At 57.5% G+C, this 112209-nt stretch carries 116 protein-coding genes and 1 tRNA gene (2 of these 117 only partly in view); 76 read left to right on the forward strand and 41 right to left on the reverse strand.

Translation table 11 applies throughout. The annotated features are described in order from the left end of the window. Both U5L73_RS05700 and U5L73_RS05705 read left to right on the forward strand, forming a co-directional pair. Positions 1-1192: the 3' portion of a CRTAC1 family protein gene (locus tag U5L73_RS05700; RefSeq protein ID WP_322561437.1), read on the forward strand. Its footprint begins 449 nt before the window's first position; the window shows 1192 of its 1641 coding nt (coding positions 450-1641); its start codon lies beyond the left edge, outside the window; it ends in the stop codon at positions 1190-1192. Beyond that, positions 1189-2547 (forward strand): vanadium-dependent haloperoxidase, encoded by a 1359-nt coding sequence (locus U5L73_RS05705; protein WP_322561438.1) that lies wholly within the window; start codon positions 1189-1191, stop codon positions 2545-2547. Before U5L73_RS05700 ends, U5L73_RS05705 begins: the two co-directional genes overlap by 4 nt. Positions 2548-2561: 14 nt before the next feature. Here U5L73_RS05705 and U5L73_RS05710 read toward each other — a convergent pair whose 3' ends face one another. Then, entirely contained in the window at positions 2562-3146 is a 585-nt protein-coding gene (locus tag U5L73_RS05710) for a hemerythrin domain-containing protein (RefSeq protein WP_322561439.1), read from the reverse strand. Positions 3147-3289: 143 nt separating this feature from the next. Between U5L73_RS05710 and U5L73_RS05715 the strand changes: the two genes are divergently transcribed. Next, on the forward strand, positions 3290-6985 hold the full coding sequence (locus U5L73_RS05715) for a DUF748 domain-containing protein (protein ID WP_322561440.1): 3696 nt from the start codon (positions 3290-3292) through the stop codon (positions 6983-6985). A 69-nt stretch (positions 6986-7054) separates the two neighbouring features. Here the strand turns inward: U5L73_RS05715 and U5L73_RS05720 are convergent, their stop codons facing one another. Both U5L73_RS05720 and U5L73_RS05725 read right to left on the reverse strand, forming a co-directional pair. After that, positions 7055-7510, reverse strand: a complete 456-nt coding sequence (locus U5L73_RS05720) for a fasciclin domain-containing protein (RefSeq protein WP_322561441.1) — start codon at positions 7508-7510, stop codon at positions 7055-7057. 181 nt (positions 7511-7691) lie between these two features. After that, positions 7692-8708: a pirin family protein gene (locus U5L73_RS05725; RefSeq protein WP_322561442.1), complete on the reverse strand. Its 1017-nt coding sequence runs from the start codon at positions 8706-8708 to the stop codon at positions 7692-7694. A 56-nt stretch (positions 8709-8764) separates the two neighbouring features. Here U5L73_RS05725 and U5L73_RS05730 point away from each other — a divergent pair, with 56 nt between their 5' ends. From U5L73_RS05730 to U5L73_RS05770, 9 genes are all read left to right on the forward strand, one after another. Beyond that, entirely contained in the window at positions 8765-9934 is a 1170-nt protein-coding gene (locus U5L73_RS05730) for a sialidase family protein (RefSeq protein WP_322561443.1), read from the forward strand. Then, on the forward strand, positions 9931-10569 hold the full coding sequence (locus U5L73_RS05735) for a hypothetical protein (RefSeq protein WP_322561444.1): 639 nt from the start codon (positions 9931-9933) through the stop codon (positions 10567-10569). Before U5L73_RS05730 ends, U5L73_RS05735 begins: the two co-directional genes overlap by 4 nt. A gap of 155 nt (positions 10570-10724) precedes the next feature. Further along, positions 10725-12071: a dicarboxylate/amino acid:cation symporter gene (locus U5L73_RS05740; RefSeq protein WP_322561445.1), complete on the forward strand. Its 1347-nt coding sequence runs from the start codon at positions 10725-10727 to the stop codon at positions 12069-12071. A 120-nt stretch (positions 12072-12191) separates the two neighbouring features. Continuing rightward, the gene (locus tag U5L73_RS05745; RefSeq protein WP_322561446.1) at positions 12192-12893 is read left to right on the forward strand and encodes a TetR/AcrR family transcriptional regulator; all 702 of its coding nucleotides are present in this window, start codon (positions 12192-12194) and stop codon (positions 12891-12893) included. Positions 12894-13009: 116 nt separating this feature from the next. After that, positions 13010-13528 (forward strand): TRAP transporter small permease, encoded by a 519-nt coding sequence (locus U5L73_RS05750; RefSeq protein WP_322561447.1) that lies wholly within the window; start codon positions 13010-13012, stop codon positions 13526-13528. 18 nt (positions 13529-13546) lie between these two features. Then, positions 13547-14824 carry a TRAP transporter large permease subunit gene (locus U5L73_RS05755; protein ID WP_322561448.1) on the forward strand — a complete coding sequence of 426 codons (1278 nt, stop codon included), beginning with the start codon at positions 13547-13549 and terminating at the stop codon, positions 14822-14824. A gap of 99 nt (positions 14825-14923) precedes the next feature. Further along, the gene (locus U5L73_RS05760) at positions 14924-15928 is read left to right on the forward strand and encodes a DctP family TRAP transporter solute-binding subunit (protein ID WP_322561449.1); all 1005 of its coding nucleotides are present in this window, start codon (positions 14924-14926) and stop codon (positions 15926-15928) included. Between the two features lie 66 nt (positions 15929-15994). Beyond that, a complete protein-coding gene (gene aroQ / locus U5L73_RS05765) occupies positions 15995-16441 on the forward strand; it encodes a type II 3-dehydroquinate dehydratase (protein ID WP_322561450.1) in 447 nt (148 codons plus the stop codon). After that, positions 16441-17277 carry a shikimate dehydrogenase gene (locus U5L73_RS05770; RefSeq protein WP_322561933.1) on the forward strand — a complete coding sequence of 279 codons (837 nt, stop codon included), beginning with the start codon at positions 16441-16443 and terminating at the stop codon, positions 17275-17277. The genes aroQ and U5L73_RS05770 overlap by 1 nt, the downstream gene beginning before the upstream one ends. A gap of 39 nt (positions 17278-17316) precedes the next feature. Here U5L73_RS05770 and U5L73_RS05775 read toward each other — a convergent pair whose 3' ends face one another. The 4 genes from U5L73_RS05775 to metK form a co-directional block, all read right to left on the reverse strand. Next, entirely contained in the window at positions 17317-18969 is a 1653-nt protein-coding gene (locus U5L73_RS05775) for a hypothetical protein (RefSeq protein WP_322561451.1), read from the reverse strand. 203 nt (positions 18970-19172) lie between these two features. Next, positions 19173-19655 (reverse strand): GtrA family protein, encoded by a 483-nt coding sequence (locus tag U5L73_RS05780; protein ID WP_322561452.1) that lies wholly within the window; start codon positions 19653-19655, stop codon positions 19173-19175. After that, positions 19652-20893 (reverse strand): glycosyltransferase family 9 protein, encoded by a 1242-nt coding sequence (locus tag U5L73_RS05785; RefSeq protein ID WP_322561453.1) that lies wholly within the window; start codon positions 20891-20893, stop codon positions 19652-19654. Before U5L73_RS05785 ends, U5L73_RS05780 begins: the two co-directional genes overlap by 4 nt. A gap of 18 nt (positions 20894-20911) precedes the next feature. Next, positions 20912-22096 carry a methionine adenosyltransferase gene (gene metK / locus U5L73_RS05790; RefSeq protein WP_322561454.1) on the reverse strand — a complete coding sequence of 395 codons (1185 nt, stop codon included), beginning with the start codon at positions 22094-22096 and terminating at the stop codon, positions 20912-20914. A gap of 178 nt (positions 22097-22274) precedes the next feature. Here metK and U5L73_RS05795 point away from each other — a divergent pair, with 178 nt between their 5' ends. Together U5L73_RS05795 and U5L73_RS05800 are read left to right on the forward strand one after the other, a co-directional pair. Then, complete coding sequence (locus U5L73_RS05795) at positions 22275-23126, forward strand: lysophospholipid acyltransferase family protein (RefSeq protein WP_322561455.1); 852 nt, start codon at positions 22275-22277, stop codon at positions 23124-23126. Between the two features lie 4 nt (positions 23127-23130). After that, complete coding sequence (locus U5L73_RS05800) at positions 23131-23991, forward strand: lipid A biosynthesis acyltransferase (protein ID WP_322561456.1); 861 nt, start codon at positions 23131-23133, stop codon at positions 23989-23991. Here the strand turns inward: U5L73_RS05800 and yihA are convergent. Next, positions 23985-24719: a ribosome biogenesis GTP-binding protein YihA/YsxC gene (yihA, locus tag U5L73_RS05805; protein ID WP_322561457.1), complete on the reverse strand. Its 735-nt coding sequence runs from the start codon at positions 24717-24719 to the stop codon at positions 23985-23987. The two genes, U5L73_RS05800 and yihA, sit on opposite strands and share 7 nt — an antisense overlap. 70 nt (positions 24720-24789) lie before the next feature. Between yihA and U5L73_RS05810 the strand changes: the two genes are divergently transcribed. The 5 genes from U5L73_RS05810 to U5L73_RS05830 all read left to right on the forward strand — a co-directional run bounded on the left by U5L73_RS05810 (position 24790) and on the right by U5L73_RS05830 (position 30673). Beyond that, a complete protein-coding gene (locus U5L73_RS05810; RefSeq protein ID WP_322561458.1) occupies positions 24790-25428 on the forward strand; it encodes a c-type cytochrome in 639 nt (212 codons plus the stop codon). Between the two features lie 101 nt (positions 25429-25529). Next, entirely contained in the window at positions 25530-27659 is a 2130-nt protein-coding gene (locus U5L73_RS05815; protein WP_322561459.1) for a cytochrome c biogenesis protein ResB, read from the forward strand. Beyond that, on the forward strand, positions 27656-29005 hold the full coding sequence (gene ccsB / locus U5L73_RS05820) for a c-type cytochrome biogenesis protein CcsB (protein WP_322561460.1): 1350 nt from the start codon (positions 27656-27658) through the stop codon (positions 29003-29005). Before U5L73_RS05815 ends, ccsB begins: the two co-directional genes overlap by 4 nt. 46 nt (positions 29006-29051) lie before the next feature. After that, on the forward strand, positions 29052-30059 hold the full coding sequence (msrP, locus tag U5L73_RS05825; protein ID WP_322561461.1) for a protein-methionine-sulfoxide reductase catalytic subunit MsrP: 1008 nt from the start codon (positions 29052-29054) through the stop codon (positions 30057-30059). Between the two features lie 17 nt (positions 30060-30076). Beyond that, a complete protein-coding gene (locus U5L73_RS05830) occupies positions 30077-30673 on the forward strand; it encodes a protein-methionine-sulfoxide reductase heme-binding subunit MsrQ (RefSeq protein WP_322561462.1) in 597 nt (198 codons plus the stop codon). A 3-nt stretch (positions 30674-30676) separates the two neighbouring features. Here the strand turns inward: U5L73_RS05830 and lysA are convergent, their stop codons facing one another. Then, positions 30677-31957 (reverse strand): diaminopimelate decarboxylase, encoded by a 1281-nt coding sequence (lysA, locus tag U5L73_RS05835; protein WP_322561463.1) that lies wholly within the window; start codon positions 31955-31957, stop codon positions 30677-30679. Continuing rightward, the gene (gene lptM / locus U5L73_RS17285) at positions 31954-32136 is read right to left on the reverse strand and encodes an LPS translocon maturation chaperone LptM (protein ID WP_416221262.1); all 183 of its coding nucleotides are present in this window, start codon (positions 32134-32136) and stop codon (positions 31954-31956) included. Before lptM ends, lysA begins: the two co-directional genes overlap by 4 nt. 12 nt (positions 32137-32148) lie before the next feature. Between lptM and cyaY the strand changes: the two genes are divergently transcribed. Beyond that, positions 32149-32481 (forward strand): iron donor protein CyaY, encoded by a 333-nt coding sequence (gene cyaY / locus U5L73_RS05840; RefSeq protein WP_322561464.1) that lies wholly within the window; start codon positions 32149-32151, stop codon positions 32479-32481. Here the strand turns inward: cyaY and U5L73_RS05845 are convergent. Continuing rightward, on the reverse strand, positions 32478-34838 hold the full coding sequence (locus U5L73_RS05845; protein WP_322561465.1) for a penicillin-binding protein 1A: 2361 nt from the start codon (positions 34836-34838) through the stop codon (positions 32478-32480). The genes cyaY and U5L73_RS05845 overlap by 4 nt on opposite strands. 275 nt (positions 34839-35113) lie before the next feature. On the opposite strand from U5L73_RS05845, the gene U5L73_RS05850 reads away from it, so the two are divergent. The 27 genes from U5L73_RS05850 to U5L73_RS05980 all read left to right on the forward strand — a co-directional run bounded on the left by U5L73_RS05850 (position 35114) and on the right by U5L73_RS05980 (position 61393). After that, on the forward strand, positions 35114-36193 hold the full coding sequence (locus tag U5L73_RS05850) for a pilus assembly protein PilM (RefSeq protein ID WP_322561466.1): 1080 nt from the start codon (positions 35114-35116) through the stop codon (positions 36191-36193). Then, the gene (locus U5L73_RS05855; protein WP_322561467.1) at positions 36190-36840 is read left to right on the forward strand and encodes a PilN domain-containing protein; all 651 of its coding nucleotides are present in this window, start codon (positions 36190-36192) and stop codon (positions 36838-36840) included. The genes U5L73_RS05850 and U5L73_RS05855 overlap by 4 nt, the downstream gene beginning before the upstream one ends. 11 nt (positions 36841-36851) lie before the next feature. Continuing rightward, on the forward strand, positions 36852-37517 hold the full coding sequence (locus U5L73_RS05860) for a type 4a pilus biogenesis protein PilO (protein ID WP_322561468.1): 666 nt from the start codon (positions 36852-36854) through the stop codon (positions 37515-37517). After that, positions 37514-38056 (forward strand): pilus assembly protein PilP, encoded by a 543-nt coding sequence (locus tag U5L73_RS05865; protein ID WP_322561469.1) that lies wholly within the window; start codon positions 37514-37516, stop codon positions 38054-38056. Before U5L73_RS05860 ends, U5L73_RS05865 begins: the two co-directional genes overlap by 4 nt. A 29-nt stretch (positions 38057-38085) precedes the next feature. Then, positions 38086-40143, forward strand: coding sequence for a type IV pilus secretin PilQ (gene pilQ, locus U5L73_RS05870; protein WP_322561470.1), 2058 nt, complete (start codon positions 38086-38088; stop codon positions 40141-40143). Between the two features lie 26 nt (positions 40144-40169). Then, positions 40170-40697: a shikimate kinase gene (locus tag U5L73_RS05875; protein ID WP_322561471.1), complete on the forward strand. Its 528-nt coding sequence runs from the start codon at positions 40170-40172 to the stop codon at positions 40695-40697. Positions 40698-40742: 45 nt separating this feature from the next. After that, positions 40743-41849 (forward strand): 3-dehydroquinate synthase, encoded by a 1107-nt coding sequence (aroB, locus tag U5L73_RS05880; protein WP_322561472.1) that lies wholly within the window; start codon positions 40743-40745, stop codon positions 41847-41849. Positions 41850-41906: 57 nt separating this feature from the next. Further along, complete coding sequence (locus U5L73_RS05885; RefSeq protein WP_322561473.1) at positions 41907-43079, forward strand: deoxyguanosinetriphosphate triphosphohydrolase; 1173 nt, start codon at positions 41907-41909, stop codon at positions 43077-43079. Continuing rightward, entirely contained in the window at positions 43072-43668 is a 597-nt protein-coding gene (locus U5L73_RS05890; protein ID WP_322561474.1) for a DUF1415 domain-containing protein, read from the forward strand. The genes U5L73_RS05885 and U5L73_RS05890 overlap by 8 nt, the downstream gene beginning before the upstream one ends. A 4-nt stretch (positions 43669-43672) precedes the next feature. Further along, positions 43673-44587 (forward strand): SAM-dependent methyltransferase, encoded by a 915-nt coding sequence (locus U5L73_RS05895; protein ID WP_322561475.1) that lies wholly within the window; start codon positions 43673-43675, stop codon positions 44585-44587. 47 nt (positions 44588-44634) lie between these two features. Further along, positions 44635-45105 carry a hypothetical protein gene (locus U5L73_RS05900; protein ID WP_322561476.1) on the forward strand — a complete coding sequence of 157 codons (471 nt, stop codon included), beginning with the start codon at positions 44635-44637 and terminating at the stop codon, positions 45103-45105. Positions 45106-45191: 86 nt separating this feature from the next. Beyond that, a complete protein-coding gene (locus U5L73_RS05905) occupies positions 45192-45968 on the forward strand; it encodes an MBL fold metallo-hydrolase (protein WP_322561477.1) in 777 nt (258 codons plus the stop codon). 39 nt (positions 45969-46007) lie between these two features. After that, positions 46008-46700, forward strand: coding sequence for a transposase (locus U5L73_RS05910; protein WP_322561478.1), 693 nt, complete (start codon positions 46008-46010; stop codon positions 46698-46700). A 180-nt stretch (positions 46701-46880) separates the two neighbouring features. Then, the gene (locus tag U5L73_RS05915) at positions 46881-51653 is read left to right on the forward strand and encodes a glutamate synthase-related protein (RefSeq protein ID WP_322561479.1); all 4773 of its coding nucleotides are present in this window, start codon (positions 46881-46883) and stop codon (positions 51651-51653) included. A 34-nt stretch (positions 51654-51687) separates the two neighbouring features. Beyond that, positions 51688-53154, forward strand: coding sequence for a glutamate synthase subunit beta (locus U5L73_RS05920; protein ID WP_322561480.1), 1467 nt, complete (start codon positions 51688-51690; stop codon positions 53152-53154). 56 nt (positions 53155-53210) lie between these two features. Further along, positions 53211-54050 carry an ABC transporter ATP-binding protein gene (locus tag U5L73_RS05925; RefSeq protein WP_322561481.1) on the forward strand — a complete coding sequence of 280 codons (840 nt, stop codon included), beginning with the start codon at positions 53211-53213 and terminating at the stop codon, positions 54048-54050. Next, positions 54047-54829: a lipid asymmetry maintenance ABC transporter permease subunit MlaE gene (gene mlaE, locus U5L73_RS05930; protein ID WP_322561482.1), complete on the forward strand. Its 783-nt coding sequence runs from the start codon at positions 54047-54049 to the stop codon at positions 54827-54829. Before U5L73_RS05925 ends, mlaE begins: the two co-directional genes overlap by 4 nt. A 9-nt stretch (positions 54830-54838) precedes the next feature. Further along, a complete protein-coding gene (mlaD, locus tag U5L73_RS05935) occupies positions 54839-55318 on the forward strand; it encodes an outer membrane lipid asymmetry maintenance protein MlaD (protein WP_322561483.1) in 480 nt (159 codons plus the stop codon). Next, complete coding sequence (locus U5L73_RS05940) at positions 55315-56028, forward strand: VacJ family lipoprotein (RefSeq protein WP_322561484.1); 714 nt, start codon at positions 55315-55317, stop codon at positions 56026-56028. The genes mlaD and U5L73_RS05940 overlap by 4 nt, the downstream gene beginning before the upstream one ends. Before the next feature lie 110 nt (positions 56029-56138). Beyond that, complete coding sequence (locus tag U5L73_RS05945; RefSeq protein WP_322561934.1) at positions 56139-56738, forward strand: ABC transporter substrate-binding protein; 600 nt, start codon at positions 56139-56141, stop codon at positions 56736-56738. A gap of 1 nt (position 56739) precedes the next feature. Further along, on the forward strand, positions 56740-57006 hold the full coding sequence (locus U5L73_RS05950; protein WP_322561485.1) for an STAS domain-containing protein: 267 nt from the start codon (positions 56740-56742) through the stop codon (positions 57004-57006). A gap of 29 nt (positions 57007-57035) precedes the next feature. Continuing rightward, a complete protein-coding gene (locus U5L73_RS05955) occupies positions 57036-57962 on the forward strand; it encodes an ABC transporter ATP-binding protein (protein WP_322561486.1) in 927 nt (308 codons plus the stop codon). Beyond that, positions 57959-58714, forward strand: a complete 756-nt coding sequence (locus U5L73_RS05960; protein WP_322561487.1) for an ABC transporter permease — start codon at positions 57959-57961, stop codon at positions 58712-58714. Before U5L73_RS05955 ends, U5L73_RS05960 begins: the two co-directional genes overlap by 4 nt. A 7-nt stretch (positions 58715-58721) precedes the next feature. Further along, positions 58722-58964 (forward strand): BolA family protein, encoded by a 243-nt coding sequence (locus U5L73_RS05965; RefSeq protein ID WP_322561488.1) that lies wholly within the window; start codon positions 58722-58724, stop codon positions 58962-58964. Positions 58965-59002: 38 nt separating this feature from the next. Continuing rightward, a complete protein-coding gene (gene hisG, locus U5L73_RS05970; RefSeq protein ID WP_322561935.1) occupies positions 59003-59641 on the forward strand; it encodes an ATP phosphoribosyltransferase in 639 nt (212 codons plus the stop codon). A gap of 19 nt (positions 59642-59660) precedes the next feature. Beyond that, positions 59661-60977, forward strand: coding sequence for a histidinol dehydrogenase (gene hisD, locus U5L73_RS05975; RefSeq protein ID WP_322561489.1), 1317 nt, complete (start codon positions 59661-59663; stop codon positions 60975-60977). Between the two features lie 29 nt (positions 60978-61006). Then, positions 61007-61393 (forward strand): hypothetical protein, encoded by a 387-nt coding sequence (locus U5L73_RS05980; protein WP_322561490.1) that lies wholly within the window; start codon positions 61007-61009, stop codon positions 61391-61393. A gap of 164 nt (positions 61394-61557) precedes the next feature. Here U5L73_RS05980 and U5L73_RS05985 read toward each other — a convergent pair whose 3' ends face one another. After that, on the reverse strand, positions 61558-61977 hold the full coding sequence (locus U5L73_RS05985; RefSeq protein ID WP_322561491.1) for a hypothetical protein: 420 nt from the start codon (positions 61975-61977) through the stop codon (positions 61558-61560). 295 nt (positions 61978-62272) lie between these two features. Between U5L73_RS05985 and U5L73_RS05990 the strand changes: the two genes are divergently transcribed. From U5L73_RS05990 to tatC, 14 genes are all read left to right on the forward strand, one after another. Beyond that, the gene (locus U5L73_RS05990) at positions 62273-62497 is read left to right on the forward strand and encodes a CopG family transcriptional regulator (protein ID WP_322561492.1); all 225 of its coding nucleotides are present in this window, start codon (positions 62273-62275) and stop codon (positions 62495-62497) included. Next, complete coding sequence (locus U5L73_RS05995) at positions 62490-62954, forward strand: PIN domain-containing protein (protein ID WP_322561493.1); 465 nt, start codon at positions 62490-62492, stop codon at positions 62952-62954. Before U5L73_RS05990 ends, U5L73_RS05995 begins: the two co-directional genes overlap by 8 nt. 49 nt (positions 62955-63003) lie before the next feature. Continuing rightward, complete coding sequence (gene hisC / locus U5L73_RS06000; RefSeq protein ID WP_322561936.1) at positions 63004-64134, forward strand: histidinol-phosphate transaminase; 1131 nt, start codon at positions 63004-63006, stop codon at positions 64132-64134. Between the two features lie 35 nt (positions 64135-64169). Next, positions 64170-64763 (forward strand): imidazoleglycerol-phosphate dehydratase HisB, encoded by a 594-nt coding sequence (gene hisB, locus U5L73_RS06005; RefSeq protein ID WP_322561937.1) that lies wholly within the window; start codon positions 64170-64172, stop codon positions 64761-64763. Further along, positions 64763-65413: an imidazole glycerol phosphate synthase subunit HisH gene (gene hisH / locus U5L73_RS06010; protein WP_322561494.1), complete on the forward strand. Its 651-nt coding sequence runs from the start codon at positions 64763-64765 to the stop codon at positions 65411-65413. The genes hisB and hisH overlap by 1 nt, the downstream gene beginning before the upstream one ends. 68 nt (positions 65414-65481) lie before the next feature. Beyond that, on the forward strand, positions 65482-66222 hold the full coding sequence (gene hisA, locus U5L73_RS06015) for a 1-(5-phosphoribosyl)-5-[(5-phosphoribosylamino)methylideneamino]imidazole-4-carboxamide isomerase (RefSeq protein WP_322561495.1): 741 nt from the start codon (positions 65482-65484) through the stop codon (positions 66220-66222). Further along, positions 66222-67001, forward strand: a complete 780-nt coding sequence (hisF, locus tag U5L73_RS06020; protein WP_322561496.1) for an imidazole glycerol phosphate synthase subunit HisF — start codon at positions 66222-66224, stop codon at positions 66999-67001. Before hisA ends, hisF begins: the two co-directional genes overlap by 1 nt. Positions 67002-67060: 59 nt before the next feature. After that, positions 67061-67474: a phosphoribosyl-AMP cyclohydrolase gene (gene hisI / locus U5L73_RS06025; RefSeq protein ID WP_322561497.1), complete on the forward strand. Its 414-nt coding sequence runs from the start codon at positions 67061-67063 to the stop codon at positions 67472-67474. 16 nt (positions 67475-67490) lie between these two features. Then, positions 67491-67871, forward strand: a complete 381-nt coding sequence (locus tag U5L73_RS06030) for a phosphoribosyl-ATP diphosphatase (RefSeq protein ID WP_322561498.1) — start codon at positions 67491-67493, stop codon at positions 67869-67871. 11 nt (positions 67872-67882) lie between these two features. Continuing rightward, positions 67883-68284, forward strand: a complete 402-nt coding sequence (locus U5L73_RS06035) for a hypothetical protein (RefSeq protein ID WP_322561499.1) — start codon at positions 67883-67885, stop codon at positions 68282-68284. After that, the gene (locus tag U5L73_RS06040) at positions 68281-68658 is read left to right on the forward strand and encodes a histidine triad nucleotide-binding protein (protein ID WP_322561500.1); all 378 of its coding nucleotides are present in this window, start codon (positions 68281-68283) and stop codon (positions 68656-68658) included. Before U5L73_RS06035 ends, U5L73_RS06040 begins: the two co-directional genes overlap by 4 nt. Positions 68659-68706: 48 nt before the next feature. After that, on the forward strand, positions 68707-68943 hold the full coding sequence (gene tatA / locus U5L73_RS06045) for a Sec-independent protein translocase subunit TatA (protein ID WP_322561501.1): 237 nt from the start codon (positions 68707-68709) through the stop codon (positions 68941-68943). Between the two features lie 11 nt (positions 68944-68954). After that, a complete protein-coding gene (gene tatB, locus U5L73_RS06050; protein WP_322561502.1) occupies positions 68955-69398 on the forward strand; it encodes a Sec-independent protein translocase protein TatB in 444 nt (147 codons plus the stop codon). Positions 69399-69419: 21 nt separating this feature from the next. Then, positions 69420-70205, forward strand: coding sequence for a twin-arginine translocase subunit TatC (tatC, locus tag U5L73_RS06055; RefSeq protein WP_322561503.1), 786 nt, complete (start codon positions 69420-69422; stop codon positions 70203-70205). A 52-nt stretch (positions 70206-70257) separates the two neighbouring features. Here the strand turns inward: tatC and U5L73_RS06060 are convergent, their stop codons facing one another. Continuing rightward, a complete protein-coding gene (locus U5L73_RS06060; protein WP_322561504.1) occupies positions 70258-71400 on the reverse strand; it encodes a S1C family serine protease in 1143 nt (380 codons plus the stop codon). A gap of 470 nt (positions 71401-71870) precedes the next feature. Between U5L73_RS06060 and U5L73_RS06065 the strand changes: the two genes are divergently transcribed. Next, positions 71871-72623 carry a Nif3-like dinuclear metal center hexameric protein gene (locus U5L73_RS06065; RefSeq protein ID WP_322561505.1) on the forward strand — a complete coding sequence of 251 codons (753 nt, stop codon included), beginning with the start codon at positions 71871-71873 and terminating at the stop codon, positions 72621-72623. Beyond that, positions 72620-73666, forward strand: a complete 1047-nt coding sequence (gene pdxA / locus U5L73_RS06070) for a 4-hydroxythreonine-4-phosphate dehydrogenase PdxA (RefSeq protein ID WP_322561506.1) — start codon at positions 72620-72622, stop codon at positions 73664-73666. Before U5L73_RS06065 ends, pdxA begins: the two co-directional genes overlap by 4 nt. Before the next feature lie 69 nt (positions 73667-73735). On the opposite strand, the gene mscL is transcribed toward pdxA, so the two are convergent. Further along, positions 73736-74164 (reverse strand): large conductance mechanosensitive channel protein MscL, encoded by a 429-nt coding sequence (mscL, locus tag U5L73_RS06075; RefSeq protein WP_322561507.1) that lies wholly within the window; start codon positions 74162-74164, stop codon positions 73736-73738. A gap of 156 nt (positions 74165-74320) precedes the next feature. Between mscL and petA the strand changes: the two genes are divergently transcribed. The 6 genes from petA (at position 74321) to U5L73_RS06105 (ending at position 78473) form a co-directional block, all read left to right on the forward strand. Then, a complete protein-coding gene (gene petA / locus U5L73_RS06080) occupies positions 74321-74935 on the forward strand; it encodes a ubiquinol-cytochrome c reductase iron-sulfur subunit (RefSeq protein ID WP_313875309.1) in 615 nt (204 codons plus the stop codon). Positions 74936-74945: 10 nt separating this feature from the next. Further along, the gene (locus tag U5L73_RS06085) at positions 74946-76361 is read left to right on the forward strand and encodes a cytochrome bc complex cytochrome b subunit (RefSeq protein WP_313875310.1); all 1416 of its coding nucleotides are present in this window, start codon (positions 74946-74948) and stop codon (positions 76359-76361) included. 17 nt (positions 76362-76378) lie between these two features. Beyond that, positions 76379-77134, forward strand: coding sequence for a cytochrome c1 (locus tag U5L73_RS06090; protein WP_322561508.1), 756 nt, complete (start codon positions 76379-76381; stop codon positions 77132-77134). 103 nt (positions 77135-77237) lie between these two features. Further along, complete coding sequence (locus tag U5L73_RS06095) at positions 77238-77849, forward strand: glutathione S-transferase N-terminal domain-containing protein (protein ID WP_313875312.1); 612 nt, start codon at positions 77238-77240, stop codon at positions 77847-77849. A gap of 14 nt (positions 77850-77863) precedes the next feature. Continuing rightward, complete coding sequence (locus U5L73_RS06100; RefSeq protein ID WP_322561509.1) at positions 77864-78349, forward strand: ClpXP protease specificity-enhancing factor; 486 nt, start codon at positions 77864-77866, stop codon at positions 78347-78349. A 48-nt stretch (positions 78350-78397) separates the two neighbouring features. Beyond that, a tRNA-Thr gene (locus U5L73_RS06105) sits at positions 78398-78473 on the forward strand. 16 nt (positions 78474-78489) lie between these two features. Here U5L73_RS06105 and U5L73_RS06110 read toward each other — a convergent pair. Next, positions 78490-78804 carry a hypothetical protein gene (locus tag U5L73_RS06110; RefSeq protein ID WP_322561510.1) on the reverse strand — a complete coding sequence of 105 codons (315 nt, stop codon included), beginning with the start codon at positions 78802-78804 and terminating at the stop codon, positions 78490-78492. Positions 78805-78834: 30 nt separating this feature from the next. Between U5L73_RS06110 and U5L73_RS06115 the strand changes: the two genes are divergently transcribed. From U5L73_RS06115 to U5L73_RS06135, 5 genes are all read left to right on the forward strand, one after another. Then, positions 78835-79791: a M23 family metallopeptidase gene (locus U5L73_RS06115; RefSeq protein ID WP_322561511.1), complete on the forward strand. Its 957-nt coding sequence runs from the start codon at positions 78835-78837 to the stop codon at positions 79789-79791. Positions 79792-79933: 142 nt separating this feature from the next. Beyond that, the gene (secA, locus tag U5L73_RS06120; RefSeq protein ID WP_322561938.1) at positions 79934-82687 is read left to right on the forward strand and encodes a preprotein translocase subunit SecA; all 2754 of its coding nucleotides are present in this window, start codon (positions 79934-79936) and stop codon (positions 82685-82687) included. 10 nt (positions 82688-82697) lie between these two features. Next, positions 82698-83924, forward strand: a complete 1227-nt coding sequence (gene argJ / locus U5L73_RS06125; RefSeq protein ID WP_322561512.1) for a bifunctional glutamate N-acetyltransferase/amino-acid acetyltransferase ArgJ — start codon at positions 82698-82700, stop codon at positions 83922-83924. Between the two features lie 13 nt (positions 83925-83937). Then, entirely contained in the window at positions 83938-84810 is an 873-nt protein-coding gene (locus U5L73_RS06130; RefSeq protein WP_322561513.1) for an ATP-binding protein, read from the forward strand. Further along, on the forward strand, positions 84807-85316 hold the full coding sequence (locus U5L73_RS06135; protein ID WP_322561514.1) for an NUDIX domain-containing protein: 510 nt from the start codon (positions 84807-84809) through the stop codon (positions 85314-85316). The genes U5L73_RS06130 and U5L73_RS06135 overlap by 4 nt, the downstream gene beginning before the upstream one ends. Before the next feature lies 1 nt (position 85317). On the opposite strand, the gene U5L73_RS06140 is transcribed toward U5L73_RS06135, so the two are convergent. The 10 genes from U5L73_RS06140 to rfbB all read right to left on the reverse strand — a co-directional run bounded on the left by U5L73_RS06140 (position 85318) and on the right by rfbB (position 94288). After that, positions 85318-85521: a DNA gyrase inhibitor YacG gene (locus U5L73_RS06140; RefSeq protein ID WP_416221263.1), complete on the reverse strand. Its 204-nt coding sequence runs from the start codon at positions 85519-85521 to the stop codon at positions 85318-85320. A gap of 21 nt (positions 85522-85542) precedes the next feature. Then, positions 85543-86298 carry a cell division protein ZapD gene (gene zapD / locus U5L73_RS06145; protein WP_322561515.1) on the reverse strand — a complete coding sequence of 252 codons (756 nt, stop codon included), beginning with the start codon at positions 86296-86298 and terminating at the stop codon, positions 85543-85545. Between the two features lie 25 nt (positions 86299-86323). Continuing rightward, positions 86324-86920 (reverse strand): dephospho-CoA kinase, encoded by a 597-nt coding sequence (coaE, locus tag U5L73_RS06150; protein WP_322561516.1) that lies wholly within the window; start codon positions 86918-86920, stop codon positions 86324-86326. A 14-nt stretch (positions 86921-86934) separates the two neighbouring features. After that, the gene (locus U5L73_RS06155) at positions 86935-87780 is read right to left on the reverse strand and encodes an A24 family peptidase (RefSeq protein WP_322561517.1); all 846 of its coding nucleotides are present in this window, start codon (positions 87778-87780) and stop codon (positions 86935-86937) included. Continuing rightward, the gene (locus U5L73_RS06160; protein WP_322561518.1) at positions 87780-88997 is read right to left on the reverse strand and encodes a type II secretion system F family protein; all 1218 of its coding nucleotides are present in this window, start codon (positions 88995-88997) and stop codon (positions 87780-87782) included. The genes U5L73_RS06155 and U5L73_RS06160 overlap by 1 nt, the downstream gene beginning before the upstream one ends. Before the next feature lie 21 nt (positions 88998-89018). Continuing rightward, positions 89019-90752 (reverse strand): type IV-A pilus assembly ATPase PilB, encoded by a 1734-nt coding sequence (gene pilB / locus U5L73_RS06165; protein ID WP_322561519.1) that lies wholly within the window; start codon positions 90750-90752, stop codon positions 89019-89021. Positions 90753-90839: 87 nt separating this feature from the next. After that, on the reverse strand, positions 90840-91376 hold the full coding sequence (gene rfbC, locus U5L73_RS06170) for a dTDP-4-dehydrorhamnose 3,5-epimerase (RefSeq protein ID WP_322561520.1): 537 nt from the start codon (positions 91374-91376) through the stop codon (positions 90840-90842). Beyond that, a complete protein-coding gene (rfbA, locus tag U5L73_RS06175) occupies positions 91376-92287 on the reverse strand; it encodes a glucose-1-phosphate thymidylyltransferase RfbA (protein WP_322561521.1) in 912 nt (303 codons plus the stop codon). Before rfbA ends, rfbC begins: the two co-directional genes overlap by 1 nt. Before the next feature lie 4 nt (positions 92288-92291). Then, entirely contained in the window at positions 92292-93197 is a 906-nt protein-coding gene (gene rfbD, locus U5L73_RS06180) for a dTDP-4-dehydrorhamnose reductase (protein WP_322561522.1), read from the reverse strand. Further along, on the reverse strand, positions 93194-94288 hold the full coding sequence (gene rfbB / locus U5L73_RS06185) for a dTDP-glucose 4,6-dehydratase (RefSeq protein WP_322561523.1): 1095 nt from the start codon (positions 94286-94288) through the stop codon (positions 93194-93196). The genes rfbD and rfbB overlap by 4 nt, the downstream gene beginning before the upstream one ends. 174 nt (positions 94289-94462) lie before the next feature. Here rfbB and U5L73_RS06190 point away from each other — a divergent pair, with 174 nt between their 5' ends. Next, on the forward strand, positions 94463-94858 hold the full coding sequence (locus U5L73_RS06190) for a pilin (protein ID WP_322561524.1): 396 nt from the start codon (positions 94463-94465) through the stop codon (positions 94856-94858). Positions 94859-94881: 23 nt separating this feature from the next. Next, positions 94882-95556 (forward strand): PEP-CTERM sorting domain-containing protein, encoded by a 675-nt coding sequence (locus U5L73_RS06195; RefSeq protein WP_322561525.1) that lies wholly within the window; start codon positions 94882-94884, stop codon positions 95554-95556. On the opposite strand, the gene U5L73_RS06200 is transcribed toward U5L73_RS06195, so the two are convergent. From U5L73_RS06200 to xrtB, 16 genes are all read right to left on the reverse strand, one after another. Beyond that, positions 95499-96935 (reverse strand): phosphomannomutase, encoded by a 1437-nt coding sequence (locus tag U5L73_RS06200; RefSeq protein WP_322561526.1) that lies wholly within the window; start codon positions 96933-96935, stop codon positions 95499-95501. The genes U5L73_RS06195 and U5L73_RS06200 overlap by 58 nt on opposite strands. Positions 96936-96939: 4 nt before the next feature. Next, positions 96940-98262, reverse strand: coding sequence for a UDP-glucose/GDP-mannose dehydrogenase family protein (locus U5L73_RS06205; protein ID WP_322561527.1), 1323 nt, complete (start codon positions 98260-98262; stop codon positions 96940-96942). 64 nt (positions 98263-98326) lie between these two features. After that, positions 98327-98806 carry a GDP-mannose mannosyl hydrolase gene (locus U5L73_RS06210; RefSeq protein WP_322561528.1) on the reverse strand — a complete coding sequence of 160 codons (480 nt, stop codon included), beginning with the start codon at positions 98804-98806 and terminating at the stop codon, positions 98327-98329. Further along, the gene (locus tag U5L73_RS06215) at positions 98796-99560 is read right to left on the reverse strand and encodes a WecB/TagA/CpsF family glycosyltransferase (RefSeq protein WP_322561529.1); all 765 of its coding nucleotides are present in this window, start codon (positions 99558-99560) and stop codon (positions 98796-98798) included. Before U5L73_RS06215 ends, U5L73_RS06210 begins: the two co-directional genes overlap by 11 nt. Then, the gene (locus U5L73_RS06220; RefSeq protein WP_322561530.1) at positions 99557-100720 is read right to left on the reverse strand and encodes a glycosyltransferase family 4 protein; all 1164 of its coding nucleotides are present in this window, start codon (positions 100718-100720) and stop codon (positions 99557-99559) included. The genes U5L73_RS06215 and U5L73_RS06220 overlap by 4 nt, the downstream gene beginning before the upstream one ends. Next, positions 100717-101859 carry a glycosyltransferase family 4 protein gene (locus U5L73_RS06225; RefSeq protein ID WP_322561531.1) on the reverse strand — a complete coding sequence of 381 codons (1143 nt, stop codon included), beginning with the start codon at positions 101857-101859 and terminating at the stop codon, positions 100717-100719. Before U5L73_RS06225 ends, U5L73_RS06220 begins: the two co-directional genes overlap by 4 nt. A gap of 27 nt (positions 101860-101886) precedes the next feature. Further along, positions 101887-102789, reverse strand: coding sequence for a glycosyltransferase family 2 protein (locus U5L73_RS06230; RefSeq protein WP_322561532.1), 903 nt, complete (start codon positions 102787-102789; stop codon positions 101887-101889). 14 nt (positions 102790-102803) lie between these two features. Next, positions 102804-104105, reverse strand: coding sequence for a hypothetical protein (locus U5L73_RS06235; RefSeq protein WP_322561533.1), 1302 nt, complete (start codon positions 104103-104105; stop codon positions 102804-102806). After that, the gene (locus U5L73_RS06240) at positions 104102-105466 is read right to left on the reverse strand and encodes an O-antigen ligase family protein (RefSeq protein ID WP_322561534.1); all 1365 of its coding nucleotides are present in this window, start codon (positions 105464-105466) and stop codon (positions 104102-104104) included. Before U5L73_RS06240 ends, U5L73_RS06235 begins: the two co-directional genes overlap by 4 nt. Beyond that, complete coding sequence (locus tag U5L73_RS06245; protein WP_322561535.1) at positions 105463-106722, reverse strand: glycosyltransferase family 4 protein; 1260 nt, start codon at positions 106720-106722, stop codon at positions 105463-105465. Before U5L73_RS06245 ends, U5L73_RS06240 begins: the two co-directional genes overlap by 4 nt. A gap of 11 nt (positions 106723-106733) precedes the next feature. Further along, on the reverse strand, positions 106734-107693 hold the full coding sequence (locus U5L73_RS06250) for a hypothetical protein (RefSeq protein ID WP_322561536.1): 960 nt from the start codon (positions 107691-107693) through the stop codon (positions 106734-106736). Between the two features lie 128 nt (positions 107694-107821). Next, positions 107822-109327, reverse strand: a complete 1506-nt coding sequence (locus U5L73_RS06255) for a lipopolysaccharide biosynthesis protein (protein ID WP_322561537.1) — start codon at positions 109325-109327, stop codon at positions 107822-107824. A gap of 9 nt (positions 109328-109336) precedes the next feature. Beyond that, positions 109337-110323: a GDP-L-fucose synthase gene (locus tag U5L73_RS06260; RefSeq protein ID WP_322561538.1), complete on the reverse strand. Its 987-nt coding sequence runs from the start codon at positions 110321-110323 to the stop codon at positions 109337-109339. An 11-nt stretch (positions 110324-110334) separates the two neighbouring features. Then, positions 110335-111450, reverse strand: coding sequence for a GDP-mannose 4,6-dehydratase (gene gmd, locus U5L73_RS06265; protein ID WP_322561539.1), 1116 nt, complete (start codon positions 111448-111450; stop codon positions 110335-110337). 9 nt (positions 111451-111459) lie between these two features. Then, positions 111460-112137 (reverse strand): exosortase-associated protein EpsI, B-type, encoded by a 678-nt coding sequence (gene epsI / locus U5L73_RS06270; protein WP_322561540.1) that lies wholly within the window; start codon positions 112135-112137, stop codon positions 111460-111462. Further along, positions 112134-112209: the final stretch of an exosortase B gene (gene xrtB, locus U5L73_RS06275; RefSeq protein WP_322561541.1), read on the reverse strand. The gene runs 821 nt beyond the window's last position; 76 of the gene's 897 nt are visible here — the last part of the coding sequence; its start codon lies off the right edge, out of view — the gene reads right to left on this strand; the stop codon is at positions 112134-112136. The genes epsI and xrtB overlap by 4 nt, the downstream gene beginning before the upstream one ends.

Genomic DNA, 112209 nt, shown 5'->3' on the forward strand with positions numbered 1-112209 from the left:
CGCCAACGAGGCCTGGAACATTCGCACCGGCAACGGCTGGCACACCGCGTTCAGCGCCACATGGGAAGCAGGGCAAAGCTGGCCCACACTGGCATTCGGCACGTACACCGACCGCAGCAAACTCGACTTTCCATGGGGTAGTTGCACACCGGGCCTATTGCTGCGCCCCCGCGAGGGAGGTGGTTACAGTCCGCCGCAGCCACTGCACCCGGGGCATTGCGCCCTGTCGATGTTGTTCTCGGACTGGAACCGCTCAGGCACCGCCGCGCTGCGGGTGAGCAACGACCGCGAGTATTACAAAGGTGGGGAGGAGCAGCTGTGGCAACTGCCGCCGGGCCAGGCGCCTGCGCTGTACACCGCAGCCCAGGGTTGGAGGCCGCTGCAGATCTGGGGCATGGGCATTGCCAGCCACGACCTGACAGGCGACGGCTACCCTGAGGTGTTTTTGACCAGCATGTCCGATAACAAGTTGCAAACCCTGGAGGCCGGCGCGCAGCAGCCCCGCTACACCGACATCGCTTACAAGCGCGGCGTCACTGCCCACCGCCCCTATGTGGGCGGCGATGTGCACCCCAGCACTGCGTGGCACGCCCAGTTTGCCGACCTGAACAACGATGGTTTGGTCGACTTGTTCATCGCCAAAGGCAATGTCTCCACCATGCCCGACTTCGCCACCCTAGACCCCAACAACCTGCTGTTGCAAAAGGCCGATGGCAACTTTACTGAGGTCGGCAGCCAGGCGGGGCTGGCCAGCTTTAAGCGAGGTCGTGGCGGTATGGTGGTGGACTTGAATGGCGATGGTTTGCTCGATGTATTGGTGGTCAACCGCTGGGACAAGGCGCAGGTATGGCGTCAGTTGCCTGCTGCCACAGCAGGTAGCCCTGTTTCTACGGGGCACTGGCTGCAACTGCGCCTGAGCCAGGCCGCAGGCAACCGCGACGCCGTGGGCGCTTGGGTCGAGCTGCGTTGGGGCGAGGGCGATGCGGCCCGCGTGATCCGGCAAGAGTTAACGGTGGGTGGCGGCCATGCCAGCGGCCACCTCGGGTGGATGCATTTTGGTGTGGATGATGCCACCCGCGTGCAGGTCCGTGTGCAGTGGCCGCACGGCGCTTGGAGTGAGTGGGCCAGTGCTGATGCCGATGCCTTTTATCAATACAGCGAGGCGGGCTTACGCCCCGTGAAACAGCCATGAAAACCCTTTGGATTCGTTGGGTGAGTGCCCTTTGCATAGCGTGGGGCGCAGCACTGTTGGCGGCGCAAGGGCTCGCACCTGCACCGGTGCAGCAGCCAGCCGCGAGCTACAGCGCACAAGTGGCTACCGAATGGTTCAGCCTTGCCTTGCAGTTGACGCAGCAGACCCCAGGTTTCAGCCCGCCAGTGGCGTCGAGGGCTTTGGCCTATTTGGGCCTCACCCTTTACGAGTCGGTGGTGCCTGGCATGCCGCAGCACCGCAGCCTAGCGGGGCAGCTCAACGAGCTGCAATCACTGCCATGGGCCCAGCCGGATGAGGTCTTGCACTGGCCCACTGTGGCTAACGCGGCGCTGGCCACCATGACGCGCATGATGTTCCCTAACGCGAATGCTGAAAACAAAGCCCGTATCGACCTGCTGGAGCGCAGCCTGCCGCTCAAGCTGGCGCGGGACTTTGACCCGTCCCGTGTGACCCCCGAGATCACCAACCGCTCGGAGACTTTCGGCAAGCTCATGGCCATGGCGATCATGACCTGGGCGCGCACCGATGGCGGACACGAGGCCTGGGGCCCCTTGCGCCGCCATCAGCTCAACTATGTGCCGCCCAGCGGCGAAGGCACCTGGAGTGCCACACCCCCCGCATTTGCGCCGCCCCTGTTGCCGCGGTGGGGCGATGTGCGGCCGTTTGCACTGCCCAGCGCCAGCATCTGCCCGGCGCCGGCGATTCCGGCCTACTCCGAGGTGCCAGGCTCTGCGTTTTACAAGGAGGCGGAAGAGGTTTACCGCATCAGCAACCAGGCCACCCAGGCGCAGCGCCAGGTGGCCCTGTACTGGGCGGACGACCCGCTCAAAACCCCGACCCCCGCAGGCCACTGGGCCTTCATTGCGGGCGACCTGCTGCAGCAGCGCCAAGGCAACCTGGCACTTGCCGCGCAGACTTATGTGCAGCTCAACCTTGCGATGGCAGATGCCTTCATTGCAGGGTGGAAAACCAAATACACTGTGAACCTGCTGCGGCCGGTGACCTATGTGCAGCTGGTGCTGGACAGTAACTGGGTGCCCAGCTTGATGCACACGCCGCCGTTTCCCGAATACCCGTCGGGCCACTCGGTGCAATCCAGCGCGGCAGCGGCGGTGCTGGACAAGGTGTTTGGCGCAGGCCAGCCCTTCACCGACAACACCCACAACGACAGGGGCTGGGGCCCGCGCACCTTCGCCAACTTTCAGGCGGCTGCCAACGAGGCGGCACTGTCCCGCCTGTATGCGGGTATCCATTTCCGAAGCGGCATCGAAGGTGGCAAAGTGCAGGGCCGCTGCGTGGCGCAGCAGGTGCTTGCGCTGAGGCTGCTGCGGTAGCGCTTACGCCTCGCCTAAGCCTCGCCAACGCCAATCGGCGCGGGCGCTCGCATTACGATGCGGGTGAACAGCCGGTCGTACACCGGGTCGCGCCGGCCCTTGGTGGCCAGCGGGTCGCGGTTGGCCTCGAAGGCTGCGTCCAGCTCGGCCCAGTCCTGGTCGGAGAGGGCGGTCTGGGCCACTGGCAGGATGGCGGTTTCTTCCAGCTGCATGTGGGCCAGGTAAGACTGCACATAGCGGCGCACTGCGGTGTCAAAGGCGGCGCGCCGGCTCTCGCCAATCAGCTCCCAGCCCAAGAGCAGGTGCTGCAGGTCGCGCACCGCCGTTTCGCTGTGGGCGTGGTCGGCCTCGAGTTGGATGATGGCGTCCATCACCTGCGGTGCGACCCTTGCCACCCGCGGGAACAGCAGGTTGGACTCCTTGGGGTGGTGCAGTTTTTCAGGGAACTCATCGATATAGAAGAGCATGGCGCGCACGACATCAAAAAACGACTCGGCCTCGTCGCCGGGGCCACGGTCCAGCATCATGGTGAGTGATTGCAGCATGGCCTTGAGCGCGGCATGCTCGTCCCTGATGATTTGCAGGCTGCTTTGTTTCACGGGTGTCTCCTCGGGTCTTTTGCCAGAGCTTCCCTCGTCAGCGCGCCAGAGGGGTTGATGCAAGTCAACAGAGGCGGCCATGGCTGCCGTGAATCGCTTGCTTGGGTACCATCAAGGGGCACGCTACTCCACGAATTCTTGTCATGACTCTACGCGCTCTTGTTTCTTCCCCTTGGTTTCGCCGGTTGGCGTGGGGGCTCGGTGCTTTGCTGGCCCTGTGGGCGCTGGCCTGGGCAGCGGTTCCGGCACTGGCCAAAAGCCAGGCCCAAAGCCGCTTGGGCGAGCTGCTGGGCCGGCAAGTCACGGTCGGAAGCATCGTGTTTTCGCCCTGGTCGTTAGAGCTCACGGTGCGCGATCTTGCGGTGGCCACCGCAGACGGCAAGGGCGTGCAGTTTTCGTTGGACCGGGTGTATGTGGATGCAGAGGCGCAGTCCCTGTTCCGGCTGGCGCCGGTGATTGACGCAGTCACGGTAGACGCGCCCAAAGTGCAGCTCACCCATTTGGGCGACGGCCGTTACGACATTGACGACATCCTCGAGCGCCTGAACAAGCCCGACGATACCCCCGCCGGCCCCACCCCCCAATTTGCGGTTTACAACCTCACCCTGAACCAGGGCAGTGTGGATTACGCCGACCGTGCCCGTGGCGCAGAGCGCCTGCATACCCTGCGGGACTTGCAGATCAGCCTGCCGTTTTTGAGCAGCTTCGACTCCAAGCGCGATGTGCTGGTCGCGCCCCGCCTCGCCTTTGTGCTCAATGGCAGCCGTTTCGACACCCAGGCTGAAGGCACGCCCTTTGCCCAAAGCCGCAAGGGCGACGCCGCACTCACCGTCCGCCAGCTGGACCTGGCACCTTATTTGCCCTACCTGCCCGCCAACTTGCCTGTCAAACCCCAGAGCGCAGTGGTGGATGCCGACATCCAACTGGGCTTTGTGCAGAGCCCGCAAACGGCGGTGACCTTGTCGGGCACGGTCACCGTGAGCCGCTTGGCGGTGCAAGACACCAAGGGCAAACCCCTCTTTTCTGCCGACAGCTTGCAGGTGGGGTTGGCTGATGTGCGCCCGCTGGAGCGCAGCGTGAAGCTCTCGGGCATCACCCTCAACGCGCCGGTGCTGAATCTGGTGCGCGCGGCCGATGGCAGCTTGAACCTGCTGCCACCCGGGCCCGCCAAATCAAGCGCTCCTAAAAAGATAGCTGCTCGCGCAGACTCCGCGAGCGCTAGTGCCCCAAAAGATGCTGAAACACCAGCGCCTACCCCCTGGGCACTCCAGCTCGATACGCTGACTCTGAAGGATGCATCGGTGGACTGGACCGACCAGGTCACTGCCCCTACCACCCGCTTGGGGTTGCGGGATTTCCAGGCCACGGTCTCCAAGCTCCAGTGGCCCATGAAAGAAGCCGCTACCCTGGACTTGAAGGCCCGCTTGCAAAGCCTGGCCGCGGGCACCAAGGCACCTGCGGCTCAACTCAGCCTGCAAGGCGAGGGCACGTTCGGTGCGGGCAAGGCCGAGGCCAGCGTGTCGGACTTCGGGCTGGGGCTGGTGTCGGGTTATGTGTCGCCGTATTTGGTGCCAAGCTTGCGCGGGCAGGCGGATACCCGGCTGAACCTTGCTTGGAACGGCGAGCGCCAGACTGCGGTTGTGCAAAAGTTGGCTCTGCGCGATGTAGCGCTGGTCGGCGACAAGCCGGCTGCGGAACCCCGCGTGAATGGCAACAACAACGGCCCCAGCTCAGGCGACATGCCGCAGTTCAAGCTGTTGGAGCTGAGCGATGTGCGGGTGGACACCCAATCCCGCAGCGCGACGGTGGGCAAGGTACTGTTGCAAAAGCCCAGCACCGGCGTGCGCCGCGACGCCGAAGGCCGCTGGATGTTTGAAAGCTGGCTCAAACCCAACGAGACTGCAGACACCAAAGCCGTGGTGGCCAAGTCGCCGGCCCCATGGAAATTGAGCTTGGGCGAACTCAAGCTCGAAGAAGGCCACGTGGTGTTCTCGGACCGCCTGCCCGCGCGCCCGGTGCGCCTGGAGCTCAGTGGCTTGCAAGTGCAAGCTAAAAACATCCAGCCCGACGGCAAAAAGCCCATGCCGCTGCAAGTGGCCGCCAAGCTCAAATCCGGCCAGGCCGATGCAGGCAGCCTGCGTTACACCGGTAATGTGATGTGGGACCCGGTGGTCGCCCAAGGCGAGGTGGACATTGCCGACCTGCCGGCCCATGCGCTGCTTGGCTATGCCGGCCTCGGCCTGAACCTGGATGTGCTGCGCGCCGACACCAGCTTCAAGGGACAGGTGCGGTTTGCTGCGCTCGCCAACGGACCGCAGGTGAGCGTGAAAGGCGATGCCGCGTTGGAGGACTTCAGGGCCAACACGACCGGCAAAGGCGCAGAGAGCCTGGGCGAAGAGCTACTGAGTTGGAAAGCACTGAACGTGCCCGGCATCGACTTCCAAATGGCCCCCGGCACTGCCACCCAGGTGCAAGTGCGGGAGGCTGCCTTGTCTGACTTTTATGCCCGCCTGATCGTGAATCCGCAAGGCCGTTTGAACCTGCAAGACCTGGGGCAGAGCGCACCGCCTGCGGCGCCGGCCAGTGCCGCAGCACCTGCAGCAGAGGCGTCTGCCACCCGCACTGCATCTGCGAGCCCGGCCGCCATCATCCAGATGGGGCCCATCAGCATGGTCAATGGTCGGGTGCTGTTCACCGACCGCTTCATTCAACCCAACTACACCGCCAACCTCACCGACCTGACCGGCAAGCTCAGCCGCTTTTCCAACCAGCCCACCGGTGGCGTGGTGCAATTGGCCGACCTCGAGCTGCGGGGCCGCGCAGAGGGCACAGCCTCTCTGGAAATTTTGGGCAAGCTCAACCCGCTGGCACAGCCACTGGCGTTGGATGTGAAAGGTCTGGTGCGCGACCTCGAGCTCTCGCCTCTGTCGCCCTACGCGGTCAAATACGCCGGCTACGGCATCGAGCGCGGCAAGCTGAGTGTGGACGTGCACTACATCGTGCAGCCCGATGGGCAACTCACGGCTGCCAACAAGCTGGTGCTCAACCAGCTGTCTTTCGGCGACAAGGTGGACGGTGCACCCACCAGCCTGCCGGTCAAACTGGCAGTGGCGCTGCTGGCCGACCGCAATGGCGTGATCAACCTCGACCTGCCGATCAGCGGCTCGCTCAACGACCCGCAGTTCCGGGTTGGGCCTGTGATTTGGCAGGTCATCACCAACCTGGTGACCAAAGCCATTACTGCGCCTTTCAGCTTGCTGGCTAATGCCTTTGGGGGCAGTGGTGGCGCAGAGCTCAGTAGCGTGGTGTTTGCCCCGGGGAGCCCAGGCCTGAGCGATTCGGCCCGTGCTGGCTTGGATAAGGTGGCGCAGGCCCTGCAAGACCGGCCCGCCCTCAAGCTCACCGTCGTCGGGTCCGCTAACTTGGAAGCCGAGCGCGATGCGGCCAAGCGTGAAAAGCTCAGGGCGTTGCTGCTGGCCGAAAAGCGCCGCACCACCAGTGCGCAGGGCAAAGATGCCGCTACGGTCACCAGCTACAGCACTGAAGAAATGCCGGTGCTGCTGCGCGCGGTGTACCGCCGCTCTGACATCAGCAAACCCCGCAATCTGGTGGGCCTGACCAAAGACATCGCAGTGGCCGACATGGAGTCTCTGTTGCTGGCCAACCTGAGCGCCAATGAAGACGACATCCGCAACCTCGCATTGCAGCGCGCAGTGGTGGTGAAAGAGTACCTGGCGGGCAAAAATCTGGCCGCCGAGCGCCTGTTTTTGGGCGCAGTGAAAACCGGTGGCACCGCGGCTGACGCCAAGCCGCAAGCCGAGTTGGAAATCGGGGGCTAAGCCGCCCGCATGAAAAAAGCCCCGGCAGCCGAAACTGCCGGGGCTTTTCTACGAGTGCCTGTGAAGGGCTTACTTGGGCATGATCACGGAATCGATCACGTGGATCACGCCGTTGTCGGCCACGATGTCGGTTTTGATCACGTTGGCGGCATCTACCTTCACACCACCCATGGTGCTGACGGTCATGTCGCTGCCTTGCACGGTCTTGACCTTGCCGGCTTTCACATCTGCAGCCATCACTTTGCCGGGGACCACGTGGTAGGTCAGCACGGCGGTGAGCTTGGCTTTGTCTTTGAGCAGGGCTTCCAGGTCAGCCTTGGGGACCTTGGCGAATGCTTCGTCAGTCGGTGCGAAAACGGTGAACGGGCCCTTGCCTTTGAGTGTGTCCACAAGGCCGGCAGCGCCGAGCGCGGTAGCCAGGGTCTTGAAATTGCCCGCGCCGACGGCGGTGTCCACGATGTCTTTGGCTTGTGCAGAAACGGCGACACTCAGTGCCAGGACAGAAGCAATTAACAGTTTTTTCATCGGAATCTCCAAAGGGTTGAATTCGGTAGGTCACACCGGAAAATACCGGCGCAAACGAAATGTATCCGAATTGGTAACCCTTTGGGTTTTGCGGTAATTAAATGAACTAATCGGTAACTTTTTTGATTCCGTTGGTTTTTCAATCGACCGTGACCGGCCGCGCCTTTCAGGTCAGCCGCGTCTAGCGCTCTTCGAGCTTGCCGTCCGCGTGCTCGGCGAAGCGGCCTTTGTCGCGCGGGTGCACGGGGTCATTGGCGCTCCAGGGCCAGCCGCCGAATTCGGTACGACGGTAGTCGGCGAAGGCCTGGTGGATTTCAGCCTGGGTGTTCATCACAAACGGACCGTATTGGGCCACGGGCTCACCGATGGGGCGGGCTTGCAGCACCAACAGCTCACTCTCGGCATCGCCATTCACCAAGGTGCAGTCGTGGTCAGCTTGTACCACCACCACCGACTTCACCGGCACGTTTTCGCTTGCTACTTGCAAGGCACCCCCTTTGAAGAAATACAGCACCCGCCGGGTGTCCGCGCTCTCGGCAGCTGGCAGCGTCCACTGCGCGCCGGGACTGAGTTGGATGGTGTAAATGCCGAGGTCGCTGCCTGGCTCGCTGGCCCATGAGTCCGGGGGCGGTGGCAAGCCCTGTTTGTCACCCAGCTTGCCGGCAATACAAACGACTTCTGTTGTTTTGCCTTGCGCGTCGGTGGCGGTGATGCGGGGAATGTCTTCGTGCCAGAACATGGTGAAGTGCGGCTCGGCCATTTTGTTTTTGGCCGGCAGGTTCACCCAGATCTGGAACAGCTCGGTGGGGTTTGGCCCGTCGGTGTGCAGCAGTGGAAACATCTCGCAGTGCACGATGCCTTTGCCGGCGGTAAGCCACTGCACATCACCCCCGCCGAAGCGGGCAGTGGCGCCCAGTGAGTCGGAGTGATCGATCCGGCCGTTGCGCACGATGGTGACGGTCTCAAACCCCCGGTGCGGATGCGAGGGAAAGCCCGGCACGGTATCGCCGTGGTACATGCTCCAGCCGTCTTTTCCGGCAAAGTCCTGGCCGATGTTGCGGCCGGCCAGCAGGGCCGGGTCCGGCGCCATCTGCGCGTTGCCCGCGGGGTAGGCGTCGTTGTGGTGCACACAAAACAAAAACGGGTCCACGGTTTGCCAGGGGAAACCGAGGGGGGCAATGGAGAGCAGTGTTTTCATGGGCCCCATTGTCTTAGCTGTTTCAAGGCCTTGCTGGCGGCCACTAAGATCGCCCCATGTTGTTTTCTTCGTTATGGTCCCGGTGGGCGCTTGTGCTCATGGGCGCTGCCGCAGTGCTGGCGCTGGATGATGTCGCCCGCCCGGCAGGGCCGCAGCCCGCCCAAGCCGTGGTGCCCGCAGTTTCGGTGCAGGGCAAGCCGGTGCTGGCCGCCAGCCTCCAGCGGGTTGCCATGGGCGACGTTCCCATGCCGCCCGGTACCGCAGCCGCCCATGCGAGCAGCTTGTTGCCGATGCCGGCCAGCAGCCCTGCGGCATTGAGTTTGTTTTGGTTCTCGGGCGAGCGCGAAAGCGGCCCGCTGGTGCAAATTGCGGCCACCCAATGGGACCGGGCGTCTGGCCGTTGGTTGGAGCCGCGCTTTGTAGTGAACCGCCACACCATGGGTGATCTGCTGGGCCACGGCATCCGCCGCTTGGGCAATCCGGTGGCGTGGGCCGATGCGAATGGCCGCATCCATTTGTTTGTGGTGGCGACCGGTTGGGGGGGCTGGGCGGCCAGCCGGGTGCTGCACTTGCGGCAGAGCGGCGCCTCTACCGCCTTGCAGGATTTGGCGTTTGAACCGGTGCGGGTGCTGCCCTTGTCGTGGCTGTGGAACACCAGTTTTCTGGTGCGCAACGCGGTAGTGCCGTTGCAGGATGGTGGCACCGTGCTGCCGGTGCATTTTGAGTTGGGTTTGAAGTACCCCGCCGCGGTGCGCCTTGACGAAACCGGTGAGTTTGCGGGCTTAGTTCGCATGTCGCGTTTGGCCTACAAGCTGCAACCCAGTGTGGTGGTGCGCAGCCCCACCGATTGGGTCGCCCTGATGCGCGATGAACGGCACAACGGCAAGATCACTGCGGTGCGCACGACCGATGGCGGTGCCCACTGGCAAGATCTGCCCGACTTGCCACTGGGCAACCCGGATTCTGCGGTGGCCACCTTCGGTTTCGGGCCAGACCAGATGCTGATGGCCCACAACCCAACGCCTGAAGGCCGGACCCGCCTCGACTTGAGCCGCAGCCGGGACGGGCTGGAGTGGACCTTGCAGCAAACCCTGCGCACCGGGGGCGGCGATGCCGAGTTTTCTTACCCCGCGATGGCTTGGGCGGACGATGCGCTGTGGTTGGCCTACACGGTAGACCGGGCCACCTTGTCCTGGCAGCGCTTTACCCCCGGAGGTGCACCATGAGTGCGCCCGCTTTGCCCGCCTTGGCGGTGATGCAGTGCTGGCTGCATATCGGCTGGGCCTTGGTGCTGGCTGGTGGCGCTGCGGGTTTGTTGGCCCGCCTGCCGGTGCCCCGGTGGGTTCGCTTGAGCGTGCCTGCGGCATTGGGTTTGTGGGCCTCGTGGCCCGGCGAGCTGTCGGCCGCCTATGGGCTGGGGCTGGCGTTTCAGGCCCCTAGTGGCGTGCTGGCTTTGCTGAGCGCGTGGTGGGGTTGGACCTCACTGCGCAAGGTGCCGCCAGCAGGTGTTACTGCCCATGGCGCACGCGCTTTCCGTGGGGAAACCGCGCTGATGCTGGCCGGCATTGTGGGGGGCTGGGTCTTGTTGCTGGATACGTTTGCGCAGCTACCTTGGTCGGTGTATCCGCTGGGGTTCGGGCCGGCGGCACTGGCGGTGGTGCTGGCCATGGCTTTGGCCCCCTTGTTGCAAGCGGGTGCGATGCGCCGCGGTACTGCTTGGGTGGTTCCGGCAGCGCTGCTGTTGTTTGCGGTGTTTCGCCTCCCTAGCGGCAATCTGTGGGACGCGGTACTCGACCCCTGGCTCTGGCTTGTTTTGCACATCGTGGCATTGCGTGGGTGGGTGCGCCGCAAGGGCGCGTAAGACCTTAGGAATATAAGGGTTAACCCTACTGTTGAACGCCACAGTAGGCGTTGCGGGGTGTGCGCCGTATCGTTGCGCCCTTTCGTAAATCATGGCGCGCACCGCGTGCCCATTGATTTGCGCTTTGCTTTTTTACGCACATTCCACACTCCACCATGTCTTTATCCACCGGGCGTACTCCGCTCTACAAGTCTCTTTACGTCCAGGTTTTAGCCGCCGTGATCTTCGGGGTGTTGCTCGGGCATTTCTTCCCGCAAACCGGCGCAGAGATGAAGCCCTTGGGCGACGCGTTCATTAAGTTGATCAAGATGATCATCGCCCCGATCATTTTCTGTACCGTGGTGGTCGGCATTGCTGGCATGGAGGACATGAAAAAGGTCGGCAAGACCGGCGGTTTGGCACTGCTGTACTTTGAGATCGTGTCCACACTGGCCTTGGTCATCGGTTTGGTGGTGGTGAACTTGTTGCAGCCGGGTGCCGGCATGCATGTGGACGCTGCTGCCTTGGACACCAAGAGCATTGCGGCCTACACAGCGCCCGGCAAGATGCAGGGCACGGTTGACTTTCTGCTCAATGTGATCCCCAGCTCGGTGATTGATGCATTCGCCAAGGGCGAGATCCTGCAGGTGTTGTTGTTCTCGGTGTTGTTCGGCTTTGCGCTGCACAAGTTCGGCGGACGCGGCACCATGGTGTTTGACATGATCGAAAAGACATCGCATGTGCTGTTCGACATCGTGGGCATCATCATGAAGGTCGCTCCCATCGGCGCATTCGGCGCGATGGCCTTCACCATCGGCAAATACGGTGTGGATTCGCTGTTCTCGCTGGGCAAGCTGATGGGCGCGTTTTACGTGACTTGCTTGATTTTTGTGTTCGGTGTGCTGGGCTTGATCAGCCGATTGCATGGCTTCAGTGTCGTGAAGTTTGTGCGCTACATCAAAGAAGAGTTGCTGATCGTGTTGGGCACTTCGTCCTCGGAGTCGGTGCTGCCCCGCATGATGGAAAAGCTGGAGAACCTCGGCGCCCGCAAGTCGGTGGTTGGCTTGGTTATTCCCACCGGCTACTCGTTCAATCTGGACGGCACGTCGATCTACCTGACCATGGCGGCCGTGTTTATCGCTCAGGCGACCGACACCCCCATGGACCTGACTCAGCAGCTCACTTTGCTGGCAGTGTTGTTGCTCACTTCCAAGGGTGCCGCTGGTATCACCGGTAGCGGCTTCATCGTCTTGGCGGCCACCTTGTCCGCTGTGGGCCATGTGCCGGTAGCCGGCTTGGCGCTGATTCTGGGCATTGACCGCTTCATGTCGGAAGCCCGTGCCCTGACCAATCTGGTGGGCAATGGTGTGGCGACTCTGGTGGTGGCCAAGTGGACCGGTGACCTGGACATGCAGCGCCTGACCGAAGGCCTGAACAACCCCACGACCATCGAAGCCCAAGAGCCTGAAGTGCTGTTGGACCAGCAAGTGGCCACCATGGCGGTGACGGCTGACGCGCGCTAAGAGCTGCGCTGCACCACAAAAGAGGGCCTACGGGCCCTTTTGTCTTGGGACTGCGTCGCGTGGCGATGCCAAGGTAGGCGTTGCTGAGGGTGACACCGTCTGCCCTCCTATACTGGTCGAATGAACGAGTTAGTACATTCCAATAAAGAGACAGACAAACCCACCCGGCGCAAAGCGGCCGAGGCAGGTGGCGCCAAGGCTGCGCCCACGCGCACCAACGACCCTGCACGCACCATGGCCGGCATCCTGGAAGTGGCGACCAAAGAGTTTGCCGACAAGGGCTTGAGCGGTGCCCGCATTGACGCGATTGCCGAGGCGACCCAAACCAGCAAGCGGATGATTTACTACTACTACGGCAGCAAAGAGGGCCTGTACCTCGCGGTGCTGGAGGAGTCGTACCGCCGCATGCGGCAGATCGAAGGCGACTTGCACTTGGACGATCTGGAGCCCGAAGCAGCCTTGCGCCGGCTGGTGGAGTTCACCTTCGACCGGCATGCGGACAACGAAGATTTCATCCGCCTGGTGATGAACGAAAACATTCAGCAGGGCACTTTTCTGGCCCAGAGCACGTCCATTCAGCAGCTCAACGTGCCGGCCATCGAGGCGATACGCAGGCTTTACCAACGGGGCGTGGAGCAGGGCGTGTTCCGCGAGGGGCTGGACCCGGTGGATATTCATGCTTCCATCTCGGCACTCACGTTTTTCAATGTGTCCAACCGACATACCTTCGGGCTGATCTTCAAGGACAAGGCGCGCTCTGCCCAGTCGGCAGACCGGCGTGCCAGCATCACCGACATGGTGGTGCGCTTCGTGCGCAAGTAATTCTTTTCCGGCATAACAGCTTTCCCGGTTATGCCCGGGTGCTTTAGGGAAAACCCGCAATATTAAAAACTAACTAGTTCGTACATTACTGGAAGTGAGACTTTCCGGAGATCTGTGTGCTCAAAAAATTTATCGATGGCTATTGCCGCTTGCTGGGCTATGTCATCGCCGTTGCGTTGGCTCTGATGGTGGTGCTGGTGTTCGGCAACGTGTTTATGCGCTATGCCTTCAACTCGGGGTTGACCGTGTCGGAAGAATTGTCCCGCTGGTTGTTTGTGTGGGTCACCTTCCTGGGAGCCGTGATCGCTTTGCGCGATAACGCCCATTTGGGCACCGACATGCTGGTCGGCAAGCTCGGACCCAAGGGCAAGCGTTTTGCGATGGGCGTGTCGTTACTCTTGATGATCTGGTGCCTGTGGCTGATCTTCAAAGGGACCTATGACCAATTCCTGGTCAACAAGGACTCCGACAGCCCGGTGATGGAGGTCTCCATGGGGTGGTTTTACGCGGGCGGCATGGTTTTCTCGGCACTGAGTTTTCCGATCCTGGCGCTGGATTTGTTCCGTCTCGTGACCGGCCAAATTGCCGACAAGGACCTGATGCTTATTCAGGAATCCGAAGAAGCCCCCCACTAAGCCCCGGAGCCCATTGCCATGACGATCATTATTTTTCTGGGTTCTCTGCTGGCAGCCATGGCCATTGGCGTGCCGATCGCTTTTTCTCTGCTCTTGTGCGGCGCTGCCCTGATGTGGCACCTCAATATGTTTGATGCGCAGATCCTCGCGCAAAACCTGCTCGAAGGCTCCAACAGCTTCCCGCTGCTGGCAGTGCCTTTCTTCATGCTGGCCGGTGAAATCATGAACGCAGGCGGTCTGTCCCGCCGTATCGTGAACTTCGCCATGGCCCTGGTGGGCCATGTGAAGGGCGGCCTCGGTTACGTGACCATTGTGGCGGCCATCATCATGGCCTCGCTCTCCGGCTCGGCGGTGGCAGATGCAGCAGCGCTCACCGCCTTGTTGTTGCCCATGATGGTGGCGGCCGGCCATGACAAAGGTCGCTCCGCAGGCCTGATTGCATCGGCCGGCATCATTGCGCCGGTCATCCCACCGAGCATCGGCTTTGTGATCTTCGGTGTGGCCGCCAATGTGTCCATATCCAAGCTGTTCATGGCAGGTGTGTTCCCCGGCTTGATGCTGGCACTCTCGTTGGTGGTGACATGGTGGTGGCTGGCCCGCAAAGAGCACATCACCCCACCACCCCGCAAGACCATGGCCGAAGTGCTGGATGCCATGCGCCTGGCCACATGGGCGCTGGTCTTGCCCTTCATCATCGTGTTCGGGCTCAAGTTCGGCGTATTCACGCCCACCGAGGCTGCAGTGGTGGCGGCGGTGTACTCCTTGTTCATCTCGACGGTGATTTACCGTGAACTGACCTTCGCCAAGTTGGTTCCGCTGTTTATCTCTGCTGCCAAAACCAGTGCGGTGGTGATGTTCTTGGTCGCTGCAGCCATGGTCTCGGCCTGGTTGATTACCGTGGCGAACCTGCCGGCCCAGGTGGTGGAGTTGCTTCGGCCGCTACTGGACAGCCCGCGCCTCCTGATGTTCGCGATCATGGTGCTCGTCATTGTGGTGGGTACTGCCCTGGACATGACGCCCACCATTCTGCTGCTAACTCCGGTTTTGATGCCGGTCATCAAGGCAGCAGGCATTGACCCGGTGTACTTCGGTGTGCTGTTCATCATCAACAACGCCATCGGGCTGATTACACCGCCGGTAGGCACGGTGCTCAATGCCGTGGCCGGTGTGGGCAAGGTCCGTATGGATGAGGTTACCAAAGGCGTGGTGCCTTTCATGATTGCCCAGTTCGCCATCATGTTTTTGATGGTGCTGTTCCCGCAGCTGGTGATGGTGCCGGCCCGCTGGTTCTATTGAACGTATTCCAAGCCTGTGCGTGTTGGGTACGCCGCGCACAGGATTCCTATTCAACGCGTACGCCTGTTTCAAATCTACCAACTGTCCAGGAGACAACTCATGAAGCGACTGTTCATCAAATCCGTCTTGGCAACCGTGGCACTGGCCGCTTGTGGCCTGGCATCGGCGCAAGACATCAAAGAGCGCACCATCAAGTTCGGCTTGAACAGCCCCGAAGGTCACCCCGCCGTGGCCGGCATGCGCAAGTTCGCATCCGCCGTGGAAGCCAAATCCGGCGGCAAGATGAAAGTGCAGTTGTTCCTGAACGGCGCACTCGGCAGCGACCAGGCGACCCTGTCTGCTCTGAAGGGCGGCACCGTCGAAATGGCGGTCATGAACTCCGGCATTCTGGCCAGTGAAGTGAAAGCTCTCGAAGTGTTCGACTTCCCCTTCATGTTCGCCAACGAAAAAGAAGCCGACGCTATTGTGGACGGCCCCATCGGCCAGAAGATGCACGCCGCCTTGGCGGATCGTGGCATCGTCGGCCTGTCTTACTGGGAGCTGGGTTTCCGCAACATCACCACGGGCAAAAAGGTCATTACCAAGGTGGACGACATCGCCGGCCTGAAGCTGCGCGTGATCCCCAACGCCATCAACGTGGATTGGGTGAAAGCACTGGGCGCCAACCCTACACCGCTGCCATTCCCCGAGGTATACGCTGCGCTGGAGCAGGGCGCGATTGACGGCCAGGAAAACCCGATCGCCGTGATCGCCGCCAACAAGTTTTGGGAGGTGCAGAAGAACGTGGCCCTGACCAACCACCAGTACAACCCCCAGTCCGTGATCTTCAGCAAAAAGGTGTGGGACACCATGTCTGCTGCTGAAAAGAAAATCATCGACGAGTCCGCCGATGAAGCGGTGAAAGCCCAGCGCGAAGCCAACCGCGCCGCTTTGAACAACAACCTCGAGTTGCTCAAGAAAAACGGCATGAACGTGACGACTCTGCCCGCCGCAGAAATCGCCAAGCTGCGTGAGAAGATGAAGCCCGTGATCGACAAGCACAGCGCTGCCCTAGGCACCGTCGTGGCTGAAGTGCAGGCCGAGTTGGCCAAGATGCGCAAGTAATCACGCCGAGTGGAGCGGCCTGCGAGGGCTGCTCCACGTTTGTTTCCATCTTCTTCAAAGGTTCGTATGAAAGTCCTGATGCTCCACGGCATTAACCACAACATGTTCGGCAAGCGCGACCCGGTGCAGTACGGCACCATCACGCTCGATGAAATCAACGCTGACCTGACGGCTTTGGGCCGCGAACTGGGCGTGGACGTGGAGACCTTTCAGACCAACCATGAAGGCGCCATGTGCGAGCGTATTCACCAGGGTTTCATTGACGGTGTGGACGCCGTCCTCATCAACGCCGGCGCCTGGACCCATTACAGCTACGGCATCCGCGACGCGCTGGCCATCCTGACCTGCCCCATCGTTGAGTTGCATATGTCCAATATTCACGCCCGTGAGGAGTTCCGGCACAAATCGGTGTTTGCGGAAATCGTCAAGGGCCAGATCGCAGGCTTCGGCGCGGACAGCTACCTGCTGGCCCTGCGCGCCGGGGTGTCTGCGGCGAAAGCTGCGAAAAAATGATCATCAACGGCAATACAGAGCTCATTGTTCATCTCGGTTACCCGACCCACGCCTTCAAGGCGCCCATGATCTACAACCCCTGGTTTGAAAAAGCCGGGGTCAATGCGGTGGTGGTGCCCATGGGTTCCAAGCCCGAAGACTTTCCCGGCTTTTTGCGCAGTGTGTTCAAGCTCTCCAACATCCGGGGTGCGTTGATCACCATGCCGCACAAGGTGGTCACCACCACGCTGGTGGACGAACTGTCGCCCACAGCCCAGATTGCCGGAGCCTGTAACGCCGTACGCCTGGGCCCCCAAGGCCAGTTGCAAGGCGATATGTTCGATGGCACCGGCTTCGTGCGCGGGGTGCTGCGCAAAGGTCTGGTGCTCAAGGGCGCACGCGCTTTGGTGGTGGGAAGCGGTGGCGTGGGCTGTGCGATTGCCGCATCGCTGGCGGCGGAAGGCTTGTCGGCGTTAGCGCTGTTCGATGTGAATGCAGAGGCCACTGAGGGGTTGGCGGCACGTTTGCGCCAGCACTACCCGCACATCGACGTCACTACGGGTTCCACCGACCCAACTGGTTTTGACCTGGTCGTGAATGCCACGCCCTTGGGCATGAACGAGGGCGACCCCATGCCTCTGGATGTGTCACGCCTGTCGGCCAGCACCTTTGTGGGTGAAGTGGTCATGAAAACCGAGACCACCGCATTTCTGGCAGCAGCCATTGCACAAGGTTGCAAGGTGCAGGTGGGTTCAGACATGCTGTTTGAGCAGATTCCGGCGTACCTCGAGTTCTTCGGTCTGCCCAGCACCAGTGCCGACGAGCTGCGCTCGCTGGCTACCTTGCACTACCAGTAGGCCTGCAAGCAGGCCTTTGAATCGCTGACTCGCAGGCGTCTATCGGGCGGCTGTGAGCAGCCACTCGCGGCGGAACAGCCAGTCTTGCACCTGCCAGAGGTTGTTAAGCGTGACTTCGCCGTCCTTGTGGCGGCTCTTCACGTGCCAGCGCTGCGCTAGCAGGGTGCACTGGGGCAGGCAGGACGGAGGTTCGTTCAAGTCCTCTTGCAGCCAGACCACGGCATCATATTCATTCAGCAAGTGTGCCAGGCGTTCCTTCGCCTGCATCTCGGGATAGAGCGCACCGGTGTTCCGGCCTTCGGCGTCATAGGGCGTGATGCGGGCGCCATGCAGTTGGAAGTGGTAGCGCTCGTACTGCCCGGTAAAGCCATTGGGCACGGCGACCCTCTGGCCTTTCATTTGCGCCTCTATGGCCGGGCTGTAGCCCGCTTCGTCTTTGGAGATCGGTTGCACCATGAGGGTGAAGCAGCCGTACACCGCCAGTACGGCCACCAAGCTGGCATTGCTTGCCCATGATTTTCGATAAAAACCGGCGATGGCGCCCGCCAAACCTGCGCAAGTAGCTATCAAAGTCATAGCAACTTCGGTGGTCGACGCCATCTGTAAGGTACCCATGACCCAACTGATGCGCCCCAGCATGACCAACGCAGGCAGGGTGATGAGAAGCGTCAGCCAGAACCAGAGACGCGGCAGCCGGTACCACACCAGCGCCATGGCAATCGCCACCGCAGGCATGGCCGGAATCACATAGCGCTCTGAGCGTTGGTTGGGGATGGTGAACACGACTAGCCACACCACCACCCAGGCGAACAAGATCCAAAGTGCCGGACTCAGGTTCGAGATGCGACGTAGTTGGCCGGTGTGGCGCAAAGCAAGCAGGCAAAAGCCTAGCACCGGCAGTGCCAGCAGGCCGCCATTGGCCGGGTAGGCCAGCAGCTGTGTCCACATCGGGTAGGGGCCCGACAGGGCGGCCTGCCAGTAGCCCATGCTGCTGGACATCTTGCCCGCGTTCTCGGCCACTACAAATTCTTGCCAGACGCTGGCCGGGTCCGGGTCCAGCACGAACCACAGCGCAAAAATGCCAAGGCCAATGAGACTGCTCCAGCCCGTGCCGATGGTTGTGCGAATGGCTGTGCGCCAGCTCCAGGGCGTGCTCAGCAGCACCGCGCACCACAAGGCGGCAGCAGCGGGCGCGACCAAGGCAAAAGACTTGTAAGCCGCGCCCAAGCCCATCGCGATGCCAAACAAGGTGTAGGCGAGCGGGCCGGGCGTGGCGTCTGCAGGGTGGGCCATGGCAGAAGTGCTCCCACGCAAGCGCAGCCAGAGCATCCACCACATGGGCAAGGCCAGCCAAAAGGTCTCGGGTGCGGAAGTGAGGTACACCCGCCCGTAGCGGAAGGTAGAGAAAAACAGCAGATACAAGGCAGCCGCCACGCAGGCAGTGCGCAGCCGATTCGAGGCTTCACTCATCCGGTAGGCAAAAAACGCCAGCAGGCCGGTGGTGGCAAAGGTGTAGGCAATGCTGGGCAGGCGTAATGCAAACAAGCTCCAAGTCTCGCCCCAGCCGCCGGCCACCATGGCTTGCCAGATCAGCAGGGGCGGCTTGGTGTTGCGGGTTCCCACCAGCTCGGACTGCAGTGGCAGCCAGTGGCCGCTTTCGGCGGTCATGCGGGCGATATGGATGTAGACCATTTCATCACCGTTGGTGGGTGCATAGCTACCACCCAATCCCAAGAGGTAAAGCGCGCTTGCTATAAAAACAAGAGCTATCCACGCATAATTGGCGAGGGAAAATGGCTTATTTGGCATAAGAGCGGCAAGTTTGTGAGCCTGAGAAGGGCTGAGAGACAAGAGCGAACGAGCGCCATGCCATCGCGACGCGGTGCCTGCGGCGTTCAGTCGCGGTGGCGCTTGAACGTCCACCGGTCGTTGGCCAGAAAGTTGCTGACGCTGGCCGCCACGATCGCAATGATGTTGGCTAAGCGGTAATCCATGCTGCCTGACAGCAGCAAGGTCAACACATATTGCATGCCGCTGCCGAAAGCCGACGCGGTGACGTATTGCCCGAACTCCCTGCTCAAAACGCGCAGATTCACGGGCTGGGCTTCACCTGCCTCCAGCGTTTTCACCCGGTCAGACCAGGTCCACAGCCGGTTCCAGGTGAAGTTGTTCAGGGTTGCCAGCGCAATCGCCAGCACCAATGAGAAGTAGGGCTTGTTGTAGCCGGATTCGATCTCGTTAAACAAAAACTCATGGCCAAAGTGCAGCACAGCGAGGTTCACCACGGTGCCGCTCGCCCCCACAATGCCGAATTTGATGTATCGGTAGCGCTCCAGCAGCCCAAGGGCCCAGAGCACGGCGCGTTGCAACCCGTTCATTCAGCAGGGCTCTCAATAGCGGTGCCCAAGTACTGCAAGGCTTGCGCCAACACCGGGTCGGGGGCAATCCGCTTGAGGCACTGGTTGTCACCGTCGCAGAAGGTGAGGCGGTGGTTGTAGGCCGTCAAACACGGCGAGCAGGCAATGCCGCTCTCCAAAATGATGGTTTTCTTGCCCAAGGGGCCGTACAGCTTGCCGGTTTCGGGGCCGAAAAACACCATGGTCTGGATGGGGGTGACCGTCGCAAAGTGGCTGGGGCCACCGTCGTTAGTGATCAGCAGGCGGCTGGCATGCATCAGCATCAACAGTTCGCGGATGCTTTTGGTGTAGCCGGTCAGGTCAATACAGGCCTCGCTGCCGACCTGGGTTTTGAGGTCACGTGCCAGCACCGCGTCGTCTTTCAAACCAATCAGGCCCACGGCGTATCCGGCGTTGCACAAGCCCTGAACCACGCGGGCGTAATGGCTCGCCGGCCAAGCCCGCTCCGGCAAGATGCCGCCGCCCGCATAGACCAGCACCAAGGCGCGGCTTGCGGTCACAGGGTGATCCACTTCCACCTTCTGGCGGTAGCTGCGAAGTTCATCTGCGCTGAACGGCACCGAGAGCTCGGGCTCGGAGGGAATCTCACGGATGGCACCCGCGCGGTTGCGGGGCATGGCCTCCGGCGACTGCAATGCATCCACCAGCGACAAAAACTGTTTGCTGATGTGCTGGTAAGGGTTGTAGGGAATGCTGTGGTTGATGAAGCTGCCGCGGTACAGGCCCTCTTGGGTGTGCGGCGTGAAGCCCACCCGCACAGGGGCTCCGGTGCTAAACGACAGCAGGGCGCTCACTCGCGAAAAGAGCTCGCAATCGATCACCGCGTCCAGCCCGATGCTGCGGAACTTCAAGCTGACTTTCAATATGTCGCTGATCAGCGACGCCCCTGAACTGTCATCCAACGTATGCATGTGCGCCGCGTCAGTGAGCGAAAGTAGCTTGGAGACTTCTTGGTTCTTTTTGAGTTGCAGGATGTGGATCGCAGCCCCGGGGTATTTGCGGCGCAATGCCGCAAACATGGGGCCCGCCAGCACGATGCTCCCCATCTCGGAGAGCAAGATCACCAAGATGTTTTTCGGTGCGGCCGGCATGCGAGCCGGTGCGCCGAACATGCCGGTCAACTTGACCCATCCTGACACCGCGCCGCACAAGAGCTGGCCTGCCCAGCGGTCAATGAAGCGTTGTGTCTGGATATTCATGGGTGCAGGGGATCGGGTTTACTTTAGGCCAGCGGCTGCTCGCAATGCTGCGGCCTTGTCAGTGCGTTCCCAAGTGAATTCGGGCTCTTCGCGGCCGAAGTGGCCGTAGGCAGCCGTCTTCTCGTAGATAGGGCGGAGCAGGTCCAGCATCTGGATGATGCCCTTGGGCCGCAGGTCGAAGTGTTCGTTCACCAGGGCGGCGATCTGTTCATCCGGGATCACTCCGGTGCCTTCGGTGTACACGGTGACGTTCATCGGCTTGGCCACACCAATCGCATAAGCCACCTGGATCTGGCACTGCTTAGCCAGGCCGGCTTTCACAATGTTTTTCGCAACATAGCGGGCTGCATAGGCCGCAGAGCGGTCCACTTTCGATGGGTCCTTGCCAGAGAACGCGCCGCCGCCATGGGGGCACGCGCCACCATAGGTGTCGACAATGATTTTGCGACCGGTTAGCCCGCAATCGCCTTGGGGTCCACCGATCACGAAGCGGCCGGTGGGGTTGATCAGGTAGCGGGTGTTCTGCAGCCACTCTTTGGGCAGCACCGGCTTGATGATTTCTTCAATGATGGCTTCGGTGAACGAGGCCTTCATTTTGTGTTGGGTTTCTGACTGGTCGGGGTGGTGCTGGGTAGACAGCACCACGGTGTCGATGCTGTGGGGCTTGCCGTCCACATAGCGCATGGTCACTTGGCTCTTGGCATCCGGGCGCAGGAAGGGCAGGCGACCATCTTTGCGCAGCTGGGCTTGGCGCTCTACCAGCCGGTGAGCGTAGTAGATGGGCGCGGGCATCAGCTCGGGCGTTTCGTCGCAGGCGTAGCCGAACATCAGGCCCTGGTCGCCGGCACCGATGTTGAGATGGTCATCGGATGCGTGGTCCACGCCTTGGGCGATGTCGTTGGACTGCTTATCGTAGGCCACCAATACAGCACAACCCTTGTAGTCGATGCCGTATTCGGTGTTGTCGTAACCGATGCGCTTGATGGTGTCGCGTGCGACCTGGATGTAGTCCACATGCGCATTGGTGGTGATCTCACCGGCCAAAACTACCAGACCGGTGTTGGTTAGCGTCTCGGCAGCGACGCGGGAGCGGGGGTCTTGTTTGAAAATTGCATCCAGAATCGCATCAGAAATCTGGTCAGCGACCTTGTCGGGGTGGCCTTCTGATACGGACTCAGAGGTAAAGAGGAAGTCGTTCGCCATAAAGTTTCTCCAAATAAACATCAAGACGCGTTGCTTGAGCTTTGGGGCTTTCAGCGAACGCTTTAGCAGATCCGCCGGAATCGGCGAGGCACAATGGCTCCTTTTTGATCAGTTGCCCCTGTGAAGTCACCCTGCAAGTAGTTCTATAACTCGGTGACGTCGCGGATTTTAGCCCACCATGGCCTTTGTATTTCGATTCCTTTCCCGACAGTCGCTGGGTCTGTTGCACCGCATCGGCTGGCTGTGCGGCTGGTTGGTGTATGGCTTGTCGGCGACCTATCGTCGTCGTTTGCAGGAGAACGCCCGACTCGCGGGTGTGGCGCCGGCGGATGTGCGCGCCTCGATCGCAGCGGCCGGGCAGATGGTGCTGGAGTTGCCCCGTCTCTGGATCGGCCCCGAGGTGCCCGTGCAGTGGGATGGCACGGAACTGATTGATGCGGCCTTGGAATCTCATCAAGGCGTCATTTTTTTGACGCCGCATTTGGGTAGTTTCGAAGTCACCGCCCGGGCCTATGCCCAGCGCTTCGGTGTTGCTCAGGCTCCCATGACAGTGTTGTACCGGCCTGCGCGTCAGTTTTGGTTGCGAAGCATCATCGAAGCAAGCCGCCGACGCCCGGGGTTAGCCACGGCCCCTGCCAGTCTTGCGGGGGTAAAGCAGTTGATTAAAGCTTTGCGTTCGGGTCAAGCGGTGGGCTTGCTGCCCGATCAGGTGCCGCCCGAGGGGCAGGGCGCCTGGGTTTCGTTTTTCGGCCGGTCGGCTTACACCATGACTTTGGCGGCGCGCCTGGCCCAGCAAACAGGTGCCCGCGTGGTGCTGGCTTGGGGCGAACGATTGGCTGACGGTAAGGGCTTTCGGGTGTGTGTCAGGCCGTTTGACGAATCGCTTTCTGCAGACGTAGTGCCGGCCACTTTACAAATTAACCGCGCCATGGAGCGTGTCATCCACGAGCTGCCCGGTCAGTATTTGTGGGGCTATGCACGCTATAAACAGCCGCGGCAGACTGACGTGGCCCCGGAACAAAAAGGTTGACAGGATGAGTCGTTGGATTTTGCGCGCGATGGAATGGTTGGGGCGTCTTCCCTTGCCTTGGCTGCGGGCGCTTGGCGTCGGGTTGGGTGTCGCCCTGTTTTTGCTGGTGGGGTCCCGTCGCCGAGTGGTTCTGACCAACCTGCGGATCTGCTTTCCGGGCCACACGCCTTGGCAGCGTGGGCGATTGGCAGTCAGTACTTTTGTGGCGTTCGCGCGGGCGTGGCTCGATCGCGGCTGGCTTTGGCATGCCTCTGACAAGGTGTTGCGGACGCGATTGCAATTGACGGGTGCGCTCCACGAGCTGGCCGGTAGTGCGCCAACGATTTTGTTCGCGCCCCATTTCGTCGGGCTCGATGCCGGTTGGACCGCATTGACGCAGCAAGTCGACCGCTCTTTCACGACGATTTACACCGATCAGGCAAATAAAGCGGCCGACGATTGGATTCTGGCCGGGCGCAAACGCCTCGGTGGCCGCTTGTTCGGGCGGATAGAGGGCGTCAAACCCATCATTGCCGGGTTGAAAGCGGGGGAACCCTTATACCTGTTGCCGGATATGAACTTTGGTCCGGAGGAGTCTGTGTATGTTCCGTTTTACGGGCGTCCTGCGGCTACGGTGCCTTCACTGTCACGGTTCGCGCGCCTGTCCCGCGCGAAGGTAGTTCCGATTATTTGCAAGCTGGTGCCCTCCGGCTATGAGATCGAAGTATTGCCCGCTTGGGCAGACTACCCTAGCGCCGACCTGCAAGCGGATACTGCAAGGATGAACCAGATGCTGGAGACTTACATCGACCGCATGCCGGCCCAGTACTATTGGGTGCACAAGCGTTTCAAGGACCAGCCCGAGGGCTGGCATCCGCCCTACTGAGCGGCGGGGGGTTCTACAGGGGTGGCTACGGGGGCTGGCAAATCGGGGTGAGCCCAGTCCCATAGAAGAGTGGCCACGTCTTCAATGCCGGTGCGCTTGGTCGCCGAAAAGAGACGAACTTCGCCACCGCCCGACTGAAGTTTGGTAATAGAGAGCACTTTGGCGCCCTCACTGCGAGTGAGCTTGTCCGCTTTGGTCAGAATTACCAAAAATTTCAGGCCTTCCGCGACCCGCGGGCGGATAACGTCCAGCAAGATCTCGTCCAGCTCTGTCATGCCGTGACGCGGATCACACATCAGCACGATGGCTTTCAGATTTTTGCGGGTAACCAAATAATTGGCCATGACTTGCTGCCAGCGGATTTTGTCCTGCTTGGGCACCGCCGCGTAGCCGTATCCGGGCAAGTCGGTCAGAACTGCGTCAGTGACGCCTTGTTTACCTAGTGAAAACAGGTTGATGTGCTGGGTGCGCCCGGGTTTTTTGGATGCGAAGGCCAGCTGTTTCTGCTGCGTCAGTGTGTTGATGCAAGTTGATTTGCCGGCGTTGGAGCGGCCAACGAAGGCAATTTCGGGTACATCCAATTCAGGAAGAAAGTGCAATTGCGGCGCGGTAGTCAGGAACCGCGCAGTGTGCAACCAGCCCAACGCGACCGCGGCGGCGCTTTTTTCCGGTGGGGTCGTGGGTTTGGGGGTTGGCGTTGTCGCCTTTGGGTTTTGTGTGTTGGTCATTGAAATTGAAGGTAAACCCAGACACGCATTGTAGAATGGCTCAGTTCCGGCTACCAGACACAACATTCCTATGAAGTTGATCGCTCAATTGATTATTGCGGCCTCCGTGGCCGTACTCGCCGTTTCTTCCCACGCGGAAGAGCCGAAAAAAGAGTCAGCCAAAGCTGCAAAGCCGGATCTGGCCAAAGGTGAGGCTGCCTACGGTGCAGTATGTGCTGCCTGTCATGGTGCAGACGGAAACTCTGCGATCGCGGGTAACCCTAAGCTTGCCCAGCAGCACCCTGAATACTTGGTGAAGCAGCTCCAAGAATTCAAGTCGGACAAAAGAAATAACGCCGTCATGAAAGGCTTCGCTGCAGGCCTGAGCGATGACGACATGAAAAACATCTCCTTCTGGTTGGCCAGCAAGGCTGCAAAGCCCGGCTTTGCGAAGGACAAGGATCTGGTGAGCTTGGGTGAGCGGATTTACCGCGGGGGTATCGCGGATCGCCAAGTTCCTGCGTGCGCAGGCTGCCACAGCCCGAATGGGGCAGGTATTCCTTCTCAATACCCACGCTTGAGTGGCCAGCATGCCGACTACTCAGTAGCGCAGCTAGTCGCCTTCCGTGACGGTGTTCGCAAAAACAACCTGCAAATGACGCAAGTGGCAGCCAAGCTGAATGACCGCGAAATCAAGGCAGTATCGGACTACATCGCTGGACTGCGCTGATTCGTCAGCTTTCGGAGGTTCAGGGGAACCAAAGAGAGCATTGACACCCCAACAGGCGGGACCATCCTCTAGATGGCCCGCTTTTTTTTCGATTGTTTTTCATGACCGTTTCCACCCAAGGTATTGAGCTAAAGGCTGGCTCCCGTGCATGGCGCACAAGCATCGAGCTTTTGTCGTCCATGCGCTTCGCCATTTCTTTGCTGACGGTGATTTGTATTGCCTCAGTGATCGGTACGGTGCTGAAGCAGCACGAGCCGCTAGGGAATTACATCAATCAGTTCGGTCCATTTTGGGCTGAAGTGTTCCAGCGTGCCAGTCTGTTCAATGTGTACAGCGCCTGGTGGTTTCTGTTGATCTTGGCGTTCCTGGTGGTCAGCACTTCTTTGTGCGTAGCCAGAAACACGCCCAAAATTTTGGTCGACCTGCGCTCCTACAAGGAAAACATCCGCGAGCAAAGTTTGCGCGCCTTCGGGCACAAAGCGCAGGCTGAGCTCGCAGAGTCGCCCGAGGCAGCAGCGCGACGACTGGGCGGGTTGCTAGCAGGCGGCGGCTGGAAGGTCAAGCTGCAGTCCCGCGAAACTACGCGGGGCACTGGTTGGATGCTGGCTGCCAAAACAGGTGCCAGCAATAAGCTGGGCTACATCGCTGCGCACAGCGCCATCGTGCTGGTGTGCTTGGGTGGGTTGCTGGATGGTGATTTGGTGGTGCGTGCCCAAATGCTGTTCGCCGATAAAACCCCCTTCAAGGGCGGCGGAATGATTGCCGATGTTCCCGCTCAGCACCGGCTGAGTGAACGTAACCCGACGTTCCGTGGCAACGTGATGGTGTCCGAAGGCACTCAGTCCAGCACCGCGATTTTGAATCAATCCGATGGCATTCTTTTGCAGGAGCTGCCGTTTGCCATTGAGCTCAAGAAGTTTATTGTGGAGTACTACTCCACGGGCATGCCCAAACTATTTGCCAGTGATATCGTGATTCACGACAAAGCCACGGGAGAGCAGACCCCGGCCCGGGTGGAGGTGAATCACCCTGCCAGTTTCAAAGGGATTGAAATTTATCAATCCAGTTTTGATGATGGTGGTTCGACACTCAAGTTCAAAGGGGAGGCATTGCGCACCGCTGCGAAACCATTCGATGTGGACGGCGTAGTTGGCGGTAGCAGCGTTATTCAGGGCGACTCGTCTTCTGGTGCAGAGGCATTGACCGTTGAGTTCACCGGGTTACGTGTCATTAATGTGGAGAATTTGACAGCCGATGCGGTTGGCAAGACTGATGTGCGCGGGGTGGATTTGCGCACCTCTATCAATGCCCAGCTTGGAGCTGCCAATAAGTTGAAGGATGGCAAGACACTGCGCAACATCGGGCCGAGCTACAGCTACAAACTCCGCGATATGGCTGGGCAAGCCCGAGAGTTCAACAATTACATGTTGCCGGTAGATCTGGGTGATGGGCAGTCGGTGTTTTTGTTGGGTATGCGAGAGAGTCCTGCAGAGTCTTTCCGTTATTTGAGAGTGCCTGCTGACGCAGAGGGCAGTCTGGATGGGTTTTTGCGGGTGAGTCGTGCACTCGCGGACCCCGTGATGCGGCAGGAGGCCGTACGGCGTTACGCCAGCAAAGCGGTGGATAAGCAGCGAGATGATTTGATGGGGCAGTTGGCCGGGTCTGCGACTCGCGCTTTGACACTGTTTGCCGGTGCGGGTGGATCTGTGGCGGGTCTTCAAGCGATTTCCGACTTCATTGAGTCCAACGTGCCCGAAGCTGAGCGCAATAAGGCGGGCGAAGTGCTGGTCCGTATTTTGAATGGCGTTCTTTACGAGCTGGTGCAGATGACCCGAGAGGTTGCGAAGCTGAAGCCATTGCCAGCTGATGCAGAGACTCAACAATTCATGACGCAGTCGGTCTTGGCATTGAGTGATTTGCCGCTGTATCCCGCTCCGTTTTTGCTAAATTTGACAGACTTCACGCAAGTGCAGGCCAGCGTATTCCAGGTGGCTCGTGCTCCCGGAAAAACGGTGGTGTACCTTGGTTGTGCCTTGCTGATTCTGGGGATTTTCGCCATGCTGTATGTTCGAGAGCGTCGCCTGTGGATTTGGCTGGAGCCGTTGGACGGCAGGCCGGATATCTCTGCGGCAACGATGGCGCTCTCAACCAACCGGAAAACGATGGATGGCGACAAAGAGTTCGAACATTTGAAGCGCCGACTGCTAGCCCTTGAGGAAAAAGAAAAATGAGTGCTCTACCTGCCGAATCCGCGGTGATTTCTGCCAAAAACATCACCTTGGAGCTCAATGACAGCTATTTCCGCCGGACTTGGTGGGAATGGGTTTTTGCCGCTTTCGTGATTGCGGGTGGCGTTTTTGCCTTTGCGCGTTATCACTCCGCGATGGATGTCTATGAAAAGGGCATCCTTTTGGGCGCAGTGCCGGCCGCGATCTGGTTGGGCTGGCTGTGGGCGCCTTTGCAGCGTCTGATGCTGCTGGTGGCGGTGTTGTCGCTAACGGGCATTGCGGCTTACCAAGGCGATCTGGGCCGTGCTGAAACAGTGTTCGGGCTCAAGTATTTCTTATCCAGCCAGTCCGCGATCTTGTGGATGAGCATGCTGTTCTTTATGGCGACTGCTTTCTACTGGGTGGCTGTTTTCGCCGAGGGCCGTGCCGACGGTTTGGAGCTCATCGCCTCGCGTTTGGTGTGGGTGGCTGTCATCATGGCGCTGACCGGAACGATGGTTCGCTGGTTTGAAAGCTACCTGTTGGGCGCAGATGTCGGACACATCCCGGTCAGCAATCTGTATGAAGTGTTCATCATGTTTTGTTGGATGACGGCGCTTTTCTATCTGTATTTTGAAGCGCAATACAAGACCAGATCGTTGGGTGCTTTTGTCATGCTGATCGTGAGCGCCGCAGTGGGTTTCTTGCTCTGGTACACCGTAGCACGGCAAGCGCAGGAAATTCAACCTTTGGTGCCAGCACTTAAAAGCTGGTGGATGAAGCTCCATGTACCCGCCAACTTCATCGGTTATGGCACTTTTGCTCTGGCAGCGATGGTGGCTTTTGCCTATCTGATTAAGCAGCAGGCCACGGAGACCAAGTGGTACCGTTTGGCGCCTCTCTGGTTGCTGGGTATTGTGTTGTGCTTTGAGCCAATTGTGTTTCGCAAGTCTTCCGCATCTGGCCTTAACGATTATTGGGCTGTCTATTTCGGCGTTTCGGCTTTGATCGTGGCTGGGATCCTTTTGGGGCGCCGCGCGATTGCTGAGAAACTGCCCTCTTTCGAAGTTTTGGATGATGTGATGTACAAGTCCATCGCGGTGGGGTTCGCATTTTTCACGATCGCGACAGTCTTGGGTGCGCTGTGGGCTGCCGAGGCGTGGGGTGGTTATTGGAGCTGGGATCCTAAGGAGACTTGGGCTCTGATCGTCTGGCTCAACTATGCAGCTTGGCTGCACATGCGTCTGATGAAAGGCCTGCGCGGCACGGTCGCAGCATGGTGGGCTTTGGCAGGCTTGGCAATCACTACTTTTGCCTTTATCGGCGTGAACATGTTTTTGAGCGGACTCCATAGCTACGGGACCCTGTAAGAAAACCCAAGCTCGACCGACCAAATCGGAAACAAGGAAGACACTTATGCACCATCACTCCAAGTCCAGCGGTTTCCAGCATCCGGCGTCGAGCGAGATAACGCCGCAGGTGGTGTATCAAAACCGACGCAAGCTATTGCAAACCGTTGCGACGGGAGTGGCTGGTGCTGGCTTGGCAACATGGGCCTCCAGGAATGCGATGGCGCAAGGTTCCGGCTGGGGCAGTCGCCCCGGCAAGTTGGCCGCCCTGACTACCAAGATTACGTCTGTCGATGGTGCCGTTACTGCGGAAAAAGTAACGCCCTACAAAGACGCCAGCACCTACAACAACTTTTACGAGTTCGGGACCGACAAAGCGGACCCGGCAGTGAATGCCCACACCCTCAAGACTACGCCGTGGACAGTTGAAGTGGAAGGGCTTATCAAAAAGCCGGGCAAATACGCGCTGGAAGATTTGCTGAAATTGAGTCCTTTGGAAGAGCGCGTGTACAGGCTCCGCTGTGTGGAGGGGTGGTCGATGGTGATCCCATGGGTGGGCTACTCCTTGGCGGAGCTCATCAAGCGAGTCGAGCCTCAGGGGAGTGCCAAGTATGTCGAATTCGTCACCTTGGCAGATCCTAAGACGATGCCGTATGTTGGATCACGCGTCTTGGACTGGCCCTACGTGGAGGGCCTCCGGTTAGACGAGGCTCTGCACCCTCTGACCTTGTTAACTTTTGGCATGTATGGCGAGGTTTTACCTAACCAAAGCGGTGCGCCTGTGAGACTAGTTGTTCCATGGAAATATGGATTCAAGAGTGGCAAGAGCATTGTGAAAATCCGCTTTACTGAAAAGCCACCGGCAACCGCATGGAACAAAGCCGCGGCGAATGAGTACGGCTTTTATTCAAATGTAAATCCGAATGTGGGCCATCCACGCTGGAGTCAGGCTACAGAGCGCCGTATTGGTGAAGATGGGTTGTTCGACAAGAAGCGCAAAACGCTGATGTTCAACGGCTATGAGGCACAAGTGGGCCAGCTCTACGCAGGTATGGATTTGAAGAAGTTTTTCTAACTGCCCAGCCGATTCTGATGAACAAGTGGCTGCTGCATCGACTGGCCAAGCCGTGCCTGTTGACTGTGTTGTGTATTCCGCTGGTCTACCTGGTGTTCTCCGTATTTACGGATCGCTTGGGTGCTAATCCTGCGGAGGCCCTGATACGGTCGACTGGCGATTGGACTCTGCGCTTACTGTGCCTGACATTGGTTATCAGTCCTTTGCGGGAGGCCAGCAAGTGGTCCGGCTTGGCACGGTTCCGCCGCATGGTAGGGGTGTCCACCTTTTTTTACGGATTGCTGCATCTGCTCTCATACAGCTGGCTCGATATGGGCTTGGATGTGCAGGATATAGCCGCGGACATCGTGAAGCGCCCCTTCATCCTGGTGGGTTTTACAGCCATGTTGCTACTTAGCGCGCTGGCGGCCACCTCCTTCAACGTAGTGATCAAGGCCATGGGCGCCAAGCGATGGCAAATGCTCCACCGTTCTGTGTACGCGATTGCCGTGCTCGCAACCTTGCATTTCTTCTGGATGCGCGCAGGAAAAAACGATTTCACCGAGGTTGGCGTTTACGCCGCCATCCTCGGAATTTTGTTGGGTTGGAGAGTCCGCAGGTATCTGCGGAAATGAGTTCTAAAGAAGCTTTTCGCCTCGAATCTGATCAGCAAACTCATCACGCTGGCGAATGAGGTGGCTGTTTGTGCCATCTACCAAGATCTCTGCCGCTTTAGGGCGGGAGTTGTAATTGCTCGACATGCTCATGCAGTAGGCGCCGGCAGACAATACGGCTAACCGATCGCCCGCTTTGACCGCCAGTTCGCGGCCGTGTCCAATCCAGTCACCGCTCTCGCAGACGGGGCCAACAACATCAAAAACTTCAGTCGATGGTTGAGTGGGTGAATACTGTAGAGGGACGATCGTGTGAAAGGCTTGGTACATGGCCGGCCGGGGAAGGTCGTTCATCGCAGCGTCAACGATGCAGAAATTTTTCTGTTCACCTGGCTTCATGTACAAAACCTCGGTAACGCAGACTCCTGCATTACCTACTAACGAACGCCCAGGCTCAATCATGAGCTGGCGCTGACCGAATCCTCGCGCATCCAGCTTGACCAGTAATTTGTGCCATAGAGCGTCTGCAGCGGGTGGTGTGTCACCGTTGTAGTTGATGCCCAAACCACCGCCAAAGTCGATGTGATGAATAGGGATGCCCGCTGCTTCGATGGACTCGACCAAATCTAACATCCGGTCCATGGCGTCAAGGTACGGCGTCTCTTCGGTGATTTGAGATCCAATGTGGCAATCTATGCCCACGACTCTTAATCCCGCCAACGCTGCTGCACGTTGGTACGTCATGAGCGTGCGCTCGTGTGCGATGCCAAATTTATTGCCTTTGAGTCCGGTCGAAATGTAAGGGTGGGTTTTGGGGTCTACATTCGGATTCACCCGGATGCTGATGGGCGCCTGCAAGTTCAAGCCGAGGGCAACTTCATTCAAGACATCGATTTCTGCTTCGCTTTCAACGTTGAAGCAGCAGATTCCGGCCTTGAGCGCTACCGCCATTTCTGTACGAGTTTTCCCGACGCCAGAAAAAATGACTTTGTCCGCTTGCGCGCCTGCCGCGAGCACTCGTGCGAGCTCGCCGCCAGAGACGATGTCAAAACCACATCCGGCTTTGGCAAACAGTTGCAGGATGGCTAGCGAGGAGTTTGCTTTCATAGCGTAGCAAACGCGTGCATTACGGCCCGCAAAACCACGCTGATAAGCGGCTAGCGCGCCCAGCATGGAGGCTTTGGAATATACAAATAGAGGTGTCCCATGGAGCGAAGCCAATTCACCTAAGTCGCATCCTTCAACCTGTAGTTGGTCTTGCTGGTAATGAACGTGGGGGTGTCCGGGGAGTTGTGGTGCGCTCATGGGGTAGAAGTATTGGGGCTGGCAGAAGCAGCAGGGGCGGAGGGAGGAGCTTTGACACCTGCAGGAGGTACCGGGCGCTTCGGCAGATACAGCGCTCCGGTCTGACCACAAGCGGTGAGTAACACGCAAAGGCAAAGCGGGCTTAGGGTGCTGACTAGAATTCGGGTTCTATTGAACATGCGTAAATTGTAATGACCGACCCTGAATTCATGAGCCTTGCCGAATCTTTGTTGACGTCCGTCGAACTCGCTTGCGATCGGATCAATGATGAGTCGGACGCCGATATTGATAACCAGCGTGTGGGCAGCATGATCACGTTGACATTTGCAAACCGCTCTCAAATCATCGTGAATCTTCAAAAACCACTTCACGAGGTTTGGCTCGCTGCGAAGTCAGGTGGGTATCACTACCGTTGGCATGAGGGTGCTTGGCAAGACACAAAGGGGGCTGGAGAGTTCTTTGCTGCACTCAGCGCGAATGCCAGCGCTCAGGCTGGCTTTCCATTGACTTTCAGTGCTGCCTAGTTCTTAAAAAGATCCAAGATTTTTTGTTTTTCGTCGGCTGCTGTACCGCCTTCTTTTGTACTCTCGGCTGTATCGGTCATGCCAAGGTTGCTTACGCCGGCGCCAGGGGTGAATTCTTCATAAAACCATTCACTGTCTAGTCGTACTACACCTTCCGGCGCTGTGGGTTCGCTTACGGAAACGCCTTTGAGTGCCGTCTCCATGAAGCTGATCCATACGGGCAGGCTGAGCCCGCCGCCGGTCTCACGATCACCAAGCTTGCGGGGTGTGTCGTAGCCAATCCAAGTCACTGCAGTGATGGTGGGTTGGTAGCCGGCAAACCAGGCATCCATAGAGTCATTGGTTGTACCTGTCTTGCCGTAAAGATCTGGGCGTTTCAGCGTCGCTTGGGCGCGAGCGGCCGTTCCGGAGCGAGTGATCTCTTGAAGCAGGCTACTCATCATGAACGCGTTGCGTTCGTCGATAGCTCTTTCGGTGTTTGCAAGTTCAGGCGGCTTGGTTTCCACAAGTACTTTGCCCCTCTGTTCGCTGACCTTGGAAATAATCCATGGGTTGACGCGATAGCCGCCGTTTGCAAACACGGAGTAGGCGCTCGCCATTTGTAGCGGTGTTACCGCGCCTGCGCCGAGCGCCATGGTCAGGTAAGCGGGGTGTTTTTCGGGTTCAAAGCCGAAGCGAGTCACCCATTCTTGCGCGTAAGGGGCGCCGATTGAGTTCAAGACCCGTATTGAAATCATGTTTTTTGATTTGGCCAGACCCTTGCGAAGGGTCATCGGACCTTCGAATGTGCCGTCGTAGTTCTTTGGCTCCCATGGCTGCCCTCCTGTGACGCCGGCATCGAAGAACAACGGCGCGTCGTTCACCACTGATGCTGGACCGAAGCCTTTTTCCAGAGCTGCTGAATAGATGAAGGGCTTGAAGCTTGAGCCTGGTTGGCGCCATGCCTGCGTCACGTGATTGAATTTGTTTTTTGCAAAGTCAAAGCCGCCGACGAGGGCCCGGATAGATCCGTCGCGTGGGTCCATAGCGATAAATGCGCCCTCGACCTCCGGCAGTTGGGTGACCTCCCATCCGCCTTTGATTGTTTTGGCAACCCGGATGACTGCGCCCTTTCGAAGCTTGATGTTGGGTGGTGCTTTGTCTAATAGTCCGGATTGGGCAGGCTTCAGGCCGTCGCCGGTGATCTCTACCACCTCTCCGTTCTGCCGCTGGGCCTTGATTCGTTTGGTATCCGCTTGGAGAACGATAGCGGCCATGACATCCCCATTGTCCGGATGTTCGTCTAGCGCTTCGTCGATAGCATCTTCCAATTCCTGGCCTTTGGCGGGGAGTTCGACGAACTTTTCCGGTCCGCGATAAAACTGCCGGCGTTCGAAATCCATGATGCCGCGCCGAAGGGCGCGATATGCCGCGATCTGCTGCTCAGATTTGATCGTGGTGAACACATTGAGGCCGCGCGTATATGTTTCATCGCCGTACTGGCTGTACATCAGTTGCCGCACCATTTCCGAAATGTATTCCGCATGGATCGGATTGGCGTTGGGTCCAGTCTTGATGACCAACTGTTCTGCGTGTGCAGTTTCGGCTTCCTGCTCTGTAATAAATCCGTTTTCCAACATACGATCAATGATGTACCCCTGCCGCACTTTTGCCCGCTTGGGGTTGCTGATCGGGTTGTAGGCGGAAGGCGCTTTTGGAAGACCTGCCAACATTGCAGCTTCCGCGATCGAGACATCCTTCAAAGGCTTACCAAAGTAGATTTCTGAAGCGGCGGCGAAACCATACGCGCGGTTGCCCAAGAAAATCTGGTTCATGTAGATTTCCAAGATCTGGTCCTTGGAGAGCATGTGTTCCAACTTGAAGGTGAGCAAAATTTCATAAATTTTGCGAGTGAACGTTTTCTCGGAAGTCAGGTAGACGTTCCGCGCCACTTGCATGGTGATGGTCGAAGCACCTTGGCTTTTGGCTCGGCCGACATTTGCCAAGCCGGCACGCATGACCCCGACATAGTCCACGCCGCCATGCTGGTAAAAACGCGCGTCTTCCACCGCAAGAATGGCGTTTGTCATCACCTTGGGTATCTCTCGAATAGGGGTGAGCTTTCGGCGCTCCTCTCCGAATTCCCCGATCAAATCACCGTCAGCAGAAAAGACCCGCAGCGGGAGCTTTGGGCGATAGTCTGCGATGTCGCTGATATCTGGCAAATTCGGATAAGCCAATGCAAGAGCCAATGCGACCAGGGTCAAAACCGAAAGAATGGCTGCAGCACTCAAGCCGGCTAACCAAGCCAGCGCCACCCATAACCAATGTGTTTGTTTTGAGGGAGAGTGCTTTGCAGTATCGGAGGATGTGGGCATGTAGGCGATCTGATGTTCAAGCAATTATAAAAACGAGCGGCCCTATGCAGCTGACTGCGTTGATGGCTTTCTGAACGGATCTTTTAAAACGTCTTTTCAATGGACTGCCAAGGAGCAAATAGGCTTTCCGAGCCACCTTCAGGCGTCGGGTTTTGACAACGTTATAAATTGTCAGAAAGTGAAAAATCCTTTGCCGCTCAATACCCTTGCTGATAGCATTGAAGTGATTTGTTAAGTCCGAACGACGCGTTGTCGTTCTGTTTCAGGGGACCATTTTGATATCAATAGGGGCGTTGTTTAGCCGTCAGCCAGCTCCAATGCTCGGGCTGGATATCAGCTCCTCCAGCGTGAAGCTGGTGGAGCTCGGTCGCGATAAGGCCGGTAATTTGGTTTTGGAGCGCTGTGCCATTGAGCCCCTTGAGCGAGGCTGGTTTGTTGACGGTAATGTTGAAAAATTTGACGAAGTAGCTGAAGCTATACGCAAGCTGGTCAAGAAAAGCGGCACCAAAACCAAGAGCGTTGCGATGGCGCTGCCCCCCTCCGCAGTGATTACAAAAAAAATCATTTTGCAGGGCGGCATGTCGGACTTGGAGCTCGAGCAACAAGTAGAGGCCGAGGCCAACCAATACATTCCGTTTCCCATGGATGAAGTAAGTCTGGACTTTTGCGTTGTTGGCCCCAGTGCTTCCAGTGTGGGGGATATAGAGGTGTTGATAGCGGCCTCCCGACGGGAGAAGGTGCAGGACATTCAAGGTTTAGCGGAAGCGGCTGGATTGACACCAGTCATTGTCGATGTGGAGTCCTATGCTGCTCGCTTGGCGGCCGGGCGGCTGATCGAAAATTTGCCCGGGCAAGGTGCCGGTTTGATCGTCGCGCTTTTTGAGATTGGCGCCATGACCACAAGTATGCAAGTCATGCGCGATGAAGAGGTTTTGTACGACCGTGACCAAGCGTTTGGCGGTGCGCAGCTAACCCAGCTTATTGTTCGGCAATACGGGTTCTCCCAAGAGGAGGCCGAGAACAAGAAACGCAGCGGTGAGCTACCCGACGATTACGAATCCACTGTACTCAAGCCGTTTATAGACACCATGGTGCAAGAGCTGGGTCGTGCTTTGCAGTTCTTTTTTACAAGTACGCCACACAACCGAGTGGACTACATCATGCTGGCAGGTGGTTCTGCTGCACTTCCAGCATTGACAAATGCTGTCACTCAGCACACATCTTTCCCTTGTAGCCTTCTTAATCCGTTTGATGGCATGGAAATTGGAGAAGGGGTGCGCTTGAAGCGCATGACGCGTGAAGCGCCTTCGTACCTGACCTCTTGTGGTCTTGCGTTGCGGAGGTTCTCCCAGTGATATTGATCAACCTTTTGCCGCACCGAGAGGCGGCCCGAAAAAAGCGCAAAGATGTTTTTAACTTGGCACTTGCGGCCGCAGCCTTGCTTGGTGGGCTGATTGCTGGAACTGTCTATCTGTCGTACGAAGCTGCTATCTCTCAGCAGCAGAGCAACAACTTTGCGCTGGAAACAGAGATCAAAAAGCTCGAGGGTCAGATTAAAGACATCGCCGGACTGGAGACTGAGATTGCTGCTTTGCGCGCTCGGCAGCAGGCTGTTGAAGACTTGCAGTCAGATCGCAACTTGCCAGTGCATTTGCTTTCTGAACTAGTTGTCCGGTTGCCTGACGGTGTCTTTATTAACAAGATGGTTCAGCAGGACCAGCAAGTATTGATCACAGGCGTAGCGCAATCCAACGAGCGTGTATCGGAGTTACTGCGTAACCTTGCCAAAAATACACCTTGGTTTAGCAAGCCGGAGTTGATTGAAATCAGTGCTGGATCGACAGCGATCTCTCCGAAGGAGCAGCGTCGAACTTTCAATTTCAATGTAAAAGTCAAGCTAATGCGTGCTAGCGAGGCTGAGCAACTAGCCGCGAAACAGGCCGAAATGTCTGCCGCCAGTGCGAGCGCCCCCGCTGTAGCGGCCTCTGCCCCTAAGCTTTGATGTGAGTTCACATGGCTAAAAATTTGAATCTTTCGATTAATTTTGCAGACTTACAAGAAAAGCTGACGTCGCAATTTCGTGATTTGGATCCAAAGGATCCATCGCTTTGGCCTTCCATTCCTCGTTATCTTTTGTTGGTTGCAGCGGCCTCCTTCGTGGTAGGTCTCCTTTGGTTTGCGTGGCTGTCCGGATCTCAAGAGACCCTGCAAGCGGAGCAAGACAAAGAGATCGTGCTGCGCGAAGACTACAAAAAGAAGTTGACCAAGGCCGTGAATCTTGATGTGCTGCGGAAGCAACGCGAGCAGGTTCAGCAATATGTGACGCAACTTGAAAAGCAATTGCCAAGCAAGGCGGAAATGGATGCGTTGCTATCGGACATCAACCAAGCAGGCTTGGGTCGGAGTCTGCAATTTGAACTTTTCAGGCCTGGACAGATTGCGGTCAAGGAATACTACGCAGAGTTACCCATCACGATCAAAGTCACTGGGAAATACCATGATATCGGGAGTTTTGCCTCTGATATCGCCAATTTGTCGCGCATTGTGACGTTGAACAATTTATCGCTGTCGCCCCGTCCGGATGGTTCATTGACCCTTGACGCCACAGCTAAGACTTTCAGGTATCTGGACCCAGATGAGGTCATGGCACAGCGTGCTGCGTCGGGAGCGAAGAAATGAAAGTTTTGCGCATTGCAGCCGTCGGAGCACTTGGCTTGTTATTGAATGCTTGCGGCTCCAGCGGCGAAGATGACCTCAGGAACTGGATTGTTGAGGAGCGGAACCAGACCCGACCAAAAGTGGCTCCGATTCCTGCTCCCAAGCAGTTTGTTCCAGAAAAATATGCAGATACCTCTGCCACAGAGCCTTTCAGTAGTGTGAAATTAACACAAGCACTCAAGCGGGAGTCTTCTCAGGCGGTGACCAATGGAGCTTTGGTTGCGCCTGAACTTGCGAGACGGAAAGAGCCATTGGAGTCCTTTCCATTGGATACGATGTCGCTGGTCGGCAATCTGTCGAAATCAGGTCAACCCGTTGCCTTGGTCCGTGTGGATAACCTGCTGTATCAGGTGCGGTCTGGAAACTATTTGGGGCAAAACTACGGCAAAGTCACCAAAATCACGGAAACCCAAGTCACCTTGCGTGAAATCGTTCAAGACGCTGCGGGCGAGTGGATTGAGCGTGTCGCAACACTTGAGTTGCAAGAGAGGGCGAGATGAGGTGTCCGAACGATTTACTTGGAATGTGCATGTTTAAAAAAATTGCTTTTACCCTGTCTTTGATGGTCGGACAGTTTGCGTTCGCGCAAGGAGCTGTCGAATCCGTGTCGGGGTCTCTGCAGGGCGGGCACGAGGTCGTCCGCATTGACTTGAGCGAGGCGCTCACCGCGTTGCCTACAGGCTTTGCTATTCAATCACCAGCACGTATCGCGCTCGATTTTCCCGGTGTTGCAAACGCTATGGGGCGATCGACGGTGGAGATCAATCAAGGCAACCTGCGTTCCGTCAGCGTGGTTCAGGCGGGTGAACGTACCCGTGTGGTGCTCAATCTGAAGCAAGCCGCCGCTTACAAGGCTGAGATTTTGGGTAAATCTTTGATTGTGTCATTGGGCGCTGCGGAGGTAGCTAATACGAAACCAGTCAGTGCTTTCGCTGAGCCGATCGCGCGAGTAGCAGCACCGCTGAAAGATGTGGATTTCCGCCGGGGGGCTGATGGCGCGGGTCGTGTAATCGTGACTTTACCCAATAGCCAAGTGGGTGTGGACATACGTCAGCAGGGGCAAGGTCTGGTTGTTGAGTTCATGAAGTCCAGCCTGCCAGAAGGCTTGCGTCGCAAGTTGGATGTGGCCGATTTCGGAACGCCAGTGAAATCTGTAACGACTACGCAATCCGGGGACCGTGTGCGTATGGTGATCGAGCCCCAAGGGCAGTGGGAGCACAGTGCGTATCAAAGTGATGAGCAATTTGTGGTTGAGGTCAAAGAGATCAAGGTTGACCCCAAAAAGTTGACGCAAGGCCCCGGCTACAACGGACAAAAGCTATCTCTGAACTTCCAGAGTATCGAAGTGCGTTCACTTTTGCAAGTGATAGCCGACTTCACCAACTTCAACATCGTGACCTCTGATTCGGTAGCCGGCTCAGTGACGCTCCGTTTGCAAGATGTCCCTTGGGATCAAGCTCTGGATATCATTCTGCAGGCCAAGGGGTTGGGTATGCGCAAGACTGGAAACGTCTTGTGGGTTGCTCCGAAAGATGAGATCGCAGCCAAAGAAAAGCTCGATCTTGAGACCGTAGTGGCTGTGCAAAACTTGGAGCCCTTGCGCACTCAAGCTTTTCAGATCAACTACGGCAAGGCGTCTGATATTGCCGTGGGCTTGATCGCCTCAAGTTCCGGTGCCGGTCAAGGCGTGACCGCGACGCGGATACTTTCCTCCCGTGGCAGCGTGATTTCGGAGAATCGCACTAACCAGTTGTTCGTGACTGATATCCCCAGTAAGTTGGAGCAGGTGCAGCAGCTCATCTCCAAGATCGACATCGCAGTGCGCCAAGTATTGATTGAAGCGCGGATTGTGGAGGCCTCCGACTCTTTCGGTAAGTCGCTAGGTGTGAAGCTGGGTGGCGGCGGCTCCGCTGGTGCTTCCGGCGACAAGCCGGGTATCTCGCTGGGCTCGAGTTATGTGGCTGGCTCCGCAGCCACTACATCGGGCAACTTTGTAAACTTGCCCTCGACAGGGGCACTGGGGAGCAACTCGCCGGGTCAGTTTGCGGTCTCTATTTTCGGTGCAGGTGCCGATCGTTTCTTGAATTTGGAAATCTCTGCGCTGGAGGCTGAAGGTAAGGGCAAAGTGGTGTCCAGCCCTAGGGTTGTGACGGCTGATCAGATCCGCGCGCTGATTGAGCAGGGCACGGAACTGCCATACCAGGTAGCGTCATCGAGCGGTGCTACGTCCATCGCGTTTCGTAAAGCGAACCTGAAACTCGAAGTGCTCCCGCAGATTACGCCTGAGGGCAATATTATCTTGACCTTAGATGTAACTAAAGACACCGTAGGTCAATCCACCCCTGCCGGCTTCGCGATTGACACCAAGCACGTTCAAACCCAAGTCTTGGTAGAGAACGGCGGCACGGTGGTGATTGGTGGTATTTTCACTGAGAGCTCGACCGATACGGAAACGAAGGTCCCCTTCTTTGGCGATCTGCCGGGCTTGGGAATCCTCTTCCGCAATAAGGCCAAAGAAATCCAGAAAAGAGAGATGCTCGTGTTCATCACACCAAAAGTCATTGCCGACAAAGTGGTGGGACGTTGATTCCAGCATGGTGAGGTAGCTACGAATTGAGCATTAGTCTTGTCGGTCTTCCCGGCTCCGGGAAGACCACCGTCGGGCGGCAACTAGCGCGACGTTTGCGCCTTCCCTTTGTTGACTCAGACCACGCGATTGAAAGCCGTATCGGTTGTTCTATCCGTGAATTCTTTGATCGGGAAGGGGAGGAGCGCTTCCGCGATATCGAAGAGGATGTCTTGGACGAGCTGTCAAATAATGCAGACTCCGTCTTATCGACCGGCGGCGGTGCGGTGTTGCGCTCGAATAATCGGGGCAATTTGCATGCGCGCGGCAAGGTCGTGTATCTGAAGTCCACCCCAGAAGAATTGTTCAGGCGGTTGCGCCACGACGTGAGCAGGCCTTTGTTGCAAGTGTCTGATCCTCTGGCACGTATGCGCGAGTTGTTTGCGACTCGTGATCCTTTGTACCGAGAAACGGCCCATTTCGTCCTAGAGACCGGTCGCCCCTCTGTAGCAACCTTGGTCAATATGATCGTCATGCAGCTCGAGCTATCTGGCGCCATTCCCTCGGTCGACTAAGTTGGTCTTTTTGCCCATCACGGGTAGGCCCTAAACTATCGGGCTATGACTACGCAAGTGCTTCACACGGTTCACATTTCGCTTGAAGAGCGAAGCTATCCCATTCATATCGGCCACGATCTCCTGGCCAGTGAGTCCATCTTCTCCGGTTTACCTGCTGCGCACACGGCACTGGTTGTGAGCAACACGACGGTAGCGCCGTTGTATGTTGCTAAATTGAAGGCGGGGCTGGCACCGCATTACGTGCGTGTTTTGACCTTAGCGCTCCCCGATGGCGAGGCCCATAAGCATTGGGAAACGTTGAATCTAATTTTCGACGTTCTGCTGGCGAACACAGCGGACCGAAAGACGACGCTGTTTGCCCTGGGTGGCGGCGTGGTGGGGGACATGACGGGGTTCGCCGCGGCAAGCTATATGCGTGGTGTGCCTTTCGTGCAGGTGCCTACAACTTTGCTCGCTCAGGTGGATTCGTCGGTAGGCGGCAAAACGGGCATCAACCACCCACTCGGCAAAAATATGGTGGGCGCTTTCCATCAGCCTCAGATGGTGCTGTGTGACCTGGCGACCTTGGGCACCTTGCCCGCTCGTGAGGTGAGCGCCGGTCTGGCCGAAGTCATCAAATACGGGCCCATCGCTGACATGGAGTTTTTCGATTGGATCGAAGCCAATATCGAGCACTTGGTCAGTCTGGACAGCGTCACACTAGCGCATGCGGTGAAGCGGAGTTGTGAAATCAAGGCTTGGGTAGTGGGCCAAGACGAGCGAGAGTCCGGGCTTCGTGCCATTTTGAACTTCGGTCATACCTTTGGCCACGCCATCGAGGCAGGCTTGGGGTATGGAGAATGGTTGCACGGTGAGGCCGTCGGATGCGGAATGGTCATGGCTGCAAGCTTGTCGGAGCGTCTGGGCTTGGTGGATGCGGCTTTTGTGGCCCGACTGACGCGCTTGATCGCGGCCGCTGGTTTGCCAGTCAAAGCGCCGCTGCTACATGCCGAAGACAATGCCGGCGCCTATCTTGATTTGATGCGGCATGACAAAAAATCGGAAGCCGGTGAAATCCGGTTTGTAGTCATCGATAGCCCGGGGCGTGCAGCGCTTCGCAGTGCACCTGATGCGCTTGTGCGCGAAGTGATAGACGCTTGCTGTTTGTAATTGCTATAAAAATAGTAGCTGCTTGCGCATATAAAACAAGGGTAATAGCGTAATTCTATGGATCAGCTTCAGCCCTACGCCTGTTTGCCTGAGACCAGCAGGGGGCGACGTTTTCCTGAAGAGGCAGCGCCGACCCGGACCCCTTTTCAGAGGGATCGGGATCGGATTGTTCACTCCACCGCTTTCAGGCGCTTGGTTTACAAGACACAGGTGTTCATCAACCACGAAGGCGACCTCTTTCGCACCCGCCTCACGCATTCCCTCGAGGTCGCGCAGCTGGGGCGATCGATGGCCCGGACCCTCGGCCTGAATGAAGACGTGGTCGAAACTATCGCCTTGGCCCATGACTTGGGGCACACCCCTTTCGGTCATGCGGGACAAGATGCGCTTCACGAGTGCATGGCCGAATATGGTGGTTTTGAACACAACCTGCAAAGCCTGCGGGTTGTGGACCACCTGGAGGCGCGGTATCCCCAGTTTGATGGCCTCAATTTGTGCTTTGAGTCTCGCGAAGGCATCTTGAAGCATTGCTCCCGTACCAATGCCCACGCACTGGAGCAGGCTGAGGTCGACTTTCCTGCTGCAGCTGCCGGTGTCGCCCGCAGATTCCTGGATGGCGGGCAACCGAGTCTCGAGGCCCAGCTCTGCAATCTGGCCGATGAAATCGCCTACAACTGCCACGATATTGATGATGGTGTCCGTTCCGGTTTGCTGCTGATGGAGCAAATGCTGGAGGTGCCCCTGTTTTCGCGCTATGCCCGGCAGGCGCTCACACAACACGTGAAACTGGCGCGGCCTCCACAGCAGCGGCGTTGGCTCTACGAATCCATTCGCTTGATGCTGAGCGACATGGTGTACGACGTACTCAAAACGACCCAAGCCCAATTGGCAGAAAGCCGGCCGGCAAGTGTGGTGGACGTGCGTGCTACAAAGCCTTTGGTGTTGTTCAGCCCCGGCATGCGGGCGGAAACCCGTGAGTTGAAAAAATTTCTCTTTGACCACCTCTACCGCCACGACCAGGTGATGGACACGATGAACAAGGCCAAGCAGGTAGTACGGGATCTTTTTGATGCCTATCAGGAGACGCCGGCTGAAATGCGCCAAGACAGCGAGCCCGCGGGCGAGATCACTCTTCAGCGGCGAGTTAGTGACCACATAGCAGGAATGACCGACCGCTTCGCCTTGCGCGAGCACGCCCGCTTGACCGGAAGATCCTTGTTCCATGTCTGAGTCCCCCCGCCTTGCCCCGCAAACAGACGATGTCGTGATCGCACGGACCCGGCAGTGGCTTGAGCGCGCGGTCATCGGGCTCAATCTGTGCCCGTTTGCAAAGGCTGTTCACGTCAAGAGCCAGGTGCACTATGTAGTGTGCCGGGAAACCGCGCCGGCTGATGTGTTGGAGGTGTTGCAGACGGAGTTGCTCGCTCTGCAAGCCAGTCCGCCCGAGACCAGAGACACCACGCTCCTGATACTGCCCGACGCTCTGACAGAGTTTTTAGCGTTCAATGACTTTTTGTACCCCGCCGACAAACTGCTGCGCAAGCTCAAGCTCAGCGGCGAATTGCAGATCGCCAGTTTTCACCCGGATTTTCAGTTTGCCGATGCAGAGCCGGACGATATCGGCAACTTCACCAATCGCGCCCCGTATCCAATATTGCATTTGCTGCGCGAGGCCAGCATCGACAAAGCCGTAGAAGCCTTTCCCGACGCTGAGCAGATCTATGCCCGCAATATTGCCACACTCGAGGCGCTTGGTGCAGCAGGGTGGGCGGCGCTCGATGTGGCGGCTTACCCTGCAGCAGCCCCAGTCCCCAAATAACGATATGAAAAAAAATAAGGTATCCCCCGGTCAAAGCGGTGCGCCAGCGTTGCCTGAAGGGCAAATCCCGGAGATCCGCCCCGGCCAATCGGTAGAGCTACTCAAAGAGCTTCACATCCTGACCCGTGACGGCAAGCTCAACCAAGATTCCCGTCGCAAGCTCAAGCAGGTCTATCACCTTTATCAGTTCATTGAAAAATTGATGAATGAGCTGCCGCAAACATCCGGCGGAAGCTTCACCCTGGCGGATCACGGCGCCGGTAAGTCGTATCTGGGCTTCATTCTTTACGACCTGTATTTCAAGCACCTCCCGCAGAGCCACCTGTATGGGATCGAAACCCGAGTCGAACTGGTCGATAAATCACGGGCTTTGGCTGACAAGCTGGGCTTTGGCCGCATGAGCTTTTTGAACGTCAGCGTGGAGGCGGCGACACAGCTTGAAGAGTTACCCAAAACCTTTGACGTAGTTACAGCCCTCCATGCTTGCGACACCGCCACGGACGATGCGATTGCGTTCGGGTTGGAAAAGCGGGTCAAAGCGTTCGTGTTGGTGCCATGCTGCCAAGCAGAGTTGGCCCGCCATTTGAGCCAAAGCAAGGCGCTCAGTTTAACGCGCACACCTCTTGCCGAACTATGGCGCCACCCTTTGCACACTCGTGAAATGGGTAGCCAGCTCACGAATGTCTTGCGCTGTTTGTACCTCGAAGCCCATGGCTATCAGGTAACTGTCACAGAGCTGGTAGGCTGGGAGCACAGCATGAAAAACGAATTGATTCTGGCGCGCTACACCGGTCAAAAGAAGCGGCAGGCGGCCGAGCGTTTGAAATCCATCTTGCAAGAATTCGGACTTCTGGCCCTGCTTGACACACGGTTTACATTGCCCATGGACAATCAGGCTGACAACGGATCCGGGGCCTGAGGCGTTAGTTGGCCTTGAGCGACATGTTTTGCAAATTGGAGATTGTTATGAAGCAGTGGTTGAAATGGATTGGTATCAGTGCCACGGTGGGCTTGTTGGGGGCATGTGCAAGCAGCAGCCCTGATGTGATTCAGCGTGGCGATTCCCAACGCTTGGCGCAAGTTCAGGGTGGGGTCGTGTTGTCCATTCGCAATGTCGTGGTGGATGGCAACCAGTCCGGCGTGGGCGCCGCGGTAGGCGGAGTCGTGGGGGCCATTGGGGGCTTCAGCGGCAGTGGTGTGCAGCGCGAAGCGCAAGTACTTGGCGTACTTGCGGGCGTAGCCGGCGCAGCCGCAGGTAATGCGATTGAGCGATTCTCCACCAAGGAAGAAGCGGTTGAAATCCTGGTGCAACTGAAAAACGGCGACCGCCGCGCCATTGTTCAGGCCAAAGGCGGTGAGCAGTTGGTGGCTGGGGATCCTGTGGTATTGGTAACAACCGGCTCCAAAGTCCGCGTTACCAAGGCGCCCAAGAATTGATTTGAATCAGAGCCTTCGCGGGCGATAGATTTCACAATGGGGTTTTGAATGGGCGCATCAGCGCCCATTTTTCATAGGGCACCCTCATGGCAATTGAACTCTTCAAAAGTCCGCAGCATTGCTGCATCATGTTTTCCGATCTGGTGACCGACGAGGCAGAGGCGGTACAGGCCAATCAGTTTCTCATTGTCAATCACGGTCAGGCAGCCATCATTGACCCCGGCGGCAACATGACGTTCAACGCGCTGAATCTCACGATGCGTGAATATGTGGCGCCTCAGCATCTGGACTACATCATTGCTTCGCATGCGGATCCGGACATCATCGCGTCCCTAGATCGCTGGATGACGTCCACTTCTGCAAAGCTACTGATCTCCCAGCTATGGGCGCGGTTTGCACCACATTTCTGCAAAGTCGGGAAGACCGAAGATCGCATCACACCGATCCCCGACGAGGGCGGTATCTTGCGCTTGGGCAACTCGGAGCTCTTGTTGCTACCTGCCCACTTCATGCATGCTGAAGGAAATTTCCAGTTTTACGACCCGATCAGCAAAATCCTGTTTTCAGGTGATTTGGGCGTATCCATGGTGGGTGGGCAGGATGCCAAGCGCTCTATAAATAGCTTACACCCCATGCCCGCGGGAATGGAGGCATTCCACCGGCGGTACATGGTGAGCAACAAAATTCTAAAGCTGTGGGTCAAGATAGTGCGCGCGTTGGATATCCGGATGATTGCCCCGCAGCACGGCGCTCCCTTGGTGGGGCCGGCGATACCGCAGTTGTTGGACTGGCTGGAGAACCTTTCCTGTGGCATTGATTTGATGGGCGCTCCCCAGTACCAATTGCCGGTTCGTGCCTTGTAGTTTCGATAGAGGGGCGGGTATCCGCTACGATTCTCCACCATGGCACGACTTCCAAGACTATCGATTGCAGGGCACTTGCACCACGTATTACAGCGCGGGGCCCATGGCCAAGCGGTCTGCCGGGATACTGAGGATTTCGAAGCGTTTTTGACCGCGATTTACACCGCCGCCGAGGCATACAACGTTGCAGTGCATGGCTATGTGGTCTTGGCAGACCATTTCCATTTGCTAGTGACGCCCGCAAGTGCAGAGGGCTTGCCGGGCTTGATGCAGGCCTTGGGCCGGAGCTATGTCAGGTACTTCAATAGCAAATACGACCGTCGCGGTACCCTGTGGGAAGGCCGGTTTAAATCCGCAGTGCTGGAGCCGCGCTATTTACTACCGGTGTTGACCTACTTCGATACCCATGCCATGCGGCATGGTGAAGGGGCAACGTCGGCGGACTATGCATGGTCGACCCATGCCCATTACAGCGGTGCCCGGGTGGACAAGCGCATCGCGACACATCCGGCGTATTGGGGTTTAGGCAATACCCCGTTTGCCCGGGAAGCCCAGTACCAAGCGGCAGTGCAAGAGGGCCTCAATTCAGTGCAATTGGGTGAAATTACTGACGCGGTGATCGGTGGATGGGCCCTGGGAGATGCCGCTTTTGTCGCAGATTTGCAAAAAAGCAGCGCCCGTAGACTCACCAAAAAGGCCCCTGGTCGGCCAGCTCTTCGCGTTAATTCTTAGCCAAATAGGGCTTAGGCTCAAATAAATAAAGCACCTATTGCTATCAAATTGATTTGGCCCCAATAAGTTTGGGCACCAATCCGGATTAATTTAAACGGGGTCAGACCCCATTTAAAAATCTTGGCACTTTTGTTGCATTGCAGTATTCTCCAACTCCATTGCAATTTTCAGGAGTGCGCCATGACCACGGCAGCCGAAATCCAATATCTCAAAGACCACGGTTTGTATTCCAACGCGAATGAGCACGATGCCTGCGGCGTCGGTTTTGTCGCGCACATCCGGGGCGAGAAGAGCCATGACATCGTCAAGAATGCACTCAAGATCCTCGAAAACTTGGACCATCGCGGCGCAGTAGGCGCAGACGCACTGATGGGCGATGGCGCCGGTATCTTGATTCAGTTGCCTGATGCGCTGTACCGCGAAGAAATGGCCAAGCAAGGCGTGACCTTGCCGCCCCAAGGCGAATACGGCGTCGGCATGATTTTCCTGCCCAAAGAGCACGCCTCCCGCCTCGCTTGCGAGCAGGAAATGGAACGCGCGATCAAGGCCGAAGGCCAAGTGCTGTTGGGTTGGCGCGATGTGCCGGTGAACCGCGATATGCCCATGTCGCCCACCGTGCGCGCCAAAGAACCCATCCTGCGTCAAGTCTTCATCGGCCGTGGCAACGACGTGATCGTGCAAGACGCGCTGGAGCGCAAGCTGTACGTCATCCGCAAGACCGCCAGCGCCAACATCCAGGCACTGGGCCTGACCCACTCTAAAGAGTATTACGTGCCCAGCATGTCCAGCCGCACCGTGGTCTACAAGGGCCTGCTGCTGGCCGACCAGGTGGGTGTTTACTTTAAGGATCTGGAAGACACCCGTTGCGTGTCGGCTTTGGGGCTGGTGCACCAGCGGTTTTCCACCAACACCTTCCCCGAATGGCCATTGGCTCACCCCTACCGCTATGTGGCCCACAACGGTGAAATCAACACCGTTAAAGGCAACTACAACTGGATGAAGGCCCGCGAAGGCGTGATGTCTTCCCCCGTGTTGGCTGCAGATCTGCAAAAGCTGTACCCCATCAGCTTTGCAGACCAGTCCGACACCGCCACCTTCGACAACTGCCTTGAGCTGTTGACCATGGCGGGCTACCCCATCAGCCAGGCCGTGATGATGATGATCCCCGAGCCGTGGGAGCAGCACACCACCATGGACGAGCGCCGCAAGGCCTTCTACGAATACCACGCTGCCATGATGGAGCCATGGGATGGTCCGGCCTCGATCGTGTTCACCGATGGCCGTCAGATCGGCGCCACCTTGGACCGCAATGGCCTGCGTCCTTCCCGCTACTGCATCACCGATGACGACTTGGTCATCATGGGCTCCGAGTCCGGCGTGTTGCCGGTGCCTGAAAACAAAATCGTGCGTAAGTGGCGCTTGCAGCCCGGCAAGATGTTCCTGATCGACTTGGAGCAAGGCCGCATGATCGATGACGAGGAGCTCAAAGCCAGCCTCGCCAACAGCAAGCCTTACAAGCAGTGGATCGAGAATCTGCGTATCAAGTTGGACAACGTCACCTTCGACGAGCGCCGTACCGACAGCGCTTTGTCTGCTGTGGTGGCGGGTGTCGAACCCAAGCGCATCACCGACCAGGTGAGCTTGCTGGACCGCCAACAAGCCTTCGGTTTCACCCAAGAAGACTTGAAGTTCCTGATCGCGCCCATGGCGGCAGCTGGTGAAGAGGCGATTGGCTCCATGGGCAACGACAGCCCCTTGGCGGTGTTGTCTGATAAAAACAAGCCGCTCTACAGCTACTTCAAGCAGCTGTTCGCGCAGGTGACCAACCCGCCGATCGACCCGATCCGCGAAGCGATCGTGATGTCGCTGGTGTCTTTCATTGGCCCGAAGCCCAACCTGTTGGACATCAACCAGGTGAACCCGCCCATGCGCCTGGAGGTGAGCCAGCCAGTGCTGGACTTTGCCGACATGGCCAAGGTGCGCAATATCGAGCACCACACCCAAGGCAAGTTCCGCAGTTACACCCTCGACATCACCTATCCGCTGTCTTGGGGTCATGAAGGCGTCGAAGCCAAGCTGGCTTCCTTGTGCGCCGAGGCGGTTGACGCCATCAAGAGCGGCAACAACATTCTGATCATCAGCGACCGCAGCATCAGCGCCACGCAGGTTGCTATTCCTGCGCTGTTGGCCCTGTCTTCTATTCACCAGCATCTGGTGCGCGAAGGCCTGCGCACCACAGCAGGTCTGGTGGTCGAAACCGGTACTGCCCGCGAAGTGCACCACTTCGCAGTGTTGGCCGGCTACGGTGCAGAAGCCGTGCACCCCTACCTCGCGATGGAAACCCTGCAAAGCATCCATAAAGAGCTGCCGGGCGACCTGAGCGCTGAAAAGGCCATCTACAACTACATCAAGGCGATTGGCAAGGGCCTGTCCAAGATCATGTCCAAAATGGGCGTGTCGACTTACATGTCGTACTGCGGTGCCCAGTTGTTTGAGGCCATCGGCCTGAATACCGAGACGATCGACAAGTACTTCACCCGCACCCCGAGCAAGGTGGAGGGCATTGGTGTCTTCGAGATTGCTGAAGAAGCGATCCGCATGCACAAGCTCGCCTTCGGCGACAGCCCTGTGCTGGCCAACGCCTTGGATGCCGGCGGCGAATACGCATGGCGCACCCGCGGTGAAGACCACATGTGGACCCCGGATGCGATTGCCAAACTGCAGCACTCCACCCGCGCCAACAACTGGAATACGTACAAAGAATACGCTCAGATCATCAACGACCAGTCCAAGCGCCACCTGACGCTGCGCGGCCTGTTCGAGTTCAAGGTGGATCCTGCCAAGGCGATTCCACTGGAAGAAGTCGAATCCGCCAAGGAAATCGTCAAGCGTTTTGCGACCGGCGCCATGTCCTTGGGCTCCATCTCCACCGAAGCCCACGCAACATTGGCAGTAGCCATGAACCGCATCGGCGGCAAGAGCAACACCGGCGAGGGTGGTGAAGACGCTGCACGTTATCGCAACGAACTCAAAGGTATCCCGATCAAGCAGGGCGACAGCCTCAAGAGCGTGATCGGCGTCGAGAACGTGGAGGTGGACCTGCCTTTGCTGGCCGGCGACTCCCTGCGCAGCCGCATCAAGCAAGTAGCGTCCGGCCGTTTCGGTGTGACCGCCGAATACCTGTCCAGTGCTGACCAAATCCAAATTAAGATGGCCCAGGGCGCTAAGCCCGGCGAAGGTGGTCAGTTGCCTGGTGGCAAGGTTTCTGAGTACATCGGCAAGCTGCGTCACTCGGTGCCCGGTGTGGGCCTGATTTCGCCCCCTCCACACCACGATATTTACTCCATCGAGGACTTGGCCCAGCTGATTCACGACTTGAAGAACGTGGCGCCGCACTCCGGCATTAGCGTCAAGCTGGTGTCTGAAATCGGTGTGGGCACCATCGCTGCCGGCGTTGCCAAGTGCAAGGCTGACCACGTGGTGATCGCAGGCCACGATGGTGGTACCGGCGCTTCGCCGTGGTCCTCCATCAAGCATTGCGGCAGCCCTTGGGAAATCGGTTTGGCCGAAACCCAGCAGACCTTGGTGCTGAACCGCTTGCGCAGCCGCATTCGCGTGCAGGCTGACGGCCAGATGAAGACCGGCCGCGACGTCGCCATCGGCGCCTTGTTGGGTGCGGATGAGTTCGGCTTCGCTACCGCACCGCTGGTGGTGGAAGGCTGCATCATGATGCGCAAGTGCCACCTGAACACCTGCCCCGTGGGCGTGGCAACACAAGACCCCGTGTTGCGAGCCAAGTTCTCCGGCAAGCCAGAGCATGTGGTGAACTACTTCTTCTTCATTGCTGAAGAAGTCCGCCAGATCATGGCCCAGCTGGGCATCCGCAAGTTCGACGACATGATCGGCCGTTCCGACCTGCTTGACACCCGCAAGAGCATCGAGCACTGGAAGGCGCAAGGCCTGGATTTCAGCCGGCTGTTTGCCCAACCCAACGTGCCTGCCGACGTGCCACGCTTCCAGGTGCTGGAGCAGGACCACGGCTTGGAGAAGGCCTTGGACAATGTACTGATCGCCAAGAGCCGCGCTGCTATCGACAAGGGTGAGAAGGTCCAGTTCATGGAGCGTGCCCGTAACGTGAACCGTTCCGTGGGCGCCATGCTTTCCGGTGCGGTGACCAAGGTGCACCCCGAGGGCTTGCCGGATGACACCATCCGCATCCAGCTCGAAGGCACAGGCGGCCAGTCCTTCGGCGCCTTTCTGGCCAAGGGCATTACCCTGTATCTGATTGGTGACGCCAACGACTACACCGGCAAGGGCCTCTCCGGCGGCCGTGTGGTGGTGCGCCCTAGCATCGACTTCCGCGGTGACGCCATCAGTAACACCATCGTGGGTAACACCGTTATGTACGGTGCGACTACGGGTGAAGCGTTCCTTAGCGGCGTGGCAGGCGAGCGCTTTGCGGTTCGCTTGTCTGGCGCTACTGCGGTGGTCGAGGGTACTGGCGACCACGGTTGCGAGTACATGACCGGCGGCACCGTAGCTGTGTTGGGTAAAACCGGCCGCAACTTTGCAGCGGGTATGAGCGGCGGTATCGCCTACGTGTACGACGAAGACGGCCAATTCGCCAAGCGCTGCAACACTGCCATGGTCAGCCTCGAGAAGGTGTTGACTGCGGCTGAACAAGCTACTGCGATGGACAGAGCGGTCTGGCACCGTGGTGAGTCGGATGAAGCCCAGCTCAAGAAGCTGCTCGAAGACCACAACCGCTGGACCGGTAGCAAGCGTGCACGCGAGTTGTTGGACAACTGGGAAGTGTCCCGCGCCAAGTTCGTGAAGGTATTTCCCAATGAGTACAAGCGTGCTCTGGGTGAGATTCATGCACGTAAATCGGCATCAGCGCCCGCCAAGTCTGCGGATGCTGCTACAAAAAAAGAAGCAGCCGCAGCCAAGTAAGGCCGGTCTGATCTAACGTACAAGGACATACATCATGGGAAAAGTCACTGGCTTCATGGAGTTTGAGCGCATCGAAGAGGGCTACAAGCCCGTTGTTGAGCGCTTGAAAAACTACAAAGAGTTCGTTATCGGTTTGGACGATGCACAGGCCAATAAGCAAGCCGCGCGCTGCATGGACTGCGGCACGCCGTTTTGCAACAACGGCTGCCCGGTCAACAACATCATTCCTGACTTCAACGACCTCGTCTTCCGCAAAGATTGGAAGGCCGCGATCGACACACTGCACAGCACCAACAACTTCCCTGAGTTCACCGGTCGCATCTGCCCCGCACCTTGCGAGGCAGCCTGCACCTTGAACGTCAACGAAGAGGCAGTGGGCATCAAGTCGATCGAGCACGCCATCATCGACCGCGCCTGGCACGAAGGCTGGGTGAAGCCCCAGCCCGCAACCGTCAAGACCGGTAAAAAAGTGGCCGTGGTCGGCTCCGGCCCCGCGGGCATGGCTGCGGCCCAGCAGTTGGCCCGCGTAGGGCACGATGTGACCTTGTTCGAGAAGAACGACCGCATCGGCGGCCTGCTGCGTTACGGCATTCCTGACTTCAAGATGGAAAAGACCCACATCGACCGCCGCGCTGAGCAACTGGTCGCTGAAGGCGTCACCATCCGCACCGGCGTGCTCGTGGGTGACATGCCCAAGGGTTCCAAAGTTACCAACTGGGCCAAGGAAACCATTTCCCCCGAGCAGCTCAAGAAGGATTTCGACGCGGTGCTGCTGACCGGCGGCTCCGAGCAGTCCCGCGATCTGCCGGTGCCCGGCCGCGAACTCGACGGTGTGCACTTCGCGATGGAGTTTTTGCCCCAGCAAAACAAGGTCAATGCCGGCGATAAGCTCAAGAACCAGCTGCGCGCTGACGGCAAGCACGTCATCGTCATTGGCGGTGGCGACACCGGCTCTGACTGCGTGGGCACCTCCAACCGCCACGGCGCGGTCAGCGTGACCCAGTTTGAGGTGATGCCCGAGCCACCGGCTGAAGAAAACCGCCCTATGACCTGGCCCTACTGGCCGCTGAAGTTGCGCACCAGCTCCAGCCATGAAGAAGGTTGCGAGCGTGTGTTCTCCATCTCGACCAAAGAGTTCATCGGCGAAAAAGGCAAGGTCACGGGTCTCAAGACCGTGCAAGTCGAATTCAAAGACGGCAAGTTGGTCGATGTGCCCGGCACAGAAAAAGTACTCAAGGTCGACCTCGTCTTGCTGGCCATGGGCTTTGTGAACCCGGTGGCGACAGTGCTGGAGTCCTTTGGTATCGACAAAGATGGGCGTGGAAACGCCAAGGCTACAACCGATTTCACAGGCGGCTACGCGACTAATGTGCCCAAGGTGTTTGCCGCGGGCGACATCCGCCGCGGCCAATCGTTGGTGGTCTGGGCGATCCGTGAAGGCCGTCAAGCAGCCCGTGCGGTGGATGAGTTCCTGATGGGCTTTACCGAGCTGCCACGCTGATAAGGGTTTTCCCCCTTATCATTCCAAGGCCGGGCACATCCCGGCCTTCTTGCTTTATGGCTCCAACATCTTCTACAGCTCTGGTTGAATTGAATAACGTTTCCTTCGGGTATGGGGAGCGTCGCATTCTCGACGGCATCAGCCTGACGGTCCCTCGTGGCAAAGTCACTGCGCTGATGGGAGCCTCAGGAGGCGGAAAAACCACCGTGCTTCGCCTGATCGGCGGGCAATATCGCGCTCAAGGCGGGCAAGTGCTTCTCCATGGCGCCCCGGGCGAGGGTGCCAGCCAGGACATCACTCGGATGAACACCGCGGAGCTGTATGCCGCCCGCCGGCGCATGGGCATGCTGTTTCAGTTTGGAGCCTTGTTCACTGACTTGAGTGTGTTTGACAACGTGGCCTTTCCGCTGCGTGAGCACACCACATTGCCCGAGGCCCTGATCCGCGACATCGTGTTAATGAAGCTCAACGCCGTCGGCCTGCGGGGTGCCAGGGACTTGATGCCGTCCGAAGTGTCTGGCGGCATGGCCCGCCGCGTCGCGCTGGCTCGTGCTATCGCCTTGGACCCCGAGTTGGTGATGTATGACGAGCCGTTTGCAGGTTTGGACCCGATTTCGCTGGGTACCGCCGCCCGCCTGATCCGCCAACTCAACGATGCAATGGGCCTGACCAGCATTGTGGTGTCGCACGATCTGGAAGAAACCTTCCACATCGCAGACCAAGTCATTATTTTGGCCAACGGCAAAATTGCGGCACAAGGCACGCCCCAAGAGGTGCGCGACAGTGTCGATCCTTTGGTCCATCAGTTCGTAAACGCGCTCCCCGAAGGTCCGGTGCGCTTCCATTACCCCGCAGCCCCTGTGGATGCGGATTTTTCTGTCGGGGCCCCTTCATGAAGTTCTTGCAACCGGCTGAATTGGGTTATGCCGTGCGCAGCGCGCTGGCGGATGCGGGTGCGGGTGCCCGCTTGTTCTTCCGATTGGTCGCCTCCTTGGGGGCGGTGTTGCGCCGTCCGGCGTTGTTGCGCGACCAGATTCACTTCATGGGCAACTACTCGTTGGCCATCATTGCGGTGTCGGGCGTTTTTGTGGGCTTCGTGATGGGCTTGCAGTACTACTATGGCCTGCAGCGCTTTGGCGCTGCAGACTCAGTGGGAATGCTGATCAGCCTGAGCCTGGTGCGAGAGTTTGGCCCGGTGCTGACTGCGCTGTTGTTTGCCGGCCGTGCGGGCACTTCGCTCACCGCAGAAATCGGCCTCATGAAGGCGGGTGAACAGCTCAGCGCCATGGAGATGATGGCAGTGGACCCGGTGGCCCGTATTTTGGCGCCTCGGTTTTGGGGGGCTGTGATCGCCATGCCCATCCTTGCCGCCATATTTAGTGCCGTGGGCGTGCTGGGGGGCTGGGTGGTCAGCGTGCCCATGATCGGCATCGACTCCGGTGCTTTCTGGAGCCAGATGCAGAGTGGGGTGGATGCATGGGTTGACGTGGGCAATGGCATCATCAAAAGCGTAGTGTTCGGGTTTGCGGTCAGTTCTATTGCTTTATTGCAGGGGTTTGAGGCCCAGCCCACCCCTGAGGGTGTGGCCCGTGCCACAACCCGCACGGTGGTCGTGGCATCGCTCACCGTGTTGGCACTGGACTTTGTCCTGACCGCCATGATGTTTAGTATTTGAGGGTAGAAAATGCAGCGTTCAAAAAATGATGTGTGGGTGGGCGTGTTTGTGTTGCTCGGTGCTTTGGCGCTGGCGTTCTTGGCACTGCAGTCCGCCAATCTGTTGAGCTTCAGCGTAGACAAGGGTTACACAGTCACGGCCAAGTTTGACAACATCGGCGGACTCAAGCCCAAGGCTGCAGTCAAAAGTGCAGGGGTCGTGGTCGGCCGGGTGGAGTCCATCGGCTTTGATGACAAAACCTTCCAGGCCGAAGTGACCCTGTCGATGGACAAGAGCCACGCCTTCCCCAAAGATAGCTCACTCAAGATTTTGACCAGTGGCTTGCTAGGCGAACAGTACATCGGGATCGAAGCCGGCGCTGACAGCGCCAACCTTGCTGCCGGCGATGTCATCAGCACCACCCAAAGCGCGGTGGTGCTGGAGAACCTGATCAGCCAGTTCCTGTACAGCAAAGCGGCGGATGGCCCATCCGCCAAAGAGGCACCATGATGCGCCCGTCGATCCGCTGGATGGTGGGCATCGCCCTGGTGGCTTTGCTCCAAGGCTGCGCCACGGTTGCTAACCCTGACCCGCGCGACCCCTTGGAGTCCATCAATCGCACCGTGTTTGGCTTCAACGACGCGGTAGATCGCGCCGTGCTCAAGCCGGTGGCAACGGCCTATGTCAACACCGTGCCTGCCTTGGGGCGCAAGGGCATCAAGAATTTTTTCTCAAACCTGGACGATGTGTGGTCTACGGTCAACAATGCTTTGCAACTGCGGGGGCAAGCCTTTGGGGATAGCCTCGGGCGGGTGATGATCAACAGCACACTGGGTTTGGGCGGATTGGCCGATATCGCCAGCGATCTGAATATTGAAAAGCATCCTGCTAATTTCAATATCACGCTGGGACGATGGGGCGTCGGTGCCGGCCCTTATGTGGTGTTACCCCTGCTGGGGCCCTACACATTGCGCGAGGTAGGCGCCTTGCCGATCGACAACCGCGGCAATCTGGTGAACCAATTGGGCGACGAAGCAACCCGCGCTGGACTCACCGTGGTTGATTTAGTCGATACACGCGCCGGTTTTCTGGGGGCTGAAGATGTCGTGAGTGGTGCCGCGCTTGATCGCTACTCGTTTACCCGTGATGCGTATTTGCAGCGTCAGCGTTATCAGGTGTATGACGGCAATCCGCCCGACGAGGAACCCTCGGAGCCGTAAGGTCGTAGCTGTTTTTGTGCGTGGCGGTCCGCAAAAACGATAATCTGGCACTGTTAGAGGAAAAAGTAATGTTGAAAAAACGTGGTTTTTTAAGTGGCGCACTAGTGGTGATGGCGGCATTGGGTGGACTGGCCAGCAGCCCGGTCCATGCGGATGACGAGGCTCCCGATGCACTGATCAAGCGCCTCTCGGTTGACGTGTTGGACACCATCAAAGCCGACAAGACACTGCGTGCCGGCGACACCAGCAAAATTGTGGCCCTGGTCGATTCGCGCATCATGCCCAATGTGAACTTCCAGCGCATGACGGCCTCCGCCGTCGGGCCTGGTTGGCGCCAGGCGAGCCCCGAGCAGCAAAAGCGCTTGCAAGAGGAGTTCAAAACCCTGCTGGTGCGCACTTATGCCGGCGCATTGGCACAAGTCAGCGACCAAAGCATTGCCATGAAACCCCTGCGCGCCGCGCCTGAGGATAAAGAAGTGGTGGTTCGTACCGAAATCAAAGGGAAGGGTGATCCCATCCAGCTCGACTACCGCCTGGAGAAGACTCCGGGTGTCGGTGCCGGCTGGAAGATCTATAACCTGAACGTGTTGGGCGTGTGGCTGGTCGAGACTTATCGCAGCCAATTTGCCCAGCAGATCAATGCAAAAGGTGTGGATGGCCTCATCAGCGCCTTGACAGAACAAAACAAGGCGAACGCCAAGAAAGGCTGATGTGCTGCAACTACCCGCCACCATGACCCACGAGGTCGCACCCGCTTGTTTGTCAGAACTGCGTGACGGCCTGCAGCATGAAGCAGCGACTGTAGTGGTGGATGGCGAGCGTTTACAGCGCTTTGATTCTTCGGCCCTGGCCGTGTTGTTGGAGCTGCGGCGCGAGTGCGCTAAGGCCGGCAAGATGTTTGCGGTGCAAAAACTTCCCGCGCGCTTGCGCGACCTTGCTGCCCTGTACGGGATTGACGCCCTGCTCAAGCCCGCGTGAACGCGGCAGCGTAAAATTGCGGGTGCTTTATGCCCGCTATCTCCTTCCAATCTATCTCCAAGACGTATCCCTCGCCCAAGGGGCCGAAAGGCACCACCTTTAAGGCAGTCGATAACGTCAGTCTCAACATCGAAGAGGGCGAATTCTTCGGCCTCCTCGGTCCCAATGGAGCGGGCAAAACCACCTTGATCAGCATGCTGGCCGGCCTGTCCCGCCCCACCAGCGGCCATGTGCAAGTGCTCGGCAGCGATGTACAGACCGACTACGCCGACGCCCGCCGCAAACTGGGTGTGGTGCCGCAAGAGCTGGTGTTTGATCCGTTTTTCAATGTGCGCGAAATGCTGCGCATCCAGTCCGGCTACTTCGGTCTGAGAAACAACGACGCCTGGGTGGATGAGCTGCTCGAGGGCCTGGGCCTCGCCGACAAGGCCAATGCCAACATGCGCCAACTCTCCGGCGGCATGAAGCGCCGTGTGCTGGTGGCGCAGGCCTTGGTGCACAAACCTCCCGTCATCGTGCTGGACGAACCCACTGCGGGTGTAGATGTGGAGTTGCGCCAGACGCTGTGGCAATTCGTGGCAAACCTCAACAAACAGGGCAGTACCGTGTTGCTGACCACCCACTACCTGGAAGAGGCCGAAGCCTTGTGCGGGCGCATTGCCATGCTCAAGACGGGCCGCATTGTCGCGTTGGACAAAACCAGCGACCTGCTCAAGGCCGCCAGCAGCAATGTGCTGCGCTTCAAGACGGCCGATGCATTGCCAGCTGAGTTGGCCGCGCGCGCCCGTATCACCGGTCGTATCGTCCAGCTGCCTGCCAATAACGCGCTCGAGATCGAGAATTACCTGGCCGCAGTGCGCCAAGCCGGCGTCGCGGTGGAAGATGTGGAGATCCGCAAGGCAGACCTCGAAGACGTGTTCCTTGACATCATGAACAAGCAAGGAGCACACGCATGAACGGCTGGCAAACCCTGCTCTACAAAGAGACCTTGCGCTTCTGGAAGGTGGCGGCCCAAACCATCGCCGGGCCAGTGCTGACCGCCATGTTGTACCTGTTGATCTTCGGCCACGCGCTGGAAAGCCATGTGAAGGTGTACGACCAGGTCAGTTACACCGCCTTTTTAGTGCCCGGCTTGGCGATGATGAGCCTGCTGCAAAACGCGTTTGCCAACAGTTCGTCCTCGCTCATCATGAGCAAGGTCATGGGCAATCTGGTGTTTTTGTTGCTCACTCCGCTGTCGTATTTCAACTGGTTTGTGGCCTATGTGGGGGCCGCTGTGATTCGCGGCCTGGTGGTGGCTCTGGGCGTCTTTGTGGTGGCGGCTTTCTTCACCCCCATGAGCTATGCGGCGCCGGTGTGGATCTTGGTGTTCGCCTTTCTGGGCGCGACCCTGATGGCTGCGTTGGGGCTGATTGCCGGCTTGTGGGCTGAAAAGTTTGACCAGCTGGCCGCCTTCCAGAACTTTGTGGTGATGCCCATGACGTTCTTGAGCGGCGTGTTCTATTCCATCCATTCCCTGCCTGCTTTCTGGCAAGGCGTGAGCCACTTCAACCCGTTTTTCTACATGATCGACGGCTTCCGTTTCGGCTTCTTTGGCATCAGCGACGTGTCGCCGTGGATGAGCCTTGCTGTCGTCGGCGGCGCCACCGTGGCGGTGAGCCTGATCGCCCTTCAACTGCTGCGCAGCGGCTACAAAATCCGCAGCTGAGACTCTTATGACCGCAGACCAACTCCAAGCCCTCATCACCGCCGGCCTCGCCTGTGACCATTGCGCGCTCGAAGGCGATGGCCGCCACTGGTACGCCACCATCGTATCGCCTGAATTCGAAGGCAAACGCCTGGTGCAGCGCCAGCGCCTGGTGTACGCCACCTTGGGCAACCGCATGCAAACCGACGAGGTGCACGCCTTGTCCATGAAAACTTTCTCGCCCACCGAATGGGCAGCCCTGTCCGCCTGAGGCGCACGTAACTCCGAGAGCCCGCCATGAGCGCAGACATGATCACCCTGGCCCTGTCCAAAGGCCGCATTTTTGAAGAAACCGTACCGCTGCTCAAAGCCGCTGGCATTGAGGTGCTGGACGACCCCGAGAAGTCTCGTAAGCTGATTCTGGACACCAACCAGCCCAACGTGCGCGTGCTGGTGGTGCGGGCCACCGACGTGCCCACCTATGTGCAGTACGGTGGTGCCGACCTCGGTATTACCGGCAAAGACACTTTGCTGGAACACGGCAGCCAAGGCCTCTACCAACCGCTGGATTTGCAGATTGCCAAGTGCCGCATCAGCGTGGCGGTGCGGGCCGACTTTGATTACGCATCTGCCGTCAAGCAGGGCTCCCGCCTGAAAGTGGCTACCAAATACGTGGCCATCGCCCGCGAGTTTTTCGCCAGCAAGGGCGTGCACGTGGACTTGATCAAGCTCTACGGCAGCATGGAACTCGCACCCTTGGTCGGCTTGGCTGATGCGATTGTGGACCTGGTCTCCACCGGCAACACCCTCAAGGCCAACCACTTGGTCGAGGTAGAGCGCATCATGGACATCAGCTCCCGCTTGGTGGTGAATCAAGCTGCGCTCAAGCTCAAACAAGAACCCATCCGCAAGATCATCGACGCCTTTGCAGGCGCCGTAGGCCCCTAACTCCGGAAACTCATTTGCTATGACTTTTGTAGCTGCTCCCGCACGTTTATCAAGCGCTAGCGCCACTTTTGAGGCGGAATTCAAGGCGCGCCTGCATTGGTCTGCCGACACCGATGCCGCCATCGAGCAGCGCGTGGCTGACATCCTGGCCGACGTGCAGCAGCGCGGCGATGCGGCCGTGCTGGAGTACACCGCCCGTTTCGATGGCCTGAGCGCCACCGACATGAAGGCGCTGGAGCTGACCCAAGCCGAGCTCAAAGCCGCGTTTGACAGCATTCCCGCAGACCAGCGTGCTGCGCTGGAGGCGGCAGCCAAACGCGTGCGCAGCTACCACGAAGCACAAAAGAAAGCCTCCGGCGAAAGCTGGACCTATCGTGACGAAGACGGCACGCTCTTGGGCCAAAAAGTCACACCCTTGGACCGCGTGGGCATCTACGTGCCCGGCGGCAAAGCGGCTTACCCCAGCAGCGTGTTAATGAACGCCATCCCCGCCCACGTGGCCGGTGTGGGCGAAATCATCATGGTGGTTCCCACGCCCAAAGGCGAGAAAAATGCCCTAGTGCTGGCGGCTGCCTATGTGGCGGGCGTCACCCGTGCCTTCACCATTGGCGGCGCGCAAGCCGTGGCTGCCTTGGCCTACGGCACCGCCACCATTCCCGCTGTGCACAAGATTACCGGCCCCGGCAACGCCTATGTGGCCGCCGCCAAGCGCCGTGTGTTCGGCACTGTGGGCATCGACATGATTGCCGGTCCCAGCGAGATTCTGGTGCTGGCAGACGGCACCACACCGCCGGACTGGGTGGCCATGGATTTGTTCAGTCAGGCCGAGCACGACGAGCTGGCACAAAGCATTTTGCTGTGCCCGGACGCGGCCTACATCGAGCAAGTGCAACAGAGCATCAACCGGCTGCTGCCTGAAATGCCGCGCGCCGAGATCATTGCCAAAAGCCTCACCGGCCGTGGCGCACTGATCCAGACCCGCAGCATGGAAGAGGCCTGCGAGATCAGCAACCGCATTGCGCCCGAGCACTTGGAAGTGAGTAGCAACGACCCGCACAAATGGGAACCTTTGCTCAAGCACGCCGGTGCCATCTTTTTGGGCGCCTATACATCTGAAAGCCTGGGCGACTATTGCGCCGGCCCCAACCACGTGCTGCCCACCAGCGGCACCGCGCGTTTCAGCAGCCCGCTGGGGGTGTACGACTTCCAGAAGCGCAGCAGCTTGATTGAAGTGAGCGAGCAGGGCGCCCAAGCGCTGGGACAGATTGCTTCGGTACTCGCCCATGGCGAGGGCCTGCAAGCCCATGCACGTGCGGCGGAAATGCGATTGAAGTAAGAATGGGCGCATCAGGACGACCAAGCCCTATGCGCACCACACTTCACACCCTCAAGACCTTCCCCCCGCTGCGGCAAGCGGCAGCCATCTTCGCGCTGTGCCTCGCCGCAGCTTCCACGGCCCAGGCAATGACCATCCGCGAAATGCGGGCCTTGGAAAAGACCGAAAAGCAAGGCAGCACCTACACCGACTATTACCTGGTCGGCGTCATGGAAGGTGCGCTAGAGGCCCACGCCCAAGCCGTGCGTGCCGGAGCACCCGCCAGCATCTGCCTCAACGGCCGCAGGCTGGAGCCCAGCATGGCCAAAAACATCTACACCACCGAACTCAAACGCAACGCCGACCTGTATGAGGCCGATTTCCCGGTGCAGTTGGTGTTGGTGAATGCGCTGGGGACGGTTTATCCCTGCCTCTGAAGTTGCGTTTTTGCTATTCATTTAGGAGCGTGTTGCGCATATTTCGAGAGGGTTAAGAGTCAATATGATTGAGACTTGAATCCAGTGGGTATGTCGACGCGCTCCACCACAGTGGGAGCCCGGCGATTTGACGATGCGCCACGATACGGATTCCAGCGCGCAGCTTAAAGAGATTTTTCGGGAGTGTGTCTGAGGCGACTGACCGCAAAAACGAGTGAAGTCACGCACCATAGGACGAGAAACAGGTTACTCACCATCGCGTCGTGGCCGCCCTCGCCATCCACAAAGAACCACTGTTGAATCAGTGGTGGCGGTGTTGGATACCACCAGCCGAGGCGCATCGCGCCCCACCAGAACCACAAGTAGACCAGCGAGTAGCACGTGATGGTTGTCAACCCGTAAGCAAGCCACAGGCGCTGGAGTGCCGCGTGCTGGGTCGAGGTTGCTACCGCCAGAAAGAACACGGTCCCGACAGCAAGCGCCAGTGCATCATGTTGGTGCGGGTAAGGTTCGATACCCGCCATCACGCAGCCGAAGAGCAGGGCTATCGCCAGGGTTGTGATGCGTCGGGTCCATGCAGTCATGAATCACAAGAGGTCGTGGAGATCTCTACGCCGCCGTAACAAGGGCTAGCCCATTGGGTCATCAAATACGACGTAAGCGCAGGCTGAATAAGCGCGAGCTGCTTCGAAATAGATAGCAAAAGCGCCTCCTGGGAAGTAGGTGCAAGGTTGTACCCGGATTTGCCATCTCCTACGTGGTGGCAGGCTGGCTTTACCGACGGCCTTGCCGACAAACTATGCCAAAGCAAGACCTGGATTTTTGGGGTAATTCACACGAATCTCGTGCAACACGAATTTCGTGTAAACTGCTTTCGTCATGAAAAACGTCACCATCACCGTCGAAGACGCCACCCTGGAATGGGTGCGGATCGAGGCGGCGCGCCGCAACACCAGTGTGTCGCGCTTGGTGGGTGAAATGCTCACCGACAAGATGCAGCACGACGACGCTTACGCCCGCGCCCAGCGCGACTGGGTGGCGGATACCTCCAGCTTCAGCTCGGGTGGCAAGAGTTATCCCACACGGGATTTGAACAATGGCTAGCCCGCTCGACACCTCCGGTGCCATCGTCTTTGTGGACACCAACGTGCTGTTAGCCGCTGACGATGCGTTTGATTCCGCCCGCCAAGCCCGTGTGCGCGAATGGCTGCAGGCCTTGTGGCAGCGCAGGGCAGGGCGCATTAGCACTCAGGTGCTTAACGCCTATTACGTGGGCGCCACCCGCCACTTCGCCATGCCGCAGGGCGATGCGCGCGCCAAGCTGCGCCGCTACCAGCTCTGGCAGCCTTGGCAGATCGACCACCAGACGGTGGAAACCGCTTGGGGCGTGGAAGCCCGCTTCGGCCTGCCGTATTGGGATGCACTGGTGGTTGCCGCTGCCGCGCAGAGCGGGGCCAGCCATGTGCTGTCGTTGGACCTGCAACACGGCCAGCAGATGGACGGCATCACCATCTTGAACCCTTTGCAAGCCACGCCTGCCGACTTGGCGCTGGCCGACTAGTTTTTTTGAAAGCCATTGCATGACTCCCTCTGCTGATACCTCTGCCGACATGGCTGCTGACGTTCAGGCGCTGATTGCGCGCCGCATCCGCCAGGATGTGCAGAGCATGCACGCCTACGCCATTCAAGACTCCAAGGGCATGGTCAAGCTCGACGCCATGGAGAACCCGTTTTCGTTGCCAGCCCACCTGCAGCAGGCCCTGGGCCAGCGGCTTGGCGCGCTGGCACTGAACCGCTACCCCGATGGCCGTGTGAATGATTTGCGCACCGCACTCGCCGCGTATGCTGGCATGCCGGCCGGCCACGACATCATGCTGGGCAATGGCTCGGACGAGTTGATCAGCCTGCTCTCTATGGCCTGCGACGTGCCTGCCCAACCCGGCGAGGCCCGCCCTGTGGTGCTGGCACCCACGCCCGGCTTTGTGATGTACGCCATGAGCGCCCAGTTGCAAGGGCTGGACTTTGTGGGTGTGCCGCTCACCGAAGACTTTGCCCTCGACGTGCCCGCGATGGTGCAGGCCATCACCGAGAAACAGCCCGCCATCGTGTATCTGGCCTACCCTAATAACCCCACTGCCAATTTGTGGGACGAGGCCGACATGGCCACCGTGATCGCCGCCGCCAAGCAGGCCGGCAGCATTGTGGCGGTGGACGAGGCCTACCAGCCGTTTTCTAGCCGCACCTACATGGAGGTGATCCGCGCCAACCCAGCCGCTCACAGCCATGTGGTGCTGATGCGCACCCTGAGCAAGTTTGGCCTAGCCGGTGTGCGCCTGGGCTATATGACCGGCCCCGCCGCCCTGATAGGCCAGATTGACAAGGTGCGCCCACCCTACAACATCAGCGTGCTGAACTACGAGTGCGCCTTGTTCGCCTTGGAGTATCAAGAGGCTTTTGCGGCGCAAGCCCAAGAGATATGTGCGCAGCGCGCTACGCTTTTAGGAGCGTTGCGCGCCATGCCCCGCGTGAAAGCGTGGGACAGCGATGCCAATATGGTGTTGGTGCGCTTTGCCGGCGCGGACGATGCTGCCCAAAAAGTCTTCGATGGTTTGAAGGCGCGCGGGGTGCTGGTTAAGAACGTTTCTAAAATGCACCCATTGCTGGCCCGCTGCTTGCGTTTGACCGTCGGCACCGCCGAAGAAAACGCCCGTCTGATTCAGGCCTTGCAGGAAACCTTATGAGCACCAATTACCCGATCACCGAAGTCCCCGCTGCCATGCCCGCACGCATTGCCGAAGTGTCCCGCAACACGGCGGAGACCAAAATCCGCGTGCGCGTGAACCTAGACGGCACGGGCGTGAGCCGCCTGAACACTGGCATTGGCTTTTTCGACCACATGCTCGACCAGATTGCCCGCCACGGGCTGATCGACCTCGACATCGAAGCCGAAGGCGACCTGCATATTGACGGCCACCACACCGTGGAAGACGTGGGCATCACCCTCGGGCAGGCGTTTGCCAAGGCCGTGGGCGACAAAAAAGGCATTCGCCGCTACGGCCACGCCTATGTGCCGCTGGATGAAGCTTTGAGCCGGGTAGTGATCGACTTTTCGGGTCGCCCGCAGCTGGAGATGGATGTGCCCTTCAAGAGCGGCATGATCGGCGCGTTTGACACGCAGTTGACCCACGAGTTTTTTCAGGGTTTTGTGAACCACGCGCTGGTGACTTTGCATATTGACAACATCAAGGGCGAAAACGCCCACCACCAGGCCGAAACCGTGTTCAAAGCCTTCGCCCGCGCCTTGCGCGCTGCGCTGGAATTTGATCCTCGCGCACTGGGTGTTATCCCGTCCACCAAAGGATCGCTCTGATGAAAAAGGTCGCTGTCGTTGACTACGGCATGGGCAACTTGCGCTCAGTGACCCAGGCAGTGATGCATGTTGCCGAGGGCACGGGTGTCGAGGTCGTCTGGGCCCGCACCCCGCAAGAAGTCATGGACGCCGAGCGTGTCGTATTGCCAGGGCAGGGCGCCATGCGGGATTGCATGCGCGAGTTGCACGACTCCGGTATGTTCGATGCCGTGATGCACGCAGCCGCTCACAAGCCACTCATGGGCGTGTGTGTGGGCATGCAAATGCTGCTGGACCACTCGCAAGAGCAAGATACGCCGTCGCTGGGCCTGATTCCCGGCGAGGTGATCAAGTTTGAGCTGGCAGGGCAGATTCAGCCCGATGGCAGCCGTTACAAAGTGCCCCAAATGGGCTGGAATCAGGTTTGGCAGACCGCAGAGCCCCGGCACCCCGTCTGGGGTGAGGTGCCTGACGGCAGCTACTTCTACTTTGTGCACAGCTACTACGCCCAACCGTCGGATGCGCGCCACAGCGTGGGCGAGACCGAATACGGCCAGCGCTTCTCTTGCGCTATTGCGCGTGATAATATTTTCGCGACGCAATTCCATCCTGAGAAAAGCGCCGAACATGGTTTAGCCCTGTATCGCAATTTCCTGCACTGGAACCCTTGATTCTTCATCCTTGCCGCACCTCTGCATTTGGCAAAGCGACCTCTTTTTTCCTCCAACCCTGAAGCACCATGCTTTTAATTCCTGCGATTGACCTCAAAGACGGCCACTGCGTTCGCCTCAAACAAGGCGATATGGACCAATCCACCACTTTCGGCGAAGACCCTGCGGTCATGGCCCGAAGCTGGGTTGACAAGGGCGCGCGCCGCCTGCACCTCGTAGATTTGAATGGCGCGTTTGCGGGCCATCCCAAGAACGAGGTGGCGATTCGCAAGATCTTGAAGGAAGTGGGCGGCGAGATTGATGTGCAGCTGGGTGGCGGTATCCGCGATCTGGACACCATCGAGCGCTACCTGGATGCGGGCTTGCGCTACGTCATCATCGGTACCGCAGCGGTCAAGAACCCCGGCTTTTTGCAGGACGCTTGCACCGCGTTTGGCGGTCACATCATCGTGGGCTTGGATGCCCGCGACGGCAAAGTGGCCACCGACGGTTGGAGCAAGCTCACCCGCCACGATGTGATCGACCTCGGCAAAAAGTTTGAAGACTACGGCGTCGAGGGCATCATCTACACCGATATCGGCCGCGACGGCATGCTCACGGGCATCAACATTGACGCCACCGTCAAGCTCGCCCAAGCCCTCACCATTCCCGTCATCGCCTCTGGCGGCTTGTCCAATATGGCGGACATCGAAGCCCTGTGCGCTGTGGAAGACGAAGGTGTGGAAGGTGTGATCTGCGGCCGCGCCATCTACAGCGGTGACCTGGACTTTGCTGCTGCACAGACCCGCGCCGACGAGCTCAACGGCTGATGCTAGCCAAACGCATCATTCCTTGTCTGGACGTAACCGGTGGTCGCGTCGTCAAGGGCGTGAACTTTGTCGAGCTGCGTGACGCTGGCGACCCGGTAGAAATTGCTGCGCGTTACAACGACCAGGGTGCTGACGAACTCACTTTCCTCGATATCACTGCCACCAGCGATGGGCGGGATTTGATTCTGCACATCATCGAGGCGGTGGCTTCGCAAGTGTTCATTCCGCTCACCGTCGGTGGCGGGGTGCGTGTGGTAGACGATGTGCGTCGCCTGCTCAATGCCGGTGCTGACAAAGTCAGCTTCAACTCGGCGGCCTTGGCCAATCCGCAGGTCATTGAGGACGCATCGCTCAAATACGGCTCGCAGGCGATTGTGGTGGCGATTGACGCCAAGCGCCGCTCGGCTGAAGACGCCGCCACCCGTGGCGCCGGCTGGGACGTGTACAGCCATGGCGGCCGCAAAAACACCGGCTTGGATGCCGTGGTGTGGGCCACCGAAATGGCGCGTCGTGGTGCGGGTGAGATTTTGCTTACCAGCATGGACCGCGACGGCACCAAGAGCGGTTTTGACCTGGCGCTGACCCGCGCGGTGGCAGACGCCATCAGCGTGCCGGTGATTGCCAGCGGTGGCGTAGGCAACCTGGACCATCTGGCCGATGGCGTGCAGCAGGGTGGGGCGGACGCCGTGTTGGCGGCCAGCATCTTTCACTACGGTGAATACACCGTGGGCCAAGCCAAGGCCCGCATGGCCGAGCGGGGAATTCCTGTCCGGATTTAAGCCTTTTTGGCCTCTAGCCCTCGTGACTATTGCGCGAGTAGCTATTAAAAAAGTAGCAAATGGAATCTCAAACTACCCATCCAGTCAGCTGGATCAAGCACATCCGTTGGGACTCCAAAGGCTTGGTGCCTGTCATTGCGCAAGAGCACACCACGGGGGATGTGTTGATGTTTGCCTGGATGAACCGGGAGGCCCTGCAAAAAACCGTAGAGCTCGGGCAGGCGGTGTATTTCAGCCGCTCGCGTGACAAGCTCTGGTTCAAGGGCGAGGAGTCCGGCCATGTGCAGAAAGTCCATGAAATCCGCATGGACTGTGACAGTGACGTTATCTTGCTCAAAGTGACCCAGTTGGGCCACGAGCCGGGGATTGCCTGCCACACCGGTCGTCACAGCTGTTTCTTCAGTGTGCTGAAGGACGGCGTGTGGGCGGCGGTGGACCCGGTGCTCAAAGACCCTGAATCCATTTACAAGTAAAGCGCGTATTCACACCATGCAGGACACACTCACCTCCCAAGACGCACTGGCGCATTTGGCCGCTGTCATTGAAAGCCGCAAAGCCGCCAACGGGGGTGACCCCGAGGCCAGCTATGTGGCTCGCCTTCTGCACAAAGGCCCCGACGCCTTTTTGAAGAAAATCGGCGAAGAGGCCACCGAAGTGGTGCTCGCCGCCAAAGACGCCGACCACGGTGGTGACAAAAACAAAATCGTCTACGAAATGGCGGACCTGTGGTTCCACAGCATGGTGGCCCTGGCCCACTATGGTCTGAGCCCAGCTGACGTCATTGCTGAGCTGGAGCGCCGCCTAGGCACCAGTGGCTTGGAAGAAAAGGCCTTGCGCAAGGCCGTGGCCCGCGAAGCCGAGTCGAAGTAAGGAGCCAAGCCATGAGCCAGGACTTTACGACGCCCGCCACGCCAGATCAAGCCTTGTTGCTCAAGCTGCAAGGTCTCAACACGGTGGGGACGATCAGCTATGTGCTCCACCTCATTGTGACCGTCGCTGCATTTATTCCTGGTGGGCAGTTCGGTATGACCTTGTTGGTCGTAGCCTTGATACTGGATCTGGTCAAGCGCGATGACGCAGCCGGTACGTGGCATGCATCCCATTTCCGCTGGCGTATCCGTTCCGTTATTTTTGCGGGGCTGGCCTACGCGCTGACCTTCCCTTTGTTCTTTTTGTTCTACTTTCCCGGGGCTATTGCCTGGGCTGTCATATCGTTGTGGTTTCTCTACCGTATCGTGACAGGCTTTATGGCTATGAACAAAGGTCAGGAGATCGGTGCATGAGCGAGCACACCCATCACGCCCACGATGCGAATTGCATTTTTTGCAAGATCGTGGCTAAGCAGATCCCGTCCAAGGCAGTGTATGAGGATGAGCATGTCTATGCCTTCCATGACATCAATCCCTGGGCGCCGGTTCACTTTTTGCTGATTCCTAAAGCGCATATTCCCAGCATGGCGCACATCACGGCGGAGCATGGTGCCCTGATGGCGCACATGATGGCCCTGGTGCCGCAGTTGGCTTTGAAAGAGGGTTGCAACCCCTATCCGGAAGGTGGCTACCGTTTGGTCACCAACACTGGGGTAGAGGGGGGCCAAGAGGTTCATCACTTGCATTTTCATGTCATGGGTGGTCCGCGCCCTTGGCTGAGAGGTTAGTCGCCCCGGGTGGGCGACTAGAATTCAATTTATCCTTAGGAGTACATCATGGGTTCTTTTTCTATCTGGCACTGGTTAATCGTTCTGTTGATCGTGGTGATGGTGTTCGGCACCAAAAAGCTCAAGAACATGGGCTCTGATTTGGGTGGGGCCGTGAAGGGCTTCAAAGACGGCATGAAAGACGGCACTGCACCGGCAGCGGACGACAAAGCCACTCCTGCACAGCAAGTGGCTAACGCCTCTGAAAAAACCACGATCGACGTGGAAGCTAAACAAAAAAACTGAGCTAGTCCTGCGTGATTGATCTCGGAATTTCCAAAATGGCGCTGATCGGCGCGGTGGCGCTGATCGTCATCGGGCCGGAGAAGCTGCCGCGGGTAGCCCGCACGGTGGGTGCCTTGCTCGGCAAGGCACAACGCTATGTGTCGGATGTGAAGGCTGAGGTCAACCGGTCGATGGACCTGGACGAGTTGAAGAAAATGCGCGAAACCGTCGAAGGTGCCGCGCGTGATGTCGAGAACTCTATCCAAACCACAGCGTCTGACTTTGAAAACACTTGGTCAGCCACCACCGATGCGGCGCTGGCGTCTGAGCCTCCAAGCTACAAGCATCCCAATAAGAATTGGCGCCTGAAGCAGGGGGCCATGCCGCAGTGGTACAAGGCCCGCAACGGGGTGCGCACACGTGCTCTCTCGGGCGCTGCACGTGTGGCCCGCTTCCGTCCCCCACGCGCCCGTTGATCGGCGCACAACACTTTCGCCATGTCTACTGAAAATCAACCGCAAGACGAGCTTGCCGGAACCGAGCAGCCGTTCGTCCAGCATTTGATGGAGTTGCGTGACCGTTTGGTCAAAGCCGCCATTGCAGTGGGCATCGCCATGGCTGTGTTGGCGCTGTACCCGGGTCCGGCCGCGTTGTATGACTTCTTGGCTCAGCCTTTGATAGCCTCTTTGCCGGAGGGCGGCAAGCTGATTGCGACCTCGGTGATTTCGCCATTCCTAGTGCCTCTCAAGATCATGCTGATGACGGCATTCCTGATTGCGCTACCGGTGGTGCTGTGGCAGTTGTGGGCATTTGTGGCGCCCGGCCTCTACAGCCATGAGAAGAAATTGGTCTTGCCGCTGGTGGTGTCCAGCACAGTGCTGTTCTTTATCGGCGTGGCGTTTTGTTACTTCTTTGTTTTCGGGCAAGTGTTCAAGTTCATCCAAAGCTTTGCGCCCAAAAGCATTGCCGCGACTCCGGATATTGAGGCGTATTTGGACTTTGTCCTGTCTATGTTCTTGGCCTTCGGTTTGGCGTTTGAGGTGCCCATCGTGGTGGTCGTGCTGGCGCGTATGGGGATCGTATCTATCGAAAAGCTCAAGGCTTTCCGCAGCTACTTCATCGTGCTCGCCTTCGTGATCGCTGCGATCGTGACTCCGCCGGATGTGGTGTCCCAGCTGGCTTTAGCGATCCCGATGTGTATCTTGTATGAAATCGGTATTTGGGCTGCGCAGATTTTTATCAAGCACACCCAGGCCCCTGCGGAAGAATCAAAGTCCGCCTGAGTCAGGCCACGCTCCAAAAGCCAGCCCCCGCCTTTGTGCGGGGGTTTTGCTTTCAGCGCTTGACCGCTTTGGGCTTGGGTCGTACGCCAGGGGTGAGCTTCAGGTTCACCTGAGCTTCTTTGCGCTGAACCACAAAAGCCGATTCGATACCGGGCTTGAGCGAAGACACCAGAGCCAGCAACTGGGTGACATCTCGAACGGGCGTCCCGCCTATGCTTACGATCACATCGCCCGGCCGGATGCCCGCTTGAGCGGCAGGCCCGTTTTGCAGCACGCCAGTGATGATCACCCCCTCTTGGGCCTTCACATCAAAGGTTTCAGCCAGCTCGGGAGAGAGGTCGTTAGGTTCCACACCGATCCAGCCACGGGTGACCTTGCCGTCTTTCACAATGTCTTCGAGCACTTGCTTGGCGGTCGTCACCGGTATGGCAAAACCGATGCCCATGCTGCCACCCGAGCGGGAATAGATAGCGGTGTTAATGCCCAGCAGGTTGCCGTTGGTGTCCACTAAAGCGCCGCCCGAGTTGCCAGGGTTGATCGCTGCATCGGTTTGGATAAAGTTTTCAAAGGTGTTGATGCCCAACTGGTTACGCCCCAGTGCGCTCACGATTCCGCTGGTCACCGTCTGCCCGACGCCAAACGGGTTGCCGATGGCCAAAACCTGGTCGCCCACACGCAGGGCATCTGCATTGCCCAGCACGATGGTGGGCAGCTTGTCTAGCTCTACTTTCAATACTGCGAGGTCGCTATCGGGATCCGTGCCGATGACTTTGGCGACGGATTTTCGCCCGTCATTGAGGACGACCTCGATCTCGTCTGCTTCTTCGATCACATGGTTGTTGGTGAGGATGTAGCCCTGCGGGCTGACAATCACTCCACTACCCAAGCCGCCCTGAGGCTCATCGCTCTGGTCGCCGTAGAAGAACTTAAACCAGGGGTCATCGGCATTGGGGTGCTGCGCCGCTGCTTTGCTGGTGGCGATACTGACCACTGCAGACGAAGCCACTTGCGCTGCCATTCGCAAGCTGCCGGGAGGAATTTCCCCCGCTGGCGGAGCGGGTGACTCAAACATCGAGATGACACCACGGCTGCTGGTGCCGGCGCTGATCCACTGGGGCTTTAACGTCGCAACTACAAAATACGTTGCCAGCAATACGGTGCACGTTTGAGAGAACAGCAACCAAAGTCTTTTCATGAAATCACTCTGCAAAGGGCACACACCAGCTGGTGCCACGTGCAAATTGTAGGCTGCTAAGCTGTGCGCTGCTGCACGGACTATGACCGACTCTTACCGCACCATTCTGATCCAGCCGGACGCGCCTCTCAAACCGAATTGGGGGGCTGCGTGCAATGGTTGCGGCGTTTGCTGCTTGGCGGAGCCATGCCCTGTAGGTGTGGTGCTCAGCCGGCGCCACAAGGGAGCTTGCGTGGCCTTGCAATGGGACAGCGTGTCGCGGCGGTACCGCTGTGGTGCAGTAGCTAACCCTCAGGCGATGCTTGTGCGCGTATGGCCGGCTGTCTGGTGGCCGGTACGCAGTGGGTTCGCCTTCTTGCTTGGCAAGATGGCCTCGCGTTGGATCGCCGCTGGGCAGGGGTGCGACAGTAGCCTCGAGCCGGTATCGCCCTCAGAGACAATAGTCAATAAAAACGAGTGCCCGACACACCATGATTGATCGCCAACAGCTCATCCAAACTCTTCAAACACTGCTCCAACCGGAGCGGTTCAAGGATTATTGTCACAACGGCCTACAGGTCGAAGGACGCACCGATATCAGACACTTGGTCAGCGGGGTGACAGCCAGCGAGGCGCTCATTCAAGCAGCAATTGATCAAAAAGCGGACGCAGTTTTGGTGCACCACGGTTTGTTCTGGAAGGGGTTTGATGGCCAGGTGAGCGGTTGGATGCGAAAACGCTTGGGCCTGTTAATTACCCACAACATCAACCTGCTGGCCTACCACCTGCCGCTGGATGCCCACCCCGAACTCGGAAACAACGCGCAGCTGGGTAAACGGCTTGGGTTGGACACGCAGGCCACCTTCGGAGAACAAGCGCTAGGGCTTTTAGGCGCTGCGTCAACTCCCTGGGAGAGCGATGCAGCGCTCGCGGCGCATATCGAAATCGTATTGGGCCGCAGCGTGACTTGTGTCTCCGGATTTTCGGGGCCTGTCACCAAAGTGGCTTGGTGTACCGGTGGGGCACAGAGTTACTTTGAGCCAGCCATTGCCGCCGGGGCGCAGGTTTTCATCACAGGCGAAATTTCAGAGCCTCAGGCCCACTACGCACGCGAGTGCGGCGTGTCGTACATTGCCTGCGGGCACCATGCCAGCGAGCGCTATGGTGCTCAGGCGGTAGGAGCCTGGGTGGCTGAGCAGCATGGTTTAACCCATACCTTCATCGATATCCCGAATCCGGCATGACAACTCCTTGGATAGCCATCACCCTCGGCGACGCTGCCGGAATCGGGCCCGAAATCATTGCGCGGTGTTACCAACAGGCGCCAGCGCTGATGCGGAACTGTTTTGTTGCTGGGGACGTGCAAGCCATGCGGCGCGCCGGCCGTTTGGTAGCGGGGGGCGGATTGGCGGCACCCATCGCAGTCCTGACCACAATCGGCGACATGGATCGCATTCCACCCGGGTGTATTCCTGTGCTCCAGGTCGGTCCGGCGCTCCCTGAGGTGCCCTATGGCGTGGTGAGTGCGGTAGCGGGTGAGTTCGCCGGCCGATGCGTCGTCTGGGCGGCAGATGCGGCTTTGCGTGGAGATATCGCGGCCTTAGTAACGGCGCCCTTGCACAAAGAAGCGATGAGTGCGGCAGGTGCGCCTTACAACGCCTATCCCGGGCACACCGAGTTGCTGCAGGCGCGTGCCGCTAATGCCCGCGGGCTCTCAATTGACGAGATGCCAGTGCGGATGATGTTGGCCAACCATGAGTTACGAACGGTGCTGGTCAGCATCCATGTGTCTCTCCGGCAGGCGTTGGAAGCGATCACTTTCGACAACATCGTCGACACGCTGAGAATTACCCGTGTCGCTCTGCGAAATGCATTGGGCCGTGAGCCCCGAATTGCTGTCGCGGGTTTGAACCCGCATGCGGGGGAGGGCGGTCTGTTTGGGGAAGAGGAGACCGAAATTATCGAACCTGCGATTGCGGCGGTCGGGTCTGAGGGGGCGGATGTCTACGGCCCTATTGCACCCGATACTGTTTTTATGCGCGCAAGGAATACAGGCGACCACCCCGGTGAATTTGATGTGGTGGTGGCGATGTACCACGACCAAGGGCTCATCCCGGTCAAATACTTGGGAGTGGAGCAAGGTGTGAATGTGACCCTAGGCTTGCCACTGGTGCGTACCAGCCCGGATCATGGCACTGCGTTTGATATTGCGGGCCGCGGTGTTGCAGACTACCGAAGCCTGTTAGAGGCGGTTGATACTGCACAGCGGCTCGTAAAAATCGACTGAGTACGCACCTAGCGCTCTTGCATAAGGCAGGACTTGCTATTAAAAATATAGCAAATCCTGCTTCCAAATTTACTTCTTCAGGCTGTCGCGGATTTCACGCAACAACAACACGTCTTCCGAAGTAACCGCAGGCGCAGGTGCCGCAGCCGGGGCCTCTTTCTTCATGCGGTTGATTTGCTTGATCATCAAGAAGATGATGAAAGCCAAGATCGCGAAGTTCACTGCGACGGTGATGAAGTTGCCGTAAGCAAAAACCGGCACGCCTGCTTTTTTGAGTGCATCCAGAGTGGTGCCCGTGCCGGGAGGAATGCTTCCCAAGACTACAAAAAGGTTGGAAAAATCAAGTTTGCCAACGACAGCACCGATCAAAGGCATGATCAAGTCGCCTACCACCGAGTCGACAATCTTGCCGAACGCTCCACCAATGATCACACCGACTGCCAAGTCGACCACATTACCTTTGACGGCGAACTCTTTGAATTCTTGCAGCATGCCCATGGGATAACTCTCCTTAATTGATAAAAGCGCTAGTATCCCCGAAATCACAAGGGCATTGCGAAGGTGACTTGCGCAAGTCCTTGTTCATTGAATAACCCTACATCCGTCAGCTACAATTCTTGTCTAATCTACTAGCGACGTTCGTTGAGGATTCTCATGAGTGAAACACTTGTCGACAGCAAAAAGATCGACGCCAGCAAGCGGACTTGGCTGATTGCCTCCGGTTGTGCTGGTGCGGTAGGTGGTGTTGCAACCGCCATTCCCTTTGTGAGTACCTTTCAGCCGTCTGAGCGCGCGAAGGCTGCAGGAGCAGCCGTTGAGGTAGACATCGCTGAACTAAAACCCGGCGAGAAGGTCACTGTTGAATGGCGCGGCAAGCCTGTGTGGATTGTTCGACGTACGCCAGAGCAAGTGGCTGCTTTGGCCGGTATCGATAGCCAGCTAGCAGATCCCAAGTCAGAGCGCAAGCCTGACGAGCTGACGCCGGAATACGCCCGCAATGAAGCGCGCTCCATCAAGCCGGAGTTCTTTGTGGCAGTGGGTATCTGCTCTCACCTTGGTTGCTCTCCCTCTGACAAATTCCAGACCGGCGCTCAGCCTTCGCTTCCTGATGATTGGAAGGGCGGCTTCTTGTGCCCATGCCATGGTTCGACGTTCGATATGGCTGGCCGGGTCTTCAAGAACAAACCGGCGCCTGACAACCTAGAAGTCCCCCCACACATGTTCCTGTCCGACAGCAAGCTACTTATCGGCGAAGACAAGAAAGCCTGAGGAATAAGACATGGCCCGAGCATTCAAGGACATATCGCCTAACGCCTCTTCCGGGGAAAAGGTAACCAATTGGTTCGAGAACCGTTTTCCCACGGCTTTTGATGCCTACAAAGTTCACATGTCGGAGTATTACGCTCCGAAGAACTTTAACTTCTGGTACATCTTCGGCTCGCTGGCTTTGCTGGTGCTGGTGATTCAAATCGTCACCGGGATTTTTCTGGTCATGCACTACAAGCCCGACGCCAATCTGGCGTTTGCCTCTGTGGAGTACATTATGCGCGATGTGCCTTGGGGCTGGCTGATCCGCTATATGCACTCGACTGGTGCTTCTGCGTTCTTTGTAGTTGTGTACCTGCACATGTTTCGCGGCTTGATCTACGGTAGCTACCGCAAGCCTCGAGAGTTGGTGTGGATTTTTGGTTGCGCGATTTTCTTGTGCCTGATGGCCGAAGCCTTCATGGGTTATCTGCTGCCTTGGGGTCAAATGTCTTACTGGGGTGCACAAGTTATTGTGAACTTGTTCGCCGCTGTCCCCTTGGTTGGGCCTGACCTCGCGCTGCTGATTCGCGGAGATTTTGTGGTGGGTGATGCTACGTTGAACCGATTCTTCAGCTTCCACGTGATTGCTGTCCCATTGGTGTTGTTGGGCTTGGTGGTTGCGCACTTGCTTGCGTTGCACGATGTGGGCTCTAACAACCCAGACGGCGTCGAAATCAAAGGGCCCAACGCCCCGCGCGATGCCCAAGGTCACCCCTTGGACGGCGTTCCCTTCCATCCTTACTACACCGTGCATGACATCTTTGCGGTGAGCATGTTCTTGATGGTGTTCACTGCCATCATTTTCTTCGCACCAGAGTTCGGCGGGTATTTCTTGGAGTACAACAACTTCATCCCCGCTGACCCGCTAAAGACTCCAGCCCACATTGCTCCAGTCTGGTATTTCACTCCTTTCTATTCCATGTTGCGGGCTATCACCAGCGAGATGATGTACGCGCTGATCGCCTGTGTGATTGGTGCGGCTGCTTTCGGTGTGATCAAGGCGAAATTGCCCAATATCTTCAAGGCTGCTATCGTGGGTGCTGCAGTGCTTGTCTCTGTGGCCATGCTGTCGATCGACGCTAAGTTCTGGGGCGTGGTGGTCATGGGTGGTGCGGTTGTGATCTTGTTCTTCTTGCCGTGGCTCGACAACAGCCCGGTGAAGTCCATTCGCTACCGTCCGGATTGGCACAAGTATTTGTACGGTATTTTTGTGATCAATTTTGTAATCTTGGCCTACCTTGGCGTGCAGCCCCCGTCTCCGATAGGTGAGCGTGTTTCCCAAGTAGGCACCTTGTTTTACTTCGGCTTTTTCTTGCTGATGCCATGGTGGAGCACTGTGGGTGAAAGCAAGCCCGTGCCAGCCCGCGTGACATTTGCAGCCCACTGAGTGCTGGAGATTTAAGTATGAAAAAAATCATTTTCGGCTTGGCTCTCGTTTTGAGTTTGGTCGGTGGGGCTAACGCCGCTTCCGGTGGGATTGCTTGGGACAAAGCACCTTCCAAAACGAACGATTTGGTGTCTCTGCAGAACGGAGCCAAAGTATTTGTAAATTACTGTTTGAACTGCCACTCTGCAGCATTCATGCGATTCAATCGTTTGAAAGACATCGGACTGACAGATCAGCAAATCAAAGACAACCTGCTGTTCACTACCGACAAGGTGGGTGAGACCATGAAGGCGGCAATCGATCCACGGCAAGCGAAAGAGTGGTTTGGCGCTAACCCCCCAGATCTAACCGTGATAGCACGGTCGCGCGCTGGAGCGGGTGGGACGGGTGCTGATTACCTCTACACCTACATGCGCACCTACTACGCAGACGACACCAAGGCCACGGGTTGGAATAACTTGGCTTTCCCGAGTGTTGGTATGCCTCACGTGCTGTGGGAGCTTCAAGGGAAGCGCGTGCCCATTTATGAAACTGTTGTGAATCACGGACATGAGGAGAAAGTCTTCAAAGGTTGGCAACAAGTAACGCCAGGCACCATGACACCCGCCCAATACGATCAAACGGTGGGTGACTTGGTAAACTACCTTCAATGGATGGGCGAGCCCGCTCAGAACACACGCGTTCGCGTGGGCGTTTGGGTGTTGCTTTTCCTTGCGGTCTTAACCTTGTTTGCGTGGCGTTTGAATGCTGCCTTTTGGAAAGACGTGAAATAGAGGTATCGGCTGTCCTGCTCCCGGTGAGGGTGGCTAGTGACAGATTCAGAGTGGGCCCGCTGACGCGTCCCACTCTTTTTGCATTTTTTAGGAGTCTTTCCCCATGATGGTGCTGTATTCAGGAACAACCTGCCCCTTTTCCCATCGGTGTCGTTTCGTTTTGTTCGAAAAGGGCATGGATTTTGAGATCCGCGACGTAGATCTCTACAACAAGCCTGAAGACATCAGCGTGATGAATCCTTACGGTCAAGTGCCAATCCTCGTCGAGCGGGACCTGATTTTGTATGAGTCGAACATCATCAATGAGTACATTGATGAGCGTTTTCCGCATCCACAGTTGATGCCCGGAGACCCCGTGGATCGCGCACGCGTACGCCTGTTCCTTTTGAATTTTGAGAAGGAATTGTTTGTGCACGTAAATACCTTAGAAGCGCGTGCGACCAAAGGCAATGAAAAGGCTTTAGAAAAGGCTCGCGCGCACATCCGCGACCGCTTGACTCAGCTCGCCCCAGTGTTTTTGAAGAACAAATACATGTTGGGTGAAAGCTTCTCGATGTTGGACGTGGCTATTGCCCCCTTGTTGTGGCGTCTGGATTACTACGGTATCGAACTCAGCAAAAACGCTGCTCCGCTGTTGAAGTACGCAGAGCGCATTTTTTCGCGCCCCGCTTATATTGAAGCATTGACCCCCTCTGAAAAGGTCATGCGTAAATAACGCAGGATGTATCTATGCTCGACTCCATGGACGCCCCTTCCACTCGCCCTTATTTGATCCGTGCCTTGTACGAATGGTGCACTGACAGTGGCTTTACGCCTTTCATCGCCGTTCAGGTGGACGATGCGGTGCGGGTCCCCATGGAGTTTGTGAAGGACGGAGAAATCGTCCTCAATGTCAGCTTCGATGCCACCAGCGCCTTAAAGCTTGGAAACGAATACATCGAATTCAAGGGCCGGTTTGGAGGTGTGGCTCGCGACATCCTAGTGCCTGTCGATCATGTTCTGGCTATCTATGCCCGTGAGAATGGCCAGGGCATGGCGTTTCCACTCTCGACGAAGACCCCCAACAAAACGCAGTCACCTGACGCCGAGGGAGTCAAAAGGGCACCAGGTGCGGCGTTGACGGCAGTGGATGCCGCTCAAGAGGCTGACCCAGAGCCTACTCCGCCTAAGTCTCCAGCACCAGCATCGCGCCCAGCGCTCACGCGAATTAAATAGTGCGTTCTCTCAGGAGGCGCTAAATTGCTGGTGTAGAATCTAGCCCGTGCCGGTTTAGCTCAGTTGGTAGAGCAACCGCCTTGTAAGCGGTAGGTCATCAGTTCGAATCCGATAACCGGCACCATTTCTTTCTCGCTTATCTACCGTGTAAGCGACGACATTTGTACCTTGAGTCGAATTGAGGTAACCTCCCACCCCTTTGACTGCAAGTGCGCCTGTAGTGCGGGCGTAAGCTGACGTAGTTTGGCCGCTACCGCATTGTTGTCCAGCAGTAGGCACCAGGTCGTGCCTTCAATTGGTCCCGGTTTGATGTTCTTCAGGATTCCTCCCGGAATGAGCCGCTCCAAGCTTTTAAGGCGCGCGCTCGACTCCTTGGTGAGCACGGCAAGGTGTGACAAGGTGGGCGACTCGTGGGCCGCCTGTAGTGCTGAAACAGAGCGGTGGTTTCTGATCATGTATGCGAGATGCAATGAGGGGTTCGCTGGATGCAGGTGATTATCACGGATGCGTGGATGGCGAGATCCCGCGCTTTCCATCTCAATGGCTTTAAATTGATCCTGGCGATACTGCTGGCATCGTTGGTGTTGATGCTGGTGTCCGCGGGGCTTTACCACTGGGTATTCATGAAGGGTGCGCGAGAAGGCTGGCCAGTGATTGGGTCGCTGGTGCGCCTCGTTGCCAAAGACGAAATTGCCCAGCGCGACCGATATCTTAAAGAGAATATCGAAGTACTTGCCAAGCGCCTGGGCGAGATGCAGGCCAAGATGTTGCAGCTAGAGTCGCTCGGTGAACGTGTTTCCGGTCTCGCTGGTATCAACCCGGCTGAAATTACAGCCGCACCAGGGCGCGGGGGGGCGCTGATCGCAAGCCGTCACCTTTCCATCGAAGAGCTTGATGCAACTTTGGCTTCTTTAGATAGCGCTGCCAGTAAAAATGCGGACGTCATGACCGTCATTGAGTCCCGTCTCTTCGAGCAGAGGATAAAGAAGATGATGGTGCCTACGCAGCAACCAGTGTTGGATGCCAATCTGGGCTCCATCTTTGGGTGGCGGATTGATCCCATCACAGGCCGTTCGGCTTTGCATACAGGGCTTGATTTTCCGGCGAGTGTCGGGACGCCGATCTACGCTGCGGCTGGTGGCTTGGTTGTCACGCAGGAATACCACCCGCAATACGGAAATATGCTCGAGGTGGATCATGGCAACGACCTCATCACACGATACGCACACGCCTCTAAAGTCCATGTGAAAAAGGGCGATCTGATCAAGCGTGGGCAGCGTATCGCGGATGTCGGTAACACCGGCCGCTCTACAGGGGCACACCTTCACTTTGAAGTCTTGGTTCAGGGCGTCCCTCAAGATCCACAGAAGTTTCTGAATGCTGGAAAAGGTTTGGGCACTGAGCGGTCTGCCTCTTCCAAGGCGTCTGTTCTACAGCGTTAAAATCAGCCGATTGACTCGATGCTGAGCGCTGGCCATTAGTCTGGCTTGACTTCCCGCAAAGAGCCTCCACTTTCTCAAGATAAACAAAGGACTGTGCAGTCCGGTGAGCCCATGGTGGGTCCGTCGGGCAGTGCTCGCATTGATGGCTATTAACTTCCTTACCAAAATTTTTGGCAGCCGCAACGATCGTTTGCTCAAACAGTATCGGGTCGTAGTAACTCGCATCAATGCACTGGAGCCTGAGTTCGAGGCCCTTACCGACGACGGGCTCCGTGCCAAGACGCAAGAGTTCAAAGACCTTGTCGCCAAAGGCGAGACACTCGATGCCATCCTTCCGGAAGCTTTTGCGCTAGTCCGTGAAGGCTCCAAGCGCGTCATGAAAATGCGCCACTTCGATGTGCAAATGTTGGGTGGAATGGCACTGCATTATGGGAAGATTTCAGAAATGCGCACCGGTGAGGGTAAAACCCTCACTGCGACCTTGCCGGTGTACTTGAATGCACTGAGCGGTAAAGGTGTCCACGTTGTTACCGTCAACGATTACCTTGCCAGCCGCGACGCGAGATGGATGGGCCGCCTTTACAACTTCTTGGGTCTGACCGTCGGCATCAACATGCCCCAAGCCCCGCGTGAAGACAAGCAGCAGGCCTACAACTCTGATATCACCTACGGCACCAACAACGAGTACGGTTTCGATTACCTCCGCGACAACATGGTCTACGAGGCGAGTGACCGGGTGCAACGCGGACTGAACTTTGCCATCGTGGATGAAGTTGACTCCATTTTGATCGACGAAGCCCGCACACCACTCATCATCAGTGGCCAAGCTGAAGACCACACCGAACTCTATCTCGCCATTAACAGAGCGATTCCGCGCTTGGTCAAGCAAGAGGGGGAAGCTGATCCCATCACAGGGCAAGGCATTACCAAACCCGGCGACTTCACTTTAGATGAGAAGAGTCACCAAGTTTTCTTGACGGAACAAGGGCACGAAGTAGCCGAGTCCATCTTTGCAGAGCTGGGCTTGATCCCTGCGGGCTCTTCTTTGTATGACCCGGCCAACATCACACTCATGCATCACTTGTACGCAGCGTTGCGTGCCAATCATCTGTACCACCGTGATCAGCACTACGTTGTGCAAAACGGTGAAATCGTCATCGTCGACGAGTACACCGGCCGTCTGATGACTGGTCGCCGTTGGAGCGATGGCTTGCACCAAGCGGTGGAGGCCAAAGAAGGAGTGCAGATCCAGGCGGAGAACCAGACGCTCGCATCTATCACTTTCCAGAACTATTTCCGGCTCTACAGCAAGCTGGCGGGTATGACCGGTACCGCAGACACCGAGGCCTACGAGTTTCAGGAGATCTATGGTCTCGAAACTGTAGTGATCCCGCCAAACCGCATCAGCCGCCGGGACGACCAGTTGGACCGTGTCTACAAGACAACCCGCGAAAAGTACGATGCGGCGATCAAAGACATCCGCGAATGCTATGACAGGGGCCAGCCTGTGCTGGTGGGAACCACTTCGATTGAAAACTCAGAAATCATTGCTGAGCTGCTCGACAAAGAAAAGTTGCCTCACCAAGTCTTGAACGCTAAGCAGCACGCACGCGAAGCCGATATCGTGGCTCAAGCAGGTCGTGAAAAGATGATCACGATCGCCACCAATATGGCAGGCCGAGGTACCGATATTGTGCTTGGCGGCAACATGGACAAGTTGCTGGAGGCAATTGAGGGCGATGCCACTTTGGACGAAGCTGTCAAGCAAGCCAAAGTCGCTGAGTTGAAAAGCCAGTGGCAAAAAGACCATGAAGCCATCAAGGCACTGGGTGGCCTTCGCATCATTGCTACCGAGCGCCATGAATCTCGCCGGATCGACAACCAACTCCGCGGTCGCTCAGGGCGTCAGGGTGATCCTGGTTCATCCCGTTTCTATCTGAGTCTGGATGATTCTTTGATGCGGATCTTCGCCGGTGACCGCGTGAAATCCATCATGGATCGCCTCAAAATGCCCGAGGGCGAAGCTATTGAGGCCGGCATCGTGACCCGCAGCATTGAAAGCGCACAACGCAAAGTAGAAGCGCGCAACTTCGATATGCGCAAGCAGCTGTTGGAATACGACGATGTATCCAACGACCAGCGCAAGGTCATCTACCAGCAGCGCAACGCCATTTTGGATGCCACCGATCTGGAGGCTCAGATTGCGGGCCTGCGCGAGGGTGCTTTTGAAGACATGGTGCGTCAGTTCGTTCCTGCAGAGTCGGTAGAAGAGCAATGGGATATTCCATCGCTCCAGAAGATGCTGTCAGACGAATGGCAACTGAACCTGGACCTCCAGAAACAAGTAAGCAGCGCCAGCTCTATTACCGATGAAGAAATCGTGACCACCGTCACTACGGCGGCAAACGAAGCTTTCGAGAGCAAAGTGAACCTGGTCGGCAAAGACAACTTCACCCAATTCGAGCGCATGGTGCTCTTGCAGAGTATCGATAGCCACTGGCGTGACCATCTGAGTGCCTTGGACTACCTGCGCCAAGGTATCCATCTGCGCGGTTACGCACAAAAGCAACCCAAGCAAGAATACAAGCGCGAAGCGTTTGAACTATTCGGGCAGTTGCTGGACTCCGTCAAAAACGACGTTACCAAAATCTTGATGACCGTCAAGATCCAATCCAACGAACAATTGGAGCAGGCAGCCGACGCGATTGAATCGCGCGGGGAAAGCATCGCCAACGTGACCTACACCGCTCCCACAGAGACTGGTGAAGTCGAAACGACGGCTGATGCCACTACCGTAAAAACTGCCGAGTCCGATGTTCCGCGTGTCGGCCGCAACGACCCTTGTCCTTGCGGCAGCGGCAAAAAATACAAGCAGTGCCACGGCAAACTCTCTTGAAAGTCTTTGTATGCCAGTGAACCTCCCGCTGCCTGTTGCAGCAGACTTGTTGCCGGTGCCCGGTGTCCGAATCGGGGTTGTAGAGGCAGGCGTTCGCAAGCCGGGCCGAAAAGATGTGACCGTGATGCTGCTGGACCCCGGCTGCACCGTGGGCGGAGTCTTCACGACGAACCGCTTTTGTGCAGCCCCGGTACAAATTTGTCGCGAGCATCTCGCAGCGAGTGACATTCGAGCAGTCGTGATCAACACTGGCAATGCCAACGCCGGCACTGGAGCCGATGGACTGGCGCGCGCCAAGGAAACCTGCTCTGCTCTGGCGGCCAAACTCAGCCTCAAAGCCACGCAGGTGCTGCCGTTTTCCACCGGCGTGATCATGGAACCACTCCCTGTGGACCGGATCGTGGCCGGCTTGGACGCCGCAATTTTGGACGCCCGGGAAAGTAACTGGCTCAAGGCGGCCGAGGGGATCATGACCACGGATACCCAGCCCAAAGCTTTCAGCGCAACGGCCATGGTGGACGGCTTTCCGATCACTGTCACGGGTATCAGCAAAGGTGCGGGCATGATTCGCCCGAACATGGCCACCATGTTGGGGTTCATCGCCACCGATGCCTGTATCGATGCGTCCGTGATGCCCGCCCTCGCACGCGAACTGGCCGAAGGCTCGTTTAACCGGGTAACGGTAGATGGCGACACCTCTACCAACGATTCTCTGTTGGTAATCGCTTCAAACAAAGCCGGCAATCCAACGGTCACTGATTTGAACGCAGTCTCGGCCGCCCCTTTAAAGCACGCCATGCTGGAGGTTGCTCGCAAGTTGGCGCAAGCCATCGTTCGGGACGGCGAAGGTGCAACCAAATTCATTTCCGTGCAAGTTGAGGGTGGCGGAACCGAAGCGGAGTGCCGCCTCGTGGCCTATGCCATTGCGCATTCCCCTTTGGTCAAAACCGCATTTTTCGCTAGCGATCCCAACCTTGGCCGTATTCTGGCTGCCGTGGGCTATGCGGGCATCCAGGATTTGGATCAGTCACTCATCGAGCTATTCTTGGACGATGTGCACGTCGCAACCCGTGGTGGTCGGAATCCGGCTTACCGTGAAGAAGACGGTCAGCGCGTTATGAAGCAAAGCGAGATCACGGTGCGCGTCCACTTGGGGCGGGGCGCTGCCAGCCAGACGGTCTGGACTTGCGACTTCAGCCACGACTACGTCACGATCAACGCCGACTATCGCTCCTGAACGGGATTGCTTGATGTCTGATGCACTAGAGCGCTTTTTAGCGCGGGCTGAACTGTTCATGCAACGTGTGGAGGCCTCACTTCCGCACACGTTGACGGCGCCAGATTGGAATGCGTCGATCGCCTTCCGTTATCGTCGCCGTTCCGGTGGCCAAGGTGTCATTTCTCCAGTGCAGCATGTGGGCGCCATGTCATTGGACTCACTGCGCGAGATCGACGATCAAAAGGAAAAAATCCAACGCAATACAGCGCAGTTTGTGCGCGGTGGCTTGGCAAACAATGTCCTGTTAACCGGCGCCCGCGGCACCGGAAAGTCATCGCTTATCCGAGCGTGCCTTCAGACCTATGCACCTTCTGGCTTGCGTCTCATCGAGGTGGACAAGGCAGACCTGATAGATCTCCAGGACATCATCGAACTGATCGCAGCACGGCCGGAAAAATTCATCATCTTTTGCGACGATTTGAGCTTTGATGATGGCGAGCCAGGCTACAAAGCACTGAAGTCGGTGCTGGACGGATCCGTCGCAGCCTCTACCCCGAATGTGTTGATTTATGCGACCAGTAATCGGCGCCATCTTTTGCCCGAATACATGTCCGACAACCTGAGCTACAAACACACCGAAGATGGGGAGGTGCATCCTGGTGAAGGAGTGGAGGAGAAAATTTCCTTGTCTGAGCGTTTTGGCCTGTGGGTAAGCTTTTACCCCTTCAGCCAAGACGAATACCTGTCGATCGTCAACCAGTGGTTGACCGCATTGGGTTTCGACTCAGCAGCCATTGAGGCTGCCCGCTCTGAGGCCCTCTTGTGGGCACTCGAGCGCGGAGCGCGGAGCGGCCGTGTCGCCTATCAGTTTGCACGCGATTATTCGGGGCGGGCCGCATCTTGACGGCATCCACCCCATGGGTCGCTGATCCCCAAGCCCAGCGCGCGGGTAGTGCAGACCGTCCTGCTGTGGAGGTTGCGGTGGGGGTGTTGGTTCGCCCGGATGGTGCATTTTTGTTGACTTCCAGGCCCGAAGGTAAGCCTTACGCAGGCTATTGGGAGTTCCCCGGTGGCAAGGTCGAGGCGGGAGAAACCATTGAGCAGGCGCTGCGTCGTGAGCTCACAGAAGAAATCGGCATTCACATCGGCCCTGCCTTACCTTGGCGGGTGGAAATGGTCGACTATCCACACGCGTTAGTGCGTTTGTACTTCTGTAAAGTCTTTGAGTGGAGTGGCGAGCTAGAAATGCGCGAGTCCCAGAGCTTTGCATGGCAACAGCTCCCGGTCGCTGTGGAACCTGTGTTGCCGGGCACCATTCCAGTGCTCGACTGGTTTGCCGCAGAGCGCAATCACACGGGTGCTACTGTTTTAGGAGCTACTAGCGCATATTCCGCGCCGGTGATTGGTTGATTTACTGTAGTTTCGGGTCACCGAAGGGCGCCTCGTCGGGCGGTGCCTCTGTGGGCACTCTGAACGACTCGCTGGCCCAAGCACCCAAGTCCAAGTTTTTGCAGCGCTCGCTGCAAAAAGGGCGAAACAGATTGCGCGGTCCGTAAACGCTATCGCCACCACAAGCGGGGCAGCGCACCAGCTTTTCCAAGATTGGAGAGTCCATCGTCATTCGGGGTGGCGCCTATCAGGAGCACAAGGTCAGTTCAAAGCCCGTATCCTGGGCGTTGGAGTGCAGGCGGTCGTCGGCTTCGTGCCGCATAAAGCGAATCGATACCATCAGCCGGTTCCCGCTAATCTCTGGGATCACTTCGAGGGCAGGGTCCACCGCCAAGCGTAGCAGCTGGAAAGTGCGGCCTTGCGGCAAGTTTTGCTGGAATTGCCCAGCAACTGCCATCACCTTCTGGGGCGCACCTGAGTCGCGTAGCATCTTCAATAGCAGGTGAATCGAGGCTGCCAAAGGTGCCAGTGTCGAGGCCCAGCGCTGCAAATCTTGCTGTCGTGCAGCCGCATCGCGGTGCTGCCATGCATAGTAGGCGGGCAAATCAAATTCGCAGGTACCTCCAGGGATACCCACGCGGCTACGGATACTCATCAGCCAGTCGTTCTCAGTGAGCGATTGCCCGGCCTTACCGGCCAGAGCATTCAAGTCGGTAAAGCACTGGTCGAGTTGACTCACTACCTTGTCGAGCGCCGCTTCGGAGATCGCAGGGTTACCCCGGTAACCGTTCAACACCTGCTTTTGCTTGTCCAGGTCCTTCAGTACATCTGACTTCAGGTCCGCCCGTGCACCCACATCCATGACTTCAAAAATCGTAGTCAAGGCGAAGTGGTGATCCAAGGGGTCCGGGCGCCCCATCAACTCGGCCAGACGCAGAAACAGGTGTTCTAGCCGCAAATACGTGCGGATGCGTTCGTTGAAGGGGTATTCGTAAAGGATCACGCTGGTATTTCCGGTCGGCGGTCGATCATAGCCCGAAGTGTGCGCCCATTTGCTTCGTTACCGCCTCAAGTTGCAGCAAAGACAGCCCTTCGTTAGAGATCACACAGTCGGCAGCAGCAAGCCGGGTGAGACGTGGGGCTTGGCTGTCAATGACAGCCTGCACTTCGTGGACTTCCAGGGCATTTCTCTGCATGACTCTGCGGATCTGTGTCTCGGTCGAGCAGTCGACCACGAGCACCTTATCGAGCCGCTTTCGCCAATGCGCAGACTCGACCAACAGAGGAATGTCCAGCACCACACATCGCGCGCCACGGGACTGAGCCTCTCGAGTGGCAGCCTCAATGGCTGCGCCGACAAGTGGGTGAATGATGGACTCCAGCAGCTTGCGGGCTTCTGTGTCTTGGAACACCATTGCCCGCATTTTTACCCGGTCCAGTGCACCCGTGGCATCGATCATGTCCGTTCCGAATGCGGCGCTGATGGGGGCAATGGCGCTTCCACCTGCGGCAGTTGCCGCACGCGAAATGGCATCGGCATCCACGACTGATGCACCGCACTGCTCCAAGAAAGCGGCCACCGTACTTTTTCCGCTGCCGATACCACCAGTGAGCCCGACCCGCATCTCGTGTGCCCTGCTTACAAATTGGCCATCTGGCGCAAGGTGTCAGGCCCAATGATTAACGCGGCAAAACCTGCGCCGGCCAGAAAAGGCCCAAAGGGCACATAGCCCCCTTCCCGCAAACCGCTCGTGAATTTCATGGCAATACCCACGATGGCACCTATTACGGACGCCAGCAAGATCATGGGGATCAGCACCGGCCAACCAAACCATGCACCGAGCGCGGCAAACAGCTTGAAGTCACCGTAGCCCATGCCTTCTTTGCCGGTTATCAATTTGAACAGCCAGTAAATCGACCACAACGACAAATACCCCGCCACCGCACCCCACAGGGCGGTACTCAAGGGCACCGCAGTCCACCCAAGAGCGGATGCCACCAAGCCAAGCCATACCAAGGGCAGTGTGATGTCATCTGGTAGCAGGGTGGTGTCCCAGTCAATCATGGCCAAACTCACCAGCGCCGCACAAAAGACACACCACACCAAGGCGGTAACGGTCAAACCCCATTGCCAGGCGCAAAACCCGAAAAGCGCTCCAGTGACAAACTCCACAAGCGGGTAGCGTACGCTGATCGGCTTTTTGCATTCAGCGCAGCGTCCGCGCAGCGCCATATAGCTAACAACCGGGATGTTTTCGTACCAAGCGATCAAGTGGCCGCAGTGCGGACAACGCGACCGTGGCACCATCAAATTAAAAGGGGCTTGTGCAGGCGGCTCTTTGCCTGCCATCTCTGCATACTCCGCAGCCCATTGCCGTTCCATCATCTTGGGCAGCCTGTGGATCACCACATTCAAGAAGCTGCCAATCAGCAGCCCCAGCAAACCCAATATACCCACGTCTAGCCACTGCAAACCGGTGCTCATCAAACCACTTGTCCCAACTTGAAGATCGGCAAATACATCGACACCACAATCCCGCCGATGAGTGTGCCCAGCACCACAATGATGATGGGCTCCATCAGGCTGGAAATGCCAGCCACCATGTCATCGACTTCTGCTTCAAAAAAGTCAGCCGCCTTGCCCAACATATGGTCAATGGAGCCCGACTCCTCGCCGATCGCGCACATCTGCAGCACCATGGAGGGGAATAGATTCACATTCGACATCGCTGCAGTCAATGAAGTCCCGGTGGACACTTCCTGTTGAATCTTCTGCGTCGCCTTCAGGTACACCACGTTACCGGAGGCGCCGCCCACCGAGTCCAGCGCCTCTACCAAAGGCACCCCGGCCGCAAACATGGTGGATAGCGTGCGGGTCCAACGGGCCACACAGCTCTTTTCCACCATGACGCCGAATATGGGCAGTTTCAACATCACGCGGTCCATGAAGGCCTGCACTTTCTCGTTGCGGCGCCACGCCTGCATGAAAAAGTACAACCCACCGCCAATCCCGCCAAATATCAGCCACCAATACTCAATAAAAATTTCACTCAAGGCAATCACAAACAGGGTGGGTGCTGGCAGTTCTCCGCCAAAAGAGCTGAAGACCTGTTTGAACGACGGGATCACAAAAATCATGATCACTGAGACCACCACGAATGCCACCACCAACACCGCAATCGGGTACATCAGCGCAGACTTGATCTTGGACTTGATGGCCTCTGTCTTCTCCATATAAACAGCCAAACGGTCCAGCAACTGGTCCAAAATACCGGCCGACTCGCCCGCTTCCACCAAGTTGCAATACAGGTTGTCAAAGTACAGCGGGTACTTGCGGAACGCTGCACTCAGCGAGGTACCAGTTTCCACATCCGCGCGGATATCGCTGAGCAACTTGGTCACACTGGGGTTCGGGTTGCCGCGGCCCACAATGTCAAAGGCTTGCAGCAAGGGCACGCCGGCCTTCATCATGGTGGCCAGCTGACGGGTAAAGATCGCCATGTCTTTGGGCTTGATCGATTTGCCCGAGCGCATGCGCCGCTTCTTAATTTTGGTGGGCGTCACACCTTGACGGCGCAACATGGACTTCACCTGGTTTTCACCCGCGGCTCGCGTCTCGCCCCGGACTTGCTTGCCGTTGCGGTCTTTGCCTTCCCACTCAAAAACCACATCTTTGGTGGGCGCAGATTTTCCTGTTGCCATAGATCTCCCGGGGTTGCCCTTTTATTCGTTGGTCACCGCAAGCACTTCTTCCAACGAAGTCAGCCCTTGTTTCACTTTGTGCAAGCCGGACTGACGCAACGAGCGCACGCCCTCCAACTCCGACTGGGCGGCGATATCCATTGCACTGCCATCACGCAAAATAATGCGTTGAATCTCTTCACTGATAGGCATCACTTGATAGATGCCCACCCGGCCCTTGTAACCGTTGTTGCAAGCCGAGCAGCCTACGGCCCTGTAAGGCTTCCAGCTCCCATCCAGATCAGCCTGCTTGAATCCCGCGTCCAGCAGCGCGAGTTCCGGCACATCCGCCGGCTGCTTGCATTGCCCGCACAGCCGCCGGGCCAGTCGCTGCGCCGTGATCAAAATGACGCTGGATGCGATGTTGAACGGCTGAATGCCCATGTTCCGCATCCGCGTGAGCGTTGTCGGGGCGTCATTGGTGTGCAGGGTAGATAGCACCAAGTGGCCGGTTTGCGCTGCCTTGATCGAAATGTCGGCCGTTTCCAGGTCCCGGATTTCACCCACCATGATGATGTCCGGATCCTGCCGCAAAAACGACTTCAGCGCCGCAGCAAAAGTCAGGCCCGCCTTTTCATTCACGTTCACCTGGTTGACACCCGGCAAGTTGATTTCGGAGGGGTCCTCGGCGGTGGCAATGTTCACCCCGGGCTGGTTCAGCATATTCAGGCAGGTGTACAGCGACACCGTTTTGCCGGAACCCGTAGGCCCCGTGACCAGAATCATCCCGTAAGGCCGGCCAATCGCCTTGAGTAGGCGCTCTTTTTCTTCGGCCTCGTACCCCAGCGCATCGATGCCCAGCTTGGCACTGCTCGGGTCCAAGATACGAATCACAATCTTCTCGCCAAACAAGGTGGGCAGTGTGCTCACCCGGAAGTCAATCACCCGGTCCGCGCCCACCTTGAGTTTCATGCGGCCGTCTTGCGGGACCCGCTTCTCCGAAATATCCATCCGCGAGATCACCTTGATCCGCGAGGCCAGCTTGTCTTTGATGGCGATCGGAGGGCTCGCAATTTCGCGCAGCTCCCCGTCAATCCGGAACCGCACCCGGTACTGGTGTTCGTAGGGCTCAAAGTGCAAGTCCGAGGCCCGCATGCTGAACGCATCCATCAACATTTTGTGCAGGAAACGCACTACCGGTGCATCTTCAACATCCGCGGTCGCCGCTTGGGTGGTCTCAACAGCGGACTCGGCAGCTGCTTCATCAAACTCGAAGTCGCCGCCAATGATTTCTTCCATCGCCTCGGTCGCCGTGACCGTATTGGCGTCCACAATCTTCGACAGCTTGTCGTACTCGGCAATGACCCAGTCAAAGCCCATCTGGGTCGCAAACTTGATCCGCTCTGCAGCTTGCTGGTCCGAAGGGTCTGCGGTGGCAATGATCAAGCGGTTGCCGCGCTTGCTCAACACCAAGACTCTGAACTCGGTGCAAATCTTCGCGTCCAGCAGGCCCTTAGGCAAGCGCTGCACATCCACAGCATCCAAATCCAGCAACGGTGCCGCAAAAGCTGCCGACAGGGTTTGTGCCAGATCCAACGACGATACCGCCGCCGACCCCACCAATTCCGCCATAAAGCTGTTTTTGCTTAGCAGCGCTTTGCGGTAGATTTCTTCAGCCGTTTGCTGGGGTAGCTTGCCGGCTAGTACCAGCGCCCTGCCGATTCCTGGCAGGGCAACAGAAGCGGGGTCGCGGGTGAGTGTTTCAGCGGATGCCATAAGCCGCTAAGGATAGCGTAAGCCACGCATTCTCAGGGGGCCGGAATCACCCCGTTACGAATTTTCATTCCCCAAGCGTGGTGCTTTTCACAAGGAGGCGAAAGAATCCCCCGCCATATCCTTGGCAGACAGCTTGGGCGCTATAGACAGGGCGGGCCACTCGATTGCCAAAGTAGGGTCGTTCCAGGCAATACATTTCTCAAAAGCGGGTGCGTAGTAGTCGGTGGTTTTGTACAAAAACTCAGCGGTTTCCGACAACACCACAAAACCATGCGCCAGTCCCGGTGGTACCCACAGTTGCCGCTTGTTGGAGGCCGAGAGTATCTCGCCCACCCATTTTCCGTAGGTCGGCGAGTCTGGCCGGATATCCACTGCCACATCAAAAACCTCGCCCTGCGCCGCCCGCACCAGTTTGCCCTGGGGGTTTTCGGTTTGGTAGTGCAGTCCGCGCAGCACCCCATAGCCCGACTTGGAGTGGTTATCCTGCACAAAAGGCAGCGTCACTCCGGTGGCTTCACGAAACACGCGCTCGTTAAAACTCTCAAAGAAAAAGCCGCGTTCATCGCCAAATACTTTGGGCTCTAGCAGCAATACATCCGCAATGGCGGTTCGGGTGACTTGCATCAAAAAACCTTCTCTTTCAACAAACGCAGCAAGTACTGGCCGTAGCCGGACTTGGCCAGTGGCTGGGCCAGCAGTTGCAATTGGGCATCGTCAATCCAGCCGCTACGCCATGCAATTTCTTCGGGGCAGGCCACTTTCAAGCCTTGGCGGTTTTCGATGGTGTGGATGAACTGGCTCGCCTCCAGCATCGACTCGTGGGTTCCTGTATCCAGCCAGGCATAGCCGCGGCCCATGGTCTGCACATCCAAGGTTCCGCGCTCCAGGTACATGCGGTTCAGGTCGGTGATCTCCAGCTCGCCGCGTGCCGAGGGCTTTACCTGCTTGGCCATCTCCACGACCTGTGCATCATAAAAATAGAGCCCGGTCACCGCATAGCGCGATTTGGGTTCCTTGGGCTTTTCCTCGAGGCTCATGGCTTTGCCTGCTGCGTCAAACTCAACCACGCCATAGCGTTCCGGGTCATTCACAGCATAGGCAAAAACAGTGGCACCGCTGGTTTGAGCGGTCGCGCTTTGCAGCAGCCCTGCAAAGTCGTGTCCGTAAAAAATGTTGTCGCCCAACACAAGTGCACTGGGCGCGCCATCCAAAAACTTCTCGCCAATCAAAAACGCCTGCGCCAGCCCGTCGGGCGAGGGCTGCACTGCGTACTCAATGTGAATGCCCCACTGGCTGCCGTCACCCAACAACTGCTCAAAGCGGGGGGTATCTTGCGGTGTGCTGATCACCAGCACCTCCTTGATGCCTGCCAGCAGCAGCACACTCAAGGGGTAGTAAATCATTGGCTTGTCATAGATCGGCAGCAGTTGCTTGCTGACAGCCTGTGTCGAGGGGTACAGGCGCGTGCCTGAGCCACCCGCCAAGATGATGCCCTTGCGGGCTTTCGCCCCGCTGCTTTGAGATGGATTACTCATCGTTTTACTTCCCTGAAATTTCAATCAACATCCGTTTCACGCCCACCTGCCACGAAGGCAGCGTCAAGCCAAACGCCGCTTGGAGCTTGCGGGTGTCCAGACGCGAGTTCAACGGGCGCTTGGCTGGTGTGGGGTAGCTGCTGGTGGGCGTAGGCGCCACTTTGTCCGCAGTGGCTTTGAGCGGCAGGCCCAGAGCAGCGGCCTCCGTCAACACCCACTGCGCGTAGCCGTGCCAGGTGGTCTCGCCAGCGGCAATGCAGTGGTACAGGCCTGCCAATTCAGGGCGGGTTTGCAGAGTGCGTAGGGCGTGGGCCGTCACATCGGCCAGCAACTCGGCCGAGGTAGGGGCCCCGAACTGGTCGTTAATCACGGTTAGCGACTCGCGCTCCCCAGCCAAGCGCAACATGGTCTTCGCAAAGTTGCCACCCCGGGCCGCATACACCCAGCTGGTTCGCAAAATCAAATGCTTGGGGTTCAGGGCAACCGCCTGCTCGCCTTCGAGCTTGGTTTGCCCGTACACGCTCAGAGGGCCGGTCGCATCGCTCTCGGCCCATGGCGTGTTACCACTGCCGTCAAACACGTAGTCGGTGCTGTAGTGCACCAGCCACGCTCCTGTTTTGATAGCAGCCTGCGCAAGCATCGCGGGGGCTAGCGCATTGATGGCTCTTGCAAGCTCCGGCTCGCTCTCGGCTTTGTCTACGGCAGTGTGCGCTGCCGCGTTCACTATTACGTCAGGGCGTACCGCCATCACCGTGGTTTCCAAGCCGGCCAAATCGGTCAAGTCGCCGCACAACCCCTGCGGGTTCTGGCTTGCATCCGAGCCCAGCGCCACCACTTCACCCAACACGCTCAACGACCGCTGCAACTCCCAGCCCACCTGGCCGCTACGGCCTAACAGCAAAATCTTCATGCGGCTGCCTGGACGCTGGGGGTTGCTCCGGTCGCGCCATACTGCTTGCTCACCCAATCGCGGTAACCACCACTCAGCACGTTGTCTACCCATTGCGGGTTGTCCAAGTACCACTGCACCGTTTTGCGGATGCCGGTCTCAAATGTTTCCGCCGGCTTCCAGCCCAGCTGCTGCTCAATCTTGCGGGCATCAATCGCATAGCGGCGGTCATGGCCGGGCCGGTCGGTCACAAACGTAATTTGCTCTTGGTAGGGTTTGCCGTCCGCGCGGGGCTTAAGCTCATCCAGCAGGGCGCAGACGGTGTGCACGATGTCGAGGTTCGGCTTCTCGTTCCAGCCACCCACGTTATAGGTTTCACCCAGCACACCTGCCTCCAGCACCCGGCGAATGGCGCTGCAATGGTCTTTGACATACAGCCAATCGCGGATCTGCTGACCGTCCCCGTACACCGGCAAGGCCTTGCCCGCTTGCGCGTTCACGATCAGCAGCGGAATCAGCTTTTCCGGAAAGTGGAAGGGCCCGTAGTTGTTGCTGCAGTTGGTCGTGAGCACCGGCAGACCATAGGTGTGGTGATAGGCCCGCACCAAGTGGTCGCTGGCGGCTTTGCTTGCGCTGTATGGGCTATTGGGCTCGTACCGGTTGGTTTCTGCAAAAGCCGGGTCTGTTTTGGCTAGCGAGCCGTACACCTCGTCGGTGGACACATGCAAAAACCGGAACGCGGCTTTGGCGTCTTCCCTCAGGGCGCCCCAATACGACCGCACGCTTTCCAGCAAGTGAAAAGTGCCCACAATATTGGTTTGAATAAACTCGCCCGGCCCGTGGATCGAGCGGTCCACATGGCTCTCTGCGGCAAAGTTCAGCACCGCGCGTGGCTGGTGCTCTTGCAGCAAACGGCTGATCAGCTCCGCATCGCCAATGTCGCCTTGCACAAAAACGTGCGCCGGGTTGTCGGACACCGAGGCCAGGTTTTGCAGGTTGCCGGCGTATGTCAACTTGTCGAGGTTGATCACCGTCTCGTTGGACTGGGCCAGCCAATCGAGCACAAAGTTGCTGCCGATGAAGCCGGCGCCGCCGGTAACCAGAATTGTCATCTTCTCTATCTCTCAAACATTGATGGGTCTGTGGATTATCTTTCTTAGTCAGGTCCAGGTAGTCATTCCGTCGCCATTAGTCCATTCGGCTCATCCATCCGGACTATTTCCCTACCCGTTGTGCCGAACTACTATGCGGTAACAACTGGTTACAGCTTTCCACTACAGCCCACTATGCGCGTTACATCGAACCCACGTTATTCGCAAACCGGTTTCACCTTGATAGAACTCGTCATGGTGATCGTCATCCTCGGTGTTTTGTCCGCGGTGGCGATCCCCAAGTTTGTGGACTTGCGCACTGACGCCCAAACCGCCGCCACCTTGGGCGTAGCCGGTGCCATCTCTGCCGGCTCGGCCATCAATGTGGCTACTCGCAAAGCCAACGCCAGCAAAGGCGTTGCCATTACCGATTGCGCGGACGGCGCCTTGCTCCTGCAAGGCGGCTTACCAGCCAACTACAGCCTGGGTGGCGGGCTGCCCCTGCCGGTACCCGAGGGGCAAACCGTGGTTTGCACCCTCAACGGCCCCAACGGCACCTCTGCCGATGCCACCCTGATCGGCATTCTTTGACACGCACTTTTCTGGAGATCACCATGCCGCTTTTCAGCGCCTTCCGGGCGATTGCCTCCACCCTCACCACCGCAGCCGCACTGCTATGTGCAGGCGGGGCCGGGGCCCAAGCCCTCACCCTGACGTTTGATGACCTCGCTAGCCCCACCGGCACCCTGGCTGCAGGTGTGCAGTTGCAACACAGCACAGATACCCACTTTGTACTCAGCGGGGCCGGCTACCTGTTGGCTCCTGCGCCGGAGGGTAAATTTTTGGGCTACTACGGCCTGAGTGAGCAGAGCGAAACCCTATCCCTCGCGCCCGGCACTACTGGCACTTTTGCGTTGCAAAGTCTTGAACTGGCAGGCCCCTTGGGCTTCGGGGGCGGCCAGCTTGCCGACCAGTTCTCGATCCGTATCACCGGTACCAAGGCCGATGGCAGCTTGGTGCAGGCAAGCCAGCCTCTGGCCCTCACCCCCGGCCGCTTTGTGCACTACGGCAGCGAGTTTTTTACCGGCTTTACCGGCCTGACCTCCGTCCACCTCAGCGGAATCGGTAGCAACAACGCCCGCTATGTGGGCGTTGACAACATCGCCCTCACCATTAGCCCGGTGCCCGAGCCCGCAACCTATGCACTGTTGCTGGCCGGCTTAGGGCTGCTTTACGCGGCCACCTTCAGCACCCGCAGCAAGCAGTCGTCGCACAGCTGCTTGGCTTGATCGACCGTGGTGCTTTCGGCGTAGCAGCGCAGCTCGGGGGCGTTGCCGCTGGGGCGCAGGTGCACGATGTCGCCTGACGCAAACAGCACCCGCAAGCCATCGGTCTCGTCAACCGACATTACCTCGCCCGCGTGCGGGGCCAGCAGCTCGCGCAAGGCCGCGTGGTCCATGCGCAAGCGCACGATCAGCGCCAAGCTGCTGGCAGTGGCAAAGTTTTGAATCCGGTCGCTCGCGGTAAACCGCTTGGGCAGGCGGTAGCCCACCTCTGACATCTTGAACTTGCCCGCCTTGGCGCCGCACAGCAGGGCCAGCATGGGCAACACCGCATCGCGGGTAGGCAGGGGCCCCAAGCGGCGGCCGTCGCGCAGCACTTGGCTACCCAGCAAAAAGCCACCGTTGGCCTCAAAGCCCACCACCACATTGGCGCCGGCCTTGGCGGCGTTTTGCATGCCTTCAATCACATAGGGCGAGCCAATGCGGGTGCGCACCACCTGCGCAAAACTCCGGGTGCTCTCCAGGGCGCTGTTGCTGCTCACCGGGGTGACCACGGCAGTCGCCTGGAGCTGTTGCGCCGTCAAAATACCCACCACATCGCCGCGCAGCCACTCGCCGCGCTCGTCGCCAATCAGGGGGCGATCGGCGTCGCCGTCGGTAGACACAATGGCGTCAAAGTCGTGCAGCTCCGCCCACTCGCGGGCCTGCTCAATGTCCTCATGGCGCACCGCCTCGGTGTCGATCGGCACAAACACATCGGTCCGGCCCAGCGAAATCACCTCGGCGCCCAGGCCTTCCAAAATTACGCGCAGCACATCGCGCGCCACGCTGCTGTGCTCGTAGACCGCAATCGTCTCGCCGGCCAGGGCATCGGCGCCAAAAAAATCCAGGTAGCGGCGCACATAGGCCTGCTCCACGCGCGGGTCCGGGGCGGGCAGGGCAGGGAGCTTCAAGCCCTTGGGCACGCCCACCAAAAAGTCCAGCATGGCGCGCTCATCGGCTTTGGTGATCTCGCCTTCCTCGCGGTAAAACTTGATGCCATTGCGATCAAACGGAATATGGCTGCCGGTCACCACAATTGCCGGTGCGCCCAGCTGCGCCGCATACAGCGCCAGTGCCGGTGTGGGCAGGGCGCCGCCGTACACCACCTGCATGCCCAAGCTCTGAATGGCTGCTGCGCAGGCCGCTGCAATGGCCGGGCTGCTGGGGCGCAAATCGTGGCCCAGCACAATCGTGGTGGCCTTGGGCACCACCGCATTCAAAAACGCGGTGGTGTAGGCGTGGCACAGGCTGGGGGTCATGTCTACCACCTTGCCGCGCGCACCGCTGGTGCCAAATGCCACGCCGGATTGGATGGCCAAATCTTGCAGGGTCAACACGGTCATGGCGTTAGCGTCCGATAGCTTGGTACTCAATGCCCATGCTGCGCACCAGCTTGGGGTCGTACAGGTTGCGGCCGTCAAAAATCACCGGCTGCTTGAGCTTGGCCTTGATGTTCTCAAAATCAGGGCTGCGGAACTCGCGCCACTCGGTCACGATGATGAGCGCATCCGCCCCCTCCAGCGCAGCCGTCTGGCTATCGGCATAGCTCAGGCGCGGCTCGTCGGGGAAGCAGTGTTGCGCTTCTTTCATGGCCACCGGGTCATAGGCGGTCACCGTCGCGCCCGCATCCAGCAGGTCTTGAATTACATCGCGGCTGGTGGCCTTGCGCATGTCATCGGTGTTGGCCTTAAAGGCCAAGCCCCACAGGGCAAAGTGCTTGCCCGTCAAATTGGCGCCAAAGCGTTTGAGCACCTTGCCGCCCAGTACCCGTTTTTGGGCGTCGTTGGCCGCCTCTACCGCAGTCAGCACCTGCAGGTGAATGCCAGCGTCGTCTTGCGCTGTTTTTACCAAGGCCTGCACGTCTTTGGGAAAGCACGAGCCGCCATAGCCCGCACCGGCATACAAAAAGTCGTAGCCAATGCGCGGGTCCGAGCCAATGCCCTTGCGCACGTTTTCAATATCAGCGCCCAGCTTTTCGGCCAGGTTGGCCAGCTCGTTCATAAAGCTGATGCGGGTCGCCAGCATGGCGTTGGCGGCGTATTTGGTCAGCTCTGCACTGCGAATGTCCATCACGATCAGGCGGTCGTGGTTGCGCTGAATCGGCGCATACAGCGCGCGCATGTTCAGCGCCGCTTGCTCGTCCTCGCAGCCCACCACAATGCGGTCGGGGCGCATAAAGTCGTCAATGGCGGCGCCTTCTTTCAAAAACTCGGGGTTGCTCACCACGCTAAACGGCGTGTTCACCCCGCGCTTGGCCAGTTCGTCGGCAATAGCCGCCTTTACCCGGTCGGCGGTGCCCACGGGCACGGTGCTCTTGTCTACCACCACCTTGTAGTCGGTCATGTACTTGCCGATGTTGCGGGCGGCGGCAATCACATATTTCATGTCGGCCGAGCCGTCTTCATCAGGCGGGGTGCCCACTGCAATGAACTGCACCGTGCCAAAGTGGGCGGCTTTCTCTACATCGGTGGTGAAGTGCAAGCGGCCCGCTGCCACATTGCGCTTGACCATCTCTTGCAGGCCCGGCTCATAGATAGGAATGCCGCCATCCTCCAAAATCTTGATCTTGGCCGGGTCCACATCCAGGCACAACACATCGTTGCCCACATCAGCAAAACAAGCGCCTGACACCAGGCCCACGTAGCCGGTTCCGATCACGGTAATTTTCATAACTCACTCCCTCTCTAATTTAAGCAAAAAATGCCTGTAGCGCATATATAACCTGCGCCACTAGCTACATATTTGATAGCAAAATAGCATCCACATAGTCTTTGGTAAAGCGGTGCACTTGCTCGGAGGCCTGCGCCTGGGCCAGCGGCCACCAGCGTAGCGCGCTGTGCTGGGCATCGGCGGCAGCCAGCTCGGTGCCCGCTGGCAGGGCTATCAAGTTACCCATGACCACATAGTGGGTCGAGACCCCGTTGTCCCCCGTAAAACAGTCCGTGTAAAAGTGCTCAAAGGCACCGATATGGCGCGGCGGCACCGGCAAGGCCGCCAGTTGCAGGCCCAACTCGTCTTGGGCCACCCGCGCCAGTGCGGCTTGCATGGGCTCGTTTTTGCGGATGCGCCCACCCGGCACAAACCAGTAGCCTTGGGCCGGCCGGTTGTTGCGCAGGCCCAGCAATATCTCGGTGCCCCCGCGCACGACCACCATGTCCATGGCTACCAAGGGTGCCGCGTCTACTACCCCCAAAAAAACGTCTTTACTCAGCATGGCGGCGCGTGAGCAGTTGGCGGGCTGCGCCCGCAATAAACAAGGTGTTGGTTACCAGGTAGCGCTTCCATAAGCGGCGCGGCTCTGACACCAGCCGGTGCAGCCATTCCAGGCCCGCGTTTTGCATCCACAGCGGCGCCCGCTGAATGGTGCCCGCGTGGTAATCAAACGCAGCGCCCACCCCCACCATCACCGCCTGAATGCGCCCGCGGTGCGCGGCCATCCACAGCTCTTGCTTGGGGCAGCCCAAGCTCACCCACACCGTGCCTGCGCCCGATGCGTTAATGCGCTCTACCACTGCGGCGTCTTCGGCCGGGGTAAGGGCTCTGAATGGCGGCGAATACGCCCCTGCCACCCGCAGTGCCGGGAACGCGTTTGCCATCTTGGTTTGCAATATGGCCAGCGTCTCTTCGGTGCCGCCATACAGGTAAATGGACTCGTCGCGCTGCGCGGCTTCCGCGCAGTATTTCCACATCAGGTCTGGCCCGTTGATGCGCTGCTGGGTGGCAAACCCTAGTTTGCGCATCATCCAGGCCACCGGCGCGCCATCGGGCGTGGCCATGTCTGCCTGGGTCACCACGTTGCCAAAGGCCGGGTCTTGCCCAGCGGTTACCACCGAGTGGGCGTTGCAGATACAAACATAGCGGCTCTCGCGGGCAGCGGCCCATGTGGCGATGCGCGAAAGGGCGTCGGGCCAGGTAACTGCGTCAATAGGTGCCCGCAGCACCTGAACAATCTGTTTGCCCGGTGTCATAGGTTCCCCCCGGCTTTCACTTCCGCGATGGCGGATTCATAAATAGTCATGAGCTGCTGGTAATTACGTTCGGCGGTGAATTCCGCTTCGTATTGCTGTCGCGCATTGCGCCCCATGGCGGCCATGGCCTCTGGGTTGGCCAGGGCCCACCGCATCTTTTGGGCCAAGTCTTCCAGGTTGCCCGGCTCAAACAGCAGCCCAGTTTCTCCATCCTTAACCAGCTCTGCTAGCGCACCGATGCGGCTGGAGATCACTGGTAGCCCGCAACCCAGTGCCTCTACCAGGGTGCGCGGAAAATTCTCATACCAAATACTGGGCAACACCAACGCAACGGCAGCGCTCATCTCTTGCCGTACTTGCTCCATAGGCAGGGCGCCTAGTGCGCTTAGGCCGGGCACTTTGTCCAGCATGGCCGCATCAGGCCCTGTGCCAGCTACCCGGAGGCTACTGCCCTCTAGCTGGCGCTGGGCATTGACCAGCACATCCACCCCTTTTTCGGCAGACAGGCGGCCCACGAACAAAAAGCCCTCCCGCGTTCTGGTGGGAGGCGGCTCAAAGTCTACAAAGTTAGGTTTGATTGCAATCCGCTCTGCGGGCAAGCCGCCCTCAATGAACTTGCCGCGGCAAAACTCGTTGAGTGCGATGTAGCGCGTTACTTTGTTTTGCCAAGTGCCCAAAGCGCGGTGTACGGTCACCATGCCAGCCAGCACAGTGCTTTGCAGCACCGAGCCACGGTAACAACCGCGTGCTGCCCCACGCCAAGGCAACTTGCCCAGGCAGTCCTCACATACCTTGCCCTCGCGCAAAAACATGGCCTGCGGGCACATCAGCCTGAAGTTGTGCAGGGTTTGCAGCACCGGCACTTGCAAGCGCGCAGCCACCCAGTAGATGGCTGGTGATATGAGGGGAAACGTGTTGTGCACATGCACCACGTCTGGCTGAAATGCTCGAAGCGTGTTTTCGAACTCCGCCGCCACATTGCCTGACCACACTGTGTTGGCTGCAGCTGCTAACTTGGACATCGACGCGATTGCATCGTTATGCCTTGTGAACAGCTCAACTGTGTGGCCTCTGCTGCGCAGCAGGGCAACCTCGGCCTCCATGACGGTGTCTTCACCACCTTTGTGCTGGTAAGCGTTGTGTACAACCAAAACCTTCATTTGCGCACCGCCCCTCGATAGCCAGGGCTTTGCAGGCATTGCTCCACACCGTCCGCGAAATGTCGCGCCATGTTTTCTACGGTGTATTCGGCGGCACTTCGGCGGCACTCCAGCTTCATTGCACTCAGACGTTCAGAGTCATGGAGTAGTGCCACGGATTCACGCACATAGTCATCCATAGTGTTGGCGGTTATCAGACCGTTAATGCCCGGCTCTAGATACACAATCTCTGGGCTATGAAGGCCGCAGTCGGTTGTGAGCATGGGCACTTCGCACACGAATGAATCCAATATGCCCAAACCCACTAAACCCGGGTTCAGCATGACTGTGGAGCTAGCTAGTGCAAGCACCTTTTCACGGCCTTTGAGCATTCCTGCAAAGTGAGCCCAAGGGTTCTCCTTGCAAAAGGCTTCGACCATTGCTTTTTGCGGACCCGCGCCCACCAGAAGAAGCTGAAAATCCGGGACTTGATGACGTATGTGGCGGGCTGCATCTAACAAAAATTCGATGCGCTTCTCACTGTAAAACGAGCCTAGGAAAATACCGATGGGGCCATCTCTGAGTCCATGCAAATTGGCCCACCGCTGCAATTCGGGCGTATCGATCCCATCAAAGTGCTGGCGCATTTCCTGGGTGTCGACCGCGTTGTTCAAAATGGTCACGCGATCGTCTGGAAATCCAAATTCCTTGATTCGTGGGCGTGTTAACTCTGTGTAACCAAACCACCAGTCCACCTTTGCTGCCACCAAGCGCTTGAATCGCTCACGCCAGGACTGTTGCTGTCCTTGCAGGTTGGCGCCATGCCCCCAAAACGCTACTTTGTATGGAGTCTTAGAAAACTGATGCCATAGATTACATACAAGTTTGTTTTCTTGGGTAACTACAAGCAGCGCGGCATCGGCGCAGAGATCATTTAAAGGCTGGTAGCAAATTCGTCCACCAAGAAAATATTTGGTAGGTAGCTGCGCTGCCCAAGTAATATCCGCACTGTCGTTCTTGCGTATTTCTTCTGCAGTGCCTTGCCCATAAGCAAGTACTAATTCCAACCCGCGGCCACATAACTCATTCCGTAGGCTTTCGAAAAGCGCAACGCGATAGTGTGTAAGTCGGCGTTGAATGATGACGATTTTTTGGGGCATTCAATCTTCTTTTCGGCTGGGCTAGTGCTATATGGATTTTTTTTTCTTGTACAACCCAAGAGTCAGACTCAAATAAGGCCAACAAAAATACAAAGGCCAAGCGGGGCCTGCATGTCTGCTGGTAAGTGCAAGCCAAGACCTCCAGGGCAAACCCTTTCTGTGCATCATGAGTTGCCATCGACGTGTAAATGGCAAACTTTCATCCATATAAGTGCCCTCAATGGAGTTATTGCTACAGGTACCGTAAACACCAGGAGCAACCCACACTTGAACACCTAGTTTGTTGGCGCGTAATGCGTAGTCGGTGTCGCCCATGGCGTGCTCAAAGGTGGGGTCTAAATTGCCCACAATATTTGCAGCTTCTTTGGAAACCAGAACTAAATTCCCATTCATTGCGTCGCACTGTTGCGCTTTGTCAGATGGTTGTATACGAGCAAAGCGCATTCTCTTCAGCGCCGACAAGCGTCTAGACCCACCGTATGTCAAGAGCCCAGTTTTCTCGTCAACTGTGCTGCCTACCACTACAACAGCTTGCCCGGCTGCAGCGCGCAATTCGCGTTCAGTTGCAAGAAGTCTCGCAAGGGCATCTGGTTGCAGCATGGTGTCATCGTTAAGCCAAACATAAAAGTCGGGATCGGATTTTCGGGCGATATCGAACGCTTGGTGCATACCTTTGCACCAATACAAATTACCTGCGGCACGGGCAATATTGATCCACGGGTGTTGGCTGTGCAAAGCATCCGCAGTGCCATCGGTACTTCCATCGTCAACAACTACTGCTGTAACTTCGGTATTTTCTGGCAGGGAATTTGCCCGTACTTTATTAAAGCACTCAATAGTTTTGTCTTTGCGGTTAAAGTACGTCAGCAATATACAAAGCCTTATCTTTCCGTTTTGCTTAATATTTGTTTGTGGCGTTTCTTTCAACATATCGGGGCTTATAGTTATTTTAAAGAAAGAGAAATGCGAATTGGTGTGGAGTCGAGGGGTAGGGGGCTGCCATTGCCAATGCTTTTTAAATTCCACCGGCCATCAACATTGCTCATTTTGTCAAACGCTGCAATTTTGAAACCTTGCGGGATCTTTAATGATGTAATCGTCGGTTTAGTAGCCCATACATACATATATTTATCCCCTTTGTTATTTGCTATGCAACTAATTACATCGGAGTAGCTGGTGCAGCCTGAAAATGTCGAATTTAGCATCCAATTTTGTACGCGTTTGAGTTTATCCAGACCATCCAGTGGCTGCCCAAATGCAGATACCATTCCGCTACGTGAGTTATCCCACGCGTAGTAGTAAAAGCGTTCCATACCTGTTGCAGCGCCAAGGATCAGTAACTGAAGTAATCGATCTACAGCAGCTTCCCGCGTTCTCTCTGCTATGCCGGATGGTGGATCAGTGGGTAGCAGCGTATCCACCCCTGTTTCCGTATTCCAAAGTGGAAGGTTCTCCACTTGTTGCCGAGCCATAATTGCCCTGACTTCTCTAACTTGGTTAATGAAGTGCTCGCTACCTTCTGCGTAAAAGTGGTAGCAAATTGCTTGGACGTGTTTGGCTCCGCCCTCGGCGAGGAATCGCTCCAAACGATCGGGGCCATTCACAAAGCCCGGGGTGCACAGCTTGGTTCCTGGCGCGCTCTCATTGATAATTTTTCGAGCGGCTGCAGCCATATCCACCATGTCTTTGACACTGCCGGTGAAGAATCCTTGTTTGCCCACATCGCGGGAAAAATCTGAGAATTTGGGCTCATTCCATAATTCATAAGCTGCAATTCGGTTTCCATATCGTTGGACTACCCGCCTCACGTATTCTTCCCAATGTGCGAGGCGCACTGGCTCAGCGCCACAACCAAAGCCATATGGACATTTTTCTTGTGGCCTAGCAGAGGCCCATTGCGGTGTGGAACCCAGGGTGTACAAAATCTCCGCATTATTTTGTAAACCCGTGTTCACAAAAGTGTCCATGCGATCGAACTCCCAGACGCCTGCTTTGGGTGCAATATTTCCCCAGCGTGTAACCGTGTCCCATAGGCGCAAGCTTCCGAAGGCTGCTGTAGGCCATGCTGTAGGTATTGCCCTTTCATGCGGCAGCACGATGATGCGATGCATGTGGACGCCGAAGTAAGCAGCATCAACCGGCCGAGTTGGATATTGAGTTGCTTCTTTATAGATATCCGTCGCGGTTGCAGCGCCAGACAGTAAGAAGCAAATTGCTATTGCGTTTATAAGCTGCATCAAACTCACAGCACAGTTCCTTTACTAAGCGCTCGATGGCGCTGCTCTTTTTTGCTCAATATTCTGTTGTCTGCAACATAGGCCAAAGCTATACCAAATATTATCGCTTGTAGATAATCAACTCCGTATGGTATATAGTAAACATGCTGAATAACAAGGGCGACAAAAAGTATCTCTGCATGAAGGTTATCTCTTTTGGTTCTGCATATTCTGTAAAGTCCAATTAAAACATAGAGTGCTACCGTTAGATATGTTGCTAAGCCCAGTAAACCTGTATTAAAAAGTGTCTGTATATAGAGGTTGTGTGCGATGTAGCTGATTTGCTTTGTCTCGCCCCTGCTATTGGTTACGGTGCGTGTGCTGTCTGACCCGAAGCTCTGCCCGATTAATATGGAGCGTGGCCCCGCCCCATACCACTTCTTCACAAGCTCGCCCCAGCTTTCTAAGCGTTCACCACCTGTGCCGCCACCCGACATAGCTCCGGTTGCTGAGTTGCTAATCTGCGCAGTAACGCCTGACAACTTATCACTTACGATAAGTGGAACTGCTGTTAATGCAGCAATAGCTAGTACCAATAAAAATTGACTTGTAGCTGTGCCAGCTTTCGTTTTTCCTAGAAGAAATCTCACCATGATTCCGGAAAAAGCGGCAACCCACACAGAGCGATGCTGCAATACCACCACCATGCCAAGTAATAGCGGAGAAAATAACCGTATGTTGGCAAAGGCAGGTGTTCCATTGGAGAAAAAGAACGACCCGACCATTATTTGTGCGATCACTAACGCATGGTTCGAGTAAATCACTCGGATCGGTCCATCAATGTTGTATGACCCACCAGGTGGTAGTAGCGCTAGAATAGGCAAGTAATACACTACCCAGCGATAGATGGCAATGGAAATTAAGACGCAGGCTATTATTGTGATGAATTTATATACGGTGCCCAATTTGCGGTCATCCATCGAAAAGGTCATTGCATATGACGCGGCCACTATGAAATAAAAGTAGGATCGCGCTTGCACACCCGCACTGCTACCGAATGTAGCTATTCCGGAGAGGGTACTAACTAAGACCAGACCTGCAAAAATATACCAGGCTACGTTTTTTGTTGGAGATGGCTTGGTTAGAAAGAATCGGGTGAGTACGCTAAAACCTATCAGAAGAAATACTGCGTCTGCAAAAAATAAATTAACACCCAAGTTAATAGCTGCGCCACCAAGAGTCCACGTGTCTACTAGAAATGACGTGGAAATCAGGATCAAGCCTAAGTTAAAGCTTCTGTGTAGATACAAAATAACTATAGGTATTAACAGCCCGAGCAGAATAGCTGCTAGGTATGGAGCAGACTGAATTGCGTAGGAAAGAGCTGTCACAGGGGTGCCTTACTTTTGGTCGTGTTCGGACCTGAGAGTGCTGTTTCGGCGATTGCAGCGTTGTAGGTCTCAACGAATGCATCGGTAACGGCCTTGGTTGTAAAGCGAGCTTTAACAGTTTCCATACCACTTCGTGCGATAGAACCATAGTTTTCCGGCGTCAGTGTTTTTTTCAAAGCGTCTGTGATAGCTTCGATTTCTCTTATGTTGCAAAGAGTGCCGCTTTTATCAACCACCCATGGCACAGCGCCACTGGTTTCTCCCGCAACCACGGGCAGGCCCATAGCCATAGCTTCAGCAATCACCATACCAAACGACTCTTCTATGGATGTGTGGAGCAGAACATCATGTTTGGCTAATTCCTGCAGCAACTTTTTATGAGGTATGGGGCCGTGGAAGTGCATACCTTTGTTAATGCCTCTGCGAACGCACCAGGTTTCAGCGGTTTGCCCGGGCCCAAAGTCGTTGCCGTAAAGATGCATGGTCGCCTTGGGCATGCTTTGCAACAGTTTGTTAAACGCAAGTAATCCAGGTTCTGGGTTTTTGCGTACATCCCAGCCATTGCAGACCATTGCGATTGCAGGGCTTTCGCTGGCCTCTTTAGTTTTCGCCAAAGCAATGGCAAGGTCGTCAACGGGATTTGGTACCACCTGTATAACTATTTTGGTCATCGCCTGAACTTCATCCCGCATGTACGGAGAAACTGCTGTCAGGTGTGTGGCTGACTTAAAAGCTTTACGCGCCATCAAAACCCGTAACCAGCGATACAGGCTGCGTGTTGGACGACTACTGGTGTTTAACTTTGCGATAGTAAGCGGGGAGTCGTGGCAAGTAATTACGTGAGGTAGGCCTGTGTTTATTGCTGCGAGAGCGAACTCATAGACCCAATGAGCGTGCAAAACCTCGGGCTTGCTCTCCAATATGGCGCGCTTGAGTCCTTCGATCTCGAAGCGGAATAGATCCACGATTCGGCCTAGTAACCAGCCATTGGGCCGCCACGCTTTGGGTCGCATTGGCACGTAGTGCAAGGAAAACCGGTTATCCGCACTGGTAACGGTGACAGCTGCTTCAGCCTTTAGTGGTAGGTCATTGGTTAGTGTGAAGGCGCTCACCGTATGACCGCGAGCCAGTAACTCGGTAATGAGTGTTGCGAGCAAGGGCCCGCCTGCGTAGCCTTTAGGGAGGCTTGCGATATCGCCGTTCAGTAGATGCTTGATGTCTGCCGTGGCGATGGGGCCAACTAATCCTATGTGCATATGCGATCTGCTCATTGTGTTGATATAGCTTGTTGCTCAGGGCGTATTGAGATAACGCCGTACTGAATGAGATCGCGCTGTTGCAAGAGACGTTCTTTGTTCGCTATGAGGTCGCTCGCGAGGTGCTTAGGCACGTTGCCCAGCATGTCAACCGCTATTCCACGGCCTTGCAGGACCTTTCCGTTTGCTTCTTTCAATGCTTGTTGGGTAGGGCTGGTCCTCTTTGTTTGTCCAGGCTCATGCCCCCAAATGGAATAAAAGCCTTTCGGATGCTTTTGTAAATTTGGTTCGAACCAAAAATACGGGGCTTTGGATAGAAAGCCCGCTGTCGCGCTGAAAGACGAAACTGAGCAGACCAACAGGTCTGCATTTGCCAGCGCCAGCAGGTCAGAGCAATCAGAGTCAGGCAAGTCGGAGGTGGTAACTGCGTTCAGACCTTCTAGCAGGGGGGAAAGTTGCTTGTCAGTGCCGTCTGAGACGATGAGAAATTGCACTTTGTCTCCCAACTCGCGGACAAGGTTGTTTGCAATGGTGCGGTACCACTGCAGTGGCAAAGCGAGGTTGAACTTACCTTGGTAGGCGGATAGCTCAGTGGGCACAGCACCAAAGTCGCCAAGCCTTACATGCATGCCAACCGTAATTTTTGCTGGGTCGAGTCGTCGCTGAACGGCCAATAGATTTTTGGCGGCAAAGCGGCTTTGGTACAAGGTGCTGTAAACAAAGTCGCGCGCTTTCGCTATGTGCCTGAATCCGCCCCACATGCCGTCAGTCACCAACACATAGGGGCCGCGCTTGTATAGGTTGTGTTCTTCAGCAAAGGGAGCAAATGCATCTACAAAATCGCCACCGCCGTGGCGCAAAAAATCGGCCTCTGTGTAACGCACCACAGGCAACAGTTTTTCGATAGCGCGGTTCACGATAAAGTCATACCGTGGAGTGCCAAAGTGACGCCAGTAGCGGCGAGTGTTCATGCCAAACGCTGGCGACAGGCATTGGGCTCCGAGCATTTGTGCCGCCAAAAATGAACGTGCCCAAGGAATGAGTTCATTGCCGAGCCCAGCACCACGGCCTTGAACCCGTGACAAGCAAAAGCGTATCGTCATGGTGCGGGAGCTTTCAACGAGATGATTTGACAAGCGATGCGGGCCACTTTGGATTCATTGCGGCGGTTCACCAACATGGTGCAGAGTTCAGTACCCATAAAGAAGCGTGGAGCAAGTCGCAAAATAGTTAAGCAAGCGATGGCGTGCAGAGTGCCTTGGGCTGCATGGAGCAGCAAAGGGTTTGACAGGTTCGGTGCAAGCTGAGTAGTAGCTAGCTCAATACAGATCACGATGGCAGTCAACACTAGGCCACCGGAAATCGCTTGAAGGGTTTGTCGGTGGGCGAGTCCGATTCGTTGACCCAATACGCGATAAACCAACAAGAATCTGAAGAGGTAGACACAGGGTATGAGCCAGATCGCTGCAGCAAGTGGTTGGCCAGCAAGCAGCAGCAGCCCGGTGAGAAGAACAAAGGCGGTAAAGAGCTGTACCTTGAATTCACTTGCAGCGGCACCTACTGCCCAAAGAGTAGGTCCGGTGACCGACAAAAGCACGTATGACGGCAGCGCGACGCAGAAAGCGGCAAACAGCACACCCGCCTGCCCCCATTGGTCGCCGTAGAGTGTGTGTATGACAAAGTCTGCCTTGAGTGCCAGCACTGCCGCCAATGGAAACGTCACCACACTGACTAAAGATAACACTGCACTGAAGCCCCGGCGCAAACGCTCGTGATCACCTTGCACTCGGGATGCTGACGATAAGACGACCGATTGGAAGGACGACACCAATAAGGTGACAGGTACTCGTGAGAGGTTGGATGCTGCTGAGTAAGCCCCGAGGGCCGCTATGCCCCATTGCCGGCCGATGAGGAAGCGGTCTAAATTATCGATAGCCCAATTGGCAAGGTTGGTCCCCAGCACACTAAAGCCGAATTTACGCAGCCCGGCATCACCTTCAAGGCGAGGCACAAGGGTATGCCGCACTACCCAGTAGCCTGCAATAAGGGAAATGAGTGTTTGAACCAGAAACCCAATGACGAGACTCCATACACCTGCGCCTTGCTGAGCCAAAACTACGGCGACCACGCCAAAGCCAACAACGTAGGCGATGAGCTGGATGATTTGGCTGCGTTTCATATCCAAGTTGCGGCGCATCAACGAGGTACTGATATTGGACAGTGCTTGCAGCACGATGATGGGGCCGCACACCAGGAGTGGAAAAATCAGCGCAGAGTCCCCCAAGGCTTTTGCCAGCCATGGAGATAGACCCATGATTGCCGCCCCGGTGATAACCGATAGCAGCAGCACCCAGCCAAGCGCGTAGCCAACATCGTTGTCGTCGATGTCTTTCTTTTGAACTAAGGCTGCTCCAAAACCGCTGTCAGCGAATAGCCACCCGAACCCAATCACCACCAGAACGGCGGCGTATTGCCCAAATACTTCTGGCCCGAGCATGCGAGCCAGCAGTATTTGGATGACAAGTTGAGCGGCTATTTTTCCGCCAGCTCCCAAGTAGCTCCAGAAAACGGCCTGAACACTCCGGCGCGCCAGGTCATGTTTCATGTGGTATTGCTACTTGGATTTTTCGACCGACTGGAAGTCTTGGTACGCAACCTGCAAACCTGCTGGCAGCTTGGTAGGTGCTTGCCACCCCATGCTGTGCAAGCGGGCAACATCCATCAACTTGCGCGGCGTTCCATCCGGCTTGGTCGTGTCAAAGGCAATGCCGCCAGTAAAGCCCACGGTGGCGGCCACCGTCTGTGCCAGCTCGCTAATGCTCACATCGTGGCCCACCCCGATGTTGATCAGCGGTGGCTCAAACTTGCCGGTTTTGGACTCATCGCTACCCAGCAAGCTCTCGTACTTGTCATCTGGCAGGTTCATCAAAAACACGCAGGCGTCGGCCATGTCGTCGCTATACAAAAACTCGCGCTTCGGTGTGCCGGTGCCCCATACGGTCACGCTGCTGGCACCGCTGACTTTGGCTTCATGGAACTTGCGGATCAGTGCCGGAATAACGTGGCTGTTTTCAGGGTGGTAGTTGTCGCCCGGGCCATACAGGTTGGTGGGCATGGCGGCCAAATACTTGGTGCCGTACTGGCGGTTGTAGCTCCAGCACATTTCTACACCTGCGATTTTGGCCAAGGCGTACGGGCGGTTGGTGGGCTCTAGCGGGCCGGTCAGCAAGTGCTCTTCGCGCATAGGCTGGGGGGCCAGCTTGGGGTAAATGCAGCTAGAGCCTAAAAACAGCAAGCGCTTGACCTGGTTCACATAGGCCGCGTGGATGATGTTGCTCTGAATCAGCAAGTTGTCCCGAATGAACTCCGCCGGGTAAGTGTTGTTGGCCACAATGCCGCCCACCTTGGCTGCTGCCAAAAACACATAGTCGGGCTTTTCGGCTTCAAAAAAAGCGGCGGTGGCGACCTGGTTGGTCAGGTCCAGCTCGGCGTGGGTGCGCAGCAGCAGCTTGGTGTAACCCGCAGCCTGCAGGTTGCGCACAATGGCCGAGCCCACCAAGCCACGGTGGCCCGCCACATAAATTTTTGCGTTCTTGTCCATGGCAGGGTGGCTTACTCGTGGTGGTCGTAGGTTTGAAAACCAGCCAGCTTGACCAGGGCATCGCGCTTGGCAGCCGTAAAGTCGGCTTGCACCATTTCAGCTACCAGCTCTTGCAGGCTGGTCGTGGGCACCCAGCCCAGTTTTTCTTTGGCCTTGGTGGGGTCGCCCAACAGAGTTTCCACTTCAGTGGGGCGGTAGTAGCGGGGGTCTACCTTCACAATCACATCGCCCACCTTGCACTTGGCCTCTGTGCCAATAATGGCTACTACGGTGCCAATTTCGTTTTCTGCCTCGCCGCTCCAGGCTAGCTTGATGCCCAGCTCGGCCGCTGCAAACTCCACAAACTGGCGCACGCTGTATTGCACACCGGTGGCGATCACAAAGTCTTCTGCCTTGTCTTGCTGCAGCATCAGCCACTGCATTTCTACATAGTCGCGGGCATGGCCCCAGTCGCGCAGGGCGCTCATGTTGCCCAGATACAAGCAGTCTTGCAGGCCCAGCGCAATGCGGCTGATAGCGCGGGTGATCTTGCGGGTCACAAAGGTTTCGCCGCGCAGCGGGCTCTCGTGGTTAAACAAGATGCCGTTGCAGGCGTACATGCCATAGGCTTCGCGGTAGTTCACCGTAATCCAATAGGCATACATCTTGGCCACCGCATACGGGCTGCGGGGGTAGAAAGGGGTGGTTTCCTTTTGGGGAATTTCTTGCACCAGGCCATACAGCTCAGAGGTAGACGCTTGGTAAAAGCGTGTTTTCTTCTCCAGGCCCAGGATGCGGATGGCTTCCAAAATACGCAGGGTGCCCATACCGTCGGCGTCGGCGGTGTACTCGGGGCTCTCAAAGCTCACGGCCACATGGCTCATGGCGCCCAGGTTGTAAATCTCGTCGGGCTGCACCTGCTGGATGATACGGATCAGGTTGCTGCTGTCGGTCAAATCACCATAGTGCAGGGTGAAGTTGCGGCCTGTGGCGTGCGGGTCTTGGTACAGGTGGTCAATACGGTCAGTGTTAAAGCTCGACGCGCGGCGCTTGATGCCGTGCACCTCGTAGCCTTTGTTGAGCAAGAGCTCTGCCAAATAAGAACCGTCTTGCCCGGTCACGCCGGTGATGAGTGCTACTTTTTTCATAGTATTTGCTTAGTTAAGGCCAGATAAAAATTGTCGTTGTGGGGGTTGCATGGCGCCTAGCAGGTCGCTGATGAATTGCGCTTGCAATTCATAGGCCAACGGGGTGTTGCCATTGATACTGGAGACCCGAAAAATCAGGCCATCCGGAATTTGACCACGGAAGCCATAGCGCAATTGCTCCAGCTTGCGGGCGGTGCCGCCTTGAGCCACTTTGTTGCCGATGGTCGTCCAGTAGGTAAGTGGCTCTTTGCGTTGCCCCAATTCGGTTTGCAGGCGCCGCACAGGTATTTCGCCCATGCCGGTGCTTAAAACGCTGTTGCTGCTGCCCGTAACCTTGAAGCCTTGTGCGGGGTAGCACACATCAGGAATATGCAGTGCGAGGCCATCGCTTTGGTTCTCGCCATAGGCAATCGACAACATGACGGCGCTGCCGTTGGTGTTGATATAGGTGCGGGTCAAGATTTGCGAGTAAAGGCTGTCCAGCAACTCTGTTTGCTGTGGGTTCACCACTTGCCCCGCCGACTGCTGGAGTTGCCGCCACGGCCCAAAGGCGGCGGGCACGATGGCCTCCAGCTTGGCATCGCCCCGGGTTTTTGCCATGAGCTCTGTGGGCCTGCTGGCGTGCGCTACCCAAGCAGCGCCCACCATAAGCGCTAACAAAATAATGTTTTTCAGAGTGCTCGTCATACCGCAACCTCTTTGGGGGCGCTGCGCTTGGCCTTGAATTGCTCAAACGTGACCAACAAGCTGTCAAAGCTG

Origin of the sequence: Rhodoferax sp. (genome assembly GCF_034520025.1) — a bacterium.
Lineage (GTDB): Bacteria > Pseudomonadota > Gammaproteobacteria > Burkholderiales > Burkholderiaceae_C > Allorhodoferax.

Excerpts from the sequence above, each read along its gene's own strand:
- U5L73_RS05705 (WP_322561438.1), top strand. The coding sequence starts at position 1,189 with ATGAAAACCCTTTGGATTCGTTGGGTGAGTGCCCTTTGCATAGCGTGG.
- U5L73_RS05715 (WP_322561440.1), top strand. The coding sequence starts at position 3,290 with ATGACTCTACGCGCTCTTGTTTCTTCCCCTTGGTTTCGCCGGTTGGCG.
- U5L73_RS05720 (WP_322561441.1), bottom strand. The coding sequence starts at position 7,510 with ATGAAAAAACTGTTAATTGCTTCTGTCCTGGCACTGAGTGTCGCCGTT.
- U5L73_RS05725 (WP_322561442.1), bottom strand. The coding sequence starts at position 8,708 with ATGAAAACACTGCTCTCCATTGCCCCCCTCGGTTTCCCCTGGCAAACC.
- U5L73_RS05730 (WP_322561443.1), top strand. The coding sequence starts at position 8,765 with ATGTTGTTTTCTTCGTTATGGTCCCGGTGGGCGCTTGTGCTCATGGGC.
- U5L73_RS05735 (WP_322561444.1), top strand. The coding sequence starts at position 9,931 with ATGAGTGCGCCCGCTTTGCCCGCCTTGGCGGTGATGCAGTGCTGGCTG.
- U5L73_RS05740 (WP_322561445.1), top strand. The coding sequence starts at position 10,725 with ATGTCTTTATCCACCGGGCGTACTCCGCTCTACAAGTCTCTTTACGTC.
- U5L73_RS05745 (WP_322561446.1), top strand. The coding sequence starts at position 12,192 with ATGAACGAGTTAGTACATTCCAATAAAGAGACAGACAAACCCACCCGG.
- U5L73_RS05755 (WP_322561448.1), top strand. The coding sequence starts at position 13,547 with ATGACGATCATTATTTTTCTGGGTTCTCTGCTGGCAGCCATGGCCATT.
- U5L73_RS05760 (WP_322561449.1), top strand. The coding sequence starts at position 14,924 with ATGAAGCGACTGTTCATCAAATCCGTCTTGGCAACCGTGGCACTGGCC.
- aroQ (WP_322561450.1), top strand. The coding sequence starts at position 15,995 with ATGAAAGTCCTGATGCTCCACGGCATTAACCACAACATGTTCGGCAAG.
- U5L73_RS05775 (WP_322561451.1), bottom strand. The coding sequence starts at position 18,969 with ATGGTCTACATCCATATCGCCCGCATGACCGCCGAAAGCGGCCACTGG.
- U5L73_RS05780 (WP_322561452.1), bottom strand. The coding sequence starts at position 19,655 with ATGAACGGGTTGCAACGCGCCGTGCTCTGGGCCCTTGGGCTGCTGGAG.
- U5L73_RS05785 (WP_322561453.1), bottom strand. The coding sequence starts at position 20,893 with ATGAATATCCAGACACAACGCTTCATTGACCGCTGGGCAGGCCAGCTC.
- metK (WP_322561454.1), bottom strand. The coding sequence starts at position 22,096 with ATGGCGAACGACTTCCTCTTTACCTCTGAGTCCGTATCAGAAGGCCAC.
- U5L73_RS05795 (WP_322561455.1), top strand. The coding sequence starts at position 22,275 with ATGGCCTTTGTATTTCGATTCCTTTCCCGACAGTCGCTGGGTCTGTTG.
- U5L73_RS05800 (WP_322561456.1), top strand. The coding sequence starts at position 23,131 with ATGAGTCGTTGGATTTTGCGCGCGATGGAATGGTTGGGGCGTCTTCCC.
- yihA (WP_322561457.1), bottom strand. The coding sequence starts at position 24,719 with ATGACCAACACACAAAACCCAAAGGCGACAACGCCAACCCCCAAACCC.
- U5L73_RS05810 (WP_322561458.1), top strand. The coding sequence starts at position 24,790 with ATGAAGTTGATCGCTCAATTGATTATTGCGGCCTCCGTGGCCGTACTC.
- U5L73_RS05815 (WP_322561459.1), top strand. The coding sequence starts at position 25,530 with ATGACCGTTTCCACCCAAGGTATTGAGCTAAAGGCTGGCTCCCGTGCA.
- ccsB (WP_322561460.1), top strand. The coding sequence starts at position 27,656 with ATGAGTGCTCTACCTGCCGAATCCGCGGTGATTTCTGCCAAAAACATC.
- msrP (WP_322561461.1), top strand. The coding sequence starts at position 29,052 with ATGCACCATCACTCCAAGTCCAGCGGTTTCCAGCATCCGGCGTCGAGC.
- U5L73_RS05830 (WP_322561462.1), top strand. The coding sequence starts at position 30,077 with ATGAACAAGTGGCTGCTGCATCGACTGGCCAAGCCGTGCCTGTTGACT.
- lysA (WP_322561463.1), bottom strand. The coding sequence starts at position 31,957 with ATGAGCGCACCACAACTCCCCGGACACCCCCACGTTCATTACCAGCAA.
- lptM (WP_416221262.1), bottom strand. The coding sequence starts at position 32,136 with ATGTTCAATAGAACCCGAATTCTAGTCAGCACCCTAAGCCCGCTTTGC.
- cyaY (WP_322561464.1), top strand. The coding sequence starts at position 32,149 with ATGACCGACCCTGAATTCATGAGCCTTGCCGAATCTTTGTTGACGTCC.
- U5L73_RS05845 (WP_322561465.1), bottom strand. The coding sequence starts at position 34,838 with ATGCCCACATCCTCCGATACTGCAAAGCACTCTCCCTCAAAACAAACA.
- U5L73_RS05860 (WP_322561468.1), top strand. The coding sequence starts at position 36,852 with ATGGCTAAAAATTTGAATCTTTCGATTAATTTTGCAGACTTACAAGAA.
- U5L73_RS05865 (WP_322561469.1), top strand. The coding sequence starts at position 37,514 with ATGAAAGTTTTGCGCATTGCAGCCGTCGGAGCACTTGGCTTGTTATTG.
- pilQ (WP_322561470.1), top strand. The coding sequence starts at position 38,086 with ATGTTTAAAAAAATTGCTTTTACCCTGTCTTTGATGGTCGGACAGTTT.
- aroB (WP_322561472.1), top strand. The coding sequence starts at position 40,743 with ATGACTACGCAAGTGCTTCACACGGTTCACATTTCGCTTGAAGAGCGA.
- U5L73_RS05885 (WP_322561473.1), top strand. The coding sequence starts at position 41,907 with ATGGATCAGCTTCAGCCCTACGCCTGTTTGCCTGAGACCAGCAGGGGG.
- U5L73_RS05890 (WP_322561474.1), top strand. The coding sequence starts at position 43,072 with ATGTCTGAGTCCCCCCGCCTTGCCCCGCAAACAGACGATGTCGTGATC.
- U5L73_RS05895 (WP_322561475.1), top strand. The coding sequence starts at position 43,673 with ATGAAAAAAAATAAGGTATCCCCCGGTCAAAGCGGTGCGCCAGCGTTG.
- U5L73_RS05900 (WP_322561476.1), top strand. The coding sequence starts at position 44,635 with ATGAAGCAGTGGTTGAAATGGATTGGTATCAGTGCCACGGTGGGCTTG.
- U5L73_RS05905 (WP_322561477.1), top strand. The coding sequence starts at position 45,192 with ATGGCAATTGAACTCTTCAAAAGTCCGCAGCATTGCTGCATCATGTTT.
- U5L73_RS05910 (WP_322561478.1), top strand. The coding sequence starts at position 46,008 with ATGGCACGACTTCCAAGACTATCGATTGCAGGGCACTTGCACCACGTA.
- U5L73_RS05915 (WP_322561479.1), top strand. The coding sequence starts at position 46,881 with ATGACCACGGCAGCCGAAATCCAATATCTCAAAGACCACGGTTTGTAT.
- U5L73_RS05920 (WP_322561480.1), top strand. The coding sequence starts at position 51,688 with ATGGGAAAAGTCACTGGCTTCATGGAGTTTGAGCGCATCGAAGAGGGC.
- U5L73_RS05925 (WP_322561481.1), top strand. The coding sequence starts at position 53,211 with ATGGCTCCAACATCTTCTACAGCTCTGGTTGAATTGAATAACGTTTCC.
- mlaE (WP_322561482.1), top strand. The coding sequence starts at position 54,047 with ATGAAGTTCTTGCAACCGGCTGAATTGGGTTATGCCGTGCGCAGCGCG.
- mlaD (WP_322561483.1), top strand. The coding sequence starts at position 54,839 with ATGCAGCGTTCAAAAAATGATGTGTGGGTGGGCGTGTTTGTGTTGCTC.
- U5L73_RS05940 (WP_322561484.1), top strand. The coding sequence starts at position 55,315 with ATGATGCGCCCGTCGATCCGCTGGATGGTGGGCATCGCCCTGGTGGCT.
- U5L73_RS05945 (WP_322561934.1), top strand. The coding sequence starts at position 56,139 with ATGGCGGCATTGGGTGGACTGGCCAGCAGCCCGGTCCATGCGGATGAC.
- U5L73_RS05955 (WP_322561486.1), top strand. The coding sequence starts at position 57,036 with ATGCCCGCTATCTCCTTCCAATCTATCTCCAAGACGTATCCCTCGCCC.
- U5L73_RS05960 (WP_322561487.1), top strand. The coding sequence starts at position 57,959 with ATGAACGGCTGGCAAACCCTGCTCTACAAAGAGACCTTGCGCTTCTGG.
- U5L73_RS05965 (WP_322561488.1), top strand. The coding sequence starts at position 58,722 with ATGACCGCAGACCAACTCCAAGCCCTCATCACCGCCGGCCTCGCCTGT.
- hisG (WP_322561935.1), top strand. The coding sequence starts at position 59,003 with ATGATCACCCTGGCCCTGTCCAAAGGCCGCATTTTTGAAGAAACCGTA.
- hisD (WP_322561489.1), top strand. The coding sequence starts at position 59,661 with ATGACTTTTGTAGCTGCTCCCGCACGTTTATCAAGCGCTAGCGCCACT.
- U5L73_RS05980 (WP_322561490.1), top strand. The coding sequence starts at position 61,007 with ATGCGCACCACACTTCACACCCTCAAGACCTTCCCCCCGCTGCGGCAA.
- U5L73_RS05985 (WP_322561491.1), bottom strand. The coding sequence starts at position 61,977 with ATGACTGCATGGACCCGACGCATCACAACCCTGGCGATAGCCCTGCTC.
- U5L73_RS05990 (WP_322561492.1), top strand. The coding sequence starts at position 62,273 with ATGAAAAACGTCACCATCACCGTCGAAGACGCCACCCTGGAATGGGTG.
- U5L73_RS05995 (WP_322561493.1), top strand. The coding sequence starts at position 62,490 with ATGGCTAGCCCGCTCGACACCTCCGGTGCCATCGTCTTTGTGGACACC.
- hisC (WP_322561936.1), top strand. The coding sequence starts at position 63,004 with ATGGCTGCTGACGTTCAGGCGCTGATTGCGCGCCGCATCCGCCAGGAT.
- hisB (WP_322561937.1), top strand. The coding sequence starts at position 64,170 with ATGCCCGCACGCATTGCCGAAGTGTCCCGCAACACGGCGGAGACCAAA.
- hisH (WP_322561494.1), top strand. The coding sequence starts at position 64,763 with ATGAAAAAGGTCGCTGTCGTTGACTACGGCATGGGCAACTTGCGCTCA.
- hisA (WP_322561495.1), top strand. The coding sequence starts at position 65,482 with ATGCTTTTAATTCCTGCGATTGACCTCAAAGACGGCCACTGCGTTCGC.
- hisF (WP_322561496.1), top strand. The coding sequence starts at position 66,222 with ATGCTAGCCAAACGCATCATTCCTTGTCTGGACGTAACCGGTGGTCGC.
- hisI (WP_322561497.1), top strand. The coding sequence starts at position 67,061 with ATGGAATCTCAAACTACCCATCCAGTCAGCTGGATCAAGCACATCCGT.
- U5L73_RS06030 (WP_322561498.1), top strand. The coding sequence starts at position 67,491 with ATGCAGGACACACTCACCTCCCAAGACGCACTGGCGCATTTGGCCGCT.
- U5L73_RS06035 (WP_322561499.1), top strand. The coding sequence starts at position 67,883 with ATGAGCCAGGACTTTACGACGCCCGCCACGCCAGATCAAGCCTTGTTG.
- U5L73_RS06040 (WP_322561500.1), top strand. The coding sequence starts at position 68,281 with ATGAGCGAGCACACCCATCACGCCCACGATGCGAATTGCATTTTTTGC.
- tatA (WP_322561501.1), top strand. The coding sequence starts at position 68,707 with ATGGGTTCTTTTTCTATCTGGCACTGGTTAATCGTTCTGTTGATCGTG.
- tatC (WP_322561503.1), top strand. The coding sequence starts at position 69,420 with ATGTCTACTGAAAATCAACCGCAAGACGAGCTTGCCGGAACCGAGCAG.
- U5L73_RS06060 (WP_322561504.1), bottom strand. The coding sequence starts at position 71,400 with ATGAAAAGACTTTGGTTGCTGTTCTCTCAAACGTGCACCGTATTGCTG.
- U5L73_RS06065 (WP_322561505.1), top strand. The coding sequence starts at position 71,871 with ATGATTGATCGCCAACAGCTCATCCAAACTCTTCAAACACTGCTCCAA.
- pdxA (WP_322561506.1), top strand. The coding sequence starts at position 72,620 with ATGACAACTCCTTGGATAGCCATCACCCTCGGCGACGCTGCCGGAATC.
- mscL (WP_322561507.1), bottom strand. The coding sequence starts at position 74,164 with ATGGGCATGCTGCAAGAATTCAAAGAGTTCGCCGTCAAAGGTAATGTG.
- petA (WP_313875309.1), top strand. The coding sequence starts at position 74,321 with ATGAGTGAAACACTTGTCGACAGCAAAAAGATCGACGCCAGCAAGCGG.
- U5L73_RS06085 (WP_313875310.1), top strand. The coding sequence starts at position 74,946 with ATGGCCCGAGCATTCAAGGACATATCGCCTAACGCCTCTTCCGGGGAA.
- U5L73_RS06090 (WP_322561508.1), top strand. The coding sequence starts at position 76,379 with ATGAAAAAAATCATTTTCGGCTTGGCTCTCGTTTTGAGTTTGGTCGGT.
- U5L73_RS06095 (WP_313875312.1), top strand. The coding sequence starts at position 77,238 with ATGATGGTGCTGTATTCAGGAACAACCTGCCCCTTTTCCCATCGGTGT.
- U5L73_RS06100 (WP_322561509.1), top strand. The coding sequence starts at position 77,864 with ATGCTCGACTCCATGGACGCCCCTTCCACTCGCCCTTATTTGATCCGT.
- U5L73_RS06110 (WP_322561510.1), bottom strand. The coding sequence starts at position 78,804 with ATGATCAGAAACCACCGCTCTGTTTCAGCACTACAGGCGGCCCACGAG.
- U5L73_RS06115 (WP_322561511.1), top strand. The coding sequence starts at position 78,835 with ATGCAGGTGATTATCACGGATGCGTGGATGGCGAGATCCCGCGCTTTC.
- secA (WP_322561938.1), top strand. The coding sequence starts at position 79,934 with ATGGCTATTAACTTCCTTACCAAAATTTTTGGCAGCCGCAACGATCGT.
- argJ (WP_322561512.1), top strand. The coding sequence starts at position 82,698 with ATGCCAGTGAACCTCCCGCTGCCTGTTGCAGCAGACTTGTTGCCGGTG.
- U5L73_RS06130 (WP_322561513.1), top strand. The coding sequence starts at position 83,938 with ATGTCTGATGCACTAGAGCGCTTTTTAGCGCGGGCTGAACTGTTCATG.
- U5L73_RS06140 (WP_416221263.1), bottom strand. The coding sequence starts at position 85,521 with ATGGACTCTCCAATCTTGGAAAAGCTGGTGCGCTGCCCCGCTTGTGGT.
- coaE (WP_322561516.1), bottom strand. The coding sequence starts at position 86,920 with ATGCGGGTCGGGCTCACTGGTGGTATCGGCAGCGGAAAAAGTACGGTG.
- U5L73_RS06155 (WP_322561517.1), bottom strand. The coding sequence starts at position 87,780 with ATGAGCACCGGTTTGCAGTGGCTAGACGTGGGTATATTGGGTTTGCTG.
- U5L73_RS06160 (WP_322561518.1), bottom strand. The coding sequence starts at position 88,997 with ATGGCAACAGGAAAATCTGCGCCCACCAAAGATGTGGTTTTTGAGTGG.
- pilB (WP_322561519.1), bottom strand. The coding sequence starts at position 90,752 with ATGGCATCCGCTGAAACACTCACCCGCGACCCCGCTTCTGTTGCCCTG.
- rfbC (WP_322561520.1), bottom strand. The coding sequence starts at position 91,376 with ATGCAAGTCACCCGAACCGCCATTGCGGATGTATTGCTGCTAGAGCCC.
- rfbA (WP_322561521.1), bottom strand. The coding sequence starts at position 92,287 with ATGAGTAATCCATCTCAAAGCAGCGGGGCGAAAGCCCGCAAGGGCATC.
- rfbD (WP_322561522.1), bottom strand. The coding sequence starts at position 93,197 with ATGAAGATTTTGCTGTTAGGCCGTAGCGGCCAGGTGGGCTGGGAGTTG.
- rfbB (WP_322561523.1), bottom strand. The coding sequence starts at position 94,288 with ATGACAATTCTGGTTACCGGCGGCGCCGGCTTCATCGGCAGCAACTTT.
- U5L73_RS06190 (WP_322561524.1), top strand. The coding sequence starts at position 94,463 with ATGCGCGTTACATCGAACCCACGTTATTCGCAAACCGGTTTCACCTTG.
- U5L73_RS06195 (WP_322561525.1), top strand. The coding sequence starts at position 94,882 with ATGCCGCTTTTCAGCGCCTTCCGGGCGATTGCCTCCACCCTCACCACC.
- U5L73_RS06200 (WP_322561526.1), bottom strand. The coding sequence starts at position 96,935 with ATGACCGTGTTGACCCTGCAAGATTTGGCCATCCAATCCGGCGTGGCA.
- U5L73_RS06205 (WP_322561527.1), bottom strand. The coding sequence starts at position 98,262 with ATGAAAATTACCGTGATCGGAACCGGCTACGTGGGCCTGGTGTCAGGC.
- U5L73_RS06210 (WP_322561528.1), bottom strand. The coding sequence starts at position 98,806 with ATGCTGAGTAAAGACGTTTTTTTGGGGGTAGTAGACGCGGCACCCTTG.
- U5L73_RS06215 (WP_322561529.1), bottom strand. The coding sequence starts at position 99,560 with ATGACACCGGGCAAACAGATTGTTCAGGTGCTGCGGGCACCTATTGAC.
- U5L73_RS06220 (WP_322561530.1), bottom strand. The coding sequence starts at position 100,720 with ATGAAGGTTTTGGTTGTACACAACGCTTACCAGCACAAAGGTGGTGAA.
- U5L73_RS06225 (WP_322561531.1), bottom strand. The coding sequence starts at position 101,859 with ATGCCCCAAAAAATCGTCATCATTCAACGCCGACTTACACACTATCGC.
- U5L73_RS06230 (WP_322561532.1), bottom strand. The coding sequence starts at position 102,789 with ATGTTGAAAGAAACGCCACAAACAAATATTAAGCAAAACGGAAAGATA.
- U5L73_RS06245 (WP_322561535.1), bottom strand. The coding sequence starts at position 106,722 with ATGCACATAGGATTAGTTGGCCCCATCGCCACGGCAGACATCAAGCAT.
- U5L73_RS06250 (WP_322561536.1), bottom strand. The coding sequence starts at position 107,693 with ATGAACACTCGCCGCTACTGGCGTCACTTTGGCACTCCACGGTATGAC.
- U5L73_RS06255 (WP_322561537.1), bottom strand. The coding sequence starts at position 109,327 with ATGAAACATGACCTGGCGCGCCGGAGTGTTCAGGCCGTTTTCTGGAGC.
- U5L73_RS06260 (WP_322561538.1), bottom strand. The coding sequence starts at position 110,323 with ATGGACAAGAACGCAAAAATTTATGTGGCGGGCCACCGTGGCTTGGTG.
- gmd (WP_322561539.1), bottom strand. The coding sequence starts at position 111,450 with ATGAAAAAAGTAGCACTCATCACCGGCGTGACCGGGCAAGACGGTTCT.
- epsI (WP_322561540.1), bottom strand. The coding sequence starts at position 112,137 with ATGACGAGCACTCTGAAAAACATTATTTTGTTAGCGCTTATGGTGGGC.